We start from the raw sequence: 112,471 nt of genomic DNA on the forward strand, positions 1-112,471 counted from the left end.
TGAGGTCGGGCCTCCCGCTTGAGTTGCTGAGGGGGCCGGATTTGCTCCGCAGGCAGATACCGCGGAAAGTGCCAGCACGGCCAAGGTCGCCGCAAAAGGCTTAATTTTCATGGGGAACACACTCCATCGTGTTTTACAAGTTGGCTTCAAGTATCCGCCGGAAGAGTTAATCAGTCAAGGTGACTGGGTGACTTTCAATTCCGTTTTGCCTTGCGGAGAGTCACTGGGTGACTTGTAGGCTATTCTTGCACCATGCCTACTCAAAGAGCGGCCTCCCGACCCCCAGCCGTTAGCCTTACAGCTGCCGGCACGCTGAGAAGTACCAACACGGCCGACCGGATTGTTGAAGAACTTCGCGGTCTGGTCGCTACAGGAAAGATCAGCAAAGGAGCGCGCCTGCCGACCGAGCGGGATCTGGCCGCGACCTACGGCGTAAGTCCCTCCACGATCAGGGAGGCCATCCGAGCGCTTGCAGTAATGGGCCTCGTGGAGGTGCGGCACGGAAGCGGCACCTATGTAGTCGAAGATACGAGCGCCCTCGTGAGGTCATCGCTGGTAACCGCCATGCAAATGGAGGGTGTCCAAATCAGCGAAGTGCTTCGGCTTCTGGCGCTCATCAACGAACAGGCAGCGGTCCTGGCTGTGGAAAGGGCTACCCCCGAGAATCTAGAGGCGCTGACCGGAGCCAACAAGGCCGTGGCCCACGGTTCCACTTCCCGTGAAATCCTGGACGGCGTTGTAGCGTTCCTCACCGCACTGCTGGCATGCGCCCGGGAACCACTTCTGAGAGTTTTCGGCGGCTTCCTCGTGCAGCTTCTCGACCGGATAGAGAGCGATCTGTTCCCCGACGACGCGCAGTTCTGGCGGACGTTAACCGGAAACGCTGATGAGGACAGGAAAGCAATAATAAGCGCCATTTCACAGAAGGACGCCGAGGCCGTCGTTCAAGCTGTGCGCAAGTATCATGAGGGCGCAATCAGCTTGCTGGAAAACAGTGCCTTTGAGCCCGGACCGGGATCCAAGCTTTCAGATGAGCGCTTCGCGCCACTCATTTCGTCCCTCATCACAGCCCGATAGCGGGCATTGCGGCTCCTGAACATCGACGGCGATGCGTTGACGGGCGGGGAGCGGTGGACCGACCATTCCCCGCCCGTCTGTTCATAAGGGGCGCCTTGTAATTGGTCCTAGACGGCTGCGAACTCCACATGGTTGGTTCCATGCAGAAGGTATCGGGCGTAGGCGGGCAGTGTGAGGAAGGTGGGGAAGTCACGGCCTAGGGCGACTTCTCTGAAATTGCCGCGAGTGCCAGCCAACCCGTCTCAGCAGCAGCGCCCGCACGTCACCGCGTGAGGCGGCGGCAGCAGCGTCGTCGTACGCCTGGGTTAAATCCCGCAGCGCCTGCTCATCGAGTGAGTTCAGCTTGTGCGGGGCGTCCAGGACGACCTCGGCGATGCCGTTGCTGATGGAAAGGGAAATCATGGGGCTCCTTGGTTGGGGCGGAAAACGGATTAGACGTCGAAGTCGACCGTGACTTCCTTGCTGGTGGGGTGGCTTTGGCAGGTGAGCACGTAGCCCTTGTCCAGCTCATCCTGCTCCAGCGCGTAGTTCTCGTCCATGGTCACGCTGCCGGTGACCACCTTGGCCCGGCAGGTGCCGCACACTCCCCCGGCGCACGCGAACGGCACGTCCGGGCGCACCCGCAGCGCCGCGTTCAGGATCGACTCGCGGGCGTGCGTGGGGCTGGCCACCTCGCCCTGCAGGCCGTCCAGCTTGAACGTGATCTTGTACGTCTCCTTGGACTCGTCCACCACCACAGGGCGTCCAGCCTGCCCCTCCGGGCGATCCGGCTTGCCCGACGTGAACAGCTCGAACCGCACGTTCTCCGGCTTCACCCCGCGCTCGGCCAGGGTGTCCCGGCACAGCTGCACCAGCTCGAACGGCCCGCACAGGAACCACTCGTCCACATCGTCCGCGTGCAGGGCGGTACCCAGCAGCTGCTGCAGCTTCTCAGCATCGATCCGGCCGCTCAACAGCGGCGCGATCCGCTGCTCCCGGGAGAGCACGTGGTGGATGGCCAGCCGCTGCGGGTACTTGTCCTTCAGGTCCGCAAGCTCCTCCAGGAACATCACGTCCATGGCGGCCTTGTTGGCGTAGATCAGGTCGAACCGGGTCTCCGGGTTGGCGGCCAGCAGCGTCCGGGCGATCGCGATCACCGGGGTGATGCCGGACCCGGCGGCGATGGCCACGAAGTTCCCGGCCTCCCCCGCCAGCTCCTCCGGGTGGTTCATCGAATTCATGACGTTCTGCTCCACGGCCACCCCGTCGCGGCCGTGCTTGGACACGAAGGCGCCCATGGGGCTCATCACGTCCAGGGTGTCCCCGGCCTTCAGCTCGGCGTTGGCCCAGGTGGAGAACAGCCCGCCCAGGTCCTTCTTCACGGCCACCCGGATCTCGCTGCTGCCGTCCTCGAAGCTGCGCGGCTCGGCGCAAATGGAGTAGCTGCGGCGGATTTCCTTCGGCTCGCCGTTCTCATCCGGCAGCGTGGTGCGCAGGGCCACGTACTGGCCGGGCAGGTAGTCGAACTTGCCGGCGAGCTCCGCGGGGACGTGGAAGCTGACCTCGATGGCGTCCTCGGTGAGGCGGCGCACCTCCTGCACGGTGAGGGTGTGGAAGGACGGACGACGGCGGCCGGTCACCTCAGCCTCTTCGGCGGCGGTTTGGCGGACAACAGGCATGGGGGTTCCTTACAGGACTTTGAAGTAGTCGAACGGTTCCTTGCAGTCCTGGCACACATACAGCGCCTTGCAGGACGTGGAACCGAATCGGGTGAGTTCCTTGGTGTTCAGGCTGTTGCACTGCGGGCACTTCACGGCCATTTTTAGCCTGATTGCACCAGTGTGGCCGCCCGCCTTGCTGTTCCCGGTGGGCGGGGCGATGCCGTACTCCTGCAGCTTCTGCTTGCCGGCCTCGGTCATCCAGTCCGTGGTCCACGCCGGAGCCAGGACCAGGTCCACTTTTGTTTCCTGGTAGCCCGCTTGTTGGAAGGCGGCCTGGAGGTCATCCCGGATGGCGTCCATAGCCGGGCAGCCCGAGTACGTGGGCGTGATGGTGACCGTGACGCTTCCGTCCGTGCCGACGTCGACCTTCCGCAAAATCCCCAGGTCCGCGATGCTGAGCACCGGGATCTCCGGATCCACCACCGTGGCGGCGATGTCCCACGCCCGTTGCTGCGGGGTCCGGGTGCGGGTTTCGAAGTCCGAAATGTACATGGCTGTCACCAGCTCGCCCCGGGATGCTCGCGGGCCAGGACCTGCATCTCCGCGAGGAGGTAGCCAAGGTGCTCCGAGTGCTTTCCATACCGGCCGCCGCCCGGCGCTGCGGGCACGTCCGGGACCTCCAGCTCGGCTTCCGTGAGGACCTCGGTGGTCAGGCGGTCAAAGTCTTCCCTCAGGCTGGAAGGCGCGACGGCGGCACCCGCCTCAGCGAGCCGCTGCGTCAGGTCATCGTCCTGGAACAGTTCGTTGACGTACGGCCACATGAGCCGCAGGCCGTGGATCATGCGTGTGCGGGACTCATCGGTGCCGCCGGCCAGGCGCAGCACCCACTGGCTGCTGTGGTCCCGGTGGTAATCCACTTCCTTCACGGCCTTGGCGGCGATGGCTGCCAGGGTTTCGTCCGTGGATTCGGTGAGGCGGCGGTACAGCTCGTACTGGTAGTAGCTCACCACGAACTGGCGGGCGATAGTCGCCGCAAAATCACCGTTGGGCTGCTCGAACAGCTGGACACTCCGGAACTCGTGCTCGCGGCGAAAATAGGCCAGCTCATCCTCTGACGTGGCAGTACCGTCCTCCTTGGGCATGCCGGCACCGGCGTAGGTCAGGAAGCTCCGGGCGTGGCCCAGCTGGTCCAGGGCAATGTTGCCCAAGGCGATGTCCTCCTCAAGCTCCGGTGCACGCGAGATCCAGTGGCCCAGGCGCTGGGCGAGGATCAGGGCGTCGTCACCGAGCCGGAGGGCGTATTCGGCGATGTCCTCGGTCGGTTTGACCAGGCCGGTTTTGACCTCCAGGGCGATGTCCTCCGGGCGGAGGGCGTTGCCGGGGGTGATGCGGGTGGCACTCGCGTTGGAGTCCCCGCCTGCGACGCCGGTGGAGATGTCACCGTGGCCGGTTGTTGTTTCTGCCGTGGTTTCAGGGGTGCTGGTTTCGGGGGTGCTCACAGGTGCTTCACCCCTTCGCTCTTGGTGTGGTACGTGGCGTGCCGGTAGTCCTTGCCCTGCGGGGACTCGAAGAAGGAGCCCTTGGAATCGGGATCGCTGGCCGCGATGGCGTCCGCCGGGACCACCCAGATGGAGACGCCCTCGTTCCGGCGGGTGTAGAGGTCCCGCGCGTTGCGGAGGGCCATGGCGGCATCCGGCGCGTGCAAGGAGCCGGCGTGCACGTGGCTCAGGCCGCGGCTGGACCGGACGACGACCTCCCAGAGGCCCCAGGCCCCGCGGTCGTGGGTTTCGGCCGGGGCTGGCGAGGCTTTCGGGGCTTCGCGGTTGATTTCGGTGGCGGCGCTGGCGGGGGCGTCCGGGTTGCCGTGGGGGCTCATGCTGCGTGTTCCTTCGTCTTCATTGACTCTTTTGCCTGCTGTTTTGCTGCGTAAGCCGCCGCTGCCTCGCGGACCCAGGCGCCGTCGTCGTGCGCTGCCCTCCGGCGCTCGAGGCGCTGGGCGTTGCAGGGACCGCGGCCGGCCAGGACTTCCTGGAACTCGTGCCAGTCCAGGGGGCCGTGCTCCCACTTTTTGGTGTCCTCGTTGAAGCGGACCTGGTCATCGGGGAGGGTGAGGCCCAGGACCCGGACCTGCTCCACCATCATGCCCACGAAGCGGCTGCGGAGCTCGTCATTGCTGAAGCGCTTGATGTTCCAGGCCATGGACTGCTTGGAGTTGGGCGAATCGTCATCCGGCGGGCCGAACATCATCAGCGCCCGGGCGTACCAGCGGTTCACGGCGTCCTGGGCCATCTGCTTCTGCGCGGGCGTGCCGTTGGAGAGTTCCAGGAGGATCTCGAAGCCCTGGCGCTGGTGGAAGGACTCTTCCTTGCAGACGCGGACCATGGCGCGGCCGTAGGGGCCGTACGAGGCGCGGCACAGCGGGACCTGGTTGCAGATGGCTGCGCCGTCCACCAGCCAGCCGATGGCGCCCATGTCCGCCCAGGTCAGCGCCGGGTAGTTGAAGATGCTGGAGTAGCGGGCCTTGCCGGCGATGAGGTCGTCCATCATCTTGTCGCGGTTTTGGCCCAGCGTTTCGGCGGCTGAGTAGAGGTAGAGCCCGTGGCCGGCCTCATCCTGGACCTTGGCCATGAGGATGGCTTTGCGCTTGAGGCTGGGGGCGCGGGAGATCCAGTTGGCCTCCGGCTGCATGCCGATGATCTCGGAGTGGGCGTGCTGGGAGATCTGGCGCAGGAGGGTCTTGCGGTACGCGGCCGGCATCCAGTCACGGGGCTCGATCCGGGAGTCCTCGGCGATGATGCGGTCGAAGTGGGCCTCCCCGGCGGCGTCCGCTTCTTGGGTTAGCTCAGCCGGCACTGACTGTGGGTTTTTCTCTTCCATGATTGCTCCTAGTACGTTCAGATCTCTACTTTTCGACGAGGGTGAGGACGTCGTAGGTGGCCACGATTTCGTCGTTCTGGTTGGTCAGGACCGCGTCCCAGGCCACCTCGCCGTACTCATCCGTTTCGCGCGGGGTGATCTTCTTGGCGGTGAGGGTCACCCGGATGGAGTCACCCGCGGCCACCGGCTTCGTGAAGCGGCAGTTTTCCAGCCCATAGTTGGCGAGGACCGGTCCCGGTGCTGGCTCCACGAACAGGCCCGCGGCCCAGCTCAGCAGCAGGTAGCCGTGCGCCACGATGCCCGGGAAGATCGGATTGGCCTCCGCTGCTTCCTGGTTGGTGTGCGCGTAGAACGTGTCGCCGGTGGACTCGGCAAAGGCGCTGATGTCCGCCAGCGTGACCTGCCGCAGGTCCGAGCGGACGGCGTCGCCGATCCTGAGCGTGGAGAGTGACTTCCGGAACGGGTGCGTGCCTTCGGTGTCCACGATGAAGTTGCGGTCCGCGCCCGTGTGCCAGACGCCGGTGACAGCGGTGAGCATGTTGGGCGAGCCCTGGATGGCGGTTCGCTGCATGTGGTGCAGCACGGACCGGATGCCACCGAGTTCCTCGCCGCCGCCAGCGCGCCCGGGGCCACCGTGGACCAGGTGCGGCACGGGCGAGCCGTGGCCTGTGGACGAACGCGCGTCTTCCCGGTTGAGCATCAGGACGCGGCCGTGGTGGGCCGCAATTCCGGTGACCAGTTCCCGCGCCACGTCGGGGTCGTTGGTGCAGACCGAGGCCACCAGGGAGCCTCCGCCGCGGGCGGCGAGGCGGACGGCGTCGGCCAGGTCCCGGTAGCCGATCACGGACGATACCGGCCCGAACGCTTCGAGCGAGTGGATCGCCTCCGCCTCAGGGTTGTCCCAGTTCAGGACCACGGGGGCCATGAATGCCCCGCCCTCCACTACCCCGGTGGTTCCGTCGGCTGAGGTGACCGACGGCGAATCGAGGGTTCCGTACGCAAGCTCACCGCCGGCGTCGAGCATGGACTGCACGGCCGCACGGACGTCCTCCAACTGTTCCACCGAGGCCAGCGCACCCATGGTGACGCCCTCGCCGCGGGGGTCGCCCAGGACGATGCGCTCCGAGATGCGCTTGCCGATGGCGGCGGAGACGGCGGGAACCAGCTCCTGCGGCACGATGGCGCGGCGGATGGCGGTGCACTTTTGGCCGGCTTTGACGGTCATTTCGGTCACCACGGACTTGACGAACGCATCGAATTCCGGCGTACCCTCCACCGCGTCCGGGCCAAGGATGGCAGCGTTCAGGGAGTCCGTTTCCGAGGTGAACCGCACCCCACCCTCCACAACGTTCGGGTGCGCCTTCAGGGATTTGGCCGTAGAGGCGGAACCGGTAAAGGCCACCAGGTCGCGGTAGTCCAGGACGTCCAGCAGTCCGCGGACTGAGCCTGAAATCAGCTGCAACGACCCCGCCGGCAGGATGTTGGATTCAACGATGGCCTTGACCACGGCTGCGGCGACGTAGCCGGTGGGGGTGGCCGGCTTGACGATGGTGGGGACGCCGGCCAGGAAGGCGGGGGCGAACTTCTCCAGCATGCCCCAGACCGGGAAGTTGAAGGCGTTGATCTGCACGGCAACGCCGGGAATGCGGGTGTAGATGTGCTCACCGGCGAAGGACCCGTCCTTGGACAGCACCTCCATGGGGCCCTCAACCACTACCTGGGAGTTGGGCAGTTCGCGCCGGCCCTTGGATCCGAAGGTGAACAGGACGCCGATGCCGCCGTCGATGTCCACCATGGAGTCGATCCTGGTGGCGCCGGTCTGGAACGAGAAGCCGTAGAAGTGCTCGCGGCGGGCATTCAGGTACTGGGCCAGTTCCTTGAGCTTGAGGGCGCGCTGGTGGAAGGTCAGCTTGCCGAGTTCCTCCTGGCCGGTGGTGCGGCCGTACTCGACGACGGCGGCCAGGTCCAGGCCCTCCGTGCTGACCTTGGCCAGGATCTCCCCGGTACTCGCATCACTGACGGGCACCCCGGAAGCCGACGAGCCGGCGTCGGGCGTCCACCAGGCATCCCTGACGAAGCTGGGCACTGTCTCCACGGTGTCGACCGTGGCCTGGGGAGCTGTGGCTGTGGTGGTCATCGTTGACGGGTCCTTCCAGGAAAAAGGAAAAAGGGAAAGAGAAAAGATTTACTGACCGTTCGTTCGGTAAATAAAAGGGTACATGATTGCTTCGCCCCCGTCGCGACATTTCTCGGCGTCCATAGGAAACCGCGCAGGCCTACCCAATTGATTGACCAGCGCTGAGGCTGGGTGCTACCTTAAACTTCCTGACTGAACGGTCGGTCTAAAATTCGATTCCACCGGTCACGCTTTCCCACTCGTCTCGAGCCAACTCCCTATACCTCTCGGAGGAATGTCATGGTTCCATCTGCCCCTCTCACCCGCTCCAGGTCCGTTGCGGAGTCCCAGGCTTTCCTTGTTGGCGGCGTGCGAACACCGGTTGGCAAATACGGCGGAGCACTTTCGTCCGTACGGCCCGACGACCTGGCTGCCCTGGTGCTGCGCGAGGCAGTCACCCGTGCCGGTCTTGACCCGGACGGCATCGACGAGGTCATCCTTGGCAACGCCAACGGTGCCGGCGAGGAGAACCGCAACGTTGCCCGGATGGCCACCCTTCTGGCCGGCTTGCCCCTTCAAATTCCTGGCATCACGGTCAACAGGTTGTGCGGTTCCGGCTTGAGCGCGATCATTCAGGCCAGCCACATGATCAAGGCCGGCGCCGCGGATGTCGTCATCGCGGGCGGCGTCGAGTCTATGAGCCGGGCGCCCTGGGCCCAGGAAAAACCCAGCAGCGCCTTCGCCAAACCGGGACAAATTTTCGATACTTCCCTTGGCTGGCGCTTTCCCAATCCGCTTTTCCAGCACGGATCGCTGTCCCGCGGCGGCAAGATGACCTACTCAATGCCGGAAACCGCGGAGGAGGTGGCCCGGGTGGACGGAATCACCCGCGAGCAAGCGGACGCCTTCGCCGTCCGCTCGCATGAACTGGCCCTTGCCGCCATCGAAGCTGGGCGGTTTAGGGACGAGATCGTCCCTGTGACGGTCAAGACCCGTAAGTCTGAAACAGTGGTTGATACGGACGAAGGCCCTCGAGCCGGTACAACCATGGACGTCCTCGCGAACCTGAAGCCAGTAGTTCATGGTGGCACCGTGGTCACGGCGGGTAACGCCTCGTCCTTGAACGACGGTGCATCCGCCATCATCGTGGCCTCGGAGGCGGCCATCGAGCGGCTGGGCCTGAAGCCGCGGGCGAGGATCATCGACGGCGCCTCAGCCGGGTGCGAACCTGAAATTATGGGCATCGGCCCTGTCCCTGCGACACAGAAGATCCTCAAGCGGTCGGGCCTTAGCGTGGGAGACCTATCTGCGGTGGAGCTTAATGAAGCGTACGCCACCCAGTCGCTCGCGTGCATCCGGCGCCTGGGCCTGGAGCCCGACATCGTGAACCTTGACGGCGGTGCTATCGCGCTCGGGCATCCGCTGGGTTCCAGCGGGGCACGAATTGCCATCACACTGCTCGGACGGATGGAGCGGGAGGACGCGAAAATCGGCCTCGCCACCATGTGCATAGGTGTCGGGCAGGGAACCGCCATGCTGCTGGAGAAGGTCTGATTCGCGGAGCCGGTGACAACTTGACCTGGAAGTGGATCCAATGAACGATCAACAACATTCTCCCGTCTGCCCTCGAAGGTCGGCGTCCTAGGTGTACTCAGCCAGTAGGTTGGTTGCACCTGCTGATGGGTGGCTTGCCTCCGAGGCTGCCGTGTGGCCGGCGGTTGTTGTAGAAGTTTAGCCATGGCTGCAGGGCGTCGGTTCGGGCTTGGTTGGACGTGAAGGGTTGGCGGTAGGCCCAGCCTTCTTGGAGGGTGCGGTTGAAGCGTTCTGCTTTGCCGTTCTGCCAGGGATGGCGGGGCTTGATCAGAATGTGTTTGGCCCCGAGCGCAGCGAGTGCGTCTTGGAAATCGCGTGAGAGCCGGTAGGCGAACGCGTTGTCAGTCATGACGCGCTTGACCGGTGCTCCGTTGGCCGCCATGGCCGCTGCCGCCAGGGTGAGGAACCCGGCGCAGGTGGGGCCTTTCTCGTCCGGCAGGACCTCGGCGTAGGCGAAGCGTGTGTAGTCGTCCACGGCGACGTGGACGTAGTCAAAGCCTAGGTTTCTGCCCGAGGAGCGGTGGTTGGCCGGGCTCTGGGCCGGGTCGGTCCGCCAGCCGCCTCCCTCCGGGATGCGCCCCAGTTTCTTGACATCGACGTGGATCATGCCGCCCGGGGCGTCGCGTTCGTAGCGGCGGTTCGTGGCACGGGAAGCCCGGATCCGTACCCCGGTCACCGGGTCCAGTTCCCACAGGCGCGGCATGCCTGCACGGGCCAGAATACGAGAGACCGTCCGGGCGCTGGTGCGGCAGCGCAAGGCCAGATCCATTGGGCCTTCGCGGTGCTCCACGCGCTGGGTCAGGACGTCGGCAACGACTTCCACCGGAGTCGCATGCGGGCACGACCTTGGTCTGGAGCTGCGGTCTTCAAGCCCGCCCCAGCCATGGGTGCGGTACCGGCTGATCCAGCGGTGGGCGCACGTCCGCGAGATGCCCATTTCCTTGGCTACATGAGCGATAGGACCGCCGCTCAAAACGCGTTCGACAAGGATTCGCCTACCGGTCGGGGTCAGACGGGCATTACGGTGGACCATGAAGACCTCTTAGTCGTTGGCTGTGTGTGGTAACCACCAACCTAAGAGGTCTTCACCTATTCACGATGTAACCAACGTCCTGACTCAGTACACCTGGTGGCGGCCGCATGGGTGCGGGAATCGCGCACGCCGTCCTGGTTAATGGCGCAGACGTGCTGGTGGTTGAGCGCGACGACGTGTCCGCCGAGGCCGCCCGGGAAAGGGTGGAGGCCGCGGTGCTGAAAAGCATCGAGTTGGACGTTATTGACGGCAGCTTCGAAGAGTTGATCACTCGACTGGTGTGTGCACCGACCACGATTCCTTCGCGGACCGGCAGTTGGTGGTGGAAGCCGGGCCGGAGGACTGGGACCTGAAGGTCACCGCCCTGCGCAGCATCGAGGCGCGATTGTCCTTCGATTCGTACTTGGCATCCAACACCTCTTCCCTCTCGGTAGACGGGCTGGCGAAAGAGCTGGACCGCCTGTTAACTTCTCAGGCCTGCACTTCTTCAACCCCGTTCCGGCATCCACCCTCATCGAAGTGGTGCTGGGTAAACGCACTTCCCACGCTCTTTCCGCGGCGGCCAAAGAATAGGTTGTCGCGCTGGGGAAAACGGCCGTCGTCGTCAATGATGCTCCTGGTTTCGCATCTTCCAGGCTTGGCGCCCCGGGGCGAACTGGGACGCAAAACGGGCAAGGGCTTCTTTGACTGGAGCGTTTAGGACTCATGCCCAGCCCTTGCAGAGGGTTAGCAGCCGGAGCGTTAGTTGTAATTCCCACGGAGGTTGTGAATAGCGTGGCGTGATGTAAAAAACGAGAGCCTCCGGTATCGATTTGTTCTACCACACTCATCTCGATGCCATGAGGCTCTCGTGTCCTACGTCACCCATGCCAACGCCGACCTGACACCCAAAGCCAGGGGAAAGCTTGCACGCCGGGTCGTCGAGCAGGGCTGGACTCTTCGCCGGGCCGCGGAGCGGTTCCAGTGCTCGCCGGCCACCCCGAAAAAATGGACGGACGGGCACCGGGTCCGCGGCGAGGAAGGAATGCAGGACATATCCTCGCGGCCTCGTCGGAGCCCCGGACCGCACTAACGTCCGCACCGAACGGCGGATTGTGGCACTGCGTTTCACCCACCGCTGGGGTCCACACCGGATCGCAGCCGCCCTGCATCTGGCACGCTCAACCGTCGGAAAGGTCCTCGCCAGATACCGGATGCCCCGGCTGGCCTGCCTGGACCAAGGCACCGGTCTGCCCGTCCGCAAGTCGGCACCCCAACGCTACGAACACGAGCAGCCGGGAGGCCTGATCCATGTGGATATCAAGAAGGTCGGACGCATCCCATAGGGCGCCGGGCACCGATCATTGGGACGGGACAAAGGCAGGAAGAGCCGCCAAGCCGGGGCCGGATACGCCTACGTGCACCACGCCGTGGATGACCACTCCCGCCTGGTACACACCGAAATCCTCGCGGACGAAAAGAAGGAAACCACAACAGCGTTGTGGCTCAACGCGGCAGCGTTCTTCGCCGCCCACGGCATCACTGTCAGAGTCGTGCTTACCGATAACGGAGCCTGTTACCGCTCCTGGGCCTTCACCACTGCCTTGGGCCCGAGCATCAAGCACCGCAAGACTCGCCCCTACCGACCACAGACCAATGGCAAGGTAGAACGCTTCAACCGCACTCTCACCACGGAATTGGCCTACGCTCGGCCCTACACATCAGAAGCCGAACGGGCAGCCACGTACTCCCATTGGCTACATCAGTACATCCCAGGACCCATACCGGCATCAGAGGAAAAACTCCCATCAGCCGCGTTCACAACCTCCGTACAGTTAGTGCTGGGACGCCACAGCGCTACGCTCATCTTTGCGGCTAATCGGGGCGGCGAGTTCGCCCGGCTCCCATGAGCTGCGGCTCAACCTTGTCAGTGGCGGGCTGCGCGTTCCCGGCCTCGTTCACGCGGACGGTCCCTGGCGGAGGCTCTTCCATCGGATGACCCCGCGCCTTTCGTGGTGACCGGGGTCCACCAAGTGGCACGTAGGGGCTATGGAAGGCAGCAACAGATAGGCGAACAGGGCATATCGAAGGCACGCAGGCCTCGGCGCCAGGCGCCGGATCCTGGGCGGGATGGGAATCACCGCACACCGCCGACGCCTGCTGCAGAACTACTGGCGGGCCTGGAACCCAGCGACAACCAGTCGGCGATGTTCTTGCCGGTTGCCTGGCGGTTTCCCGGCTTCGGGAAGTCGGCAATGGCGGGCGGGTTTTATTGTGCGTGCTGCTTTTCGAACCATTACGCCTGACTGACATGGTCTGCAGCAATCCGTCTCCGCTCACCGGCGTAATGTCAGTCACAAAAGACAGATGTCGCCAAGAATCGCGAGTTTCGAGGAAAAAGTCCTGAATCATCCGCGTTCGTAGATACGAAACGGGATGAATTGCATAATTGTGCAAAATAGTGATCTACCCAAGGACTGACCAATGACGCTCTCCACCGATCAAGCCCCGCCCGCGCAGCCGGTCAACAACCGGGCGGCCCAGGCTATCCAGAAGTTCGGCATTTCAGCTGAGGATTACATGCTGCCCGCGCGCCATCAGATTCAGATGGTGGATCCCGACGGCCACCTCAAAGACATCAGCGAGCAGGGCACCGAACCGGGCCACGAGTATCCCCTGCCCAGCGATGAGGAACTGCTGGCCGCGTACGAGCAGCTAGTCGTCGGTCGGCGGGTCAACGACCAGAACTCGGCACTCGTCCGGCAGGGGCGCATGGCTGTTTATCCATCCAGCCATGGCCAGGAAGCCTGCCAGGTCGCCGCGGCTCTTTGTCTGCGTGAAACGGACTGGATGTTCCCCACCTACCGCGACTCCGTAGCAGTAATGGCCCGTGGTGTTGACCCTGTTCAAACCATGACGATATTCCGCGGTGACTGGCATGGCGGATACGATCCCGCGAAATACCGGGTGGGCATCCAGTGCACTCCCCTGACGACCCAGTTGCTGCACGCGGTGGGGGTCGCTCACGCCGCGAAGCTCCGCGGAGAGGACACCGTCGCATTGGCCTTGTGTGGTGATGGGGCGACCAGTGAAGGTGACTTCCATGAGGCGTTGAATTTCGCTGCAGTCTTCCACCTCCCGGTTGTCTTCTTTGTCCAAAACAATAAGTACGCAATCTCGGTCCCCCTGACGCAGCAGTCGGTTGCACCGTCGCTCGCCCACAAGGCCGTCGGCTATGGAATGCCCGGTGAATGCGTCGACGGAAACGACCTGGTGGCGCTCCTCGCCGTTCTTTCACGTGCGGTGAAATTGGCGCGCGACGGCTCCGGCCCACTCCTGGTCGAGGCCAACACCTACCGCATACAGGCCCACACCAATGCCGACGATGCCACCCGCTACCGCCAGGACAGCGAGGTATCCGAGTGGCTTGCAAAGGACCCTGTCGCTCGAATGAAGACCTATCTCACCGATAGAGGTCTTCTTGATCAGAAGACCGAAGCCCTGCTCAGTGAGAAAGCTGAAGCCGTGGCATCGCAGCTTCGAGACGGCCTGGGCCAGGAGGTGCCCGTGGACCCGCAGGATTTGTTCCGTCATGTCTTCACGTCGCCGACACAGCAACTGAAAGAACAATCCGCCATGCTCGCCGACGAACTCGCCCGCGAAGCATCATCCCAGGAGGCCGCAAAGTGAGCCCGACTATCACCAAATCCTCCGAGGCCGACGGCAACGTCAGCGCTGCGACTGCCCGCGCCTTCGCGGCCACCGCAGGGGCCGTCGGTCCCCAACCCCTAACAATGGCCAAGGCACTGAATACCGCCCTGACTGACGCAATGAACGCTGACCCCTCGGTCCTAGTGTTCGGAGAAGACGTGGGCATGCTCGGGGGTGTCTTCCGTATCACTGATGGGCTCACTAAATTCTTCGGTGACCAGCGCTGCTTTGACACCCCGCTGGCCGAGGCCGGAATCGTAGGGATGGCTGTGGGCATGGCCATGAACGGAATGCGCCCCGTTATTGAGATGCAGTTCGACGCCTTCGCATACCCAGCCTTTGAACAGATCGTCAGCCATGTCGCGAAAATGCACAACCGTACAAGAGGCGCCATCAAACTGCCCATAGTCATCCGCGTCCCGTACGCCGGAGGCATCGGCGGAGTGGAACACCACTGCGACTCCTCCGAGTCCTATTACGCCCACACGGCCGGTCTCAAAGTGTTCACCCCTGCCACGGTGGCCGACTCCTATCGGATGCTTCGCGAGGCCATCGATTCAGACGACCCGGTGATGTTTATGGAACCGAAGAAGCTCTACTGGTCTAAAGACTCCGTCGACCTGCAGGATCTGCGCTCCCAACATTCCACAAACGCGAAGTCCGGGACGTCCTCTGAAGGTCAAGCGGCAGTCGCTCGCACCGGTACCGACGCAACCCTGATTGCGTACGGTCCATCGGTGCCGACGGCACTTGCCGCGGCGGCAGCAGCAGCCGAGGAAGGCCGGTCTCTGGAGGTCATCGACGTCCGAACCGTCGTGCCGTTCGACGACGAAACAGTGGCCGCGTCCGTTCGGAAAACGGGACGGGCTATCGTTGTCGCGGAAGCGCACGGGTTCGCATCAGTCTCATCCGAAATTGTCGCGCGGGTTCAGGAGCGCTGTTTTCATCACTTGGCAGCACCCATCCGCCGCGTGGCCGGATTCGACGTCCCCTATCCGGCACCCAAACTCGAGCACTACTACCTGCCCGGCGTGGACCGCATTCTCGACGCCGTTGACGACCTCCAGTGGGAAGCCTAGAAATGAGCGAAAACAAAGTATTCCTTCTTCCTGATCTCGGCGAAGGTCTCACCGAAGCAGAACTTGTCAACTGGCTCGTAAGAGTCGGTGACGAAATTCGGGTCGATCAACCCATTGCCGAGGTTGAAACAGCGAAGTCGATGGTCGAAGTCCCTTCGCCTTTTGCTGGCAAGGTCGCGGTGCTTCACGGAGAACCGGGAGAGACACTCGATGTCGGCAAGCCTCTGATTTCCGTTACGGCTCCGGGGGCCGCTGCTCCCAGCGTGCAGGATCCTGCACCGGCAGCCGAGACTGCCGCAACCGCCTACCGCGAGGAAGAAAAGGCCGGATCGGGAAATGTTCTTATCGGCTACGGCACCCCAGGGGGTTACGGCCAAAACAAGCGAACACGCCGGCGTAAGTCCTCGTCGAACAGTAAAGCCAGGCCAGCACCTTCGACACCGTTTCCGGCAAAGACCGTAAGCGTCATGTCACCACTCGTGCGCAGGCTCGCCAAGAACAACGGGATCGACATCAGCGCCCTGCACGGATCGGGAGCTGATGGGCTGATCACCCGTCGGGACGTTGATGCTGCCATCAGTGCAAGGGCATCCAAACCAGCTACCGCTGACATCCCCCAAGCCGCCGGTGGCATTACCCGCTCGAGTGATGGGTGGGAGAAGCTAGATGCCCGTACAGGGCTGCCCGTTTTGTCACGAACCCCAGTGAAGGGCGTTCGAAAGGCTGTCGCTGCAAACATGACCCGCAGCCGGACTGAAATCCCCGAGGCCACTGTTTGGGTTGACGCCGATGCCACCGAGCTGGTGGAATTGCGCGCCCGCCTGAAACAACGCAATCCCGAAAACACTCCCGGTCTACTGGCATTTATCGCACGGTTTGTCATTGCCGGGCTCAAGAAGTACCCCGAACTGAGCACCCGCTACCAAGATGCCGACGACCTTGGCGAGTTGAAGGAAATTCTTGCCTATGACGGCGTCAACCTGGGTTTCGCAGCCCAGACAGATCGCGGGCTGGTTGTTCCTGTCGTTCGCGACGCCGATGAAAAGAGCGCGCGAGAGCTCGACGCGGAAATTCGCCGGCTGAGCACCATTGCGCGTGCCGGCAAAGCATCGCCGACCGAGCTCAGCGGCGGTACCTTCACCCTGAATAACTACGGCGTCTTTGGCGTTGACGGCTCGTCAGCCATCATCAATTACCCGGAATCAGCCATACTCGGCGTTGGACGCATCATCGACAGGGCGTGGGTCGTGGACGGTGCTCTGACCGTCCGCAAGGTCGTCGAGCTGACACTTGTCTTTGACCATCGTGTCTGCGACGGCGGCACTGCCGGTGGGTTCCTCCGTCATGTCGCCGACTCGATCGAAAACCCGGCTTCGGTCTTGGCCGATTTGTAGAACAAGACATTCGTGCGGTTGCCGTTCGCAACCTCATGGAGGACGACGCCGCCGAGATCTCACGGTCCCAGCCCAAGCAATGCATTTTCACTCGAGCCATGACTGACCCGCGGCGAAGTCATAACACATGGCCGTGGCCCAGGCCCGGGACTATCCCTCTCGCACCGGCGACAATTTTGCGGATCCGCGCCAGTACCGACAACGAACTGGTACGGGTTCCAACCTAGATAGCAGCCCCACTGCACCGAAGCAGGAGGAGGTACGCATGCCCACCAAGGAGATCAATGATGACTGCAGCATTTGAGCCCACCCAGCACACACCCGAAGAGCACGCCGCGGCACTGGAGCTCGAGTGGGCCGCCAACCCCCGCTGGGAGGGTGTGACCCGGGACTACTCAGCTTCCGACGTCGTCCGTCTCCGGGGCCGTGTCTCCGAAGAGCACGCCCTTGCCCGCCGCGGTTCCGAGAAGCTGTGGAAGCAGCTCACCGAGGAGCACAAGGAAGGCAAGTACACCAATGCCTTGGGTGCCCTCACCGGCAACCAGGCCGTGCAGCAGGTCAAGGCCGGCCTCCGCGCCATCTACCTCTCCGGCTGGCAGGTGGCTGCGGACGCCAACAACTCCGGCCACACCTACCCGGACCAGTCCCTCTACCCGGCCAACTCGGTCCCCACCGTGGTCCGCCGCATCAACAACGCCCTGCTCCGCGCCGACCAGATTGAATTCTCCGAAGGCATCCAGACCGTCGAGGACTGGATGGTCCCGATCATTGCCGACGCGGAAGCCGGCTTCGGCGGCCCCCTCAACGCCTACGAACTCATGAAATCCATGATCCAGGCCGGCGCCTCCGGTGTTCACTGGGAAGACCAGCTCGCCTCGGAGAAGAAATGCGGCCACCTCGGCGGCAAGGTCCTGATCCCCACCCAGCAGCACGTCCGCACCCTGAACGCCGCCCGCCTGGCAGCCGACGTCGCCGGTACCCCCACCGTCGTCATTGCCCGCACCGACGCCGAGGCAGCCACCCTGATCACCTCGGACGTGGACGAACGGGACCAGGAATTCATCACCGGTGAACGCACCGCCGAGGGCTTCTACAAGGTCCGCAACGGCATCGAACCCTGCATCGCCCGCGCCAAGGCCTACGCCCCGTACTCCGACCTCATCTGGATGGAAACCGGCACCCCGGACCTCGAACTCGCCAAGAAGTTCGCCGAAGCCGTCAAGGCCGAGTTCCCGGACCAGATGCTCTCCTACAACTGCTCGCCCTCGTTCAACTGGCGCAAGCACCTGGACGACGACACCATCGCCAAGTTCCAACGTGAACTCGGCGCCATGGGCTTCACGTTCCAGTTCATCACCCTGGCCGGCTTCCACGCCCTGAACTACTCGATGTTCGACCTCGCCCACGGCTACGCCCGTGAAGGCATGAGCGCCTACGTCGAGCTCCAGGAAAAGGAATTCGCCTCCGAATCCCGCGGCTACACCGCCACCAAGCACCAGCGCGAAGTCGGCACCGGCTACTTCGACACCATCTCCACGGCGCTCAACCCCAACGCATCAACCCTCGCCCTGGTCGGATCGACCGAAGAGGGCCAATTCCACTAAAACCCTCGACGGCGAGGGACATCTGTCGGTCGTAGCCCCTGACCCCGCCTGCCTGCTATCCCAAGTCCGGCCCCGGCTCAACAACGATGCCGAGGCCGGACCCGCGGGTTACCTGTGCAGCAGGGTGAGGCCATGCCGACGGTCTAATACGCCCCCGAATGCCGTCAAGTATCTTCTTGCTTTTAAGGAGCAATACCAATGAACAGCTTCACTGACAGCCCAACAACCAGCGGGATTACGTTCACCGCTCCACCTGTAGCTCGCCAAGACGAGGTCCTCACACCGGAAGCGGTGGAATTCATCGCAACGCTTCACTGGGCAACGGAGGGTCGGCGTAAAGAGCTGCTCAAGTTCAGGCAGGACCGCCGAACTGAGATCCGGAAGGGCCAGGACCCGCGATTTCTTCGGGAGACTGCGCACATCCGCAATGATCCGTTCTGGCGGGTCGCTCCCCCGGCCCCGGGCCTAGAGGATCGCCGAGTGGAAATCACCGGCCCGGTGGACAAGAAGATGACCATCAACGCCCTGAACTCCGGGGCCAAGGTGTGGCTCGCGGACATGGAAGACTCCTCCACCCCCACCTGGCGCAACGTCATCAAGGGCCAGCTGAACCTCACCGATGCCCTGGAACGCCGGATCGATTTCACCACCGAAGAAGGCAAGGAATACAAGCTCCGTCCGGCCGGTGACCTGCCCACCATCGTGGTCCGGCCCCGCGGCTGGCACCTGCCCGAGAAGCACATGCTCATCGACGGCACCCCCATCGCCGGCGGCATCGTGGACTTCGGGCTGTTCTTCTTCCACAACGCCCGGCGTCTCCTGGCCCAGGGCAAAGGCCCGTACTTCTACCTGCCCAAGATCGAGAACCACCTCGAAGCCCGGCTGTGGAACGACATCTTCGTCCTGGCCCAGGACCTGTTGGGCATCCCGCAGGGCACCATCCGCGTCACCGTGCTGATCGAGACCATCACGGCCGCTTTCGAAATGGAGGAGATCCTCTACGAACTGCGCGACCACGCCTCCGGCCTGAACGCCGGTCGCTGGGACTACATCTTCTCCCTGATCAAGAACTTCCGCACCCGCGGACCCCGTTTCGTCCTCCCCGACCGGGCCCAGGTCACCATGACCGCCCCGTTCATGCGCGCCTACACCGAACAACTGGTCCGCGCCTGCCACAAACGCGGCGCCATGGCCATCGGAGGCATGGCCGCAGCAATCCCCAACCGCAAGGACCCGGAAGCCAACGCCAACGCCTTCAAGAAGGTCCGCGCCGACAAAACCCGCGAGGCCAACGACGGCTTCGACGGCTCCTGGGTGGCCCACCCCGACCTGGTACCCGTCTGCCGGGAAGTGTTCGACTCCGTCCTCGGCGAAAAGCCCAACCAGCTGGACCGCACCCGCGAGGACGTCACCCCGGATGACCGCGCGCTGATCAACATCGCTTCACTGCACGGCACCATCACCGAACAGGGCATCCGGAACAACATCGAGGTTGGCATCCGCTACATCGAATCCTGGCTCCGCGGCAACGGCGCGGTGGCCATCCACAACCTCATGGAAGACGCCGCCACCGCCGAGATCTCCCGCTCCCAGCTGTGGCAATGGATCTACGCCCGGGCCATCACGGACCAGGGTGAAATCATCAGCCACGAATGGGTGGAGGAACTCCTGGACGAGGAATTCGCCCGGCTGGAACGCTTCGACGGCGACCGGTTCGACGACGCCCGCGACATTTTCAGAGAAGTCGCCTTAGGCCGTGACTTCCCCACCTTCCTCACACTGCCCGCCTACGCCCGCTACCTGGCGAAGCACGATGAGGAGACGGTAAAGGAGGAGCTGGCAACCGCCTGAGTGTCTCTCAATCCATAGACCCCGTCGCCGGGCTGCCGCCACTCTCCGCGACAAGTACCCCGAAACCTGGGGGAGGCAGCCTGGCGACAGCCCATCATCATCCAGTGGTGTATTTGAGCGGCCTAGGATTCGACAGGCGCTGCCCCTGTTCAAGGGGTAGCTCTGCTTCTCGGGTTCGATTTGGGCGCCCGGGCGCACCACCAGCGTAACTATCAGCCAGACGAGCAAGTTTGGAGTTGCCGCCTTAAATGGATAAGTATGTTGCAGATTGGACCTCTCTGACGTGGCGCATACCCAGGCGCCCAGGCGTCTTCTTGCGCAAACAGAGCCGCCAAGCTCCAGCGCGCTACGCGGCCGCCCGCTCCGAAACCACCGACAGGTCGTCGAGGGCATCGCTTACCGGTACCGGTGCGGAATTGCATGGCGGGACCTGCCGGAGCGGTTCGGTGCATGGCAGACGGTGTGGAAACGCTACCGCCGTTTCGCGGTGGACGGGATTTGGGACCGGATCCACGCCGTCCTGCTATCCGAGGCTGACTCCGCCGGGGAGATCGACTGGACTGTGTCGGTGGACTCGACAATCAACCGCGCCCACCAGCACGGGACGAACCTTCCCCGGAACACAGGGGGACGTCCGCGAATTACAAGAAACTCTGGGCGGAGCCTGAGGACCAGGCCGTCGGACGGTCCCGGGGCGGACTGGGCACCAAGATCCACCACGCGTGCGACGGGAAAGGCCGGCCGCTGGCGTTCATCATTGGACCGGGCCAGGGCTCGGACTCGCGGATGTTCCTGCACGTCATGGCGCCATCAGCGTCCCGCGCCCTGGTAAGGGGCGGGCAAGGACCCGCCCCGACCCCGTGATGGGCGATAAGGCGTACTCCTCCAGGGCCAACCGCGCGCTCCTGAGGGCCCGGAAAATCAAGGCGGTCATTCCCGAGCCCCGGGATCAGATCGCCAACCGCAAACGTAAAGGTACCCGCGGTGGCAGACCGGTGGACTTCGACAGCGAGGCCTACAAGGGCAGATCCGTCGTTGAGCAGGCCTTCAACATCTTCAAGCAATGGCGCAGCATTGCTACCCGATACGACAAGCTCGCCATCACCTACCGCTCCGGGGTCGCCCTTTATTCCGTTCTTATTTGGCTACGCCAATAAGGAGACACGCCCTAGGAAACTGCTGAAATATCCGTTGGTTTAGGCGCGTCGGCCGGACTGGTGAGGCTGGTGATTAGGACTGGTCTTATGCAGGGACGCGAGGACGCGCAACGCGGGTATTTGGATGTGGAGGCATTGGCCGGGGAGTTGTTGGCTCCGGGCAGTGTCTTCGCTTTTCTGGCCACACATCGGGGGCGTCTGTTTCCGGATTCGATGATGGAGGACCTCTTCCCATCGCGGCGGGGCCGGCCTTCAGTTTCCGGCGCCGGTCATCGGCTCGGTGCTGGTGTTGCAGGCATTGTAGGGCCTCTCGGACCGGGAAACCGCCGAGGCGTTGACCTTTGACCTGCGCTGGAAAGCCGCGTGCGGATACGGGCTGACCGACACGGCGTTCCACCCGAACACGCTGACGTACTGGCGGAGGCGTCTGGCCGGATCGGGAAACCCGCACCGAATCATGGAGGCCATCGCCGAAGTCGCCGCGGAGACGGGGTCCTGAAGGGCAAGCGCCGCAGGGCGGTGGATTCAACGGTCCTGGACGACGCGGTCGCGAGGCAGGACACCATCACGCAACTGATCGTCGGGATCCGCCGCTTCGGCCGTGACGTCCCTGACGGCCAGGAACTGCTGAGCACCCACGCGGTCGGGTATGACTACACCCGCACCGGCAAACCGGACATCGCCTGGGACGACCAGGACGCCAAGGACGGGCTGATCTCGGCGCTGGTCACCGACGCGCTGGCGCTGCTGGCCGCGGTCGATCCCGAGACGTTGGACGGCAGGGCGGCCGATTCGTACGCGCTGCTTGCACTCGTCGCGGGGCAGGACGTGGAACCGGCCGAGGACTCGGACGGGACCGACGGGCGGTGGCGTATCGCCCGCAAAGTCGCCCCGGACCGGATGATCTCCACCGTGGATCCGGACGCCCGGCACGCGCACAAGACCCAGTCCCGGCAACAGGACGGATTCAAGGCCCACATTGTCATCGAACCCGACACCGGGCTGATCACCGCCGCGGAACTGACCAAGGCCTCCGGACCGGAGAACAGTGACGGAGCCGTCGGCGCCCGGCTGATCGGCCTGGATCCCACGATCGCCGGCACCAGCGTGGACGTTCTGGCCGACTCGGCCTATGGTTCCGGGGAAATGCTCGCCGCTCTCGCCGGCACCGGCCATACCCCGGTGATCAAACCATGGCCGCTGCGCCCAGCCGTCGAGGGCGGGTTCACCCTCGATGACTTCACCGTCGATGAAGCAGCCGGCACCGCGATCTGCCCGAACGGCATCACCAGGAACATCACCGCCAAACGGCGGTTACGTTCGGCGCGGTATGCGCGGGCTGTACTTTCAGGGACCGGTGCACCGCCTCACCGCGGGGGCGCAAGCTTGTTCTCTACGAACACGACGCGTTACAGCGCCAACACCGGCAACGCGCCACGGAACCGGCCTTCAGGGATACTTACCGCACGCACCGGCCGATGGTCGAGCGGCCCAGCGCCTGGCTCACCCGCGGCAACCGCCGCGTTCCCCACCGCGGCATCAGCCGAAACAACGCCTGGCTGCAACTGAGGATCGCGGGACTAAACCTGCGACGCCTGCTCAACCTCGGACTGACCAGGAACGCGGGATCCTGGGCGCTGGGATAAACCCCCGCAAGAACCCGGCCCATCGATAAAACCACTGGATGACGCCTCAGATCTGAGGCAAAATGAAGGCACGCGGGCGGAATGACCCCGTTGTCGCACCCTAGAGTGCTGACCTGAACACGCCGTTTGACGGCCATTGGTGGCGTTCCGCCCGCCCGAATACCCCTTTTTCAGCAGCCTCCTAGAGCGTCGCTGCGGTCACGCGGTCACGCGTGACGCTACGCACTGTTGGCGCACCGATCAGACCCATGATGCTGGTCAGTTCCGACCGAAGGACATTGACGAGTGCGCGAAGTCCGTCGGATCCCCCTGAAGCGATGCCCCAGGTGACCGGCCGACCAATCAGTACGGCGCGGGCACCTAACGCAAGCGCGACAACGACATCGTGGCCTCTGCGGATACCGCCGTCCACGTAGACTTCGATCTGCCCATCGACCGCTTCGACCACTTCGGGGAGCGCATCCAACGTTCCCCGCGAGGTATCAATGGCCCGTCCGCCGTGGTTGGAGACTATCACCGCGTTTACACCGTGCTGCACTGCGTGGGCGGCGTCCTCCCGAGTCATGATTCCCTTGAGCACGATGGGCAGCATCGTCTGCTTGCGAAACCATTCAAGATCGGCCCAAGTCAGCCGGGCGTCATGATCCCAAGCGCCGTCGTTCAAATGCTGCTTGCGCGGCGTGACATACATCGGGGCGAGATGGCCGATGGCAGCAACCCCGGCGCGCATTTCCGCGCCCATTATCGGACGAACCGGAAGATCGACCGTGATCACCAGGGCGGTACATCCCTGCGCCTCGGCCATGCGTATTAGCTCTACAGTTTGGCCGCGATCACTGCCCCAGTACATCTGGAACCAAGTGGTACCGGCTCCGGCTGCCTGCCGCACTTCCGCCATGGGCTTTGTGGTAGCCGCGCTGAGTATCATCACCGTGTCCTCCGCCGCCGCTGCTACGGCTGTCACCAATTCCGCATCAGGGTGGGACATGCTGTGCATCCCGGAGGGTGCGAACAAAATTGGTAACGATATCTCTGAACCAAGCACTGAGGTCGTTGTGTCGATCCGGCTCACATCAGTGAGAATTCGTGGACGAAGGGCCCAACGTTCGAATGCTTCACGGTTGGCTCGTACTGCACGGTTCGCGCCCGCTCCCTCCTGTATCATCGCTCGGGCGCCGGAAGACCAGACCTCGAGGGCAACTTGCTCAAAATCCTCCAGTGTCAGGCAGTCCTGAAGGCGCTTCGCCTCACTCATAATTGCACCTTCCCAGAAAGGCCAGTGTCAACGATGTTGATCAGCCGCTCGCCGGTACACCACCGGCGAAGTTGCGCTTCCACCAGAGCCACCGCCCTGGGCCGGAAAGCGTTGGAGTTCCCGCCGATATGCGGAGTTATGAGTGCTCCGCTCGCCCATAGAGGGTGCTCAGGTGGAAGCGGTTCGGGATCGACGACATCAAGCGCCGCTCTCAGCCGCCCGTTCGCGACCTCTTGCGCGAGTGCTTCCGCATCTACCACCGATCCGCACCCGACGTTTACGATGAGCGCACCGTCGGGGAGGATGGCGGGGGCTTTCCCGTCGATGATACTGATCGTCGATTCGTCAGCCGGAGCACACGCAACAAGCACCTCCGTACGGGGAAGGATTTCAGCCAAATCGGTGAAACCCGCCACGCCTGGTCGTGCCGTGCGGCCGACCAGAGTCAAGCTGCACTCGAACGGAGTGAGTCGTGCAGCTATCGCATAACCGATGCCTCCCGGACCGAGAATCGTCACCGTGCGATACGCCAACCCTGGAACGGAACGCCTCTCCCAGCGGCGATCCAGTCCGTCGATGACGAATCCAGGCAGGCCCCGCAGTGCCACCAGTACCGGGGCGACTGCGTGTTCGGCAACCGCGTTATTGTGGATCCCGCGTTCTGAGCACAGCATGACGCCGGCGGGCAGTACTTGCAGGTAGTGCTCGAAGCCGGCTGTGAGCGCCTGCACCACGGCCAGCGCGGGAAACTTCGCCATAAGTGCGATGGGTTCAGATGTCATGCTGAACTCCGGAACGTAAAATTCCGCCGACTCTTGATCGGAAGTGGTCATGTGGTCGGGTCTCACAATGCGTAACCCGCGTTCTGTCCCCAAGGGAGCGAAGTAGTGATCCCAAGGAAGTATGACAGTCCTCATCAACATTCTCCTTTGAAGGTAGGTGGCGCTATTCGAGTTGCCGGCTCTTCGATATCGATAAAGGTCAGGGCCAGCCAGCGGCACACCCTCAAGGAATATCGTGGAAGGCCCAGTACCAGTAGTATGTCAACAAGAGACTTAAGCAGTGCGGGACGCTAGCCAGGCAGTCTCTCGAACGTATGGAGGAAATGATGAGCAAACGGGAAAATAGTTTTCCCATGCCCCCCACCACTGTTGGCAATGCTCAGTCGCGCCCACGTGCCGCTGATCAGATCGTCGACGAACTGCAGCGCCTGGTTGCGAACGGTGACCTCAAGCGGGGTGGGCGACTGCCCAACGAGCGGGACCTCGCTGCCCACTTTAACGTCAGCTCCCCGACCGTGCGCGAGGCCGTCCGAGTACTGACCTCGATGGGGCTCCTCGAGGTCAGACACGGCAGTGGAACTTACGTTGCCGAATCATCTCGCGGCATTCTCGACAATTCCCTTGCTGTACTGGTGCAGTGGGAGAAAGTTGGTGCGCGCGAGCTGCTTGATCTGCTTGGCGTACTCCACCTCCACGCGGGCGATTTGGCGTGCACTGCGGCGACAGATGAAGAGCTTTCGCGGCTGATCACAGTGGCCAGGGGAACCGCCTCCCACGCTAGCACCACAAAGATTTCAGACAGTTTTTACGATTTCCTCGACAGCTTTGTCGCGGCTGCACATCAGCCGCTGCTCGACGCGCTGTGCAGCTTCCTGACCCGGGTGCTAGTCGATTTGGAGAATAGCTTTCATCCCGATCAGTCGAGCACTTACTGGCATGCGTGGGCCGCCGACAGCTTGCCGCTTCGCCTTGAAGTCGCGGAGGCGCTCTCTTCGCGCGATCAAAGCCGCATTGCAAGGGCTGTGAAGCTCTTCCACGAGGGAATTCGGGCTCGACTGATGGGGCTGCCTGGCTTGGACGACGCGCGCGTAGTTCCAAACTAGCGACCCACCGCGTGCCCAGCCAACGTGCTGAGATCGCCCCACCACGCCCAGCGCTTAGGGGCCCCACAGCCTTCCGCGGTGGCTGCAGGGCCCCCCTTGCTGCCCTTCTTGCTTACTCAAGCTCCAACGCACTCGCGTGGAGCTGCAAGGCGAGAAAACGAGAGTAGAACCTGCCCAGGTACAGTGGCCCGCCCATGAACCAGAGGCCTGGATGGCCACTCGGACGCCAGATTCCACTGATCTCGCCGTTCTCGTCCAGACCCCAGACTTTCTTACAGCGGTCTGCGGCCTCGTTGCCCAGTACCTTTCGCGCCGTGTCGAGCATGGTCGTATATCCAGTCGCCAGCACCACGAGATCAAAACTGCCAGACTTTCCGTCTTCGAACACGACGCCCTCGGAGGTGAAGCGGCCCACCCCGGAATGCGTCATGGCGATCTTGCCATCGGCGATCAGCTCGGCACAACCTACATCAATGTAATATCCGCCCGGCCCATTAAGAATTTTCGAAATGGCGCCGGCACCGTCGACTCCTAGGTCATATCGATAGCCTGCATGCGTGAGACCGTCGAGCATCTCCCGATCCATCTCCGCCGCTTTTGCTGTCTGCGCGACTGCACGCTGCAGCGAGAGGTGGAACGGAATAGAGGAGCCCAGCAGGTCGGCATCCTCCGTTCGCATTCCACCCTCGTGGTAGAGCCTTCCGATCGTCAATTCAAAGTTAGTCTTCTGCGAAATTACGTAGGTCGACGATCGCTGGATCATCGTCACCTCGAAGCCACGTTTGTGCAGATCTTGGGCGACGTCATGGGCGCTGTTTCCCGCACCGACTACCAGGGCGCGCGTGCCGGCCGGAGCTTCCTCTCCTGTATACGCGCTTGAGTGAACGATCGTTCCGCGATACTCATTCATTCCGGGAATATTCGGCGTTTTCGGAGTTCCATGCACTCCGGTGGCAAACACGACGTGGCGGGGCGAAATAATGCGCTCGGAACCATCAGCCCGCCGCACCCGCACCCGCCAGCTGCCGGTTTCGTCGTCATACTCCGAATCCAGTAATTCGGTTCCGCTCCAGACATTCAGCTCCATCGCTGATGCGTAAAATTCCAGCCAATCGCCGAGCTTGTCCTTGGGCAAGTACACCGGCCAAGAATCAGGAAAATCCAGACCGGGCAGGTGATCTGCCCAGATCGCATCGTGAAGAACCAGCGAACGGTAGCGGCTACGCCAATTATCTCCAACCTTTGCATTCCGATCGATTACGAGAGTTCCGACTCCCCAGAAGCCAAGATGGGCAGCTGTCATGAGACCACCCTGGCCCGCGCCGATGATTAGTACCTCTGGTTCGGTGTCCGAGAAATTGAATTGTCGCTGGCGCAGGTCATGCCAGTTTTCTCGTGAGCCAGAGGAATTCAGTGGTGAGCGAAGTGGCCTTCTCTCTCCGCGCGCCTGCTCATGCCCCGTGATGTCTTGAAGAGTGGTGAAGAGTATCCAGGCCTTCCAACGCCCGTCGGTGTCTTGCCTTAGTCGCAGCACGCCGCGTCCGGTTCCTACCGTGGTTCTTAACAAAACGAAGGCGAGGATGCACTCGCCTTCGGGATCCGTGGTTTCGCGGGAAGGCGCCGCCGCATCGGGATCGATCCCGATGCTGAGGTACGCAGTGCGCCCGACGTCGGAGATGAGTCCAGCGATCTCTGAGGTACCATGCACCGTACCAAAGTCCCACGTCAGGGTGAGCAGGTCACGCCACCAAGCATCTGTGAGAAAGAGTTCCTCCACCCCTCCTGCGTCGCGAGTGATCATGCTTTTGCTGAAGGCCCCAAGCCAGGACTCCACCACGTCCGCTGTCTCGGCGCGGTCCCCAATTTGATCATCCAAAGCTGTAATTGTCATCATGTCTCCTTGTTACTTAGTGTCTTTTTTGGTCGTGAGTTTCCCCAGCCGTCACTGCACGGACGGAGATCCTCGGCTAGGCGGGAGGCGTAGGCAAGCTCAGTATGTTCAGCTAATGGCCACGGATTGGCCGGCTATGCGGCCTGAATACAGACTCGGACCGAACATGGTGCCTTCAAGTCCGGCGTTGCCGTTTATAGCGCCACCTGCCATTCCGGCGACCTCGCCCGCAGCGTACAGCCCCGGGATCACCCTGCCCTCCGGGGTGAGCACTCGGCATTCGAGATCGGTACGGACGCCGCCGAAATTCTTTTGCGCCATAGGCCACATTCGAATCGCAGCGAACCCGTTCCGCCCAACTTCCCCCAGGCCGTGCAGCGCACGACCGGTCAAAGTGTCAGAGGCTCGCCCGGCGCGCACATCAGAATTGAATGATTCGAGGTCTTCCCGCAGACTCCTCTCCGGTAGACCGGTCAGCTCAGCCAGCTCCTCGACGGTCCCAGCTAGAACCGCATACGGTGATTCGGCCCAGAACTCCTCCATCGGGCCAGGGAGTGGGCCCGCAGGCGAGGCATAATACTCGTTGTCAATTAGCAGCACCGTGCTCGCCTCTGATCTATCGAACACTGCCCAGCAGCTCTGCTCGGGCTGCTCCAGCAGGGCGTCGGTGCCCGACTTTCCACCTCTAAGCGACTCATCGTGGAAGCGCCTGCCTTCCAGGTTGAACCACAATTCCGTGGCAATGTTGCGCACCCCGATTCCCCGCTCCCCAGCCGCGTCCTGTGGATCTGGTGTACCGACTGGATACACCCAGACATGGTCAAGATTGGTCATCCCTGCACCGACCCGCTCAAGCATCTCGTGCCCTGACCCGCGTGCGGTATGGGACCCGCCCAGCAGCAGACCTGGCATGGCTCTGAGCCGTTCGCTCACCCGCATCAGCATCGCGCGATTGTTCACGAAGCCCCCGCTCGCGATGACCGTAGCACCCGCTCGGATTTTCATGCGTCCTTGATTACTCTCAGCCACAATGCCTGATACAGCGCCAGATTCGAACAGCAGCTCAGTCGCGGACGATCCCGTCAGTATTCGACCGCCGGATGCTCGAAGCTCCTCCGCAACTGACTCGACGATGCCCACGCCGTACTGGTCGGGGGCGTGCCAACGCGCGACCGAGTTGCCCTCTTGCCGAGTTGGGGGCCCCCAAGTGATGCCCAGACGCACGCACCAGTCATACACGTCGACCCTGCTGTGCTCTAGGTAGTCACGCGCCCACGTAAGATCAGCTGTCGGGCCGCCGAAGGTTTCCCAATCACGCAATGCGATCGCGACTGAGTCCTCGATATGGGCGGCCGCTTGCTCCGGTGTGCCCACGATGCAGCAGCCTGCCCCGCTCATCGCCGAGGCACCGCCGATTTTTTCTTCGCCCTCGAGCACGATGACGTTGGCACCCCTTTCGGCGGCCTCGAGACCAGCGGCGAGACCGGCCACTCCCGAGCCCACCACTACAACGTCACATTGATATACCACCATGTTGCTGTCCTTCATTCTGCTCGTCTGGGCAGCCGGCGAAGTTTTCACTTAGACCGGCTGTGCGTGCTTCGCTTCCTGAATCAGCTGCATGACCTCGGCTCTCCTTTCGACGAATTCCGGTAGTGACTTCGTTGCTATTTGGTCTCGGTCACGACCCAGGCTGACTTTAATCGACCTTCGGACTCGTGCCGGTGCCCCAGACAGCACGACTACCTCGTCTCCGAGGTAGACCGCTTCGTCAATATCGTGAGTCACGAAAAGAACGGTCATGTTGAACTGTTCACGGACCTGCAGCATCAGATTTTCCAGGTCCGCACGGGTCTGGGCGTCTACTGCGGCGAACGGCTCATCCATTACGAGGGCGTCGGGCTGGTAAGCGAGGGCTCGGGCGATGGCGACACGCTGCTGCATTCCGCCGGAGAGCTGCCAGGGGAATCGAGACTCATTTCCCGCCAATCCGACTGCCGCCAGAGCGAGCTTCGCGCGCTCCAAACGCTCCGCCTTCGGCACGCCCTGAGAACGCAGCGGCAGCATGATGTTCGAGAGGACGGAAAACCAAGGCATCAGGGAGCGACTGTAGTCCTGGAACACCACGGCCAATTTAGCTGGCGGCCGGTCTACCATCTCGCCCTCGAAGTAGACAGCACCCGAAGTTGGCGCGAGAAGTCCCGAGATGCACCGCAGTAACGTCGTCTTGCCGGCACCCGAGGGGCCAACAATACACAGGAAGTCACCTGCGTAGACGTCGATGTCAACACCGCCGAGCACCTCTTTCGTTACCTCGACAGACTGGTAGGTCTTTGTTAGGCCTCGGATGGAAATAAGCGGCTCGCAGGAACCGTGCTCAGCGGCAGCAGATGGCATCGAACTCATATCACGTTCTCCTATCGATTCCTGGCACGCATGCCGCGGTGCCAGCGCAAAACTACCGATTCGAACCCCCAGAACAGGAGGTTCAGGGCAAAGCCGATCAAGCCGAGGAACACGATCCCTGCCCACATGCTCGGGATGGCGAAGCTCCGCTGGGCCTGCAGGATCTGGAACCCGATGCCGTTCGTGGATCCAATCATCTCGGCAAACACAATCACTGTGACACCGATTGCGAGTGCTGTACGCAGACCTGCGATAATTTGCGGGCTGGCAGCCGGAAGCAGGATCAAAAAGAGTTTGTCCCGGAACTTGATGCGATAGCTCGCAGAAACGTCCCGCACCGCGGGGTCGATACCCCGAACACCATCAATCGTGTTAAGGAGTATTGGCCAAACGGTGCCGTAAATGATGAGAGAGATCGGCATGGCCGGTCCGATACCGAAGAGCAGCAACGCGGCAGGGAGCAGTGCGACTCCCGGCACAGCGCGCAGGAACTCCATGACGGGTGCGACAATTTCGCTGAGCACCGGCATTAGCCCAAGGATCACGCCCAAGCTCACCCCGACGACTGTTGCAATCCCGAGTCCCGCGGCGAGCCGGAGTAGCGTAGGCAATGCGTCCGTGAGCAGGATTGGAGAGAACCACACCTGCACAAATGCATCGAGAATCCTCGATAGAGGAGGAAAATACGGCGCTTTGCTTCCTGCGCTGAGCATCCACCACCCTCCGAGGAGCAGTACGGGTACCACGGCTTCGACGAAAAAGCCTCTCGCACGTCGTCCGGCCTTGAGTTGTTGCCTGGGACGGGTCACCGATACGATGGATGCCATTTCAATGCTCTCCTTTCGATTTCGAGCAATCCCACGTTGATCAAGAACCCGAGTACACCGCAGACCGCTATGTACGCGTAGACGTTGGCTATACGGGCTCCCTGCTGGGCCATGTCGAGTTCGAGACCGATTCCAGGAGCACCACCGATGATCTGTGCGCCGATAGTGAGGAGCAGACTCATAGTTGCCGCAATTCGGAACCCAGTCGCGATGAATGGCGTTGCGCTCGGAACGATCAGGGCGGCAAAAACCCATCTGCGCTTGAGGCGGTATGACTGAACCACATCACGGCTGACCGGGTCGACCTGGTGCACGCCGTACATTGTCTGGATTAGCATCGGCCAGACCGATCCGAATACGATCAATGCGACCGCCATCTTCGGGGTCGCTCCAAAGAGAAGTAGCACAAGCGGGATCAGTGCGACCGGTGGGATCCCCCGGAGGAAATCAATCGTGTTGCGGAACATTCGATAGGCGAGGGACGAGATACCAAACGCAACCCCGAGCGGAAGAGCGATGCCAGTTGATATCCCGAGCCCCACCGCCCAGGTGCCGAGCGTTGCGACTATCGCCACCCAGAACGCCTGGGTGAAGACCAGCTCTGAGAGCGCTTTGCCAATCTCTGCAGGGGAAGCAATCGCCGTGGTTGGGATGAATCCGTTGAGACTGCCAAACTGCCACAGGACGAGCAGGCCGAAGATACAGCACAGCCGCAAGATTGTTTTCAAACCCGGCCCGTAGCTGAGCCTGTGACGCCCTAGCGGGTACTGGGCCGCGGCAACTCTTTTGTCATGGAGCACGTTCTCTCCCGTCTTGGCCGTGCGATTCGTTCCAATGGGATACGACCGTGCATCCGCAGTCGATGAGGCGGCCCGAGTGGTGAGTGTGGCCGGTGGACCAAAGCTGCTCCCCTCCTTTTGCGACTGCATCTAGTTGGGCAGGTAGACGTGGTCGGACAAATCATCAACAGGTTTCTTGATGACCGCGTACCGCACCATCATCGTTTCCAACTCGTCAACCTGGTCCATCGTTAGCGGACCGAACCCAGGCACCAACATCTGCTCGATCTCTGAAGGCTTCACCGAGGTTGAGGTCTTTGCGACTGTGCGCACGAGTCTGGGATCTGCCTGGAGTTTCCCTGCCGCCGCGTTGATCGATGAAACGAAGGCCTTCACGGTCTCTGGGTTCTTTTCAACGTATTCGGTCGAGGCGATGTACACGAGTTGTGGGAGACCACCCGCCGCGGCCGCGAATGCTCCGCCATCAACCGGGCGGACACCTGAATCCGAGGCCTTTGCCCTGGTGACAAATGGTTCGGTGGTAATTGCCGCGTCGACTGTGCCCCGGGCAACGCTGGTCTGCATCTCGGGGATGGGCAGCTCGATCCACTTGATCGAAGCTGAATCGCCCCCAGCGTGATCGACCGTTGCTTTGTAAGCCACCTGGGCGAAGGCGTTCAAGGCATTGACTGCGACGGTCTTACCGTTGAGGTCGACCGGTGAGGTGATCGCGGAATCTTTTGCGACAATCGCGCTGTTGGGATCGGCGGCGGCATCGTGCGGCACTACACTGCCGTTCGCAACGATGGTGAGGGGAGTGCCCTGGGAAATGGCCACAATTGCTGAGACCGGGTCTGATGCTGCGAACTGAAGCTGACCATTCAGGAGCAATGGCACAGCTTGAGCACCGCTCTGCAGTACTTGCGGAGTCACCTCGATACCTGCTGCCGCATAGGAACCATCGTTAATGGGCAAATAGAGGGAGGTATTACCCGCAGACGGGCTGGTGCTTACAGCGATCTGGGTGAGCCCTCCATTTGCAGAGGATTTGGTTGAGTCCCCAGCGGGTGCCGGCTCGGAGCATCCTGTCAGGGACGCGGCCAACACCATTGCGGATGCGGCGAAAATTTGGGGTTTGGTTAGGTGCATAACAATTCTCCTTTGAATAGTTACTCAAACATGGCGTGAGCATGCGCGCGCAAGAGTCGGGGCGCCACCCCGCTATCTCACCAACCCTTGACCACGGAGTTGGATAGCCTGCCGACTGTTTCCACCACCGCTTCGATGGTGTCCCCCGGTTCCATGCTCTCCTGCGGATCGCGGAAAAATCCGACGCCGCCAGGGGTGCCGGTGGTGATGATGTCACCCGGCTGCAACGTGACATACCGCGTAATCGCCTCAAGTAGCTCAGGGATGCGCACCGTCATGTTGCCTGTATTGGAGTGCTGCCGAGTCTCGCCGTTCAGAACAGTACGGATGTCGAGGTTATAGGGATCGGGCACCTCATCGACTGTCACAATCGCGGGACCCACGGGAAGGAAGGTATCGGGCGACTTGCTCAGCATGACTTGAAACATTTCGCGCTCCATCACATCGCGAGCACTCACGTCATTCACTATGGTGTAGCCAAGGACGTAACCCATGCCATCTGCCGCTGCTACGCGACGAGCGGTCTTCCCGATCACAACAGAGAACTCCACCTCGTAATCAGTGAAGGTATCGGGAGTAGGAATTTCGATCGATGCCTCAGGGCCAATCACCGCAGAAGTAAGGAACGGTATGAATACGGGTTCGCGGACCTTGAGTCTTGATGCTGCCTCGGCAGCGTGGTCGGCATAATTGCCGCCAGTTCCGATGATTCGCGTATTCTGGCCAATCGGCGCCAGGATCTTCTCCGGATTCACTAGAGGCAGTTCGTCAGTATTCACAGCTCGGAGCGTGGCGCCAACATCGCCCGATGAGTAGAGCTCGTCCAGATTGCGCCAAGGCAACACGCGAACCAAACTGCTCGACTCCAACTTGCCAATGCCTTCTTCTCCATTGCTGAAGTACCTGACAATCCGCAAGGCGAACCTCCTCGTTCATATATCGGAGCCCACATGGCCTGCCCGATCGCTTGTTGCGTTCAGCCAGTATTCCTCCACGCCAGATTCAAGTCAATAGGAGATTTGGTGACTTTATGATTTGTGTCTGAGGCATGCCGCTCGCAGCAGATAGGTTCAATTAGCTGCGCCTTGGAGAGCCCGCTTTGGTTAAGTAATCCCGCGAGACACTGCCGTGTAACCGATCAGTTGCGGCAGGCTCAAATGCTCTCCGGAGAGGGCCGCTCAGACGATTACATGATTTAGGAAGACGCCGACATGGTGGGCGGCAGGAACTCCTACTTTCGATTCCAGAGCAGAAGGCGCTGCAGAGATTGGTTTGCATCTATCTCATGAAAGAGTGCGCTTCTATGATCGGCCGGTCACCCTTCCGGGTCCAAGCAGTTCCCGCCCTTGGCGCTAGGAGGAGGCTGCACTCAGGGAGTCCTACCTTAGGAATAGATGGGGTCTATAGGGGTGAAAGGAATATCTATTGGGCCTATCGGCCTCTTCGTATATACCCTTGTGAGACGCCACACATGAAGGTAAAGCTCCTTGCCGGCACAAAGTCAACAGGGCGTCTGCTGTATCTGCAATGTTGGAGCGACCAAAGAGAAGAAGCCGCGGCGATCCCGGCGGCTGCCTAGAGCTCAACCTCATCCGGTGGCGTTACGTCTTCTTAGAAACTCGGCCAAGCCGCACGTCGCGCGATTTCCACCCCCTAACAGGAGTAACAACCGATGACCATACCCACGCTCGAAAGCACCGCAACTTTTGCCGGTCTGCCAGTCTCCCAACAGTTCATCGCCGGTGAATGGCGGGACGGTCGGTCGGAGAAGACTCTTACCGTCACGAACCCCTACGACGACTCGGTACTAACTAGGATTCGCCAGGCCAACAAACAAGACCTTGACGAGGCGTACCGCGCCGCCGAGGCGGCGCAGAAGGAATGGGCCGCACAACCGCCCTCCGCCCGCCGGCAGGTTATTCTCCGGGCTGCGCAAATCATGGAGCAGCGTCGGGATGAGATTGTCGACTGGATCGTAAAGGAATCCGGGTCCACTGTAGGGAAGGCGCAGGTAGAGGTTTCACTGGCCGCCGGCATCACGCTGGAAGCATCTTCATTTCCCACGCGCGTCCATGGCCGCATCGTCGAATCCAACAATCCTGGCAAAGAACTGCGCGTCTACCGCCGCCCGATCGGTGTTGTAGGAATCATCAGCCCTTGGAACTTCCCGCTGCACCTGTCGGAACGCTCAGCAGCCCCGGCCCTTGCCTTGGGCAATGCAGTTGTCATCAAGCCTGCCAGTGACACCCCCGTCACAGGAGCGCTTATCCTCGCCAGAATCTTCGAAGAAGCTGGCCTGCCGGCCGGAGTACTGAATGTCGTTATCGGGGCAGGATCCGAGATCGGGGAGGATTTTGTAACGCATCCTGTCCCGGGCCTTATTTCCTTTACGGGTTCCACCCCTATCGGCCAGAACGTCGGAAAACTCGCTGCAAGTGGCAAGCACCTGAAGCATGTTGCCCTAGAGTTGGGTGGAAACGCACCCTTGGTTGTTCTCGCTGATGCAGATCTCGCTGCGGCAGTGGAAGCGGCGGTTCTGGGCAAGTTCCTCCACCAAGGACAGATCTGCATGGCCGTCAACCGCATCATCGTTGAGGCGCCCCTTTACGACGAGTTCCTTGCCCGGTTCACCGCCGCCGCCTCAAGCGTTCCCACTGGTGACCCTGCCTTTACCCAGACTCTGGTGGGACCGGTAATTAATGACAGCCAGCTTGAGGGGCTGAAAGCTAAAATCGCTGGGGCAAAGGCAGAAGGTGCGCGTACCGTCCTCGAGGGTCAGATCCAGGGCAGGGTCGTGCCCCCGCACGTCTTCGCTGACGTTACCGCCGACATGGAAATCGCGCGTGAGGAGATCTTCGGACCCTTGGTGGGGGTAATTAAGGCTGACAACGAGGCACATGCCCTGGAACTGGCCAACGCCAGTGAATTCGGTCTTTCGAGCTCTGTCTTCACGCAGGACCTCGACCGAGGCGTGCAGTTCGCCCTAGGCATTAAGGCCGGGATGACTCACATCAACGAAATGCCCGTTCACGACGAATCCCACGTCCCATTTGGCGGCGAAGGCAACTCCGGTCTCGGTCGGTTCAACGGCGACTGGGCAATTGCTGAGTTCACCACAGATCACACGGTGGGCGTCAAGCGACTCTGAGACGTGTTGCACTCTCCCTGCCATGGCGCACCGCTCGTGCCATGGCAGGGCAATTCCTCCTGCCGAGGGCTGCCTGAGGGCCCCGATAGTCTCAATCGGTACGGTTTTGGCACGAATCAGTGTTCCCCGTATCACCGTTTACGGGCCATATATACGGAGAAGGTGCCTAGATGATCATTCCTGCGCGACTGCACTCGGATCTGTCCCGCCTCGGTCGGGAGACTGAGACGTTCATGGCCACCGTCGAGTCTTTGTCCGACGAAGAAATGACCGCTGCTTCCCTATGTGGGGGACGGACCCGGGCTAGCGTCATAGCCCATATCGCCTCGAACGGGCGCGCCCTGGTCAAACTCATCGATTGGGCAACCACTGGCGAGGAGCAGCAGCCTTATGTCTCGGCCGCGGCGCGCGCTCAGGAGATTTCCGAACTAGCCGCCCTGCCAAGAAAGGAACTGCTTGGTCATGTGCTTGAGTTCGCACAATACTTCGCTGAGCAGGCCCAGAGGCTGACAGGTGATCTTGTCGTCGAAGAGGTCCACTTGTACGGCAAGCAGATACCAGCGACGTCTATCGTGGCCTTGAGGATTGCCGAAATTGTCGTTCACCACCACGATCTTGATACCGCCTGGACGATAGAGGAAGCAGATCCCGATTCCGTGCTTAACGCCATCGAAGCTGTTGTGCGGGCGCTGAACGCTAAGGGAGCACCGGGCATGACCCTGGTGACAGAGGAACGCGACCAGTGGGTGGTCGGCGACGGAACCCTGCATGTTTCCTCCGACCGCACTGGGCTACTCGAATGGTTAGCCCGGGGCAATGAGGAAAAGATCGAAGCTGGAGAGCCCCTGCCTTCCCTCCCTTCCTGGTAGGATCCGGGATGGGGAAGACTTACTGGTGATGAGGCGCTCCAGATGGCAGAGCCAAGCACTGGTTAGACGTGCTCCACAGTCGACTGAACAATAAATCGACGGCTGAGTTCCGCCGCCGTCACAATGCCTCGCTTTTCGACGGTCACCGACATACTGCTGTTGGGTAGGAGCTGGCGGCTGCCTCTTACATCCACGGTGCCCCTCCCCGACCATTAGAGCCTGCGGAGATGCGGTAGAGGCAGAGGATTACAGTGTCGTGATTAGGAGGGGTTCCGCGCTGACGCCGCGGAGCACGGCAGTGGGAGACGTTGCATAGAGTTGATGGGCCCTGTTACTACCGACGGGGCTGATACGGCGCGTCCCCCGTCGTTGATAAGGTTGGTGTCGCGATCGTCCTCCTGGACTGGACATCGTCCACGAGTGTCTAACCGGACTAGATAGCCGTTGGGCGCTCATATGACCATGAAGGGACTGTTGGGAGAACGTGCCCCTGCCGAACATCGCCCACTTGCCGCATCACCCCTCCCCGGAAGACTCCTGAAGGGCGTCACGGATAATCTTGCGCAACCACTCTAGAGCGGGTATGGGACCGGGCCGACGGTAGGTATACAAGGCCACATTTCCCTTGGCAACCGAAAATGGCAACTTAAACATCTTCACCTGGCCCTCTGCGGAGAAAATCTGCGCAACTACTTCCGGGACGATGCCCAGATAGTCCGTGGTACCCAAGATGTGAGGCATAGCGGAGAAGTGGGGGAGCATGACCGCCGGAATCTGGTCGTAGTTGAGCTCCCGAAGCCGCTGCTGAATGTGCTCGTGGCCGAGCTGATCGCTGACCATCACCCGCCGTTCCGCCAGGAATTCGTCCACAGTTGGTTCAGCTCCTATACGTGGATGCGAGACCGAGCAAATGCCCCAATAGGGCTGCACCAGAAGCTGATCCCGGACCAGACCGGGTGCATCTATACGTGGCGTACAGATTGCCGCGTCAGCCCTCCCTTGAGTGAGGTCCTCCCGTACCGTCCCATATACCAAAGGGTGAACCTCGAGGGAGACAAAAGGTGCCAGGTCCTGAATCCGTGCAAGAACGGCCGGAAGCAGTGCAAGTTCTCCGATATCCGTGAGCAACAGCCTAAAGTTACGATTTGAGGTTTTCGGTTCGAACACCGTAACGCCATGCACCGCCTCGTTCATCAGCTCCAGGGAATGGCGCAACTGGGGGTAGATCGCTGTCGCCACACTTGTCGGTGCCAACCCGTCCGATCCCCTGAGGAAAAGTTCATCCCTGAAGATGCGTCGGAGCTTGCCCAAGGCGTAGCTGACAGAAGGTTGGCTGATGAACAGCTGTTCTGCCGCCCGACTGACACTTCCTGTCTCATAGATGTGCACGAATGTCCGCATGAGGTTCAGGTCATAGTTCTCGGAAGGCGTTCCTGGTTGCATAGATATAGTCTATGGCGGACCGGCAAATATCTATTGGCTAAATGGCGGTGGGATTTCTAGCCTTTAACAAAGTGGTACATATCATCTACTAAGAAATGAGTCGATCGGTGACGCGAACCATCCGAGCAGAAACGATAGAGATCCTCCGCCAGAACAACATGACCACGGTTTTCGGCAACCCCGGCTCCAATGAGCTCCCGTTCCTGCAGGACTTCCCCGACGACTTTCAGTACATTCTTGGCCTGCACGAAGGTGCAGTGATTGCCATGGCGGACGGATTTGCGCAAGCCTCAGGCAATCCTGCCTTCGTAAACCTCCACGCCGCCTCGGGCTCCGGCAATGCCATGGGTGGACTGACCAATGCAGTATATTCTCACTCCCCCTTGGTTATCACAGCAGGCCAGCAAGTCCGATCAATGGTGGGGCTGGAGGCCATGTTGGCCAACATGGCCGCGCCCTCCCTGCCACAGCCGCTTGTGAAGTGGAGCGCAGAGCCGTTGTGCGCAGAAGACGTACCCCGGACCATCAGCCAAGCGATCCATATTTCACAGCTGCCGGCAAAGGGGCCGGTGTACGTCTCCATTCCTTATGACGACTGGGACAAAACCTCGCCCACGGAAGCACGTCATCTTGCCGGACGGACCACTGTCTCGGCGCAAGCACTTAGGGCGGACCAAGCCCGAGAAATTGTCGAAGAGTTGAACTCGGCCACCAACCCTGCGATCGTCCTCGGGCCCGAAGTTGACGCAGACTATGCCAACGATTTCGCGGTTACGCTGGCCGACAAGCTCGCAGCACCGGTATGGATCGCGCCGTCGGCGTCCCGCTGCCCGTTCCCAACACGCCACCGTAGCTTCCGGGGGGTCCTTCCGGCAGCTATCAATAGTATCTCGGAAATACTGCACGACCATGACCTTGTTCTTGTCGTCGGCGCACCGGTGTTCCGGTACCACCAGTATGCCCCGGGCGCATACCTCAAGGACGGCACCCGTATCCTCCATGTGACAAGTGACGCAGAGGAGGCCGCCAGGGCACCCATGGGCAACTCGTACGTGGCATCCGTGCGGGGAACGCTGCAAACTTTGTCTGAAAGTGTCGAGCAGACCAGCAGGCAGCAGTTGCCCGAACTGTCAGACTTCGCCGCACCTACAGCAAGCACTTTCGATGCCATCCACCCAGAGGTTGTTTTCCAGGAACTGAGGATTACGGCGCCGGATGACACTGTCTACGTCAAGGAATCCACGTCAACGTCCGATGTTTTCTGGAAGCAAATGGACCTGAAGCACCAAGGCAGCTACTTCTTCCCCGCCTCCGGCGGGCTTGGCTTTGGCCTCCCTGCCACGGTAGGAGCGCAACTCGCGCATAAGGATCGGCAGGTGATTGGCATCATTGGTGATGGCTCTGCGAATTACGGCATCACGGCTCTGTGGACCGCAGCCCAGTGCAATATCCCCTGCATTTTCCTCATCATGAAAAACGGGACCTACGGCGCTCTGAGGGGCTTCTCCAAGCTGTTGGGAACGGGCGAAACCCCCGGGCTCGACGTTCCTGGCTTGGACTTCGCACAGATCGCCAGTGGTTACGGCGTGTCAGCGGAGTCCGTGTGTACCCGGGAGGCTCTCCGCGCCGCACTGCTCAAGGCCCTCGAAAGCCAGAAACCGGCCCTTATCGAAATCCACACTCAGTTCGAGTCGTAGACCCACAACGATCTACAAAGTGCAGACATGTCCACTATCAGCGTTTATGGTTCTGGCACCGCCAAGGCATCAGTCATGACTCCTCCATTTGGCAGGCAAGGATCTTTGAGGGAGCTTGTGATTTCGAAATGACCACTAATCACACCGTTCTTGAACCTGCAAACGGGGAGTCGCTGGGAACGATCGGCTGCGCTTCCGCAACCGACATCGACCAAGCCCGCAAGCGCTACGCGAAGCAGCGTAGATGGCATGGTGCTGAAGCTCCATTCGAAGAGCGGGCAGCGGTCCTGCGGCGTGAGGCGACACTCCACGAAGAGCACCAAAAATTGGCGGCTGGTTATTCAGCAGGCGTAGCGCAGTCAGAGCACACCGGAAGAACCGCCACGCCGCGCGTGTTGTTACGAGGCCTCTGCCCAGGATCAGCGGAAATTTGAAGAAGCCGAACGGAGGGCGGGGAAATCATCGAAACCTGCGCAAGGCGCCGGCCGTAACGCCCCCTAAACCAGAAAAGATGACGACGCAGGCAGCGCTCCCGGGCGAGACCCTGAAACAAGGCCCGCAACATCCAAATCTCCGCGTGGTCAAGGAGGATTCGGTTCCGATAAGTATTGCAGCTGTCTTAATCCGGCCCCATTACAGTGTTTTGATTGGAATACTTGCCGCTGAGGTCAGCCATGTGGGACAGGGGAACGGCCGAGATCATGGAAATTCGCCAGTTGAACTACTTCATCGCCGTAGCTGAAGAACGGCACTTTGGGCGTGCGGCGAAGCGGCTGCACATGGCCCAGCCACCCCTTTCCCAGCAAATCCGTCAGTTGGAGGAGCAGCTGGGTGTGCGCCTCCTGAACCGGACCACGCGCCGGGTCGAGCTCACAGCGGCAGGCCAGGAACTACTGGACAGGGGACGGCAGATCGTCAACGCGGTCGGGACCCTCCGAGCAGACGTCTACCAGGTGGGGCAAGGCGCCGCGGGGGTGCTCCGCGTCGGCTTCTCGGGCTCGGCAACGTACGGCGTCATGCCCTCCATTGTTCGAAGCGCCAAGCAGGCCCTGCCGGGGCTTTCGCTGCAAATGCACGGTGAAATGCTTACTCCGGCCATGGAGAACGGGTTGCGCGAGGGCACGTTGGATGTGGCGCTCCTGCGCCCGCCGATCGCTGCCCCTGGGATTGATTTTCGTGTTCTGTCGCGTGAGCCACTAATTGTCGCGTTGCCGGCGTTCAGTGCGTTGGCGGTCGGCAGGCCGGTGGCCATGCACGAGCTGCAGGACCAGGACTTCATTGCCTACCCGCCAGATTCGGTGTTGCACCGGACAACGGTGAGCATCTGCCGTCAGGCAGGTTTCCAACCGCGCATCACCCAGGTGCTCAGTGAGACGACCATGATGCTCTCCTACGTTGCAGCCGGTGGTGGAGTTGCCCTCATGCCGGCCAGCATCCGCGCCCTGCAGCTGGAAGGCGTCGTCTATTGCGATATCGAGAAAGCTCCCGACGTGGAGCTGGCGGTCGCATGGCGGAGCGAGGACAGGTCAGCGCTCTTCCAAAGCTTCCTCGATACCGTAGTTGCCGTCACGACGTCCCGTCCCCGGCCTCTGTCTACCGACCATGGCCAGGGCAACGGATAGCCGTTGGAATGAGGGAGAGCCCTTACCGTCGCCCTCTCACTGCGGAATGAAGCAAACTTTACGTTCAGCGGTCATTCCGGTGCCCGGAACCTTGCGGCCAGCTCACTTCTGGACCGGATTCCGAGCTTTCCGTAGATGCGGGTCAGGTGATATTGCACGGTCTTCTCAGCAATGAACAGGCTACGGGCAGCTTCCTTGTTGGTCGCTCCGGCCGCGACGAGTTCAGCCACTGCCTGCTCCTGTGCCGTGAGCTGGGTCTGCGGCCGCGCGACCGCAGCGAGGACAGCGTCAGACGGATCCGGCACATTCCCGGCGTCAAGGCCCGTTGCCTTCAGCTCGCGGTCACACCGGTCCACATACGTCACAGCACCCAATGAATCGTACAGATCCCTTGCGACACGCAGCACAGACGATGCCAAACGTCTTTTTCCGGCTCGCCGCATACTCTGCCCGTAGGCGAAGCTCACCCGTGCACGGAGGTACGGCCGGTTCAACCCACGCAGGTGCGCCAAGGCCGTCTCGAAGTGTTCCCGGGCGCTCTCAGGGTCACCCTGCGCCGCCACCAGGCGGCCCCGCGCCCAGGCCATGCGGGCCAAATCTGACGGCACCGCCCGTTCTCGCCGCACTTGCTCGAACTCAGTCAGAAATGAATCAGCCCTGTCCAACTGGTCGGTCATGACAAGGGCATTGACGTATGTGTCCTGCCACGGCCAGAAGGAGACATGGTTTTTCGTCCAGGGGTCCAGCTCCGTCAGCGGCTGCAACACCGATAGGGCGCTATCATAGTCCGCCCTTGCCTCATGGAAGCGGGCGCGTGCCAGGCTGGCCGGTACCTGCATGGCTCGGTACGTTCCCGGCTGCACCGATGCCTGGGAAGCGTAGTATCTCGCCCGGTCCCAATCGCCGCGCATTGACCATAGTTCAGCGGCAGTCCAGTACAGCAAGGGGCGGACCAAGGACATCCTCGAGGCCTCGAGGCGAACTGAACCTCGGGCCACAGTCGCGGCAGCGGCGTCCCAGTTGCCGAGTACCAAGTGGGTCCGCGCCAACCAGGCCTCCGCCCACAAGGAGATCCGCAACGAGCCGCCGCGGAATTCGGTTGGTGCAGCGGCTTCGAAATGAACCTGCGCTGTCTCAGCGTCATCCAGGCGCAGGGCAAGCCAGCCGGCCCCTATCTGCACGCGCTGCTTTTGGGCGTTTTCTGAGGCGTTCTCGAAAGCCTTTCGATAAGACTCCTCCGCCTCGGACAGCCGACCCTGGGCGTAGAGGCCCAGCCCGTAAATAGCTTCCGATTCGATATAAGCCGGGGTTCCAGGTTTCGTCAGAGACATGGCACGCTCAGCCCAGCGAGTCATAAGGGGGCCATCCCAGGAGGCCACTCCATGCACCACCAGGCGTTGCGCCACTTGCGCGGCTGCGGCCGGATCTCGTTCAAGATTGCTGGTCCGCCACGCCATCTCCAACTGGGTCTGGGCGCTGTGATTCTGCCCTGACACAGTCGAAAGATATCCAAGAACAGAGGAGCGCAACGGCGAGGGGGACATGGCGTCAACGGCAGCGGCCCACATCTGCGCCTGCGCCATGTTGCCTGCACCCACCACCGCATCCACCGCTCTGAGCAGCCGATCGTTGCCGGTACGGATGTCGTTTGAAAGCCGAGACGCGGAAAACAGCGCAGTCGAGGCATCGCGCCAAGCGCCGACCAGCGCCTGTTGGCGGGCATACTCTTCCAGCTCGGCAGCCAGATCCTCATCGGCACCCGGGCACGCAGACACCCGGTGACCCAAACGATCGCCCTCCACCCGCACGATCTCCGCAGCCCTGCGGTGAAGTTCTATTCGCCGGCTCGGCACTATGTGCTCGTAGACAGATTTCGCGGTGCCCACTTCGAAAAATGTCACCACCGAGCGCGCCTGTTCCACCGACAGGCCCAGCAGTCCGGCTCTGTGGCCGTCGTCCAGGGCATCCATTACGTCTTTGACCCCGCTGACGTGGGAGACCTCTGCAATTCCTGCGCTTCCCCTCAGCACTGATGCGGCCTCGGCGACGGCGACCAGATCAGCGGATGCACCCTTAAGAAGGCTTCGTACCTGGGCCCGGACACGGGAGCTCGGCGGCAAGGACGAAAACCACGACTGCCAGGTTTCAGGGGGCAACTCATCCAGAAGCTCAACAACAGGTTGCGGCAATCCGCCCGTATGTTGAACGATGCCGTGGGCGGCCGTCGCGCTCAAATCAATACCAAAGCGATGCCGTGCAAGGTTCTGGACCTCCTGGGGCGACAGTGGCTCCAGCCGGAGACGGGAAACCTGATGCCCTGTGAAGAACGCCAGGATGCCGGCCGGAACAAACTCGGAATGCGCGGGGTCCAGAGTGACAACAAACAGGATGCGTTTGTCGCGCAGCCGCCGCATGCTGAACACGAGGACATGCAGGCTGTCTGGGTCAAGGTTCTGGACGTCATCGATGGCGACGACCACGGTGCCGTGCGCATGTAACGCTTCGAGATGCGCCATGAAGGTTGATGCATGCTTGGCTACCCGAGCGGGGCTGGGAGTGTCCGGGCAAGCAGGCGACGGTGGGGCCGCCGCTGCCGCATTGTCGGCAGCGGTGCGCAACGGCGGGGTGGCCATCAGCTGGGAGTAGCCAGCCAACGGGAACTGCGACTCCCACTCGTCTCCGGTTGCCGATAGCACGCGTACGCCGCGGGCCGCCGAGCGGCAATACTCCAGGAAGCGGTCGAGGACAACGGTTTTCCCGGAGCCCCGCAGACCACCGAGCACGACGGTCCTCACAGCACCCTTGCGCACCGCGCGCAGTGTCTCCAACAGCTCTTGGTAGACCTCGCCCCGGCCCAGGAGTGTCAGATCCTCCTCCGCGTTGCCTTGCTGGGAGCCGGAGATCATGCTGCCAAGCTTACTTGAGGGCAGCATGATCCCTGTTAGACTTCCGGGTCACAGTCGACTCAACCGAGGTCTCCGCCGGCCACCGGGAGGATGCTTCCGGTTACATAAGAAGCCTCGTCGGATGCCATGAAGACAATCGGTGCGGCCTGTTCATCCAGCGTGCCGTACCGCTTCATGAAGGAGGATTCCACGGTCTGGTCCACGATGATCTTGTACCAGGCCTGCTCTGTAGCGGATTCGGCGTCGGGGCCCCGCTTTACCTTCCGGGGCGGAGCTTCAGTTCCTCCGGGGGCTGTGGCGATCACGCGCACGCCGCGTCCGCTGACCTCCATCGCCAGTGACTGGGTCAGAGCATTGACGCCTCCCTTCGCCGCGGCATATGGGACGCGGTGCATTCCGCGGGTAGCGACCGAGGAGACATTGACGATAGTGCCCGAGCCTTGTCCCAGCATGGACGGTAGCACCGCCCGGCAGGTCCATAGAGTGGGAAAGAGCGAGCGGCGGATCTCCTTCTCGATCTTGTCCTCGTCGTATTCCTCGTAAGGACGCGCCCAGATGGTGCCCCCCACGTTATTGACCAGCACATCGACCCTGCCGTGGGCGGCAAGCGCCGCCTCGACGGCCTGCTGAGCGCCCGCGAACGTTTCGAGGTCGGCAGTCACGGACGCGGCGGAGCCGCCGGATCCGGAAGCTTGTGCGGTACCGTCGATTTCCTGTGCCACTTTATGGACGAGCTCGGCCCTGTCCACTAGAACGACTGTGCCGCCCTCTGCTGCAATGCGTTGGGCCACCTTCTGTCCGATGCCCTGGGCTGAGCCCGTCACCACGGCAATCTTGCCGGCAAACCGGCTGGGCGTGACGAACTGGCCCGCGTACGGCAGCGCCATCAGGGGGCCACCGTCTTGGCGTCGATTGCTCGGGCCATAGATTCCTTGGCTGCCTGAGCGTGGCCCGTAACGAGTTCGCGGACCCGGGCCTTATCTTCGCGTTCGAAGGCGTCTACGATGTCAAGGTGGTCCTTCGTGACCCGCTCGAAGATCCGGGTTCCGGTTTCGAATGTCGCAGCCATCTGGGCATGGACGTCGAGCCTCCGGTAGGACTCGAGCAGTGTCGGGTTGTCACAGACCATGAAGAGGTATTCGTGGAATTCTTCGTTCGTCCGCGCAAACTCCTCCGGGTCCTGGACGGTCCCTGCGTTGACGGAGCGCGTGGTTGCCTCGGCAAGGCGCCGGAACTGGCGCAGCTGTTCCTCGCTGAGGCGGCCCAGCAGCAGTTCGCTGACGGCGAGCTCAAGGCCCATACGGGCATCGAGCTGTGCGAAGCTGTCTTCCTTGCGGAAATTCAGCCTACCAGTCTCAAGCGACGAGACCGCCTCTGACCGGGTGATGCTATCGCCTCCGGCCTCAATCTTCTCGGTGGGAGCGGGGGCGCCGGTCTCGGCGTCGCCTCCGGTGCTCTCCTTCGGAGCGAAGCGCTCGAAGTAGAAGTTGGCAGCGTGGATGTTTTCGCGGTCCAGCCACTTGGAGACCGCGTTCACCATGGGTGGCGGGCCGCAGAGATAGACATCGACGTCACCGTTGTTGAGATGTGCGGGCTGGATGATCTGGGTGACGTAGCCGGTGTGCGGGGCGGACGTGCCCGGCTCGGAGGCGATGTAGTCCCAGGTGAAGTCCGGCAGTTTGGCTTCGTAGGCGCGCAGCCAGTGGAGCCCTACGATGTCGGCTTCCCGGGAGACACCGTAGATCAGGTGGATCGGGGTGGACGGCGGGTTCTGGGAGAGCTTCTCCAGGATTGCCAGCAGCGGTGCCAGTCCGGTTCCGCCTGCAAGCAGCAGCAGGGGACGCTTGGGGTCCCGGAGGAAGAACGAGCCATAGGGGCCGGTGAACTCAATGGTGTCGCCAACGGCGGCCCGGTCACGGAGGTACTCCGACATTGCGCCTTGCGGAGTAATGCGCACCATGAAGGATGCTTTCTCAACCTCGGGTCCGTTACTGAAGGAGTACGAACGCTCGGCATCAGTGCCCGGAACCTTGATGTTGACATACTGGCCGGGCAGGAACCCCAGGGCCTCCCGGTTCTGGACATCCAGGGCAAAGGAAATCGTGGACTCCGAGTGTTTGTCGAGCTCAATGAGGGTGGATGTGAACGTGGTCGCGGAGGTCTTCGCGGACTCTGACGTTGCCGGGATTTGGAGGGTGAGGTCCGATTCCGGGACGGCCTGGCAGGTCAGCAGGTAGCCCTTTTCGAGCTCCTCTTCGGTCATTGCGTCGTCGATGTAGTCTCCGGGGTCGAAGGAGCCGGAGTCGCAGAAGGCCTTGCAGGTGCCGCAAGCACCGTCACGGCAGTCCGACGGGATGTTGATGCGCGCTTTGTACGCTGCGTCCATGACGGTCTCGTAGTCGCCGACCTTGATGACCTTGGTGACGCCGTCCTCGAAGCTGAGGGCTACCTGATGGCCCATGATTTCCTCCTGGCGGGGAATCGCGTCTTCACGACCCCTGAAAGTTAGTGCTGTTTTCTCGTATGAGGTGATGTCCGCAGGACGCTTAGACCGTGGCCTCTGGCGAGAAACCGCCGACGGCGTGGACCGTCAGATCATGTAGACATCCACCACGTGGTGGATGTAGTCGTTCTTCAGGACGACCTTCTTCTTGAGGATCACCGGCTCAGCGGCGGAAAGATCGATCGTATAGAAGCTCGTGCCGAAGTACGTATCCGTGGTGTTGTAACGGAAGTACAGGGTGAACCAGTTGAAGCGGACCTTCACCTGGTCGCCATCGTGTTCCATGATTTCGATATCGGTGATGTTGTGCCCGGTCCGCGGTTCCGGCAGCGATGTTGCCGACGAGCGGTCGGTCTTGATGCGGAAGACGCGGTCTTCAATTCCGCCACGGTTGTCGTAGTAGATGAGCGAAATTTCGTTCTGGGGATCCGCGGTGAGGCGGTCGTCGACGTCCCAGGCCGGCATCCAGAACTCGGAGTCCGGGTGGTAGCACTGCAGCCACTCATCGAACTGGCGGTCGTCCAGCAGGCGGGCCTCCTTATATAGGAAGGCACGCACGGTTTCGAGCGTGGCGATTTGCGCGGCGGTCTTGAATGAGGTCGCGCGTGTAGTCAGGCTGGTCATGGGTTTTGCAGCTCTCTCTGGTTCCGATGGTCTGATCAGGCAGTGACGGGCATGGATTCCAGCGCTGAACGCTCTTCCTCGGTCAGGGCCTTGTCCATGACTTCTTTCCAGTACCCATGCTGGATCGGGTACAGGCCTTCGTCTTCTGTCCGCAAACCTGAGGCGATGACCCGGGTCATGCCCAACGCCTGTGCCTGTTCGTCCGGGCCTTGGATCTCGTGGGTGGAGCCGCGGGTCATGTCGTTCCACGGGGCACTGGTGGCCCAGTAGGTTTTGTTGCAGGAGCGGAACTCTTCGAGGTCATCGGGAGTGGCCATGCCGGTGGCGTTAAAGAAGTCCTCGTACTGGCGGATGCGCTTGGACCGGTTCTCCTGGGACTCACCTTTAGGGGCGATGCAGTAAATGGTGACTTCGGTCTGGTCGGCGGAGATCGGACGGAAGTGCCGGATCTGCGAGGAGAATTGGTCCATGATGTAGACATTCGGGTATAGGCAAAGGTTGCGGGAGATGTTGATCATGAAGTTCGCCATTTCCTCGCCGTACTTCTCGACGAGTTCGTCGCGGCGGTCCCACAGCGGGCGGTCCTCGGGGTTGGTCCATTCCTGCCACAGCAGCAGGTGGCCGTGGTCGTAGGAATAGAACCCGCCTTTGACCTTGCCCCATTTTCCGGCGTCCATGGCTTTGGTCTTGTTGGCTGAGTCGCCGGCGCTGCGGCGTGCCGTTGTTGCTGCGTAGTTCCAGTGAACAGCGGTTACGTGGTAGCCGTCTGCCCCGTTTTCCGCCTGGACCTTCCAGTTCCCGTCGTAAGTGTAGGTCGAGGACCCGCGCAGGACCTCAAGCCCTTCGGGTGACTGGTCCACGATAGAGTCGATCACCTTGGTGGCGTCTCCCAGGTGTTCTTCAAGCGGGAGGACATCGGCATTGAGCGAGCCGAACAGGAATCCGCGGTAGGAGTCGAAGCGGGCCACCTTGGTGAGGTCGTGGGAGCCTTCCTTGTTAAAGGTCTCCGGATACCCGGCATTGCGGGAGTCCTTGACCTTCAGCAGCTCGCCTGAATTTTTGAAGGTCCAGCCATGGAATGGGCACGTGAAGGTGGTGCGGTTGTCCGTCTTGCGGCGGCACAGCATCGCGCCCCGGTGGGAGCAGGCATTGACGATGCAGTTGATCTTTTCGTCTTTGTCCCGCGTGATCACAACGGGCGTGCGTCCGATGTAGGTGGTGAAGTAGTCCCCCACGTTGGGAACCTGGGACTCGTGCGCCAGGTAAACCCAGTTGCCCTCGAAGATGTGCTTCATCTCGAGTTCGAAGATCTCCTGATCGGTGAAGATTTCGCGCTTGGCCCGGATGACGCCGTTTTCACGATCATCGATCACGGCGTCTGCAAGGACCTCCCGGACCCGGCTCAGGTTCTCGGTCATGACGTACTCCTTCTTCGGAGAGATTGGGGCTGGCGGGCGGCGTCTCGAAGACGATTGGCTCCTGCCGAAGGAAACATGTATGCGAGCCAGTCTGGCTCAGGGCGATGGCTCTCACATCAGGCAAATCCCTAGGTTCGACCAAGGGCTGGTTTAGGTAACTCTCTTGACATAATTGGACGCCAATCAATATTTGTTGCGTCCTTATGCGCCGCCTAATCTGAGGTTGGATGTCACGTGAAGCCTAGGTCCGCGCGCTCCCGTTGCCGCGGCTCTTCACGACAGATGAAAGCCCTGCCCGTCCCCCGCTACAAAGATGAGTGGAGATCACCATGACTGAAGTTCAGAACGACACCCGTACAGAACATGAGGGAACTGCTGTAGAGGCCGGTTCAAAGGCCACTGAGCGCTTCGCGGCCTCTGGCAAGGTTGCAAGCATCGGGGTGTCCAAGGAGCGCGTAAACCTGCTGGCCGGCGACCTCATCGAGGCTGCCAATCAAATCGTCAAACAACACCATGTCACGTACGAGGAATACAACGTGCTGAAGGCGTGGCTGATCAAGGTCGGAACCGACGGCGAGTGGCCACTGTTCCTCGACGTGTGGCTCGAACACACCGTTGAGGACGTCAACTCCCACGACCGGCCCGGCACCAGGGGAACCATCGAAGGCCCCTACTACGTCCCGGACTCGCCCGTGCTCGAATCCCCCGCCACCGTCGAGATGCGGGAGTATGAGGAGGGAACGCCACTGCGTTTCAGGGGCCGCTTCACCGACACCGCCGGCAACCCGATCCAGGGCGGACAGATTGAAATCTGGCACGCCGATGCGGCCGGTTTCTACTCGCAGTATGCACCGGGCCTTCCAGAGTGGCTCTTCCGCGCAACGGTGAAGGCGGATAACGAAGGCCACTTCACCATTAACACCATGCGTCCCGCTCCATACCAGATCCCTACTGACGGAGCGTGCGGACAGCTTATCAGCGCAGCGGGGTGGCACGCCTGGCGACCGGCCCATATCCACATCAAGGCTTCTGCCCCCGGATTCCAGCCGGTGACCCAGCAGCTCTACTTCCCCGGAGACCCGCACAACACCGACGACATCGCTTCCGCAGTCAAGCCCGAACTGATTCTCGACCCCAAACCGCGCATCGATGGCGTAGCTGGCGAGGAAGCTGTCTACGACTACGTTCTCGCCCGCGTCGGGGAGTCCAAGTAAGCAGCTGACGCGCCTGCCCCGGTCAAGGCCGGCGGTCCAGATGAAGCGCCCCGGACCGGAAGGCTCCGGGCACTTCTGAAGCGGCGAATTCATTCCCTACCAGCCTGCTGGCCGTGAGGCCTTCAGCGTTGTGGGTTGATAACGGAATCACGAAACTCCTTCAGCGGATTTCCATCGCTATGCCCAGCGCCTGCAGCATTGCCCCGTCTACCATGACCCTTCCCCGCAACACATGAAAGGTGCCGTGCCGTTGAAAATCGAACGGATTGAAGTGATTCCCTACTCCATTCCCTATACGCATCCTCTCAAGTTTGCCAGCGGTGAGGTCGTAAATGCTGACCACGTCCTGGTACGCCTGTACACCGACGATGGTGTTGTAGGTATTGCAGACGCACCTCCCCGCCCGTATACCTACGGCGAGACCCAAGAGTCTATCGGGGCCATCATAGGGATGACCTTCGCCCCGCAATTGATCGGTCTGGAGGTCACAGACAGGGCACAGATCCATGCGGTGCTGGGACGGACCATCCACAACCAGGTTGCGAAAGGCGCGGTGGATATTGCGGTGTGGGATGCGATCGGAAAGACACTCCGAACGCCCGTCCACAGACTCCTGGGAGGATTTACCGACAGGATGCGGGTCAGCCACATGCTAGGCTTCCGGCCCCCCCACGAACTCCTGGACGAGGCCCTGCGGTTCGGCGAGGAATACGGCATCACCACGTTCAAACTGAAAGTGGGCCGACGGCCGCTGAAACTTGATGTGGAAGCATGCAACGTACTGCGCGAGGGCCTCGGCGACGATGTGGAAATCTACCTGGACGCCAACCGGGGCTGGACCGCCAACGAGGCTCTCGAGGTACTACGCCGCACCGAGGGGCTGGGACTCACCCGGCTCGAGGAGCCATGTGATGCCAAGGAAGCAATGAGCCGCCGGCGCCTAGTCGACAAGTCACCTATCCCTGTGGTGGGGGACGAATCCGTCCCCACGGCAGGGGACGCATCTCGGGAGCTCCTTTCCGGCGGTTGTAATGCCATCTGCATCAAGACCGCGCGATCAGGTTTCACTGAGGCAAGCCAGATTCTGGGGCTCTGCACGGGACTTGGGATCGACGTAATCATGGGCAACCAGATCGATACTCAGGTTGGCTCGCTCGCGACAGTAACATTCGGTGCCGCCCACGAGGCCACAAGCCGCCAGGCCGGAGAACTGTCCAATTTCTTAGATATGTCCGATGACCTGCTCGCCGATCCACTCAGGATCAGGGGTGGCACGATTTCCGTTCGCGATCTTCCCGGAGTGGGAGCTGAGATCGACGAGGACAAGCTCGCTAAATACAGGTTGTCCTAGCCTCGACCATCAAGGAGGGAAGAAGAATGCTGTTCTTGACGCGGATGGACGTGCAGTTCCCACCGCATCTTTCAGAAGCGGACGTCGTCCGTTTGCAGGGACTGGAGAAGGAATATTCCCAGCAGCTGCAACATGAAGGCCGCCTTGCGTCAATATGGCGGGTTGTCGGCGAGTACGCCAATTACTCGGTGTTCGACGTCGCAACCAACGACGAGCTGCATGGTGTTCTCAGCAGCTTTCCGATGTTCCCCTACATGAAGATCACGGTCACCCCCTTAGCCAATCATCCCAACTCCATCCGCTACGACGCGCCCGCAACCCCTTCAGGAGCAATATGCGGAATCCCGTGAATGGCCGCTACCAACGAGGCAGACTCCGCCCGCCAAGCAGGATCCCAAACGCTTGGGGGACGAGGTGTCTGCCCGCTGCAATGCTGTTCAGCGTGACCATCACTTTGGAATGGCGTGGGGCGTTTCGGAACGAAGATATCAATCATTTGCACGCCGAAGGCTTCAACCATGCGTATTTTGACGACGATTGGACTGATCGGCTCTCGCCGCCTCTGCCTGGGATGGGTCACCGCGCGCTACCATCAGGGGCTCGTAGCCTTCGTCAACGTAATCTGGGACGGGCGGGTCAACGCCTTCATCGAAGACACTTTGGTGGCGCACCGGGCGCGCCGGAAGGGAGCTTCGCTAGCTGGGCGGGGGGTGATTCAACCGCCATTGCCGGCTGACAGGCACATTCAATGAGCCCGGAGGATCATAACGTGAATACCGCTCTCCAGTGGTCCTCGAAGTCAACATGCAGCCATTCGCAGCCTGCTTGTTTCTACCGGCGATGGATGCGGTTTCCGTCCTACCAATGCTGGACTAGTACGCCTTGCAGAACATCCAGAAAGCGGTGCTGAGTGCACCCGCCCTTCACGGCATCAAGATCGTGGGAATTGATGGGCCTTCCGGGTCCGGCAAGAGCACGTTGGCCGGGGAAGTCGCTCCCTTGCTAACGCCCCTGTCATCCCAATTGATGACTTCATTTCCTGGAACAATCTTGCTGGCTGGTGGCCCAGGTTCGAGGAACGGGTCCTGAACCCTCTACTTAGCGCGCAATCAGCCCACTATCAGCAAAGGGATTGGGGGCGCGATGAGTTCGGTGATTCCTTGGGAGCGTGGGCAACGGTGAACTGGTCTCCGGCGGTGCTCATCGAAGGAGTCACGTCCACCAGACGCGAAAGCATCAGCAAAATTGCCATCGCGATATGGGTGGAGGCTTCAAAGGATGAGCGTCTGCGACGCGGCATAGATCGAGATGGAGAAAGTCACCGGAAACTTTGGCATCGTTGGATGGCCGAGGAGGACAAATTCTTCGCCGCCGATAAGACACGTCTCCGGGCAGATCTCATAGTTCCTGGAACTGAGGGCAGGTGAATTCTGACCATTGCCAGTCTCGGGCTGCCCGCCCGCCCAAGGGCACCACTCCGCTGCCCTGTCCTTTGGAGTGCGGCATCATTGACCGGCCGTCACGTGTGGGTCCATCGCTCGGCGCCTTATTGGGCATTGAGTGGCTTCTTAAAGAAGGTCGCTGCATCCTCGTACGCGAGGGCAAGATAGAAATCACCGGCACGACGGCTTGCCAACGACACATAAGCAGCGCCCTGCGCCTTGGCCCACGACTCGGCTGCAAGCATCAAAGCCTGTCCCACACCATTGGGGCGTGCTCGCTCGGCAATCATGACGGCGGCGATGCGGTCCTCGACCTCGTCCATCGCTATGACGGCGGCCGCGAGCTGGACCCGGACCTGCCCCTCGGCACGTCGCAGCTCCGGATGAAAGGCTTTGCCCATCGCGAGCCGGTGGACGACGGCGACGCGTTGAGCTTCAGCCTCATGGTCCAGCTCGGGCACTGGTTCGGAAGTGGTGGCAGTGGACACAGTGATCCCCTCCTGTTTGATAAGTCGTTTGTTCGATGCCGGACCTGGATCAGCTGCGCTGGTTCTTTAGCCCTCGGCCAGACGGCGGGCGGCCGCCTGGAAGTCCGCGAAGGTGATCTTGCGGTGTTCTGTGGCCGTGCCATCGGCCAGGAACGCCGTGCCGCACCATCCGGTGAAGTAGCGCTGGCACAGCTCGCGATCGACCTGGCGGGCCTGCTCGTCGTAGACGGGTGCGCTGGCAACGAGAAGATCCGAGCCGAAGTCGAACGGCAGCGCGTCCTGCATGGGTGCGGCGATGGTGCTCATGGTGGTTCTCCTCGGAATCCTGTGGGGCACGGCGCTGTGCTGCAGGCCGTCCTTCGTCGATGACTCCTCCGTGACAGCTCCGCTGTCACCTCCACCGGTTGCATCTGAAAAACGAAGAAGAAGAACAACAAGAAACTTCCACAGGTCCTCGCCGGCAAAGCGCCGGCGATCCCGGATCGACACATATCCGCCCCGCACACCCTCTGGGATAGGCTTTCGCCGAAATTCAGAATTCAAAAGGGGAGGAACTCGTGGCGGGAAGCGCGGTCTATGGCAAGGGGTATCACGCAGGAAAGCAGGATGCCCGTACAGAGGACCTGATCGCGGCGGGGGTCGTGGTGGTTGCCGGTCTTGTCATCTCCGGTGGCGTCAAGGTCTACCGGAAAGCCAAGCAGGCCCACGCAACCCGGCTGGAACAGCGGATGAAGGACATCGACGACGCAGGCAACTCCGAAGATTCCGACCAGCAGTAGCCTTCGGACGCAGAAAAAAGAGACCCCACCGTCCGGAGCATGGGCTCCCGCGGTGGGGTCTTCTTCAGGCGAACGTCCTGTCTGCGGCGAAGTGCCCGTGCACGGCCTCGCGGGCGGCAGGGTACTCCTCGTACGGATCCGGGTAGGCAGCATCGAACCGGGCAGCCGTGGTGATGCCCTGGAATCGGAGCAGCTCCAGGAGATCCGGCAGGTCCTGTGCACGGCCGGAGAACTCGGCGGTGTCCGCGGCGATGATTTTGGCGCGGGTCAATGTGGGAATGCTGGCCAGCTGCAGCCTGATGCACTCGTACGCCGTGTCGTCGTCGATCCAGCGTGCCTGGTAAATCGAGGCCACGAGCTCAGCGTCGTCGCCGTCCATCACGTTGTCGTTGTTGATCCAGTCGCGCTCCAGGTTCAGTTCGTCGGCCACCTCGTGGATGGCCGCCATGACCTCTGGCGCGATATCAGCTGTGACACTGTCGATGTCGACGGTGAACGCACGGTCGGCAGCGCGGATGCCGTACTTCATGAGCGCGAAACCGCCGATCGCACGGATCTGCACCGGGGCGTTCAGCCCCAGGCGCTTCAGCTTGCCGTCGAGCACCTCGAGCGCCCGCTCCAGCTGGGCCAGGCTGCACTTGTGGTCGTCGTGGCGCATCGTCTGCTCCTTCTGGTCGGGAAGGAGCGCGTGCCGTCCTTCGAGGCCAGATCCGGATCGGCTGTGCCGATCTGACGAGCCGCGAGGAAAGAGACGAGCCCGGCACCAGGGGCTCTCCCCCGCGCCGGGCTCTGTTCAAGCTCAGTGCATGCGTTCGATGCGAGTGGATCCGGACCCGTCCTGCAGGCCGGTGGCGCAGTCGTACCAGAAGCCGTTGGGGAGGCGGACCAGCGTGTGCGCCTCACGTCCCGGCCAGTTGCCGGCAGCTGCGATCGCGGGTACCGCCCGGCGGTCCATCACGCTGCTCACCCCCAGCTCCTCCACGACCTGTGGGTCGAGGACGTACTTCGTGGTGGAGCCATTGCGGGGATCGCACGGGACCTGCTTCATCCAGGCGGGGTGGTCGAGGACCCTCTTGACGAGGACCTTGTCGCCGACCTGGAGTTCGTCCAGCTCAGAGGGTGCTGTAGGGATGGGCATGTGGTTCTCCTGGTTCGTAGTCTGTAAGTGCAGCAGCTCAGCCGCGGCCGATGGAGGAGCACTGTGAGTGCGCACCGGCGTGCAGGGCCACGGCGTTGTCAGCCGCCGTCCGGTACTCGGGGATCCGCTGGGGCTCCGGCTCGCCCTTGGGGAACCAGGGCATGGCGTAGCCGTCGGTGACCTGCTGTCCTGCGGCGTCGTTGTTGGCCGGGGTGGTGACGTAGGCCAGCGACCGGCCATAACGGTCAGTTCTGTCTGCCCCGGGGTCGAACTCGATGGTCACTGGCATGCCCTGCGGCAGGATGCCGCCGAGGTGATCAGTGGCCGCCTTCGCACCGCACTCGGTCCCGGCGTCCTTGTGGTGGTTCATCTCCGGGGCGTCGATGCCCAGGAGCCTGACTGTGTGCTCGGGGACGTCACCGCGGGTGTCAGTCACCTCGAGCACGCGGGCCACCGGCTGCACGGCGACGGTGTCGCCGTCGATGACGCGGATGACCTTGGTCTCCACGGTCGCTGGCTTGCCCGAGGACACCTGTGCCGGGTCCTGGGCTGCCGCAGTGCTGGTTGACGGTGTACCCGGGACGCCGGGGGCCATCGGCAGGTCCTCACAGCCGGTCAGCGTGACGATACAGAGCACGGCGGCGATGAGGCTGCCGAAGACAGATCCGGAGGGGGTGCGCTTCATGGTGGGATTCCTTGCTGGAGTGGTCGTCGGGCGCTCTGCCCGGGGTGGCAGGCGTGCTTCTCCACGGGCACGCCCGAGCCAGCTGCGCTGGCTGTTCCGGAAAGAGAAAGACAGGACCCCTGGCCCTGAGCGATGCGCTCGGTGCCAGGGGTCCTGTCAGAGAGATCAGTTACCTGCCGCGACGGATCCGGAGTCGATGGGTTCGACAATGAGGACGCCGTCGGGCTCGCCGGCGAGCTCAGCAGCGAGCCGGTTCAGGGACCGGGCGTGGTCGGGCCTGTTCCGGCCCAGACGCGGCGGCCTGCGTTAAACTGCTCGGCGGCCCTCTTGGTCTCGTGCTCGGCACCGAGCGAGGCGATGTGCGCAAGCGTCCTGCGCACCTCGGGGCTGAGACCGCCACTGAGTGCCTTGCGTTGCTCCGGCGTCATGTTGAGCAGCATGCCGTTGCTGATGGGTCCTTTGTGCACGGCTGTTTCCTTGCCGGGTCAGTGCTGCCGGGGATCGCGGGTGACGAGGACCAGGCGCGAGCCGCGGACGAGGTGCGCCTCCCCGCCGGCGGTCAGCACATGGACGGTGCTGTCTACCGAGGACCGCACCTGCGCGACCACGGCCGTGCCGCCGTCCAGGTCAGGGTTCAGGTCGCGCAGGGCGACCCGGTCGCCCGGGCGCAGCATGCGCGCGCTCTTGCCACCGAGGATCCGGTGGCGCTCCGAAGAGCAGCAGAGCGTGTCAGCGTCAGCCGTACCGTCGTCTTTGACGATGTCGAGGAAGGTAGGCGTGATGGTGTCAGTCATGGCAGTGCCCTCCTGGGCTGATGGGTCAAGGTGAATCAGGACAGGGTGAATCTGTGGCGCGCACGGGAATCGAACCCGTGACCTCCCGTGCGTCGCCGTGCTCGTGCCGTCCGGAGGGCGACCATCGAACGTGACCTGTTGCCTGGATCCGCCCTCCCGGGGATGCATGCGCGCGCGCCAAGAAAAGGGCGCAGGCACAGGCGCTGTGGAGTCGAACCGCGGGCAGTCAGAACGCCGGGTGCTCTCCCGCTGAGCTAGAGCGCCGAAGACGGCTTTCCCTGCCAGAACCGGATCGGCTGTGCCGATCGAAACGCCGCCCTCCATCCTCTCCGGGTAGGGGCAGCGGCGGGACCGAGCGAATAGCATTGAGTAGTTGGAGCGCCCCCGAGCCGTAAAGGATCCTTACTGTGGCCGACCAGCATCACGACGCTGAGGGCAACTCATTTGTCGAAGAGTACTCCGGGCTCATGGATGAGCTGACCCTGGACTTGGAAAAGGCAGGGCAGGGTTATGACAAAACACTGCCTTTACGGGAAGCGTTCGGTGCCCATTGGGACATGCGGATTCAAGTCGCCCACTTACCCGCACCCAGGACCAGCGTGGTTTGGGTCCACGAGTTTTTCCTCGTTGGTCTCGCTCGGGACGGCGAAGTGCACTTTGCCAAGCGGTGCGATTGGCCTTGGGAAGTCATCGAAATCTTCAACGATCTGAACTTTGGTGACTTGGGAGAAGACGTTCCGGCGGCAGATGACGCACATATGGATGTTCCCTACAGCGCAAAGAAATATCCAGTTTGGCAGTGGATGCGCGCAGAACTGCCGGTTCCCTTCCTTACCCCGCTGTACGACGAGGCCTTTGAGACGCGCTCCCAGCAGGAACGCGAGTACGAGCATCGACGAAGTCTTCGCGGCTACGGCCAGCCAGGAAGCCAGCGGTAGATTCTGCTTATGCAGAGGTCCGCCCCCGATACCGTGCACTCCGTACGGAGAACCCTCGCTCCATGACGCAGATCAAGCGTTCTGCACCGCACCCTGAGTGGTTGCTGATGTACCGGCAGGGCATCCCTGCACCCAAGATCGCAGCTGGCGCAGGAGTTGCTGAGTCAGTTGTGCGCTACCACCTGGCGATCGCAGCCAAGCAGGATCCGAACCTGCGGGCTGCCCATAAATCAGCGCTGCCTGCTCCTGCCCCAAGAGAGACAGATGTAGGCCAGCGAAACGCCCAAGACATTGTCGCCTTCTATGAGCGTGAGGGCCGGCTGCCCGTCGTTGGGCGCTCGAAACATGAATCGACGCTGGCCGGGTGGCTGGCGCGACAACGCAAGCGTGCAGCTGCCGGCAACCTCTCCCCCGTCTACGCTGCGGCCCTTGATCAGGTCCCCGGCTGGCGGGACTACCCGACGAAGCGCGAAGCCGACGCAGTTCGCTGGACGCAGCGCCTAGGCGAAGTGACAGCGTACTTGGCCGCCGGCAACGAGTGGCCCCGCCACAACAAGACCGACGACCAGGAAGAGCGCACACTGGGTGTCTGGCTGCACACCCAGCGCATCGACTACCGGGCCGGGAAGCTCACGGCTGCCAAGCAGAAACAACTCAATAAGCTCATCCCCGGCTGGCGGCAGGGCAGGAAACGCCCGGGAGGCAACGGCGAGCGGTGGAATGGATGAGGCAGCCTGCGATCTCTACAGTTTTCTGCTGAGTACAGAACCGCACACGTCAGGGCTATTCGGAAACGGCCGCAGTCAGGTCGACAACACGAGTTGTTGTAGCAGTCCTCTGAGCGCGCTCAAGCCCCTGCTCCGCTGAGGCTTTGGTCTTATAGCTCTCGGAGGTCATCACGATGTCGCCGTTGGAGGCCTTCAACCGGAACCTGAACCCGCTCGACTGGTCTGAATAAAGCTCGTACTTACCCGACATATTGCCCCCTGACCTTGATGGACCCACCAGGTGGTTGGCTGGTGAAGCATCAGACTACAGCCTGTCGTCGTTCGACTTAAGGACTGTTTGACATGGTGCGCCCGGCCACCGAGAGTATGACGGAGCCGCCAGCCGTGTCCGCAGTGTTGCTACGCCAGCGAAGGTCAGAGGGCCGAACCCCTACCGTCGGCTGCCAATTTCTTGATGCCAGTACCTGGCGTCCTGGCTTCCGACGCGGAGTATGGCATCCGGCTCCCAGTCTGCGGGCCACAGTTGTAGAAGATAGTCATCGACGGTGCCTTCAGCGAACTCCCCAGCCTGTCCTTCGTCCCGCCCCTTGGCACTTGCACGCAGCCGATAGGAACCAGGCGGAATGCCTAACGACCCGGTGCTCTCGCCCGCCCAACTACTCCACACCATCTCACGGCCTTCCGGAAGCGTGATGGATACCTCGACGACGTCCTCCCACTGTCCGTCAAGAGTTCCCGGTGCAGCGTCGAGCAGGACCACGCGAACAGATGAGCCGCCCGATCGCCTGGCGAGGTTGACGTGCACCCCGTTCGGATAGGCAGCGCCCACCAAACCGTTGACCTGTCCCCGGTACATGCGCTCAAAGTCGCCGTCAAAGAACCCGTCCTCTTCCCAGGCCAAGTCCAATTGCCCGTAGTCGGTCTGGATTACCTGGTCCAGCAGCACGCGTTCCACGGCATCAGCGTAGCTCCCTCAATCGTCGTTCAACGACATCCCACCCGCCGGCGGGCAATCTACAGCGTGACCGTGGCCCTGCTCGGGGTGGGGCAACTGTTGGGCTTGATCGGCGGATCCCATGGCACGGGATCTACGGTTGTTTCAGATATCGGGGTTTGCCCACCTTTTTCGAAGACAACGATGTGTACCTTGGTGATTCCGGGCCAGACTTGGACTTCATGATCGGTCGCGGCGTTGAACAGCTCCCCTGCGGCCCTGTCGTAGCATTCGCTCTTGCCCGGACAGTCGACCTCGAATTCGAGCCCCTCAAGGGGCTGCGGCAGGGACCGGAATTCAACCGTCAGAGTGCTCGGTACCAGCAGGGTGGCACACGAAACCTTGTAACAGGCAGTGAGTGGCGGTGCGCCCAGAAGCAGGACCACGAGCAGCACAGCATGTTCGGCTGACCGGGCCTTGGCTTTGCTTGCGCGCGCTTGCGAACTGCGATGGCCAGTGGCGCTCAATAGTCCAGGGGGCCGGGCCGGCGGTCACTGGAGGCGTGCTGCGGGCGTGCCTTGGCCAAGACCGCCGTCGTCAGGAGTGCAAAAGCACCGGCGAGGAGCAGATCGAAAAAAACGTTGTCCGCTCCGGCCCCGGTGATCACGGAAGTCAGCGCCGAAGCGACGAAATAGCCAGTCCCCATCAAGCCGACCGCGGATCCGACCCGGGCCCAGTATGGAAGCGCCGTGAGACTAACCACATTTCCCCCTAATGTCGTATCCGGAGTCTAACCGCGATATCCGTTGCAGACCACACGAGCTCCGGCAATTCCCGCGCGTACATCCGCGGGTTTACTCGGTCAGTCAAAGTGGTGGCGATTTATGAGCGGTTCAACTCATCGGGAAAATTGGTGTAGGACTTGAGAAGAGTCTTTATACGTTCAGCTCGTGAAAAAGGCACTCCAACTCGGTGGCGCTCCAACGCCTGGACGTCCCTACGTTTGCTCTTAAAAAACAAGACAGCCGTTGGTCCCGTGCGGGCCTCTGACTGCAGGTCAAGAAAACTAGCTACTCCTGAGCCTCGGATTCAGCTCCGTCGTCGAGCTCGCCGGCGGCGATGCGCTCCGCCGTGCGGCGGTAGGCCTGAGCGATGTAGTCTTCAACGTCCTGGCGGCCAATGCGCCACATGCCCCTGCCACCGACCTGAAAAGCACGCAAATCCCCCGTCCTGATGAGACCTTGAACGAGGCTTTGCTTTACGTTCAACTCGTCGGCGACCTGGGCCAAGGTCAGAAAACGGGGCTGGTTTGCTTCGTTGGACACCGGGCCATCATATATGTCGCCTCGCTGCGGGCATTCCCAGCCATAGGGAGATGGAAAAGGATATGGCTGAGGATGCCATACGCTAACTGTCTGCATCAGAAAATAGTGTCTGACGCGTCTCTTAGTATTTGACCATGACTTTCACCTACACCTCGGCCGAATTGACCGCTGTTGCCGCCAGTATTCCAACCCAGGCCGACGAGGCAGGTCTGTTGTTTCTTCCTGGGGCGAAGTTTGAAGGTGAAAATTACGTCGCGCTGGACGGAAAACAACTTTCTGCCAGCGAAGTGGTGTCTGTCGCTGCCCGGGTAGGATCGTCATTTGTCAGTGTCAGTGCAGTGCCTTTTGATCTGAATGGGCTTGTGGCCGAGCTGGTCGGTGATGACGAGGACCTGCCTGACGCAGCGAAGCGGGTTGTTGGCCGCGCCCAACCGCACGATGGTTCCACGGAGGGTGTCTCGATAACATGGGTCGCCCAGGGCCTTGCCTATGTCTGGCACGCACAAACGGAATGGACTGACTCTTTCCTGAGCGAGTTGTATGCGGCGCAGTCGGAGTCCGAGGCCGGTGAAGACGCCGAGCAACAGGAAAGCCTGGAGAGGGAACGCCGGTATATAGCCGACGCGGCAGCAGCCCTGGTTGATTCTCCGGAGTACCGTGCCGAGTCCCGAAACAAGCGTGGCGTTCTCGCTCCGCGCATTCTCGCCGATGCAAGCCTCGGCGAAGCACATCCCGCCCTTTTGAGCGCATATGTTTTTCCCCTGGCAAACCGAAGGATCGCAGAAAAAGTGTATGAGTACGAACAAGACTTTGGCGGCCGGAAGAAGGAACTGGCGCTTGAACTGATCTCATACCCCGAATGGTTGAAGGAGACCACGAAGGTCAGACGCAAGACTGCTGCGATCAAATTCCTGACTCGTAAAGCCGATGGTTACCGTCTAAGCACTGACTTGGCGGAGGAGATCAGTGATATTGCCGCCTTGATTCCACCCAGTATGGTGCGGCTGTAGAGCTGAACTGCTGTAATTCGGCATCAGCAACGAATGCCCGGGCCTCGTAAAGGCAAGTGCCCCGTGATTGCAGGACCATTCTTGGGCCGGAGGCTTCCGCTTCTGGAGCACCCCGAGAGATAAGGCATTCACTCGCTCGATAAACTGATAGCCTTAATTCATGGCCCAGAAAACAGTAGTAATTCTTTCCGATGACCTTGACGGCACGGAAGCCAATGAAACCATCACCTTCGGCCTTGACGGGTCGGAATACGAAATTGACCTGAATGAGGCTCACGCCAGCGAGCTGCGTTCAGCCTTGGAACGCTTCGCCAATGCCGGCCGCAGGATATCCGGCGGCCGTGGACGTCCGGCGGGACGCAAAGTCGGCGGTTCCGGGGTGGATACCAAAGCAGTTCGGATGTGGGCTTTGGATAACGGCCTCAAGGTAAACACCCGCGGTCGTATCCAGCAGGAGATTCTCGAAAAGTATAAGGCAGCGCACTAAGCGGCCAAGCAGTCAGCACCAGCCGAATATGGGGGGCCAGCGGCTGGTGCTGATAAGTCCCACCCTAAGCTGCAGAGTCAGAGCGTGCCAATAAAGGAAATCAGGGCAGGAACTATATGTGTTCCTGCCCTGATTTCTCGTGTTCAGCACGACGGGCAACCATACGGGAAGTGTCGGTAAACCGGTCAGCGGCGCTTCTCGACCGGCCGGTACTGATCGACGAAGGCACTCAGTGTGTTTTGGAGCAGGGGCATGTTGTCGAGCATGTCGACTGGTCGGCTGCTGGCCGGCGGGGGCACCGGGCTGACCATCCAGGCCGCGAACACATTGTGCGGGATCTTCAACTCAAGGGCCTGCTTGAACAGCCGCAGCACCGACTCGTTGAACACTCCGTCGCGGAGTTGGAAGCCCGGGCAGAACGTCCCTTCCCCGATGAACACCCGCACTGCACACTGCATGGCATCGGGCTGGTTGAGCTCCTGGAAATGGACCTCAAGGTCTGCCGCCGTGGGCAGCATGAATTCCTCACGGATGCTGTCCCAGATGTGGTCCGGGACAGCTGGCCAAAACTTCTCAGCCCTCACATTCGATGCAGTAGGCATGGCCGTCCTTCTCACGGGCCTTCTGCGAACGGTGCCGGACCAGGAAGCAGGAGTAACACGTGAACTCGTCGTCTGCCTGCGGAATCACCTGCACAACGAGCTCTTCGGCAATGAACTCACCACCAGGAGTCAGGCCGTCGAAGGCATCAGCCTCGTCCAGCTCCTGCACCACGGACTTGGCGTCGGGCGCGTTGGCTGTTTTGAGGGCCTCCAAGGAGTCCTCCCGGGACTCCTTGACGTCGGTGCGCAGTTCGTCGTAATCGGTTGCCACGAAGGTGCATCTCTTCTCTGTTGATGGTCGGCGACTGCAACGTACCGGAGCCAGCAGGAATTCCCTAACTGGCACCGACCGGGCAGGGCGGTCCTCTGGATACCGTGACATCATGTTTTGATGCCCTCCGGACGAAGTCAGCACCGCAACCAGCACACGGTTCAGCGGTCCTACTTGAAGCGTTTTGCTAACAGTCAAGGGAAGCTCTGGCAGTACGACAAGCAGACCAGGTTGATTACTGACGTGGCTGCTTCGCGGGCGACAGCTCAATCTGACTTTTATACGTTGCGGCTGCAAAACGAAGAGGAGTCTCTGTTTTGGGAAACAGAACTTCTTGGAAGGAATGTTGAAACGCCGGCCGCACGAAGCATTGAAAAGATCCTGAACTCGCCTGACGATCCGATAACAGAGCAGGACCGCGAGTACGTGGCCCTGTGGATTGCAATGTCCGCGCTGAGAACCACGCAAATTAGGGACGTGATAGCGAGTGGAGTTTCACAGCTGCTTGAGCATCGTTTCAGAGACCCGGCCGCCCCTGCCGCTCTCCGGGGACACTCAGCAGAAATCCTGTCGCGGAACCCCCACATCATCAAGAACTTTCACATCCGAACGATGCACAGCATGTTCGAAGGTATGACGCGCGACATCTATCGTCGCGGTTGGGGTACCGTGCGCTTCGAGGACCGCCAGCTCTTGACCAGCGACAACCCGGTCGCCAACTACCACGAGGTATTCACGGGACAGCCGCGGGGCGATGATGAACCCCTATTCGTCGTGCCGCTAAGTCCTCAGGTCGGTTTACTGATCTCCGGCAGACACTTTGAGGACTATACGATTCCGGCAAGCAAAGACACGGCGAACTGGTTCAACAACAAGGTCATCAATAGTTCGCACAGGTATGTCTACTACAACGCAGACGATGACAGGCAGCGCTATTTTGCCGAGTTAACGCCCGCGGAGCGTAGGGCCCGCTTTCAGGAATAGGTCTCATCCAGGGAAGAAAACCGCGTCGGCAGTAGGATTCGGGTGGCCGATTAATGTTCATGTGATCCAGAACCGATTCTCTTGCCACCAATCCCGCTTTCTCCCGATAGGAGCACCAACGTGGCCGGAATCCACGAACCGAACGTGATCGACCTCGTTACACACGACCCCTCAAGTGACGAGTACAAGCTCATTATGATCGAAGAGCGTGCATGGTCGGACGCCCCCGAACACCTCGGACAACTGAGCGAGAAAATCAACAACTACGCGATGTTCGTCCTCGATGAGGGCCTGCTGCGCGCGTACCCCGAGACCGCCGGGCATTCTGTGTGCATTCAGCTGGATTGCGCGACAACACCAACTGCGCAGGCCCAGGAACTCATCGATCTGGCCTCGGAGCGTCTCCTCGACTATGGCATCCGGTTCACTGTCAATCTGCTGGATTGAGCGCCGATACAGGGAATCAGCCAGCCGTCTTACGGGGTTTTGAGTATCGGCCTGCCCTTGTCATCCACCGGAAAGCTTTCAATGACCTTTCCTGTCGCGGTATCAATGATGACCACTGATTTTGCCGGCCAGCTCGGATCAGGCACGACGTCGAAGTGGACATCCGAGACCGAGGTGGGCTGGTGAGCATCGTTCTTTGCCCTGTTGAAGGCGTCCACGATCTGTCCGGTGGTGGTGTTCACAGCCACGGTTTCCTTGGGCAGATCTTTCCCGCTGCCGTCTGCCGGTGTTGAATTCCACCAGCCTTCGTACCCCATGACCACCGTCCTGGATTCCGCCACAGCCGCGTAGTCAGTCTTTGGCTGTGCCGCGTTGATGCCGAGGACGGTCCCTCCGACAGCGACCACGCCTAGGCCGAGCAAGCCCATTGCAATCTTCATGTTTTTCCCCCTTGTCAGATGCGACAGCAGGACGCTGCCGCGGTGCATTGATTCGTGAAACCTGGCAATGCTGGAGGAGCAAAGCGCCCCGACCAAAAGTGAGAACTCCGAGATGCCCAGGTCCGGGCCGTCCCGCAGGTCAGCCCTCCATTGTTCTTCGCGCAACGGCCGGAGACGCTCCGGAGTCAACGCCACGCATACAGCCAGGACCAACTCGGTGGACCTCATGCTCCGCACCACATGCCCTCGTTCATGGCAGGCGACGGCCGCGACGGCGACGATGGAGCCTTTGCGTTTTGGGTGTTCACGTAGTCCTGGGCCAGTGGCCGGGCATCGGAGACCAGGCGGTAATACCTCCGGCGCGGCCCTTTGCGATCCTCGGTGGTGTCCCACTCCCCCACAATCCAGCCCGCCGATTCAAGACGGTCCAGGATCGGGTAAACAGTGCCGGGCTTCTTTCCGACGTCTTTCACGATCTGCAAACCCCACACACTCTCTGCCGAGAGCAGCACTTCAAGGACCAACGCTGTAGCGGGAGTGATGCGTCCCAAGTTCTCCATGGCATAAATCTAGCTATATAGATTTAGAAGTCAAGCAGGCATGTATTCTGGGGACTTCGCGGCCACAGCTGCCGCACGTTCACTGAAGATTGGGGACTTCACAATGGCATACCGTGTCGACGACAGGGAGACAGGCAATGCGCCTCAGGTCCTTCGCGCATCATCGTACTTCTGGCTGGCCAGTGCCCTCGTGTCCGGTGTCGTTCCGGCCATCGTGATGTTCCTTCGGCCGCAGGCCTCATCCTCGTTCGCGGTCAGCATGGGAATGCTTCTCCTGTTCACGGCACTGCAATGCTGGGCTGCGTTCAGCCTGCTGCGGGGCAGACGCTGGGCCAGGAATGTGCTGACCGCCGTGGCTGTCCTGTCCATTACCGGTGCCATTGGTGCCCTGAACGATGTCCTGGTCGTTGCGGGTCTGATTCTCAGTCTTGCCGGGGCAGTACTGATGTGGCTGCCGGCATCCAGTGCATACATCCGGCACAGCCGCTCCCCCGTCGGCTGAGCCCGATCCCGGGCATCCGTCCTTATACTCTGGGCGCAGCGTACCGGCACTTGAAAGCGATCCCGGAAGTCCTGGTTGGGCCGAGTCACGGCTCGCGCGCGACCGTTAGCAGCTCACCGACCTGGCAATCGAGCACTTCGCAGATGGCGGTGAGGGTCGAGAACCGGATGGCCTTCGCGCGGTCGTTCTTGAGCACCGACAGGTTTACCAGGCTGACTCCGACGCGCTTGCTCAGCTCTGTCAGCGTCATGTGGCGGTCCGCCAGCAGGTCATCCAGGCGGCAGTGAATGTTCGACGGCTCCTCAGACGGCATCAGACAAGGCCCTCGGTATCTTTCTGGAGCCGCCGGCCGCACTCGAAGACTCCCGCGATCAGAAGGAGGGCGATACCTACGATGAATGGGGTGAGGTTGATTTCAGCCGAAAAGATCTGGGACTCCCCCGCAGCCCTGGCGTTGGCGCTGATCATCTCGGCAAGCCGGCTTCGGCCAATGCCGTCGAGAATCTGACCGGCCATACCCGCGACGGCGAGCACAACTCCGGCTGCCCCGACGATGTGGGCAGACCGAGCGGTGAAGAGGAGCCCGCTTTGGAGCCGGTAGGCCAGCAGGAACACCAGTGCCAGGGCCGCCAGGACCCCGACCTGGTTTAGCACGCCGGCCCACGCCAGACTCTCGGCGGGCCCTGCTGGCAGAACCGGTACCATCGCTTCCACTGACTTGAAGTGTCCAGTAGCCCCCAACGACAGGCCGGCGGCTGTCTGGTGTGACGTGGCTACCGGAAGCTCCAGCGTCACCGGCCCGGTAAACAACGCGGCGGTACTGGATACGGTCAGCCATGTAGTCAGGAGGGCTGCACCCGCTGAAGCGACCATCAGGAAGATCGCATCGACCCTCGACACAACCCTCTTTTGACCGGTTTCAGATGACCCGCGCGTTTGTTTCATTGTTCCCCCGGTTATCGATAATCATTAATAATGACTATCGATAAGCTACCGAGCGCACCAGCTTCCCGTCAATGAGAGATCACCTATCAGCTGGACCGGCCTCAGCCAGACACCACCTTCTGTTGACGGCTCATCACTTTTTGATCACCTCAGCCCTCCACCCGAAGAAACCCCTTCATAAGGGGCCGACTGCTCCTGCGACGGGATCGTGACTGCAGGGCCTGGTTGGAGCGCAGCGAGAATGGGCAGGAACGGGCACGTGAGCAAAAGAAGGTCCCCGCCCGGGCAGCTCGAGACTGCTCGGCCGGGGACTGTCGGCGTGTGTAACCCGCCTCTCCGCAGCACGTCCAGCGCGTTGCGGGATCGAACCGCTCCGCACGAAAGTTTTCAGCGCCTGATCCCGACGGCGGCCTTGCACTGCTTGGTGAGGACCAGGAACTGGAAGAAGGCGACGGCAGCCGACTCACCGAGGAAGTAGTGCGCTTCTTCGATCGTCATCCCACTGGGGTCGAAGTCGACGATCTGGGGATATGCCTCGGCGAGGATCCGCGCCGCCCCGGGAAGCCCGGCAGCCGGCTGGACCTCGGCGGCGGGCTCGAGCTGCTGGACCAGGCTCATTCCGGGTCCTCCAGGTCCATCCGCCCGGTGACGGTGCGGAAGCGCTCCACGGGGCGGGTGCCGCCGTGATCGGCGACGAAGACCTGGCTGGCGTGAAGGCGCAGCTTCTGGATGACGGCAGTGACGACGTCGTCGACCATGGCCTCGACATCCGGTCCGGGGTGGTCGGTGATCACCGAGCCGACGACGGCGGTGAGCCCTGCGTGCAGGGCCTGGTCGTGATCGGTGGCCTCGACGTTCGCGTCGGCGACGATCTGCATGGCGGAACTCCTTCTCTTGGCTGATGACGTTGGGGGCAGGGCAGGGCGGCGGCCAGCCGAAAGCAGATCCCCGTCCGAGCAGCGCGAGGCTCCTCGGACGGGGACTGTCGGCGTGCGTGACCCGCCTATTCGGTTGTTATTCAGTTGTGGGTTGTGCTGGGTGCGGGCCGCGCTTCTCAGGAGAAGGGCAGCTCCTCGCTGTGGACGGCGCTGGCGACGGCCGGCTGCGATGCGGCAGCGGCTGCGACGGGAGCCGGAGCCGGCTGGGTCTGCAGGGCCTGGTTCTGCGCCTCGGCGGCAGCGACGCGCTCGTTCACGCGGGCCTGGGTCACCGAGCGGGGCTCGAGGAACGTGATGTCCTCGACGACTGCCTTGAGCTCGAAGACCTCGACGCCGTTCTTGGTGTAGCGGTCCTGGCGCAGCTTGAGGTTCACGGCCACGAGGTCACCCTTGTGGATGCTCGCGAACGGGCCGATGCCGTTGGTGGTCGCGCGCACGAAAGCCTCGACCGGCACAGCGTCAGCGCCGCGGTTGCCCTGGCTGTCGGTGTAGTTGTGGTCGGCCATCAGGGTGAACGCGACCTTCTTGGAGCCGTCCTGGTTGTTGAAGACGACCGGGTCCTTGGTCAGGCGGCCGATGACGGTGGCGGAGTTGCGGGGGTTCGACATGAGTGTTTCTCCTCGTTGTGCACGAAACGCGCGGGCAGTGTCCCTGCTCCGCGCGCGATGGTGAGTTGAAGTGTTCGGTTGTCTCTCAGACCCCCATCCGGATCAGCTGTGCTGATCAGACGATGATCTTTCGAATGAAGACTCGGATCAGCTGTGCTGATCGAGCGCTCCTCAGTGCTCCTTCCGGATCAACTGCGTTGATCCCAGATGCCCTTGCATCACGGGTCCGCATCAGCTGCGCTGATCGAACCCGGTACGCCCGGCCCCAGGCCAGCCCGGTGCTGCCCCCAGATCCCAGAGTTCAGCCTCGATCTGATCGGCCGCGGCCACGTCTCCGCTCTCGCAGGCCCGCCGGTAGTCCTCCTCCAGGTACGCGATCTGCCCGTCCCGGTTCGGGAACCGTCGCCGGAACAGCAACCAGCCCAGCCACGCGAGGCAGATCATGAAGGCAAGAGTGGCGATGAGGACTCCGGCGCTATCGATGATGTTGTCCATGGCGTTTCTCCTGTCTGCTTCAGATTCGCAACCGCCGGCGGACCAGGTCCACGAGCGTCGGGTCGGGTGTATGCCCCTGGGCCTGCTGCAGCTGCAGCCAGGCGAGGATGTTCTACGTGTCCTGGGCCTCGAGCTGGCGGCGCGCGACCTCCAGCTGTTCCTCGCCGAGGGCGAGCATCCGTCCCTGGAGCTGTTCGATCTTCTCGAGGTGGCCGGTGCTCAGCTTCAGGATGCTCAGCGCATGGGTGTCCGCGGCCATCAGAGCGTCACCTCGACTTCGTGGGCGGTGGAGGCGAACGGGCCGACGGTCACGGAGCGCATGATGCGCACGAGCCCCGCCTCCTGCAGGCGCTCGGCCAGGCCAGCGTGTTCCGACCAGTCCTTGATGAACACTCGCCCCTGGCCGGCTACGAGGCCATATGCCTCGAGGTTCACCGAGATGCGCTCGGGGGCCTCCTCAGTCAGGAGTACGAGGCTGCGCTGGGCGTCGGCGTGCTGAAGGGTGCCCGTGAGCTCGATGACGCCGAAGTCGACGGCGACGCTGTGCTTGATGAGGGGCGGTGCGATGGTCTGGTCCATTGTCCTTCTCGCTTTCGATGCCTGCACGGGCAGGTGAATGGTTGTTGACCCCGGGCCGCCGTGGCTTCGTTGCCGGGCTGCGGCAGGAACGGCGTGTCCGGCGCTTCTCGCGACGGCCCGGGGCTGTTCGTGGTGCGGCGGTGGGCCGCATGAAGTCTTGACCCAGCCCCGCAGGAGGCCAGGGGCCGGAAGGGGTCTCTTTAGATTCCCCGGCGGGCCCAGTCGTAGACCTCGGCGGGACCGCGACGGGACCTCGCGGAGGCCTGGCCCTGCCCCTGGATGAGACGAAGGGTCGGGCGGGCAGTGGGTACAGGAACAGAAACGAGTGAGCTGCCTGCCTCCTCGGCCTGCGGCTGCTGTGCCGCCGCCTTGTCTGTATGTCTGCGCCGGAGCGCAGCCTCGGCCTCGGCGTAGAGCCAGATAAGCCCGAGCACAAAGACGGCGAGGAGCACAATGAGGGCCCAGCTCTGCAGTGGTGTCAGGGGCATGAGCGGGACGCTCCTTCACTGGTCGATGGTTCAGTCGATGAGTCCCCCGGCGCAGCTGCGCTGCGTCGCTGCATCCCTGCCCCGGGTCAGGAGGACCGGCGGGCAACGGTGTGCCCACAGGCGAGGTAGGCGATGTCGTAGAGCGGGGCCGGGCCCCAGGCGGGCTCCCAGTCTGCGGGCAGCGGCAGCGGCTCCGTCGCGCGCAGGATGACGTCCTGCGGCATGCCCGGAATGCTGTCCCTGAGGTCGGGAACCGGGTCGTCATCGGGAGTGCAGCCGGTGCACCATTCCTGCTCCGGCAGGAGGGCTGCCAGGTTCCGGTGGTCCGATTCGGAAACGGATGCTTCCGCTTCGCTGTCAATGACTCTGTCAGCCTGGATGGGTAAGCCGGTAATGGTCACCGGGTCGTCATCGGGAGTGCAGCCGGTGCACCATTCCTGCTCCGGCAGGAGGGCTGCCAGGTTCCGGTGGTCCGATTCGGAAACGGGTGCTTCCGCTTCGCTGTCAATGACTCTGTCAGCCTGGATGGGTAAGCCGGTAATGGTCATGAGAAGTCCTCGAATCGGTAGGAATGGTGGCGGAGTGATCACGACGGATCAGCTGTCCTGCGGCAAAAGTAGTTGTTGTTCCTGGAATGCCGGGACTGTAAATTGCCTCGGGATACTGAATGCGTGAATTTCCTGGAAGACTCACGCTCGGCTGGTACCGTGGCCTTTGTCCCGCTGGCATTCATCAGCGGGATATGTCTTTTACTGGGGGTGCAGAAGTGCGATTACGGGATGTCTTTGGCCGACGCCGGACACAAACGGCACCAGAACCGTCTCGCCTTGTGGTGGAGACGCCCACGGAACGGGAGCCCCTGACAGCTGCACAACTGTCTGATCTGGAAGAGGCGTGGACGGAGCTCAACAAGGCTGCCGGCGACGCCGGGGTTCGAACCATCAGCGCCTGCACGCGTGACGGGAGTTCCTGGAAGGACGACCCCGAGGTTGTACGCGCAATGACGGCAGCGATCAGGAATTCTTCGGGCGCAGCTGACTCAACGGACGCGAATCCGGGTCGCTGAATCCCGCAGGACCCGCAGTTTTACGTGGGGCCCTGGATGGTGTCCAGGCCGGGCGTGCTCCAGGGCAGCCTTCCAGGAGCCGAACCGGCGCTCCAGCAGCGGCGCGGACGGCTCATCGTCGTGCCTGTGGTGGATGTAGTCGTTGCGAGGGAGGCTGTCCTGGGCACCAGCGCAGCGTAGGAGCGCATCGAGCATCTGCCGGTCCGTGTAGACCAAGGGTCCGCGTCGTCCGGGTCCGGCAGGCCACCCCGGCCCGGTCCACCCAGGGACCGGTGACGTGCGCGGGACGCGTCGAGCACCCGTCCGGATCAACTCCGTTGATCCCTTTCCCAGCCAGCCGCACCTGGCAATACCGACCGCCAGTCGCGGCCCCTGCATTGCATCATTCAATAGATCATTCAATGAACCTATCCGATAAGATGTACTCGAAGACCAGTCGGATGCGAGCTGTGTGTCATCCGGCGCAGACACCGAACCAACAGGAGAGGCCATAGCGATGAAGACGCCGATGACGAGGAAAGCAGCAGCGTCCGCCGCCGCGGTGGCAGTGCTGGGCAGCCTGCTCGCCGGATGCTCCGGCGGCTCAGAGACGGCCCAGCCGTCGCCGAGCCCGAGCGCGGGCACGGCGACGGTGACCGGCGAGGACCTGGGCAAGGCGTTGGACCGGCTCGTCTTTCAGGGCACCGGGGCCAAGAGCAACGACGGCGGCGCGTGCCTGGTCCGCGCCGTGCAGGACAAGAAGCTCTCGGACGCCGGGCAGGCCTACATCGCGGGCAAGGGTAGCGACGACATCGCCGCAGTCGCCGATGGCCTCCGCGAGGTCAGTGCGATGGACGCGGCAATCCTGCTCTCCCCCGAGCTCCGCGACAAGTTCGACGCTTGCGTCCACGCGGTGATCCCACCGACCCCCGCCCCGGGTGCCACGACCAGCAAGGACAGCAAGGATCAGGTCTACGCACCGCCGAAGCAGGGACAGGAGCTCCCCCAGGCCCGGCAGCCGGATCTCACGCCGAAGTTTCCGGTGCTGCAGGGCACGAGCATCAACTCCTCCTCGCAGCTGACCGCGGGGCTCGTTTCGACGTTCTCCTCCTATGCGCTGAACGAGGATCAGAAGAAGACCTACGCAGCCTCGGGCGCTTGCCTGGCGGGCGTTGTGTTCCAGGCGGGGTTCTCACAGGAGACGCTGCGCTTCCTGGCCGGCGGTGCGCCGATCGGGACTGGCTCGATCGCAGACTTCCTGCCCAAGGACGAGGACAGGACGATCTGGAAGTCGAAGGACTTCACTGCGGCTCTCGTGGACTGCACCGCCAGCGCCACGCCGAAGGACAAGAAGGCCTGACGGGTATCAAAGCCTGAGCCGAGGCGGCGGAAGACAATGCACCCCGGGCAGCAACAGCTTCCCGTGGTGCATCTCTTTTCATGGGGCCGGCCGGATCAGCGCCGCGCCGGGAACTGCCCGCTTGCTGCGGTCTTGAGCGCATGGGCAAAACGAACGTTGACCGGGTCGGCGGCGTCGAACCAGCTCACAGCCTCGAGCGCTTGGCCTCCCTCCACGAAGTACGACTGCCAGTTGGTTCCCGGCGAATCGGCGTTCACCGGAATCGCGTGGCTTATGGCGTAGCCCTTGATAGGAACCGGTTCACTGCCCAAGAAGTCCAGTGTCGACCAGAGACGATGGCGGCCGTCGGTAAGGGATGCAGACCAAGGATCCATACACACGGATTGGCACGCACCGAACCACTCTTCCATGATGTTCTTCTCGCTGTCAGTCAGTTCTTCGACGTCAATCCCGACCAGGCCATAATTGTCCCGGTCGGACAGCTCCCATTCCCCGGCGGCCAGAGCCCGCGATACCTGGGTGACCGCCTGGGCAACCAGGTTCCAGCGTTGCTCGTCGCGGTCACCCCAGCGCTGGAGGCCCTCGTCGACGTCAGGGTCGACGGGCACGAACTTCCGGACCTGTTTGGCGTCGGCGCGCCACCAGAAGTTGGGTTCGTAAATGTAGATGTCAGTCATGGTCCCCCTCATGCTGTGTTGTTCCCGAAGGCCTGTGCTGCCGGTCGTCTTTAGCTTTGCACGCACCTAAGACACTGCAAATTTGCGCCACGGTCATCGGCGCGCGATGACGGGCTGGCCAGACTTCCCGGTCGGACACGCGAAGCCAGGGTGTCCCGGTTTACGGAGACACACAGCTGACTTCTCATTGAAGTCATTACCCGGTAGTGTCCAGCCCGGCATATCCCCAGCAAATGGATTATGGCCTGCGCTTTCAAAAGGAGACAAGTTGCACCAGGACGAATACAAGAGCCTCGTTACCCCGCTTGCGGAGCGCAACAAATGGCGGGCAGCGTACTACAGCGCCTGCCTGCAGACCGACGGCGACGATGATGAGGATCAGACCAACAGGAAGGCCGGGGCCTACTACCGGCTCCAGACCGCAGAGCAGGAAATTCAGTACCAGGCGGCGAGGATTCTGGACGAGGACCAGAGAAGCAACCTGGACAGGCTGCTGGGTTATGACTTCGAGCAGACCACTCCATGGAATGTGGACGAATGGGGAGCCGGGGGCAACCCCGAGGAGGGCGGCCGCGTTCCGGTGCTCCCGTATCTGCTCGCCGGCGACTTCGTGAAGGCATGCGGAACCACAGTCGTGCGCTCGATCAGCGGGTTCCGTTCCGGAGATGTGCTGATGCGCAGCGGCTTCCACCCACAGGCCTTCAGGTACCGCCATCCGGACAAGTACCTTGTGCCGCACATGCTCTGGCAGCTTGGCACCGATGAGTGGATCGGCATCGACGGTGTGAATTTGGGTTATAGCGGCAACGGTCCCGACTATGCGAAAAAAGCACTCCGTAGCGCCGGCGTCTCCGAGACTGTCGCCGCCCACATCGTTGGCTTCCGCTTCTGCGATGTGAGTGCCCTGGACACAGCCAATCCTGAATGGGATACCAGTGTCCGCTGGCCCGTGGAGCCCCGGCAAATGCCGGAGCTCCGGGAGGACGGCGCTCTCATCGTTCATACCGGCAACCGCTTTGCCGGCCTGTCAAAAACCGATGGACTTCGGCTGAACAATGAGGGCCCCGACCCGGACGAAAGCGGCTTCTACCCGTCGACGCACGCGGTGGACAGCGTGACCGCCTGGTTCAACTTCCTGGATCAGCCCCAGGATGCGTTGCCGTCGTGGGCGCGGGGTGACCGGGTCATCACTTTCTTCCTCGACGACCATTCGGCCGGGCAGCACGGTTACGTGAAGGACGCGAGCGGGTACGGCGCAGGATTCCAGTCTTTCCCCTCCGTCGTGGTGGTGCAGGGAGCCGTGCAGGTGTGGGGACATTACTATCACCGGGACGAGCTGCGGCCCTTGGATCTGCAGGTCCGTAAACTCGCCGCGGTGGCCGGATTCACCGGAGAGGTCCCCCTTGTCGAAGGTGATCCGTACACCTTCCTGGAAAAGGCCGGAAGGTTCTTCAATCCCGAACGGAAGTACACCGGTGTCCGGACGGCACTGGTCAAGGAAGCTGGGTGAACGGCCTCTTGACTGCCTGGCATCGAAGAACCCCACCCGGCTGCAGCCGGGTGGGGTTCTTTTTCGCCGTAATGCCGCTACGCTTCCGACCTTTCGGTGCGGATGACGATTGGCCGGGATCCTTCCGGTACCTTCGCTTTCGCTTCAGCCAGGGCAGTGTCATAGTCGGAACCCGTGGCACTGACGTAGGTCAGTGCACCCTCCGCATCTTCAACGGTCAGCGTAATTTTCACAGCTTCGAGCATAGTGCCGGTGCGGTTTTCGTCCCGGCCAGAGACAAATGCCCATAGGAAAGGACCCCAGCGCGCAGGCAGCGTACCGGGGTCCTTTCCTCTCGCCGGAGGCGGGATCGAACCATGTACAGGGCGCCCCCGGCATCGGGGCCGAGGTCCCGGGGCCGCCCTTTGGGGGACACGCGATCAGGCGCTGACCGGGTGACGCAGACGACTCTACCCGTCCGCCTGACCATTCAGCAAAGATCTCTCGCATGTTCATTGAGCAACCATTCGTGACACCGAGTCGAATAACGATAGAATGGACTCGTACATCAGTCGAATATGACAGGAGAGGCGAGACATGACCGTTGTCGATGAGCCGAAGGCCGCGCCTCCCTCTGCGCGGGCTGTGACAGGGTCCAGCGGACCGGGCCCCGACCAGAACGGCAGCGACCGCAGGGAGCGGATCTTCACCCGACTGTCCTCGGACGAGAAGCAGCGCGCGGAGTACTGGGCGCAGCGGCGCGGGTACCCCTCCGTAAATGAGTACTATGCCGAGGCCATCGCCGAGAAGGTCCGGCGCGAGAACCTCGACTTCGACATCCCCGAGTTGCTCACCGCGCGCATCAACCAGGTAGTCGACGAGCTCAAGGCACTTTCGACGAACAACGCCAATCTCGAGCGGGTCGTGACCATGGGCTTCGACAGCTTGCTCGGGTTGACCAGGGGCGACAACTATCTGCTGGACGAGGAGAACGGGGAACTGACGTGAGCCAGGGGCTGAACGAGATCATGCCCTCCACCGACGACTTGCTGGACGTCGACACGTCCTTCCTCGACGCGTACCGGACCGGTGGGAACGAGGGTCTGAAGCGGGCACAGGAACGGGCACAGCAGCCTGAGCCGGAGCAGGACACACCAGAGAAAGCTGAAGCCCCGCAGCAGAGCGCCGAGAACCTTGACCGGGACACCGGTGCCGGCCAGCGGGGAGGCTCGGGAGCAGGCAGCGCCACTCCCCCGGCCCAGAGCGACGCCGTCGCCGTGGACACAGCAGCGAGGCCGCAGGTGCACGACGACGCGGACGCCGAAGCGCACCCCGCGGCCCTCCCGGTGACCCCGCCGGAAGATGCCAACCTCCTCCCGCCCGTCCCGCTCCAGCACACCGACCATCAGGAGGCCGTGCAGTCTGCGGCGGCCAGGGGCGGCTCCGGCGGAGTGGACGAGGGCAACGAGTCGTTGCCGCAGACCGGCTTCCGACTCGACGGTGTGAAGAGCCAGCCTGCCGTCCGGGCCCTGCCCGAGGCCATCGTCGGCGCGCTGCGCGAGCAGCTGCGCTCAGCAGCCGTCCGTGAGCTCGGTGTCGGCGACACGGCAGCCCGCGAGTTCGCCGAGCGGTTGAGCCAGGCAAGCCTGGTCACGGCCTTCCTGCTTGCCCAGCTCGACCTCGGACTGGCGACCGATGCCGCCACCCGGCGCGCGGCGCAACTGTTCCGCTCCCGCGATCCGCTGCTGGGCAGCATCGCGGCGCGCATGGAAGCCCTGGAGCGGAGGGGCCGTGAGCAGTCCCAGGGCCTGGCCGTGCTGCATGGGCAGCTGGGTGAGGTAAAGGAGACCAGCGCGGCGATCGAGCAGGCCCTCGCGTACTCGATCGCGGACCGCACGAGTAACTTCCTGCGCGGCTCGCACAATGTCCACGAGGCTCCGATCACGCACAAGGACGCGGTCTTCGTCCGGGACCGGGTGCGGGAGGCGACGAAGAAGCAGGCGAAGCTCGAGTGCGAGCGGGAAGGGCGGCCGATCCGGTGAGCACCGCCACGCACAGGAGTACAGCGACCGACGCCGAGCGGTTCTGGGAGAAGGTCGATAAGGAGGCTGGGCTGGCCCGACAGCACAGGCTGCTGGGTCTGGACCGCCTCGGGCCGCTTCGGCCTGTCGAACGGCCTGTCCTCGGTCACGCCGCGCCGATACGCCTGGGAGGCCCTGCAGCAGGAGCTCGGGCTCGGGTCCCTGACGCAGGACGAGATCCTGCGGATGACGTGTGGTTGCAGTGCCTGCGTCAACCCCGGGCACATGCAGAAGTGGGCCAAGCCGCTGCGCCGGCCGGGCAGCCGTACCTGTGCCCCCGAGCACACGATGGACGCCGACAACGGCTACTGGGCTAAGGACGGCACCTGGGTGTGCCGTCTACCACAGTGGCATCACTAATTGTCAGATAGATACTGCTGATAGAATCCGTCAGACTTACCTGAACCGACTATATTCAAATCCATGAATGCCACCCGGTATTCTTTCAGAACAGGGAGGCTTTCGAATATGCTCCTGATCCGAGCGACGGCTATGCTTGATAGCTGACCCTGAGTCGCTACTGTGATGACACTTGATCCCGGTGAATAATTGACCTGAGGATTGTTCGCAGAGATGTCAGCTCCAACAATCTCGTGGACCATTCCGTCCAACGCCCGCAGCGTAGTCGAATCCAGTTTGGTTGGCCCAACAAGTGTGGTTACGAGAGCAGAGTTGTAGCTCGCGGTCCGCGCCATTCCGCGAACGGTTTCTAAAACCTCTTCCATGATTGCTTCTGGAGGTCTGCGAGGAACAGCCTCCTCTACAGGCTGGTTTGTAACCTGGGTCAAGATTTCTTCTAGGTCGGGCCACCACTTGTCGAACGCTGTCTTGAGGGAGGCTTCAGAGCGGCCTCCCTCATCAAGTGCGGCGTTCATCGTCATCAGGATGTTCCACAAATCATCCTTGGACGTCATATGAGCTTGGAAGTGCCCCAAGGGAGGTTCAAGTTCTTCCATCCTGTCAAACCCGATTAGCAGCGGGATCGCGTGCCCCACAACACCCTCAGTGGCTTTCGACAAAGCCCCGGCCTCAAATTGCAACCAAGGCTTGTGCTGATTCTCAGGGGTAACACAGATGATCCCAAACCTGGTGACACCCAGCGCTTCGGTGATCTGTGGAATTGAAAGTTTGCCAGCCTCAATGCTCTTTGCACTCATCCACGGCTCGACGGCGTTAATCACCTGAGGAAGCCAGCCGTCGAGAGCCTTGGCAACTTGAAGGCTTCTCTTACCGGACCAACTAATAAAGACCTTCATGGCTCACCTCATGTTCGCTCAGACACTCCGGTAAGAGTATCAACGACATCATGCGCTATCAGCCGCTGAGACCCTAGGCGCGGGAGGCGATTGGTTCGAGTCGTCGGCCTCCGCTTCCCTCTGCATCTCTTCGAACCACGCTTGTTTCTCACGATCTCTCTTCTCGCCACTTCTGACGACGACGCTCATGCCGTCGTTGATACCTTCAGTCCAGTTCTTTACATGGTCACGCATCTCACTAACCGCCAGGGCGAGATCGTTGATCCCGTGGACTTTCACCCATGTCTTGTCTTTGTAAGCTCCCCAGTCCAGGACGCAGGGTGATTCGCGCTTGTCGCCGTCAAGGCCTTCGTAATAAGCGGTTCCGTCATAGCGCAAGGGGAACGCCTTGTTGGCCACCCGCTGACGACCGAAATCAAAAAGGGTGCGCCACTCTTGCCCGGGGGCAAGGAACGGTATGTCTGGAATGAATACATCCCCCTCCTTGTAGGCCCGCGTTAGCTTCGGCTCGAACTCCAGGCGAACGTTCGAAGCGGCTGTCTGTCCGTAGTTGCGTACTACTAGATCGAGAGCTTCCGGACCGATACCTGATTCCGACATGAAGGCGACGACATATGGTTGAGCTTTTTCGCGCTCCAGATCACGCGTCTGAACCCTCGACTGTTTGGCCTCACCGAGCTGATAAAGCGCTACCCACGCCGCACCGCCAGCAAACAAGAGGGTGATCGCTGACAGCCAGAAGGCACCTTGCTCAGCCCAGTTTGGCGAATCAACGGCCTTGATAAGTTCTTTGGCGAGTGCAGCCCAGTCGTCAGGAGTCATAGGTTCAATTCTCTCAGTTGACTGACGGGCCACACACGCCTCAACGACGCCTTAGCGGCTGCTCCATAGCTAGTTCATGCAGCCAGGTTCGGAATTTCACTTCCTGTCCGCGGAACACCTCCCGCCCAAAGACATGACGCCAGACCACATGGTCAAGCCGCCGCGCCTGGGTCGGGTACAGCTCCCGTGCTCGACCAACTGACCAGCTCGAATCCGGTGGACGGCGGAGATCACTCTGGCTTCAAGATCGATGGCGCGCATGGGTCCAACGCTATCTAATGGCAGTGACAACCTCTCTCAAGCCTTGACCGACACCGTGGTATGTCCTAAATTTGACGCTTCGTCCAGGAAGAGCACGCCACGGTGCGCGCTGGATGCGGCACCCGGCCGCGGAAGCCCTGAACCACCCCAAATAATGGCCGCCGCGGTGGCCGAGTGGTGCGGGTTTTCGAACGGTGGCCGCCGCAAAAGCTGCACCGCGGACGACGTCAGACCGCACAGCGAGTGGATGGCCGTGACCTCCATGGACCCCTGGCCGTGATCGCATACCTGCGCGCGCCATCGACCCGGACACCGGTTGGTCCGGTCGGCTGGCGGCTTTGCTTCGCCAATTCCCGGTCTCACACGCCCTGACCATTGAGTCGATGGGCGCGCCTGTGGGCTGGGAGTCGCTCGAGCTCTGGCGCGGCTGAGGCGGAGCTAGGACCGGACGGTGAGCCGGCCTTCCTTCATGTCATCGCGCAGCTGCGACAGCATGTACCAGTGCGCGCCCTTGGGCTTGAGTGAGATGTAATGCTCGTGCTGCTTGCCGTCCTGCTCCCAATCCAGGACCATCTCCGGACGGCGCAGCAGCCCCTGGTATTCGTCGACGTCGGCACGGATCTCCACGCGCACGCGTTCGTCCGCCGACGGTACCAGCAGCACCGCGACATCGCCCTCGTAGCTCAGTGAGACCTCCTTAGCGAAGAGCCGCCGTACGTCAGCCGTGCAGATCTCTCCGCGGGCGACGTCGAAGACGTTCTTGCCGTGCGTGGCGCTTTCCCAGGCGTCGATGCACTCGATCAGCATTGAGCACCCCTGGGCGATGCGGATGACGTCCGCCTCGTCCGGCGGCCAGCTGCCCTCCTGCATCTCGATGAGCATGCTGCTGAAGTCCTGTGGTGTGCGCAGGAAAGCGTGGTCGATGGCCATGGGATTCGTGCTCCTGGGTCGGGCGTGAGCGGGTGGCGATTCTATAGACGTTACCTCGATTCGGGGTTGCCGTGAATGATCCAGGTCCTCTCTGACCGTCGTGCCGGCGCGGGTCCCACCGCTCCCATTCGACTCATTCCGTGACTCGCGCATACTCGCCATTCGACTCACTCTATCGATAGACTTGTAACTGATTTATGAGTCGACTGGTTTATGAGTCACCGACGAAAGGGAGTCATGATGGTTGTCGGGATCCTCACCGAGAAGCCGAGCGCGGCGCGGCACTTCGCCGCAGCCCTCGGCGGCATGAACGGCACGTACAACGGGGAGCAGTTCGTTATCGCCCATGCCCGGGGGCACCTGTACGAGTTCGTCGATCCGCACCGGATGGTCGCGAAGCCGGACGTGGCCGGGAAGTACCGGACCTGGGACCTGGGGAACCTGCCCTGGGACCCCCGCCAACTTGACTGGAAGCTCGAGGTGATCAAGGACGCAGGGCAGGTCGCGCAGGACGTCAAGCGCACGCTGGCCAAATGCGACGAGATCGTCATTGCCACCGACGTCGACCCCACGGGCGAGGGCGGCATGATTGCGGTCAATGCCTTCCTCGAGCTGGGGCTGAAGCCGGGCAAGTGGTCGCGCATGTACTTCACCGACGAGGCTCCGGCTTCGCTGCAGAAGGCCTTCGGCGCACGCAAGGTCATTCCGTCGCTCCTGGACTTCGACGAGTACCGCAAGGCGCGCTACCGCTCGCAGTTCGATCTGCTCTCGATGCAGTTCACCCGCATCGCCACGAACATGGCGCGCCAGTCCGGGCAGGACACGGTGCTGCGCCAGGGCCGGCTGAAGTCGGCGATGGTCAAGCTCGTCGGCGACCAGCTGAAGGAGTACAACGACTACGTCAAGAAGCCGTTCTTCCAGAACCGGTTCCGCGACGAGAACGACGTGATGTACACGAACCCGGAGGAGCCTCGGTTCGACCGGAAGGACCAGGTGCCGGACCAGTACGGCCCCTCCCCCGTGGTGCTCGACGGCAAGGCCACGAAGCAGACCGCTCCGCCGAAGCTGCTGGACCTGGCCGCGCTGTCCTCGCTTCTGGTCGGCAAGGGCATCAAGGCCCAGCTGGTGCTCTCGACGTATCAAAAGATGTATGAGGACACGAAGCCGTTCAGTGGTTCGGGCACGCCGTCCGGCGGCGTCGTCTCCTACCCCAGGACCGAGGACAAGACGATCACGCCCGAACAGTTCAAGGAACTGCTTCCCCACATCGATCAGATCGCCAAGGTTGTCGGGGTGGACGTCAGGCACCTCACGCACCGGACCGAGCGGAAGACCCATGTGAAGCCGACAGGTGCCCACGGTGCCAACCGTCCGGGCCCGAACGTCCCTCCGTCCCTTGACGCCGTCGAACAGCGCTTCGGCAAGGCCGGCCGCCTGATCTACGAGACGCTGGGCAAGAACTACCTGGCGATGATCGCCGAGGACTACGTCTACGAGCAGCAGAAGGGCCACGTCAAGGACTACCCGGACTTCGAGGGCATCGCCAACGTCCCGCTGTCCGCGGGCTGGAAGGCGGTGTTCGATCCGGACGCCGGCGACGACACCGCCGAGGGCGACGAGAACGAGTCGGCCAAGGGCCTGGGTACGAACGCTGAGCCCTTCGTCTTCGAGGGTGCGAACAAGCGCCCCGAGCACCCGAGCATGAAGTGGCTGATGAAGCAGCTGGAGAAGCGCGACGTGGGCACCGGTGCCACCCGGACCTCGACGTACTCCGAGGTGACCTCGACGAAGACGAAGTACCCGCTGCTGCTGGAGAACGGCCGCAAGCTCACCCTCGCCGGGGCCGGGGACATGAGCTGGCGGCTGCTGCCGGGCACCCGCATCGGCGATCTGGCGCTGACCGAGAAGGTCTATGCCGACATGAACGAGCTTGCCGCGGGTACCGGCCCGAGCGCAGAGGAGCGCCTCGCGGTCGTGGCCGACTGGGTGCGCGAGGACATCGCGACCATGCAGAAGAACGCCGCGGCGATGCGCTCCGCCCTGGGGCTCAAGGAGGAGGCCGTCACCCGGAAGGAGCGGGCGCAGGGCACCTGGGCCAGGACGGGCCAGGATACGGTGTTCGCGCGTGAGTGGGGCGGCCACCGCTTCACCGACGACGAGGTCGCCCGGCTGCTGGCCGGGGAGACGATCGAGTTTTCGGCGAAGAGCACCACGGGCAAGGACTACGAGGTCTTCGGCGAGCTTGGCGAGGGCACCTTCAAGGGCCGGGAGTTCGTCGGGTTCCAGAAGCTCGGCTTCGGCCGGCGCGACGCCAGCGGCAACGCGCTGCCGCCGGCGTCATGGTGCCACTACACCTTTACGCCCGAGGAGATCGACCGCCTCATGGCCGGCGAGGGCGTCGAGTCCAGTGACTTCGTCTCAAAGAAGGGCAACCGCTTCCAGTGCAAGGTCTTCTTCCGCGAGGAGAAGAAGGGTGAGGGTAAGAAGATCGTGCCTGACTTCGAGGCCTCCCTGGACTCCCCGCCGAAGAGCTGGTGCGGGGTTGCCTTCACCGACGACCAGCTCGCGGCACTGGCCGCGGGCAAGACGATCAAGGGTACCGGCTTCACCTCGAGCAAGGGAAAGAAGTTCGACGCCGAGCTTCAGTGGAGGAACGAGGGCGGCAAGAAGAAGCTCGTCCCCTCCTTCGGCTGAGGTTGCGCGGACTCATTCCTGAATGATTATTCAGGGGCCAGTCCGATAGACTGCTTGTCCCCGTAAATCAGCACGCCACGGTACCGCCCGACGGCATCGGATCGCACGTCCGAGTCGTCACGCGGGTGCCATTCTTGCGTCAGCCGCACTCAATTCGATAGGTCTATCTAAGGTAGACTGGTCATGTATCCCTCATCTATGAGGGCATTCGGACAGAGACTTGGAAGGGGAAGGTGATCAAACATGGAGAACGCTCGTGAACTGAATGTTGCATCTTCTCTGCTCGTCGATCGACGCCCCGATCTGGCTGCTGAATGGTCGGAGACCAACACTCTGGAGCTCGGGGAAGTCACTTGGCAGTCGAATCGGAAGGTCGACTGGGTGTGCGCTGACGGGCATCGTTGGACCCAGTCGGTCCAGAGTCGCATCAACCGCTCCGACGGCTCTGCTCGCCCTTGCCCGACGTGCCGCGTCGAGCGTCGCTGCTTAGCTAAGGTATTTCCGGAGGTGGCAACTCAGTGGCACGCGGACAACGGTCGGTCGGCGGACGAGGTCAGCTGTTCGAGCAGATACGAGGCGCTGTGGGTCTGCGAGCAGGGACACCAGTGGACCGCCACTGTCAACACGAGGACGAGCATGCGGACAGGTTGTCCGTATTGCGCGGACAATGGCCGAGCTCTCGCAGGGCTCAACGACCTGGCCTCTCGTTTCCCTCTCATCGCTCAGGAATGGGACCCGGAGAAGAACGAGTTCGCGCCGGCTGCTGTTCGAGCTGGTTCTGACAAGCCTGCGTGGTGGATCTGCGCCGTTGGTCATTCGTACGAAATGCCTGTCGGTCTGCGAACACGTCGTGGCCAAGCTTGCCCTTACTGCGCAGGTCGTCGTGTGCTGGTCGGATTCAACGATCTGGCCACACTTCGGCCTGGGCTGGCGGACGAATGGTCGGATCGTAATGACTTCGCCCCGACCGATGTCACGCTGTTCAGCTGCCGGTCGGTCGAGTGGCTGTGCGTGAAAGGACATCGCTGGACGTGCACCGTCGCCAGTCGTACGTCTCGTCAGCCCGCGACGCAGTGTCCGCAATGTTGGCACGGACGTTGCTCAGTCGTCGAGACCATGTTCTGGGACGCGCTGCGCGACGATTACGGCTTCGCTCACCTGCTGACCGGTGAGCGCACGCCTGTGCAATGGGGCCGTGCGCGCTTCTCCGAGGTCGACGCAATGCTTCGGGATCAGCGGGTTGTCATCGAGTACGACGGCTGGTATTGGCACAAGGACCTGCGGAAGTTCGAGCTGGATCTGAAGAAGACCCATGCCTTGCTGGCCGCCGAGTGGTCGGTGATTCGGATCCGTGAGCACCCTTTAGCTCCGTTGGATCTCCAGCACGACAGGTATTCCGAGATCTCTTTCATCAGCACAAATTATCAGCAGACCGATGTCAACGTCGCTGTCGCTGAACTCGCCTCGCTACTGAACCGATTGGATGGATGATCCATGGCGAAGATGTCCTACAAGGTCCCCACGTCTCTGAACCGAAGCTTCCTCGACCATGAGATCACGCTCAGCAAGGGCGGCTGGGCGGCCAAGCCCTCCCCCATCAAGCAGCTGTTCTTCTTCGGCGGGGGCGCGCTGGCGCTGCTGTGGGCTGTGACGCAGACCTTCGTGGCGAGCTCGGGTCCGGTGTTCATCACGCTCTTCGTCATCTGGGGCCTGGCACTGATCGTCTACTTCGGCGGCATGACCAAGACCAAAGAGCTGCGGGCGATGAACGTGCCCGCCCTGCTGGCATACGCCCCGTCCCGGGCACGCAACGTCTTCACCCGCCGCAGCTCGGACCCGAGCGACTTCTACTCGATCGTCGGCATCGACGGCATCGAGGAGGACGGCCGGATCCACTTCTCCGACGGCGGTGAGGGGCAGGTCTACCTGGTCGTCGGCTCAGCGTCCTACCTGCTCTTCGACGAGGACCGCATCGGCATCCTGGACCGGGTCGACGCCTTCTGGCGCAAGATCGATACGAACTGCGAGTGGGCCTTCGTCACCACGAAGGAGCCGCAGCGGATCTACCACCAGGTGGCCTCGCTCGAGCACCGCAACCACGCCCTCGAGGTCCGCGATCCTGACCTGATCGAGCTGCAGAACGAGCAGTATGACATCCTCACGCAGCACGTCGGTGGCAAGTTCACGTCGATCCACCAGTACCTGCTGCTCAAGGGCAAGAGCGCTGACGCTCTGCGCCGGGCGCACATGGTGCTGCAGTCCGAGGTCGAGGGGTCCGCGCTGATGATCAAGGAGGCTACGGTCCTCGACCGCGAGGAGACCGAGCCCATGCTGCGGGTCTTCTACCAGGGCATCGAGGATGACCTGCACTCTCTCAAGGCCTCACTGAACTGACCGGGCCGAGCTGGACGAACAAAGGAAGGACGAAGGGTGACATGGCGCTGATGACGAAGGCCCGCGCGCAGCTGGGCATTCCGGGGAAGAAGCCCCGGGGTGGGGACGCGACGGCCGTGCCGGGCGTGGATGAACTGGAGGCCGCTCTCGACGCCGATCCCTCCACGGGCGGGACGGCGGAGCCGTCTGAGGTGACCGCGCCGGCGGTCGCCGCTGAGCCGGCCGAGGTGGCCGAGCCGAAGAAGAACTGGTGGCAGCGCCGCCAGGAGATGAAGAAGCTGGAGGGCCGGTTCGACTCGTATCCGCACCTGCTGGCGCTCAAGCCTCGGGAGAAGTACGTCTTCCGCTCCGACTACTTCGAGGTCGACGGTTCCGTGGCGTGCGTGCTCGCGTTCTTTCACGACGACGCCGCGCACGATAACTTTGCCGCGTTCTGGGGCATCGACCGGATCCCGGACGGGCTCGACGAGCGCGTCACCGCGGTCGTCCTGGAGCAGGTGCGCCGAATGGACGAGAAGTGGGTGGATTCGTTCACCAAGCAGTCCGAGAAGCTCGACCGCCTTGACGCGAACGAGCAGGAGGAGACCGGCACGACCTCCTCCAAGCGCAAGGCCGCCAAGATCTCCTCCGACCTGGAGGTCACCATCGGCGAGATCCAGGACGGCGCGAGCTACCTGTCGGTGCACAACCGCCTGTTCCTCAAGGCTCCGGACCTGGAGACGCTGGACGACTCGGTCGACCGCGTCACGCGCCTGTACATCGACCGCTTCGGCACCCTGAAGGCTGCCGCATACGCCGGCGAGCAGCGCCAGGAACTCTCGGGCCTGTTCAAGAACAATGAGAAGAAGCGCGGCAAGGGCTTCCACTTCACCTCGACCGAGCTCGCGGGTTCGTACTCGCTGGTGACTAACGGCCTGAACGACCGGGGCGGCGAGTACGTCGGCTACATGGTCGGCGACGTCAACAACTCGGCCGTACTCATGGACGTGAACCGGTACGAGCACCACGTTGTCGTGGCAGACGCGACCCTGAGCGAGTACCTGGACCGCCAGCGTGTGTCGAACATGTGGTGCTCGAAGATCTCGCAGGCCTGCATGCTCGGCAACGGCTCGGTGGTCCACCTCGTGCTGGACGGGGCGGACCTGGACAAGCTGGGCCCGAACTTCGAGCGGCTGACCTCGCGCGTGGACCTGAACCGCGGTGACGTCAATCCCTTCGAGCTGTTCGGCGACGAGGACGACGAACTGACGGTCTTCGCCGCGCAGATGGAGAAGCTCAAGCTGATGTTTGAGCAGCTCTACGAGACCACGGACGGGGCAATCGGCTCGATCATCCGCTCTGCGCTGGAGGACACGGCGACCGACTTCTACGTCGAGCAGGGCATGTGGCGGCACAATGCCAAGGACCAGCGGCACCGCCTGCGCGTGGTCAACATCCCGCACCAGCAGGTGCCGCGGCTGCAGATGTTCGTCTCGTACCTCGCCACCGCGCACAAGGCCCTGCTGAACTCGAGCAAGACCGACCCCGACCAGCTGCGCGCGTACAACGTACTGCGCGGCATTGCGAACACGATGCTCAGCACGAACGGGGACCTGTTCAACAACCACACGGCCTCGGCGGTGGACGGGGTCCGGGATGCCCGGCGCGTGGTCTACGACTTCTCGCGGCTGATGCGCCGCGGCAAGGGCGTGGCCATGGCCCAGCTGGTCAACATCGTTGGCTTCGCGGTCGGCAAGCTCGGGCTCGGGGACACCGTGGTGATCCACGGCACCGAGCAGATTGACGACCGCGTCAAGAAGTACCTGCGCGACCAGTTCGACCACATGCACGAGCGCGGCGGCCGCGTGGTCTACAGCTACAACGACGTCGACAAGATGCTCGCGGACTCGGACTTCAACAAGTTCGACGCCGCGGACTACACGCTCTTCGGGCCGATGCGCGACCGCACGGTGGCGGAGTACCAGAAGCAGCTGCACCAGCAGATCCCGCCGGACCTCGCCCAGCTGATCACGACCAAGGGCGAGAACCTTACCTACCTGCGCCGGGACGTGTCGAACGTGGTCTTCCACCTCGACCTCGCGCTGGGGATCAACCCCTTCCGCGAGGCCCAGCGCAGGCAGGTTCGCCTGGAGGCCGCCAAGGCCGACGAGGCGGCCCGGATGGACCAGCTGATGAAGGACAAGCCGGCACCCGGCGCGAAGCTCACCAGCGCCCGCCAGAGCGTCGAGTCCGAGGAGGACCGCTCTGAGGACCAGGTGGGGCGGGCCGACCGCAGGAAGGCCATGAAGAAGGCCGGGACCGCCCCGCGGAAGCTGGGCAAGTCATGACGGCCATCACGGACACGACAGACAGGAAGGGAAAGATGAACGGGACCATCACGCTCGCGGCGCGGGCCCGGGCCGCGGCGACTGCCCGGGGCGGGCTGGTGCGCGTCCTGGCTCTGTCGCTGCTCGTGGCACTGGTTGTGCCGCTGCTGATGACGGTGTTCGCGCCATCGGCGCACGCTGCCGACGACGAGGACCGCGACAATTACTCGCTGTACCAGCTGGCGTCGAATGCCTCGACGTACTTCAGTCAGGAGAACTCCCCCGAAGGCAAGGACAAGCCCGAGGATCGGATGAACGAGGACTGGCGGGCGATCACCGCCGACCCGGCGACGGGCGGCGACATGCTCGGCTACGCCGACTCCGAATTCAGCCTCTTCAACGTAGTCGGCTGGCTCTTCGCCGAGGCGACGGGCTCCACGCAGACCATCGGGTACGACACGCTGATTGCGACAGCCAGCGGCAGCGGCAAGAACGTCTACTCCGGCATGGTGGACTACGCCCACTTCGGCGCGGCCAACGCCGACCTCGGCCTGGACACGATGTCCTCGGGCATCGGTGGACAGATCCTGTCGCTCATCGGCGGCGGCGCGATCTGGCTGTTCTACGCGATGGCGCTGGCCGTGGGCACGCTGTTCTATCTCATCATCCAGCTGTTGAAGGTGCTGAACCCGTTCATGTGGTTCTACCAGGCGGTCGCCGGCGTCGCGGACTCCGGCGGCAATACGAACAGCGCGCACCAGCAGGACCTCGCCGACGGGATGACCGGTGGCCAGGCCGGCGGCGGTGCCCTGGCGGGCCTGCAGCACTGGATCGCAAGCTGGTACGGCCTGCTGCAGTCCATCGCCTGGGAGGCGCTGGTCCCGCTCTTCATCGGGTTCCTGATTATTGGCTTGGTACTGTTCAAGAAGATGGACCGGGGCTCGGCGATCAAGAAGCTCGTCGTGCGCGTCGTCTTCATTGGCGTGGGCCTTCCGCTGATGGGTTCGATGTACACCGGCGTCCTGGACAAGTTCGATGACTCGCTGCTGGGCCAGCACGCCGGCCCGACCCGCGTGGTGCTCTCCACGTACGTGGACTTCGAGGCCTGGATGATGAACGACCGCCTCGGCGTTCCCGATGAGGCCGTTATCGCCTGGGACAACGGCCAGGCCAGCAACAACGCGATGATGTCGGTGCGCACGACGGCACTGGCGATCAACAAGCAGGCGCACGGTTCGACCTTCCGCGACATCAGCGTGGGCCCCGGTGCGACCAATGCCGAGACGGCCTGGAAGAACAGCCTGGTCGGCATGGAGGGCAGCCCGGCGGGTGACTTCAACGCCGTGGGCGAGACCTTCGGCATGCTCAACAGCTACATCTCGGGCCAGATTACATCGGCGTCGGACTTCGAGTCGGGCATCAAGAGCGCGATCACCAACCTGCCGGTCAACAGCGACGTGAAGAAGGAGTGGTTCATCGACAAGAAGTCCTACGGTGACAGCGACAACTTCGGCGGGCACGGCGAGTCGGACTACATCCCGACCAACCACCCGGTGCTGGCGGCCGGCGGCAAGGGCCTGACCTCCTCGAACCCGGGCGGGAACACGACGAGCTTCTCGACCCAGGGCACCAAGCACGGCTGTGGGTTCTCGGTCTGGGCGGACAACGCCCCGGTCTCCTGCAACATGTCGGCGCTGTCGGCGTACAACTACCTGAACACCGGCTTCGGCCCCGACTCGATGACGATGTACAGCTCGAACAACGTCACCAGCGGCCTGACCCGCGAGGACCACATGGCGGTCAGCCAGGTCGGAACGGGCCCGGCGAAGTTCATGTACTGGCAGAACGCCGGCGTCGTCCTGGGCAGCATGGTCCTGCTCGGCTTCTGGTACGCCATCGGCATGCTGGTGGGCGCGGTCAAGCGCACCTTCAGCCTCGTGGCCGCGGTGCCGTTCGCCACGCTGGGCGCGATCGCCGCGATCAGCAAGGTGATCGTCTACTCGGTCGCGTTGATCCTCGAGGTGCTGGTGACGCTGTTCATCTACCAGTTCGTCTCGGAGCTGCTGATCTCCATCCCGGACATCATCTCCGGGCCGGTGTCGGCCTGGATGTCCCAGGACGGCCTGTGGGGCTCAGGCATGCTCGGCGGGATCATCGTGGTCATCCTGACCCTGATCTCCTCGCTGCTGATCATCGGCATCACCTTGGCGCTCCTGCGGGTGCGCAAGGTCGTGCTGCAGGCGATGGACGAGGTGTTCACCAAGTTGGTGGACAAGTTCCTCGAGACCAACACCGCACCGAAGCCGGACAAGAGCAGCATGCTCCCCGCGCTGGCTGCGGGAGCCGGGGCCGGAGCGGGCATGGCCATGGGTAACAAGCTCGCCTCCGGCGTCGGCGGCAAGCTCGGCGGCAGTGGGGCCACGAAGCCCGGCGGCACCCCCGGTGGCGGCAAGGGCTCGTCGACCAACGCCGGCGGCCTGAACGGCGAGCAGAAGTCGCTTGCTGCCGGGAAGGGCGCACTGGCCCTGGCCGCCGGTCCGAACGACGGTCCGGAAGCCGGCCCCGACGGCGGCAGCCCCGCCGGTCCCGGTCCGGTTCCCGGCGGTGGTGGTGACAGCGGCGGCCGCGGCCCGTCCGCTGGTGGTCCCGAGGGTCCCGGCGACAAGGGTGGTCCTCTGCAGCTCACGGGCGGCAAGGCGGGGAGCTCCCGCTCCGACAAGGAGACTGCTCAGACCCTGAGCGGCAAGGGCGGCCTGTCGAACCTCGGCTACAGCACCGGCCAGGGTCCCTCCTCGCGGGGCGGCCAGGCCACCGGCGGCCAGACGAGCTTCGGGCTTGGCGGCGCGCAGGGTGCTCCTGGTACCGGGCAGCCGGGCCCTGGCCAGGGTCAGGGCCAGAAGCGGGACGGGTTCACGGGCGGCACCGATAGCGGTTCGCACACCAGCGGTGGCCGCAAGGCGCACGCCGGCCAGTCGGCACCGACGCAGTTCGGCACCGGACAGCAGGCGGCTCCGGCCTCCCCGGGCCAGGGCCCGCGTTTCACCGCTGGTACCGGCGGGCCCGCGCAGGTGAACCCCGTCGTCGCAGCGGTCCCGGGGATTCCGGGCACCCGGGCGACGCGGGCCGCCGAAGGCCAGCAGCCGCAGGCCAACGCGGGTTCCGGTTCCCGTGCTGTGCAGGCGGGGCCGGGTATCCCGCAGGCCAGCGGCAGCCAGCGCCGCAGCCCGCAGGCTCCGGTCCAGGCTCCGACCGGCCAGGGCAGTGTCCACCGGGCTCCGATCCAGCCCCGCACCGGCGCTCCGGCGCAGGCGCAGGGCCAGTCCGGTCAGCGTCCGCAGGCCCCGGCTCCTGCTCCTACCCAGCACCGTGTCGGTGGCCGGGTTACCGGAGGCGCTCAGGGCAGCCAGAGTGTCCAGCCGATTCCACGCAGCGGACGTCGATCGGCACCGGCGGCTCAGGCTCCGAAGGCCTCGGCTCCCACCCCGGCTCCGAAGGCCCCGGTCCAGAAGCCGTCGCAGCAGGCTCCGGTCCAGCCGCGGCGGACGGCGGATCCGGCTCCAAAGCGCACGGATGGTCCCGTGTCGCGGAGGAAGCCGGCTGAGGACCCGAAGAACTGATCGTTGGTGCTGAGGGCGGCGCACTCCGAGAAGGGGTGCGCCGCCCTTTGCCTGCCACGGGGGAAAGGATGGAACGGATGAATCTGCGAGGCAAGGTGCGCGACGAGTTTCCGCTGGGCTGGTGGCACTCGGGGCGCTGGTGGCTCGAGGGAGCGCGCGAGCTGGCCGTGAACTGCCTGGCCGCGTTGGCTGCTGTGTTCTTCCTGCGCGAGGCGCTGCGGCTGGTCCGCGATCGCGACAGCCCCGCTGATCTGGCGCGCCGGCGGGTGCCGACGGAGGGTTGGGTGGCCGGGCTCCTGCTCGGGTGCATGGCTTTGGGTAGTTCAACGGCCCTGGCGGCCGTGGCAGCACAGACGGGCTCCTCTGACCGGGGACTGGTCCAGGCGGCGGTCCTCATCGCCATCTTATGGTGGCTGGCCAACGTGGTCGTTTCAGTAACCGCGCTTGCGGTGCTGGCCAGGTCGCGGGTCCGGTACCGGGGCACCTGGGCCGAGATCGATTTCGTCGAGACACATGCGCCAAAGTACGGACGGCCGCCGGAGACGATCGAGGAGTACCGGGCGCTGCGCCTGAAGGGCGGACGGCTGTAGGGCTCCGACGGGACTGCCAGCCAGTCAGACACAAGAGGACCCCGTGGACGCGATGTCCACGGGGTCCTCTCTTCCCGTCAGGCGGCAACCGCACTGCAACAGCTGCCTCAGTTCCTCCGGGAGCCCTTGTCGAAGATCCGCGAGATGCGGTCGATTCCCTCGGCACTGAAGATGTCCGAGACGGCACCGGAGGTCCTGCTGCGCGGCAGCTCCGAACGCAGGGTGAGCTTGACGTACCCCCTGGTCGGCCGGGACTCGATGACGTAGACGATCTCGTGTGAGACGAAGGCTGAGGTGTCCGAGTCCGGCTTCTTCCGGTGGGTGAGCACCCGGAAGCCGGGACGGTCTCCGATGTAGTCGAAGAATCTGCCGAGCTTCTCCTCTTCGAGCTGCCGCCGCTCCCCCGCGTTGCGGCCGGAGACTTCGATCAGCTGGATGTGCGTGCAGTCGACATCGTCCGTCGGCCGGCGGATGTCGTCGAAGTCCAAGGTGGCCCGGGCTGCGCGCAGCTGCTCGTCGCTGGGGTATGCCACCCGGCCCTGGTAGTACCTGATCGGTCCGATGAGCGTCATGCCCGACCTCCTGGATCCTGTCCGGCGCATGCTTGCGTCCCGGGAGAGAAAAGGCAGAGCCCCGCGGACGCGTGGTCCACGGGGCTCCGGCGCTGCAGGCGGATGGTGGCAGTCAAGGGGTCAGCCTTCTCAGCCGCAGTACTTGGTCTTGACGGCCTTGCCCTGCTCGCTGTCGACGGGCACGAGCACGACGTCGTTGACGCCGTTGGAGAAAACGAACTCCATGGTCGACTTGTCCTTGCCGAAGCTGATCGAGCCGGTCTCGGTGGTGCTGCGCCCAGCCTCGGTCCAGTCCACGGAGGACTTGGACTCGTTGATCTTGCCGGTGCCGCGGACGGTGTAGGCGTCCTTGAGCTCGCCCTTCGCCGCGGCTGCCTTCGGGTCGTCGAGGACGGAGTCGATGGAGTGGCAGGCGAGGTCCTGGCGGCTGGCGGTGTCGAAGTAGGTGATCTGGTCACCGTCCACGACGACGATGTCGCCGTTCTGTCCTTCCGAGGTGGCGAAATACCGCCCGTCCCCGCCGGAGCTGCTGCAGCCGCTGAGCACGAGCGCGGCGCATGCCAGGGCCGCAGCGGTCGCGGCCAGCTTCGTCCGCGTCACGTGTGCGGTCCTGGTGATGTCCATGGTCTTCTCGTCCTTCTGGTCGGTCCTGTCGTCCTGGCTCTGTGTCCAGGCAGTGAGTGTTCGGAAGGTCCAGCGTCTCGGCTCCACAGTTCAGAACTGTTTCCCCGAGCCCCCGTTCCCAGGCACGCCCGGGAGCCGAAGCTGGACTATCCACGCCCGCCTGGACGCACGATCTGCTCAGCCGGGGCTGAGCAGGATTTCCACTCATATACCTGTTTTCTCTACCAGCATGGCAGACCACGTACCACCTGTACCACCTTGCACATGTCAGTCAGGAGATGACAGGGACAACTCCAGACACAGGGAGCAGCAGGCGTGGCTCTCGGCTGCGAAGGTCAGGAGGACGTCGGCGCTGTGCCCGGTGTGCCATTCCGGGCCGTCTGGACCGGGGACGGCACCGCAGACGGGCAACAGGTCGTCGGGACGGGCGTAGAAGTGGTGGACAGTGGTCTGGGCGGCGGATGCAGTAGGCATGAGCCCATTGTCCATTAGCACTGGTCGACCTAGTCAGGAGCTTTCGTCTGAACGCAGGCCAAGACCGAGGTTAGGCCTGAAGAGGTTCGTCGCAGGCTTTACAGGCTTCCGGCCGCCAACGCCTGATTCCTGGATAACCAGCAACCTTTTGGGGTTGTCGTCCCAGACGTTGCCCACTGAGTTGCACCAAGCAGGGTGGAAGACCTTTCCCGAGCTCACCACGTAAACCTGGCCTGGACCTATTTTGGGTGAGCCATCGCTGCGGCGTGATGCTGGTTCAACGGGGTGTAGCTGTCCTAGTTCTTTGGACTCCTGCTTGGCTTTTGCTGCGGCCTGCCAAGCGCGGCGCGGACGAGGTGTCATTGATCCATCAGTTTCTGTTGAGGCCGAAGTCTTGTCATCAGTGCGTCATTGTAGTGGGACTCGGCCGAATCCACTTCGCAGATGGCGTGCCGGCTCCGAGAACGCGAAGAAGGCTGAAGACAACGTTGGCCCATAAAGAGGTGGTCGCTGTTCGGATGTCCCGCGGTCGGAACGGGCCCTCAACCCCTTCTGTCAGTCAGTCATCCTCGTAGTCGCCTTCAGCTAGTTCCTCATCCAGGTCAGAAAGCTGAGGGGCTGTGGGAGCTCCGATTGGTTCCGGGCCGCTGATCTTGAACATCATCCAGATACGAGCCGTGAGATTCGCGCGCCGTTGATCGAAGAACGCGGTGAACTCGTCAACGGAGTGCGGTAGCGGCGACGGCAGGGCATGTCGTTCGAGGAATGCGCTTCGATTATCCGGGGATGGATACTCCGCAGCAAGCCAGTCGTCCGGCGCTTTGTCAGACTTGCCGATGTTTTCGAGCCCTGGGAGCAGCTGCAGGTTCGGCAGGCGATCCCGTTTTGAGACAAACTCCTCGATGGACTCCGGGGTGAACAGCGGCGTGCCGTCGGGGTTCTTCAGACGCGCCAGTACTTTCTTGTTGAACCGCGCGGCCGGGAATACATGGTCGACGTGGAACAGGTTGCGCGTGTCAACATGCGGGAACAGGGCTGCAAGCACTGCAAAGGTCCGGGATTTCCCGTACTCCAGGGTCAAGATGTCGTCGACCAGGGCATCTGTGACCGCGAGCGACTTGCCGCGAAGTGCCATCGTCTGTTCGATTGCTGCGACCGGGAACCCCGAGGCACCCTGCGCCTTGATGACCTCGCGCAGGTCACGAAGCAAGGTGTCCAGGCCAGAGCCCCAGACACCGCGGACGATGAGGGACCGCAGAACCCATGACCGAAGAGCTTCACGATCTTGGCGGGACGCAGGTGACTCACGGTATGCATGTCCGAGCTTCCTGCGATGCACGTAATACGCAACCGGGATGAGGACGCTGTCCGCGGTGAGTGCACCGCCGGACAGTCCGAAATCGCTAAGAAGTCCGACCGCAACGTGGAGGGATGTACTCATGACATCCCAGCCGGCCTCGAGCTTGGCCATGTTGGGCGTGCTGAAGTTTTTGACCTTGAACCCGATGTCACCGATGTCCGCAAGCACCAGTCCCGATTTTAGGATCGTGTCCCGGGAGAAGTTGAACCCGTTTCCCGTCTGGTTTAGGGAGTCCACCAGGCCATGGACAGCGGCACGGGCGTCACCCTCCCATTGCGCTGTCGCGATGGACAGGAGCAGGTCACTGTAGGAGAGGACGGTGCCGCCGGAGTTGACTCGCACGAAGATGTCGAGGACACGTTCAATGTCCTGCACGTCTTCTTCATAGAAATGGAGGCTTGCGCTGTGGTGGATCGCCTCCCAGAGCTTAGAGGCGAGCTCCATTGCTTTCAGGTTGTTCCCGACGCCGTACTTCGCCGGAATCATCATCATTGCTGAAGGTTCGGCTGCGTCGAAGATCTCGGACACCGGGAGCCACGACTTGCTCTCGTCGGCTGCCGCTGCGTCGATGTCGGTTTTGGTCAGGAATTGGAAGTGGTACTTGAGGCCGAGCTCATTCTCGGGGGCTTCATCCAGAAGGTTCAGGTAGAGACGACGCTCCGGGTAGGACCATGGCTTGTTCGCCCAGCCACCATGGACCTTATAGGCGTAGGTACCTCGAAGTCCGATATTGAGTGACGTCAGTCTCTGCTGACCGTCAAGGACCGCGATGACTTCACGGTCGGTGGGTATGTCGACTACTGGGTTGTGGCGGTTGTTGAAAGCGCTGTAGTCCTTCATGAATCCGTAGAACTTGAACTCGCTGACTGTCGCCGGCAGCACCTTCCACGAGAGGAAGCTCCCGACCGGGTAACCGCGCATGATGGAGTCGAACACCCGGATGATCTGGGTAGGTTTCCAGACGTACTCTCGCTGGATTGCCGGAAGTATGAGCTTGTGCTCCTGGATCTGTCGCAGCGCCTTTGCGATCGACATCGGCTCTTTGTGTCCCATGGGCCAAACTCTACGCGGCACCCCAAGATCGGAGTTGAGACACACAAGGTTGTCATTATCCATTTTCGCAATGCTGACTTGAGGGCTGCCTTCTTTTGCCAGGTGCTCGGCCTGAACTATCTAGGGGATGAGCCGCTGATTCGCCGTGCAATCGGTCAGCGCCGGCGGAAGAATCGGTGCCAGTAAGCGGCTTCCGCACTCGTCAGCATCTCGTAGATCCGCTCGACCACGAACTTCCCTAAATAGGGGCGTTCGTCGGCGGCCAACGGCCCGAGCGAAACGACTGCGGCAGCCAACAGCGCGTCGTCCTGAATCGAAGGCTCAACCCATTCCTTTACGCCATCGGCGGCAAGGTCCTCCCATACATGAGGCGAGGTTGCTATGGCTTCCCTAACCGCTTCGAGGCGCACCCTGACGTCTCCGTTGCGGGACCGCCAGTAGAGCCGGACCTGATATTCGTCCGAGGCCGGAGCCGAAAAGGGTGGTGCCCCACCGGCGGGCGGATGATGTGCAGGAATGACCTGGTAGCGTGCCCGGACGGGGTGCCGGTCATGGAGGGTCTGCCGGATTTCCCTGATGCGGTGTCCGGGGCGCAACGTCGCAATTCCAGGGGTGTGGTCATCCTGCTCATTCTCGATATGTGATGCCATGGCGTGTCCCGACAATCGGCCGACGGAGCTCCCCTCCTCCATGGTAGGGCTGGCTCGGATGGAGGTTGAAGGGTGATGGAACACGGCGGTCGCAGTCATGGCGTGTGTCCGTCGAGCCGGCGACATACCGACCGTTTCCGTGGCAGCGGCTGCGGCGTGCGAACATCCTTGATATGGCGAAGTCACCGAAGAGGCCAGGCCCTGAGCTGTGGTCCGAGGGATTGATGTGGGTCGAGGCAGCCGAGATGCAATGCGCGCGGTTCGAGCGTCTGGTGCGGGAGAACGAACAGGCGCGTGAGGACGCACACCGCCGCCGAGACTGCGCGGAGCGCCCGTGGATACGGGGCTTGGGCGATCCTCCTATCCTCGTACCGACCGTGGCCTTGGAATGGCAACAACAGGCCGAGCTCTCCTTCCTGCTTGTGGCGACCCAGCACGTGCAAACTGCCGAGGCCAGCCTCCCAAAGGAGCACCGACCGAAGACCGTGCTCGACGAGGATCGGATTCTGTACCTGCTGCGGGACTTGAGTGAGCATCGCGAGGATGCCGGGGGACGGGCGCGGCGGGAGCTGCTGGAATCAGAACACGCTGCGATGCTTCAGAAGATCCACGAGATGCTCGCGATGAGGCGGGGCGGAGAGCGCGAGCTGGAAGCGCTCCGGGTGAAATTGGAGGCCTACCCGCCAACGTTGTTTGAGCTACCCATGCCAGACGACGAGGAGGTCTGGCTGGCGGGTATCCCTCTCACGCGGATCAGGGTGTGGCTCATCGACGCGCGCTGGTGCTTCCTTCGGGCGTTGGCGGAACTGGGGGTGGTGGCACCGGAGCCGCTTGCTTCCACGGTCACAGACGACGACACCTATGACTGTCCGAGTCTGCGGCTCAGGTATCGGGCATGGGAACTTGAGTGGCAGGGCGAGGAGAAACTGTCGGAGGATGAGAAACGGGCGCAGGAAACAATGGACGAGATGGACCCCGTCGTGAATGATCTGCTCGCTGAGTACTTTAATGAACAGGAGGCCAAGCGCGACGACGAACGGGAGCCAGGTCAATGATTCGTGGATTTCCACACGTCGTGCTGCTGCTCAGAATGAGCACCGCCCCTGCCCACGCGCGATGGAGGTTACGAACCGCTCCCCCGGTCCAGCCAAAACTGAGGCACCTGCTCCATCGGGTTTTCCACATACGCCAAGACACCTCTGGAGACAGCCTGCTGCTGATGCTGGACTGGGTTCATGCTCAGTTACGAAGACATCATTTTGCTTGGTGAGGAACGGGTGCTGGTCATCCAGGAGCACAGGGAAGGCAGCTGCTCGTGTGGCCAGACCTGGGATTGATCTGCGTCGGCAGAGGCCTCAACCCGTCGCGCTCACCTTTCCGGCCAGATGACCTTTTCGCCCATCAGCTTGAGGAACACAGCATATTCCTCCACGGTCAGCTCGCCGCGGGCGGCAGCGCCAGCGACCGCGTCTCTCCTGGACCAAAGGTACGGCGGACGCTCCTCCCGCGGGACCGCATAGATTGTCATATCGAGGCCCGCGAGCGTTTCTACCAGGTTCGGATTCTGGCTGGTTCTTGCTTGCGAAATCGCAAGACTGACTTTGTCCCACTCGAGGTCGTAATCCTCCGGGGATAGCGGAACCGCAGCGAGCCCATGAGACCGGTTGCGCGGTAAGTGGCTTCCAAGCATCACAGTAAGTGGCGGTTCGCCACCGGCCATGCGGTTCAAGCAGTATCGCTGGTCTGCGGCCTTCTCAGTTCGTTCTTCGAGGGCAAAGGGGTTAGTGCTGCGGGCAGCGAAGATCCTGGTTGTATCGAGAGCCCTAAGCTCGTCTACCGGGAAGATCGAGTCATATCTGGTTCCAAAGAGCACACGGTCAAACGGTTTTCGATGGGTCCAGTGCTTCTTGATCCGCGATCGGATGTCGTTGGACTGTCCTATGTAGAACTGACGGTACTCATCGAAGACCATGATGTATGCGCCCGCGACGCCGTCCCAAGGCTTCAGCGACTGCACTGGCTTGAAGGTGCGGCCTTTGGTCAGGACATGGTCCAAGGCACCCTCAAAGTCGTCCTGGTCCAGGGATGAGAAGTACTTCATGGACAAGTCGAAGTTGGTCAGCGCCGCGTCCCGATACGCCAGGAGGAACACATCCGAATGCTCGGTGTGCTCCTCATCGCGGTACATCCAGGCACTGTCGTTCCAGACCTCTTCGGGCCAGTCCTCGCGACTGGGCCTCTCCTTCGGTTTCCGGTTCGGATACGCGTAAAGTTCCCTGGTCATCTTGTGACCAAAGCGGCTTGCACGCAGCTGCTCTCCGAAGTGTTCGATACCTGGATGGAGCACAAGCTTGGGTTCCCTCATGGGATAGAACTTATCCGGAAGAGGTTTTTTCTCTCGTATTGGCGGCTGCCGGTGCGGCGAGATCCAGCAACCCCGAGGCGGCCGCGCGTCATCCTCGCTCACAAACACACGCCGACCCCCGCCCACTGGGCGGGGGTCGCTTGTTGCTCCGAAGTCAGGCCGGCGGTCCTGCTTTAGGCTTCAGCTGGTCGAATTTGATCGGGACGTCCGGGGTTACACCTTCGGCACTGGAATGATCAGCAGTCTCCGGTCTTTTTCGTTGACAGGGGTTCCCTGGCTCAGGTTGTGAAGCGGCGTGGTTGTGCGGTTTCCGTACTGAATTTTGTGGAGGATCACGGTCAGTTCCTCGATGCTTTTGCGGAGCAGATTCAGTACACGCCATGCTTCCAGTGGACTCAGTATTAGTGACGGTCCGAAAGTGAGCTCCCGCCCATACTCGTGGTGGGGCAAGTCCAGGTCGTCTTCGTCTTCCGTCGGGTCGCCACTGATGTCGAGGGTCTTAATCTTTGCCTCAAATTCAGCTTTGCCTTCTTCTGTGCGCAGCGAATCGCGAAGATGGGACATCTTGTTGCGGATCCACTGAATATCCTCGATCTCCCCTTGTTTGATGGGGAAACCCAGGTAGCGAACATAAAAGTCGTCGCACTGGTCCAACAGCCACGTCTTCTCAGTCGAAAGGTTGACCAGCCCGGAGCCGTGCCTGCGCAGCAAGTCATGGGCTGACTCTTCCAAGAAGACCTCGTACAGGGTAAAAGCATCCTTGATGACAGCCGCCGCAAGTTGATACCAGTACTGCTCCCAGAAGATCCCCACACGGTCCATGAATAGGCTGTAGCCTTCGTCCCCGTAGGCGTCTTCCGGGTTTACCATGCGATTGGCTTCGTCTTCTGAAGCTTCCTCCTCAGCTTTGAACCAGGCTTTCATACCCTTGGTCGTGCCAAGTAGAAAGCTCCTCAGTTCCAGCTCATCTGTATGCCATGTGGCATACCGCGGAGTCGTCTGGCTGTGGTCAAGTCCTGGGATTCGGTTCTGGATGTTCATGACCGGAGACTACATTGTGCCGCTGCCAGTCCGCCCATTACTTCGGCGAGTCCGGCATACACGTCCAGCGACGATCCCACGCCAGCAGGACGCTTGGTTCGTAACCGGTGTGGCTAGTACGAACTCAGCCTCGTGGTGATCTTGTTCTAGGCTTCGGCTGACACTTGGGGCAGCGATAAGACGAACGGTTCATGAACGGCTCGCGAACGATGAGGGCACCACAGCGCTCACAGGGTTGGCCGCCCCTTCCGTATGAATGCAAAAAACGGTCGAAGTAGCCGGAATCCCCGTTGACGTTGACGTAGAGCGAATCGAAGCTCGTCCCGCCAGCCGCCAGGGCATCTCTCATGACTTCCCTCGCAGCATCCACAATCCGCACGGCGTCGGCCCGCCGAAGGGTGTCCGTCGGCTTGGCATAGTGGAGTTTGGCGCGCCAGAGGGCTTCGTCGGCATAGATGTTGCCTATCCCGGAAATGACGCCCTGATCCAAAAGCGCACGTTTGAGCCCGGTTTTGCGGGCTTTGACCTTGCGGTAGAAGTCATCAAAGGAGAAATGCGGATCCAGCGGATCGCGGGCAATGTGTGAAGCCTCTTCGGCAATTTCCGGAAGGGGCGTTTCGCCCTGGCCGCCGGGACCGCCGTCGGGCGTTGGTACAAGGGAGGTGACAAACAGTCCGCCAAAGATCCGCTGGTCCACGAACCGCAATTGCTCGGGCATGGCGTCGGACTTGCTCAGGCTAATGCGGACTTTGAGGTGCTTCTCGTCCGGAACGTCGGGATCCTGCATGAGCAACTGGCCGCTCATCCCGAGGTGCGCCATCAGCGCAACGCCGGGCGCGGCGTCGCCGGTGCCGCCCGCGCTGTGGGTTTCGTCGGCTCGCAGCGGCATCCAAAGGAACTTGCCCCGGCGGACGACGTCCATAACGGTGGCGTGTTCCAGGTTGCCGATGAAGTCTTCCGTGCCCAAGGCGTGGCGGCGTATGGAGCGCGGGTCCAAGACGTCCACGGCCGTGATGGTCCGGCCCCGTACCCAACGTGCCAAACCGCGGCGGACCACTTCGACTTCGGGGAGTTCCGGCATGGGACTCAGGCGCCGTGCGCGGAGTCAGCCGGGGTTTCGGCGCTGCCGTTCGTGTCGCCCCTACCGCTCAGGTTCGCCCTGCTGTTCAAGGCGCGCCACGCATCTGCGGCGGCCTCCTGCTCAGCTTCCTTCTTGGAATGGCCCGAGCCCTTGCCGTAGGCGGTGCCGCCGATCTGCAGCTCTGCCGAAAAAGTGCGCGCGTGATCCGGGCCGGAGCCCTCCACGGCATAGTAGATGGATCCAAGCTGGCGGCTGGCGGCGAGCTCCTGCATGCTGGTCTTCCAGTCGGTACCGGCCCCGAGGGCCGCGGCATCCTTCAGCAACGGGCCAACGAGCCGCATGACCAGCCGGCGGGCGGTCTCGATGTCATTGGACAGATAGGTCGCGCCAATCAGGGCTTCCATGGTGTCGGCCAGAATCGAGGACTTGTTCTTACCGTCGGTGAGTCTTTCGCCCTGCCCGAGGTAGATGAATTCTCCGATGCCGAGATCCCGGCCGATTCCTGCCAGAGCGCGGGTGCTGACGACGGCGGAGCGTCGCTTAGCGAGTTCGCCCTCCGGCAGTGCCGGGTTGTCCCTGTACAGGGAATCGGTCACGGAAAAGCCCAGAATGGAGTCGCCAAGGAATTCGAGGCGCTCGTTGGTGGGAATCCCGCCGTTTTCATACGCGTATGAACGATGTGTGAGAGCAAGACGAAGCGTCTCGGCGTCAATAGAGACACCGAGACGCTTCAGAAGCTCTTCAGTTGAAGACATCCTTTGTCAGCCTATGTGGCGGATTTAGGCGTCTGCGACCTTGCGGCCCTTGTATTCAAGGAACAGCGCAGTGCCGGCAGAGTCGGTAACGACCTTTGCCTGGTGCGGCAGGCTGTAAACAACCTGGCCGTTTTCGATGGTCTTGACCAGGTTGGGGGCAGTTGCCTTCCACTGGGCACGGCGGGCGCGTGTATTTGCGCGAGACATTTTCCGCTTGGGAACAGCCACGGCTATCTCATTTCTCTCTTAGTCAACACTTACTAATCAGTTTGCCGGTCAGACTTAGCCAGTTCAGCTAGGGCAGCCCAGCGAGGATCCAGGACCTCGTGGTGGTGCCCCGGCTCGTCTTCCAGACGCACTCCGCATTCGGAGCAGAGGCCCTGGCAGTCTTCCCGGCACACCGGCTGGAACGGCAGCATAGTTACAACTGCGTCCCGCAACACCGGCTCAAGATCGATTAGATCGTGCTCGACTCGACGTTGCTCTTCATCGTCTTCTTCGTCCGAAAGCTCGACGCCTTCATAGAAGAAAAGTTCTTGCACATTGACCTCAAGGTCATACGCAAGGGGATCCAGGCATCGTCCGCATTCGCCCTTGACTTCAGCGAATACGGTTCCAGATACCAGAATTCCTTCGTGTACGGCCTCAAGCCTCAGATCCAGCTCGATATCCGAGCCTTCCTGAACGCCAATGAGTGCCACACCAAGGTCACTTGGCGCGGGTACATGTTCAGTGAGCGTCCGCATGCTTCCTGGACTACGTCCGAGGTCCTTGACGTCCAGCGTCAAAGGCGAACTTACATCTCGCTTAATGAGAACTCCTGTAGAACATATGACCGACGTACCATCTTAGCCTGAACGCATGAACGGACTCAAACCGGGCCAATTGCAGCGCGTTCCACCCCGAGGTACCGATCCAGCTTACCCGCTGCGGGGCTACTCTGCCGCCGACTCGCCAGCCAGGAGCCTCTTGAGCACGGACTTGGGCACGAAATCGGAGACATCGCCGCCCAGGACGGCTATCTCTTTGATCAGCGTGGAGGACAAATGCAGGTAGTGGGCCTCCGCCGGAAGGAAAACAGTCTCGACGCCGGATAGCTGGCGGTTCATGGTGGCCATAGGGAGTTCGTAGTCAAAGTCCGAGGACGAGCGCAAGCCCTTCACGATGGCCGAAATCCCCCGATGCCTGCAGTATTCGGCCAGTAGTCCCTCCCCCATGGGCTCCACGATGATGCCCCGTAGGGATGCCAAGGTCTGCCGGGCCATCTCCATGCGTTCTTCGAGGCTGAAGCGGTACTTCTTCGCGTAGTTGGTGGACACTGCCACCACCACTTCATCGAACAAGCCCGCGGCCCTTGCGATGACTTCCAGGTGTCCGTTGTGGATAGGGTCAAAGGAGCCAGGGCACACTGCGCGTCTCATGGTTCGAACCTACCGTATCCGGGGCCGTCGGCACTATGGCGATAGCATGGCTGACAAGCTGGCCCGGACGAGCCGGAAGCCACCATCCAGGAAGGCAACGTACAGTGACGAGCCAGGTCCCCCTCAGCGTGAACACCTCCGGCGCCCCGTGGCAGCCTGCCGCCGGCGCTGCCCCATGGCAACGGGCCGCAAGCGGGGCCAATCTGCTTTCCGCTGACGGTAGCCTCGGCATGACCATCTTCGAAGAGATGACAACATTGGCAATATCCACCGGGGCCATCAATCTGGGCCAAGGTTTCCCGGACGAGGATGGGCCGGCGGAAATCAAGGCAGCGGCACAGGCGGCCATCTCGGCCGGGGCCAACCAGTACGCGCCGGGCAAGGGCATCCTTGAACTTCGTGAGGCCATCGCCGCACACCAGGCGCGCTTCTACGGACTGACTCCGGACCCCCAGACAGAGGTCATCGTGACCACGGGGGCCACCGAGGCCATCGCCGCGTCATTGCTCGCGTTCATCGAGCCCGGCGACGAGGTCCTGACCTTCGAGCCGTTCTATGACTCCTACGGTGCCATTATCGGCCTCGCCGGCGCCAAGCATGTGACCGCTCCCCTGCTCGCGCCGGATTTCCTTCCGGACGTGGATGCCATGGAATCGGCATTCAGTGAGCACACCAAGGTTGTGCTCCTCAACAACCCGCACAATCCCACCGGAGCGGTGTTCCCGCGCAATGTACTGGAACGCGTCGTCGAACTCGCCCGGAAGTATGACGCTGTGATCCTCAGCGACGAAGTCTACGAGCACCTGACCTTCGGCGTGCAGCACCTTCCGGTTGCAAGCATCCCCGGGGCCGCCGAACGAAGCGTCACGATTTCCTCGGCCGGCAAGACGTTTTCCTTCACTGGCTGGAAGGTTGGCTGGCTCAGCGGACCTGAACATCTTGTGGCGGCGATCCGCACAGTCAAACAATTCCTCAGCTACAGTTCGGGCACCCCGTTCCAAAGTGCCATCGCCGTAGGCCTGGCCTTGCCGGACGAGTTCTACTCCGGCATCGCTTCCACTCTCCAGCACAAGCGGGACATCCTGGCCGAGGGACTGCGGGCCGCTGGCTTCGGCGTCTACACCCCCCAGGGAACATACTTCATCAACGTGGACACTGCGCCGCTGGGCATCGGCGACTCCGTGGACCTGGCACGGCGGCTGCCAGAGCTCGTAGGAGTGGCCGCCATCCCCGTCCCGGTGTTCTGCCACCCCGAAGGCGCGGAACGGACGCGCAGCCTTCTGCGGTTCGCCTTCTGCAAGAAAACCTCTGTGCTGGAAGAAGCAGCCGCCAGGCTGGCCACCCTACGGGACAAGCTCTGACTGTGTCGGTCCGCGAAAGCCATGAGGGACGCCGATTCCTGCGGACCACCGGGCAGCACGCGGCGATCGAAGCCGACGCGCTGATCGACGGCGCCTACATCTTGCGGATCGGCGGCGCCGAGCAATCCCATGTCAATCTCGCGGAGCCCGCAGAGATCTTCTATGAGTACTTGCGCAGGATCGGCCATGTGGTGGATCTTGCCGCGCCCAGCGGGCAGCCAATCACGGCCCTTCACCTCGGTGCCGGGGCACTGACCCTGGCCCGCTACATCGAGGCGACGAGGCCCGGTTCGGAACAGCACGCCGTCGAACTCGAACGCGAATTGCTCGACTTCGTGATGCAGAAGCTGCCCCTTCCGGACGGTACCCGCTTGGAAACGCATATCGGCGACGCACGCGAAACCCTCGCCGAGCTGCCCCCGGAGCTCATGTTCGACGTCGTGATCCTGGACATCTTCTCCGGACCTGAGGCTCCGGCCCATATTGCCCGCACCGAGTTCTACGAGGAAGCCGCCGCCCGGCTCCGGCCGGACGGCGTGCTCATTGTCAATGTCGGCGATGAAGCAGCCTTGACCCTAGTGCGGAGCCAGGTCGCTGCGATGCGTGAGGCGATGCCCGACGTTGCGGCTTTCGCCGAGAGTGGCATGTTCGCCGGGCGATATCCGGGCAACATCATCCTGGCGGGGACGCGCAGGCCATGGCCGGCCGCATGGACAGCGGAACTCCTGGCCCGGGGGCCGCACCCCGCGGCTGTGTTGAGCGGAGTGGAACTGGACCGCCTATCGGGCTAGCGCCGCCTATCGGGCTAGCGCCGCCTATCGGGCTAGCGCCGCCTATCGGGCTAGCGCCGCCTATCGGGCTAGCCCCGCATCTCCGGCCAGGGACACGCTAGACGGGTTCGGCGAACCAGAGCTTCGTTTCGCCGTATTTCTTATCGGCAAACCGTTCGAGGGTGTCCGGCCAGTCCGGTTCCGGGGAGCGTGAGGAACGTTCGACGACGACGACGGCGCCCTCGTCCAGGTGGAAGGCAAGCTTGGCGAGGACGGCCTTGAGGGAAGGCTCGTCCAAAGGGTACGGCGGATCCAGGAAGACCAAGTCCCAGAGGGCGTCGTCGGCAGCCCGTTCCAGGAATGACTCCACCTTGGAACGGTGGACGGAGACCGTCCTGCGCCCCAGCGCCTGGTTGGCCATGTCCGCATTCCGCTGGCAGACCTCGGAAGCGCGGGCATCGAACTCGACGAGTTCGGCCGTGCGGGCACCTCGGCTGGCGCTTTCGATCCCGAGCGAACCCGAGCCGGCATAGAGGTCAAGGACGCGGGCATCGTCGATGGCGTCGAGTGCCTCAAGGCGTGAAAACAAGGCCTCCTTGACGCGGTCCGTCGTGGGCCTGGTGGCGTTTCCCGGGACGCTGACCAAGGGGTTTCCGCCCGCCACGCCGGCAATGATCCGGCTCACGGTCGTCCTTCTGAGTCATGGCGCGCAGGGGTAGTGCCCGGCATGGATTCCTTAGCCGCGTTCAAGGAACGCCTCCTTTTCGGGGTTGAGGTACTCGTCAATTGCCGCGGCGAGGGCTTGTTGGCCTTGCAACCCTGGATCGTCGGCCACGAGCCCCTGGGCATCGGCGCGGGCACGGGCGATCACATCCTCATGCTCCAGGACCCGCAGCAGTTTGAGGGTGGAACGCCCGCCGGATTGCGAGGCACCCAGGATGTCACCTTCGCGACGCAGCTTGAGGTCTTCCTGGGAAAGCTCGAAACCGTCGGTAGTGGAAGCAACGGCGTCAAGGCGCCTACGGCTCGGATGGCCGGGCTCGAGCGTGGTGACCAGCAGGCACGTTCCGGGTAGACCGCCTCGGCCCACCCGCCCGCGCAACTGGTGGAGTTGCGATATGCCGAAGCGGTCAGCATCAAGGATCACCATGAGGGTGGCGTTATGGACGTCCACGCCAACCTCGATGACCGTGGTGGACACCAGCAACTGGGTCTGGTTGGCGGTGAACGAGGCCATGGTCTCGGACTTGAGCGCGGGATCCTGCCGCCCGTGAAGAGGCTCGACGCGGACTCCGCGCAAGGCGGGCTCCTGGCTGAGTGTTTCGACGACTGCGGTCACTGAGGCGAGCTCGCGCGCGGGGCCTTCGTCCGAAAGTTCGGCGTCGCTCGGTTCCGCTTCGCCGGGACTGAAGTCGCCGTCGTCGTCGTCTCCGATCTTGGGACACACGACGTACACCTGGTGGCCGGCGTCGATCTCTTCCCGCGAGCGTTTCCAGATCCTGGCTGCCCAACCCGGGTTTTCCGCGAGCCCTACGACGTGGGTGGAGATGGGCGCCCGGCCTGCGGGGAGTTCGTCGAGCACGGACGTTTCGAGGTCGCCGAAGACGGTCATGGCCACGGTGCGCGGAATCGGAGTGGCGGTCATCACCAGGAGGTGGGGCGGCCGGTTTGCCTTGGCACGCAGGGCGTCCCGCTGCTCCACTCCGAATCGGTGCTGCTCATCCACGACGATCAGCCCCAGGTCCTGGAAGGAGGTCTTGTCACCGAGCAATGCGTGGGTACCGATCACAATGCCGGCATTGCCCGAAGCGGCGTCCAGCATGGCTTGCTTGCGGGCGGCCGTCGGCATGGAACCCGTCAGCAACGTGACCTGGACCGATCCCGGGCCACTCCCAGGGCCGCTGTCCAACAATCCGGCCCCGCCCAGCATTCCGGCACCACCGAACAGACCGTCGCGGGCCAGCGGACCCAGGGTCCTCCGGATGGAATCGAAGTGCTGCGCCGCGAGGACCTCCGTGGGGGCGAGCAGTGCCGCCTGTCCGCCGGCATCCACCACTTGCAGCATGGCCCGCAAAGCCACGATCGTCTTTCCGGAACCAACTTCGCCCTGGAGCAAGCGGTTCATCGGTGAGTCCTGTGCCAGCTCGCGGGAGAGGGTCTTTCCGACGGCGGCCTGGCCGGCAGTCAGCGTGAACGGCAGCTGCTGGTCGAAGGAGGCAAGGAGGCCATCGGGGAGGGGCCGTCGCGCGGTCGCCTCTTCGGCTGCCAGCTGGGCCCGCCGCCGTGCCAACGCGGTTTGCAGCACCAAAGCTTCCTGGTAACGGAACCGATCCCGTGCACGTTGCCAGTCCGTTGCCGTTTCCGGAGAATGGATCAGCCGATACGCCTGTCCTACCTCCAGGAAGTTTTCCCGGGACGCGATGTCGGAAGGCAGCGGATCTTCGATGCTGTCCACATCGATGGTGTCCAGAAGCGTGGTGATGACCTTGTGGATGGACCAGCTGGTGAGCTTCGCCGTGGCGGGGTAGACAGGGATGGGCATGGCCGCGAGCTTCTCTGGATCGACCGAACCGGCCAACTCGGGGTCTTCGTCCAACAACATGAAGTCCGGATTGGTCATGCCCAGGGATCCGCCGTAGCGGCTGACCCTTCCAGAGAACATCACGCGGCGCCCCGGCTGGAGTTCGCTGCGGGCCCGGAAGCCGTTGAAAAAACTGATCTTCAGGGTTCCGGGAACCTGCTCGCCGCTGGCCTCGTCAGTGACCACCACGTCGGTCAATGATCCACGCCTTGCCCTCATCTGCCGAGTGGAGTTGGACAACACCCTGGCAATAAGGGTGGCCTCTTCATCCAGCGGCAGTTTACTGATGGGCGTCAGCTCCCCACGGCTCAGGTAGCGGCGGGGAAAGTAGTTCAGCAGCTCACCGACTGTGTCCAGGCCGAGGTGCTTCTCGATGACGGAGGCGGAACGTTTGCCGATCCTTCGTTCGAGCGGAATCCGGAGCTCAGGATTCATGCCCGTGCTGGCCTACCGGGAGGCCAGGGTCGCGCGGCATCGACAACTGGCTGACGGAGATGTCGGTGGGGTCGCCGAGCGAGCGGATGAGGGCCACGGCCGGTTCCGCATCCGGAACGTGGACATGCACGCGCCAGCGGTAGCTGGTTTCTACTGCGTCATCGTCATCATCATCGTCGTCGCTATCACCGGAGCCTTCCGTTCCCGCAGGGCCGCCGGGACGGCCCGCGCTGCCCACCTGGCTGGAGCTGCCCTCATGGCTGGCGCTGCCCACCTGGCTGGCGCTGCCCACCTGACTCATGATGACGGAGTCGCCGAGCTCGTCCAATCGCTGGCGCAGCGTGGCGGCCGCCAGCGGTGAAAGGCTGATGGTACACATGACTTCGACGCCGTCGTCATCGGGCATTCCAGCGTGGATGTGCGGATCCTGCAGGTCATAGCCGTGGAGGCCGTCCAAGAGCTCATCCTGGAGTTCTTCGCCGAGGACGGCCGAACGCAGGCAATCGAGGATCAGCAACATACCCACACCGCCCGCGTCCACGACGTGGGCAGCGTGCAGCGGGGCTAGCTGATCCTCGGTGCGCACCACCGCGTCCAGCGCGGCATGGACGGCGGCATCGAGGGCCAGGCCCAGCGCCTGGTTGCTGTCATCGCCATTGTGTGCCGTATCGCATTCACCTGCGGCCTTTGCAGCGGCCTCGAGAACGGAGAGCATGGTACCCGGCACAGGCTCGCTCAAGGCCGACCACGCCCGGATCTGGGCACGGTTCAGGGCTGTGGCAAGCAGCGGCGCGCTGAGTCGGGTGTGGCCGACAAGCGGTTCAGCCGCTGCGCACAGAAAGACGGCAAAGAGCGTTCCGGAGTTCCCGCGCGCCTGCTCCATGGCTGCCCGGCCTGCACTGGCCAGAACGGCACCGACGTCGTTCGTTGGTTCGTCACGGCCGGAACCATCAACAAATGCCGCGGCAGCGGCGCGGACAGTGAGGTACAGATTGGTGCCGGTATCACCATCTGCCACCGGAAAAATATTGATCGCGTTGAGGCGGTCGCTGTGGTTCCCTAGCGTAGTCTCCGCCTTGCCCAGCCACCGCTTCATGGCGTGCGCATTGGCGGCAATCTTAGTCTGCAAAGTGATCCCATCCCACGGTGTCAGCGGGCATTCCCGCTATCCGGACGCCGCTGCGCTGCCCTTCGGCAACGGCCTGGATCGAGCCTATCGCAGTGAAGCCGGAAGGTAGCTGAACATTTGCCGGAAAAGTCGCCAGCAGGCCATGGTCCTCTCCACCGCCGAGAATCCAGTCCATGGGATCGCGGCCAAGGAGAGCTGAGGCAGCTTCCAAGGGAGCGGCGAGGGCCTTGAGCGCTATGGGGTCGAGATCGAGTGCGACACCGCTCGCTTCGGCGAGGCGGGCGCCGTCGCGCAACAACCCGTCGGAGACATCCATCATGGCGGTTGCTCCGGCCTTGGCACCCAATGGACCTGCCGCGAGTGGCGGCTGCGGCCGGCACTGGCTGTCCATGAGTGCCTGCTGGGCAGGGTTCAGGTTTCCGACGGGAATAGTGCTTTCCAGAAGAGCCAAACCGGCGGCAGCGCGCCCAACGGTTCCTGCAAGGGCCAGGACATCGCCGGGTCGGGCTCCGGAGCGCAGCACAGCGGGAAGGCCGTGCATTGTCCCGATGACAGCGACGGTCACGGCGATTTCGCTGCCACGGCCCAGGTCTCCTCCCGCAACCGAACAGTCGGCAGCCCCCAGACCGACGATGCCGGCCGTCAAGCCATCCGCGAAGTCCTCAACCCACTCCACCGGAGTGCCGGGCGGCATGGTCAGGCTCACGACGAGGGACACGGCGGTGCCACCCATCGCGTTGATGTCGCTGAGATTTTGTGCCGCCGATTTCCAACCGACGTCGTACCCTGTGGTGCGGTATCCGTTGTTCCATTGCAGGCGGAAGTCCTGGTCCTGGGTCTGGGTGTCAATGGAAATGAGGGTCCGGCCATCCGGAGCGGCGACGACGGCGGCGTCGTCCCCCGGTCCGAGCAACACACTGCTGCTGTGGTGCAGGCGCGGGAAAATCCGCGCGAGGAGCTCCCCTTCGGAGAGCTCAGCGACAGTCTGTTGTTCTATGGACACAGCTCTACGCTATCGCGAACCGCTGACAACGACGGGCTGATCCGTGGCGGCCGGGCTTTGACTGGCCAGCGTTGGCTGAGTGTGGCATCCTCCCCTGCTCCCGGGATCTGCTTCCGCCCGCGAGCTGCTGCTTCCCCGATCCTCGGCTTGCCGCCGCCGCGATAGGCTTGATCAATGCAACAAACGAAAGCCGCTGTGTACGTCCGTGCCCTTTGCTCCCTGACGGCCGCGGCGGTTTCGGTTCTTGCCCTGACAGCCTGCTCCCCCGTCGTCGACGTCAAGCCAGCCGCTGACGCCGCAAACGCGGCTTGCGCACCCATGATGGTGGCACTTCCGGACACAATCGGCGAGGCCGCCTTGCGGAAGACCAACAGCCAAGCGACCGCCGCATGGGGCGACCCTTCCGTCCTGATACTGCGTTGCGGCGTCAACGTGCCCGGCCCCACTACGGACCGCTGCGTCACGGTGAACGATGTCGACTGGGTCATCAAGGAAGGCGACCCGGTGTGGACACTGACCACCTACGGGCGCGAGCCTGCCACGGAAATCCTCATGGACCCGAACAAAATCAGCTCTGCCACGGTCCTCGCGGATCTGGCACCTGCCGCGGCGAAAATCAAGGCCGTACGCAAATGCGTTGGCCAGCCTGAGTTGCTGCAAAACCTGCCGACAAGCACACCCGGCAAATAGCAGGCCTAGCGCCGGCGCTTGTCAGCTCAGGCCGGTTTTCAGCGCAGGCCGGTTTTCCGATTGAGTGCCAGGTAGATGAGTTCGTCGATCAACTCGGCGTAGCTCAGACCGGAAGCCGCCCACATCTGCGGATACATGCTCTTGGGCGTGAACCCGGGCATCGTGTTGATCTCGTTAATGATCAGTTCGCCGTCCGGAGTGTAGAAAAAGTCCACGCGGCTGAGGCCTTCAGCACCGACAGCATCGAACGCTGCGGCAGCAAGCTCACGGACCCGGGCGATGGCCTCGTCCGGAATATCAGCCGGGCAGCTCAAGGCAGCGGCGCCGTCTTCAACATACTTGGCGTTAAAGTCATAAAACTCGTGTTCGCCCGGAGCGACGGCGATTTCGCCCGGCATGGAAGTGCGCGGCGCCGAGGTGCCGCGTCCTTCAAGGACGGCGCACTCGATTTCCCGGCCAACAATGCCGGCCTCGATCACCAGTTTGAGGTCGTGCCGACGTGCCTCTTCAATGGCGGCATCCAGCCCGTCCATGGAATCGACTTTGGAAATCCCCATCGAGGAACCGGCGCGAGCGGGCTTCACGAAGACCGGGAAGCCAAGGCGGTCCACCCGCTTGCGGACGGCTTCGGCGTCGTTGATCCATTCACGGTCCGTGACGGCGACATACGGCCCCACGGTAAGGCCCGCGGCCTCGAAAACGACCTTCATGAAGTGTTTGTCCATACCTACCGCGGAAGCCAGAACTCCAGCGCCCACATACCGGGTGTCCGAAAGCTCCAAGAGCCCCTGGATGGTCCCGTCTTCGCCCCAAGGACCGTGCAGCAGTGGGAAAACGACGTCCACGGAGCCTAGTTCCTCGGGCACCGCATTCGGGGCAGTGACGATCAGCTGGTGGGCTCCGCCCACCTCGGCAAGCGTGACGGTCTTCCCGGACGGTGCCACCTCAGGCAACGCCGAGGCACTCAGGGACCATTTGCTGATATCAGCTGAAGGGAGCACCCATTGGCCGGACTTGGCGATCCCGATGGGAATGACGTCGTACTTGCTCTTGTCGATAGCGCCCATGACCCCGGCGGCCGTCACGCAGCTGACCGCGTGCTCGCTCGAGCGGCCGCCAAAGAGTACTGCGACGCGCGGCCGACGGCGTTCGGAGGGTTTTGCGTAAGCAGCAGTTCCAGAGGGCTCAGCAGCTCCGGCAGACAAGGATTCTTCGGTCACAGTCAGTAATCGC

112 protein-coding genes and 6 pseudogenes (2 of these 118 only partly in view) are annotated in these 112,471 nt (G+C 62.4%); 43 read left to right on the plus strand and 75 right to left on the minus strand.

Translation table 11 applies throughout. The features are described 5' to 3' along the window. A protein-coding gene (locus AC1DLO_RS00800) for an ABC transporter substrate-binding protein (RefSeq protein WP_476888756.1) crosses the window boundary here: on the minus strand, positions 1-111 show its beginning. It extends 858 nt beyond the left edge of the window; the window shows 111 of its 969 coding nt (coding positions 1-111); the start codon lies at positions 109-111; its stop codon lies off the left edge, out of view. Positions 112-252: 141 nt separating this feature from the next. Between AC1DLO_RS00800 and AC1DLO_RS00805 the strand changes: the two genes are divergently transcribed. Then, entirely contained in the window at positions 253-1,077 is an 825-nt protein-coding gene (locus tag AC1DLO_RS00805; RefSeq protein WP_476888439.1) for a FadR/GntR family transcriptional regulator, read from the plus strand. A gap of 231 nt (positions 1,078-1,308) precedes the next feature. On the opposite strand, the pseudogene AC1DLO_RS00810 reads toward AC1DLO_RS00805, so the two are convergent. The 7 genes and pseudogenes from AC1DLO_RS00810 to paaZ form a co-directional block, all read right to left on the minus strand. Then, positions 1,309-1,479 (minus strand): annotated as a pseudogene (locus AC1DLO_RS00810) (enoyl-CoA hydratase/isomerase family protein); the annotation flags it as partial. A gap of 29 nt (positions 1,480-1,508) precedes the next feature. Continuing rightward, positions 1,509-2,735, minus strand: a complete 1,227-nt coding sequence (paaE, locus tag AC1DLO_RS00815; protein ID WP_308930044.1) for a 1,2-phenylacetyl-CoA epoxidase subunit PaaE — start codon at positions 2,733-2,735, stop codon at positions 1,509-1,511. 9 nt (positions 2,736-2,744) lie between these two features. Continuing rightward, positions 2,745-3,269: a 1,2-phenylacetyl-CoA epoxidase subunit PaaD gene (gene paaD / locus AC1DLO_RS00820; RefSeq protein ID WP_476888757.1), complete on the minus strand. Its 525-nt coding sequence runs from the start codon at positions 3,267-3,269 to the stop codon at positions 2,745-2,747. Between the two features lie 5 nt (positions 3,270-3,274). Then, positions 3,275-4,216, minus strand: a complete 942-nt coding sequence (gene paaC / locus AC1DLO_RS00825; protein WP_476888440.1) for a 1,2-phenylacetyl-CoA epoxidase subunit PaaC — start codon at positions 4,214-4,216, stop codon at positions 3,275-3,277. Next, positions 4,213-4,593 (minus strand): 1,2-phenylacetyl-CoA epoxidase subunit PaaB, encoded by a 381-nt coding sequence (gene paaB / locus AC1DLO_RS00830; RefSeq protein WP_476888441.1) that lies wholly within the window; start codon positions 4,591-4,593, stop codon positions 4,213-4,215. Before paaB ends, paaC begins: the two co-directional genes overlap by 4 nt. Beyond that, a complete protein-coding gene (paaA, locus tag AC1DLO_RS00835; RefSeq protein WP_476888442.1) occupies positions 4,590-5,594 on the minus strand; it encodes a 1,2-phenylacetyl-CoA epoxidase subunit PaaA in 1,005 nt (334 codons plus the stop codon). Before paaA ends, paaB begins: the two co-directional genes overlap by 4 nt. A 25-nt stretch (positions 5,595-5,619) precedes the next feature. Next, entirely contained in the window at positions 5,620-7,731 is a 2,112-nt protein-coding gene (gene paaZ, locus AC1DLO_RS00840) for a phenylacetic acid degradation bifunctional protein PaaZ (protein WP_476888443.1), read from the minus strand. Positions 7,732-8,010: 279 nt separating this feature from the next. On the opposite strand from paaZ, the gene AC1DLO_RS00845 reads away from it, so the two are divergent. Next, positions 8,011-9,264 (plus strand): thiolase family protein, encoded by a 1,254-nt coding sequence (locus AC1DLO_RS00845; protein ID WP_476888444.1) that lies wholly within the window; start codon positions 8,011-8,013, stop codon positions 9,262-9,264. A 97-nt stretch (positions 9,265-9,361) separates the two neighbouring features. Here AC1DLO_RS00845 and AC1DLO_RS00850 read toward each other — a convergent pair whose 3' ends face one another. Continuing rightward, the gene (locus AC1DLO_RS00850) at positions 9,362-10,336 is read right to left on the minus strand and encodes an IS481 family transposase (RefSeq protein WP_476888445.1); all 975 of its coding nucleotides are present in this window, start codon (positions 10,334-10,336) and stop codon (positions 9,362-9,364) included. A 107-nt stretch (positions 10,337-10,443) separates the two neighbouring features. Here AC1DLO_RS00850 and AC1DLO_RS00855 point away from each other — a divergent pair. The 11 genes and pseudogenes from AC1DLO_RS00855 to AC1DLO_RS00905 form a co-directional block, all read left to right on the plus strand. Further along, a pseudogene (locus AC1DLO_RS00855) lies at positions 10,444-10,978 on the plus strand (3-hydroxyacyl-CoA dehydrogenase family protein); the annotation flags it as partial. A 208-nt stretch (positions 10,979-11,186) separates the two neighbouring features. Next, positions 11,187-12,194, plus strand: a pseudogene (locus AC1DLO_RS00860) (IS481 family transposase). A 605-nt stretch (positions 12,195-12,799) separates the two neighbouring features. Then, positions 12,800-14,005 (plus strand): pyruvate dehydrogenase (acetyl-transferring) E1 component subunit alpha, encoded by a 1,206-nt coding sequence (pdhA, locus tag AC1DLO_RS00865; protein WP_476888446.1) that lies wholly within the window; start codon positions 12,800-12,802, stop codon positions 14,003-14,005. Further along, entirely contained in the window at positions 14,002-15,105 is a 1,104-nt protein-coding gene (locus tag AC1DLO_RS00870) for an alpha-ketoacid dehydrogenase subunit beta (RefSeq protein WP_476888447.1), read from the plus strand. Before pdhA ends, AC1DLO_RS00870 begins: the two co-directional genes overlap by 4 nt. A gap of 2 nt (positions 15,106-15,107) precedes the next feature. After that, the gene (locus tag AC1DLO_RS00875; protein WP_476888448.1) at positions 15,108-16,499 is read left to right on the plus strand and encodes a dihydrolipoamide acetyltransferase family protein; all 1,392 of its coding nucleotides are present in this window, start codon (positions 15,108-15,110) and stop codon (positions 16,497-16,499) included. 287 nt (positions 16,500-16,786) lie between these two features. Next, a complete protein-coding gene (gene aceA, locus AC1DLO_RS00880) occupies positions 16,787-18,103 on the plus strand; it encodes an isocitrate lyase (RefSeq protein WP_476888449.1) in 1,317 nt (438 codons plus the stop codon). Positions 18,104-18,301: 198 nt separating this feature from the next. After that, entirely contained in the window at positions 18,302-19,954 is a 1,653-nt protein-coding gene (gene aceB, locus AC1DLO_RS00885) for a malate synthase A (protein ID WP_476888450.1), read from the plus strand. A gap of 283 nt (positions 19,955-20,237) precedes the next feature. Beyond that, positions 20,238-21,111 (plus strand): annotated as a pseudogene (locus AC1DLO_RS00890) (IS5 family transposase). 334 nt (positions 21,112-21,445) lie between these two features. After that, positions 21,446-21,610: a hypothetical protein gene (locus AC1DLO_RS00895; RefSeq protein ID WP_476888451.1), complete on the plus strand. Its 165-nt coding sequence runs from the start codon at positions 21,446-21,448 to the stop codon at positions 21,608-21,610. Between the two features lie 401 nt (positions 21,611-22,011). Continuing rightward, positions 22,012-22,467: pseudogene (locus AC1DLO_RS00900) on the plus strand (transposase); the annotation flags it as partial. Then, positions 22,383-22,757 carry a transposase gene (locus AC1DLO_RS00905; RefSeq protein WP_476888758.1) on the plus strand — a complete coding sequence of 125 codons (375 nt, stop codon included), beginning with the start codon at positions 22,383-22,385 and terminating at the stop codon, positions 22,755-22,757. The pseudogene AC1DLO_RS00900 and the gene AC1DLO_RS00905, both read left to right, overlap by 85 nt. Before the next feature lie 181 nt (positions 22,758-22,938). On the opposite strand, the gene AC1DLO_RS00910 is transcribed toward AC1DLO_RS00905, so the two are convergent. After that, on the minus strand, positions 22,939-24,012 hold the full coding sequence (locus AC1DLO_RS00910) for an alpha-hydroxy acid oxidase (RefSeq protein WP_476888452.1): 1,074 nt from the start codon (positions 24,010-24,012) through the stop codon (positions 22,939-22,941). Beyond that, positions 24,009-24,794, minus strand: coding sequence for an NAD(P)-dependent oxidoreductase (locus tag AC1DLO_RS00915; RefSeq protein ID WP_476888453.1), 786 nt, complete (start codon positions 24,792-24,794; stop codon positions 24,009-24,011). Before AC1DLO_RS00915 ends, AC1DLO_RS00910 begins: the two co-directional genes overlap by 4 nt. Before the next feature lie 353 nt (positions 24,795-25,147). On the opposite strand from AC1DLO_RS00915, the gene AC1DLO_RS00920 reads away from it, so the two are divergent. After that, complete coding sequence (locus AC1DLO_RS00920) at positions 25,148-25,897, plus strand: FadR/GntR family transcriptional regulator (RefSeq protein WP_476888454.1); 750 nt, start codon at positions 25,148-25,150, stop codon at positions 25,895-25,897. 112 nt (positions 25,898-26,009) lie between these two features. Here AC1DLO_RS00920 and AC1DLO_RS00925 read toward each other — a convergent pair whose 3' ends face one another. From AC1DLO_RS00925 to AC1DLO_RS00955, 7 genes are all read right to left on the minus strand, one after another. Continuing rightward, positions 26,010-27,791, minus strand: a complete 1,782-nt coding sequence (locus AC1DLO_RS00925; RefSeq protein WP_476914379.1) for a flavin-containing monooxygenase — start codon at positions 27,789-27,791, stop codon at positions 26,010-26,012. A 105-nt stretch (positions 27,792-27,896) separates the two neighbouring features. Then, the gene (locus AC1DLO_RS00930) at positions 27,897-29,336 is read right to left on the minus strand and encodes an FAD-dependent oxidoreductase (protein WP_476888456.1); all 1,440 of its coding nucleotides are present in this window, start codon (positions 29,334-29,336) and stop codon (positions 27,897-27,899) included. A 33-nt stretch (positions 29,337-29,369) separates the two neighbouring features. Further along, positions 29,370-30,194: an ABC transporter ATP-binding protein gene (locus AC1DLO_RS00935; RefSeq protein WP_476900704.1), complete on the minus strand. Its 825-nt coding sequence runs from the start codon at positions 30,192-30,194 to the stop codon at positions 29,370-29,372. 11 nt (positions 30,195-30,205) lie between these two features. Beyond that, positions 30,206-31,021 carry an ABC transporter permease gene (locus AC1DLO_RS00940; RefSeq protein WP_476888458.1) on the minus strand — a complete coding sequence of 272 codons (816 nt, stop codon included), beginning with the start codon at positions 31,019-31,021 and terminating at the stop codon, positions 30,206-30,208. Continuing rightward, positions 31,000-31,749 carry an ABC transporter permease gene (locus tag AC1DLO_RS00945; protein ID WP_476888459.1) on the minus strand — a complete coding sequence of 250 codons (750 nt, stop codon included), beginning with the start codon at positions 31,747-31,749 and terminating at the stop codon, positions 31,000-31,002. Before AC1DLO_RS00945 ends, AC1DLO_RS00940 begins: the two co-directional genes overlap by 22 nt. 201 nt (positions 31,750-31,950) lie before the next feature. Beyond that, the gene (locus tag AC1DLO_RS00950) at positions 31,951-32,949 is read right to left on the minus strand and encodes an ABC transporter substrate-binding protein (protein WP_476914380.1); all 999 of its coding nucleotides are present in this window, start codon (positions 32,947-32,949) and stop codon (positions 31,951-31,953) included. Positions 32,950-33,026: 77 nt separating this feature from the next. Further along, positions 33,027-33,866 carry a fumarylacetoacetate hydrolase family protein gene (locus AC1DLO_RS00955; RefSeq protein WP_476888461.1) on the minus strand — a complete coding sequence of 280 codons (840 nt, stop codon included), beginning with the start codon at positions 33,864-33,866 and terminating at the stop codon, positions 33,027-33,029. Between the two features lie 755 nt (positions 33,867-34,621). On the opposite strand from AC1DLO_RS00955, the gene AC1DLO_RS00960 reads away from it, so the two are divergent. Both AC1DLO_RS00960 and AC1DLO_RS00965 read left to right on the plus strand, forming a co-directional pair. Continuing rightward, positions 34,622-36,097, plus strand: coding sequence for an aldehyde dehydrogenase family protein (locus AC1DLO_RS00960; protein ID WP_476888462.1), 1,476 nt, complete (start codon positions 34,622-34,624; stop codon positions 36,095-36,097). Between the two features lie 170 nt (positions 36,098-36,267). Continuing rightward, positions 36,268-36,966 (plus strand): maleylpyruvate isomerase family mycothiol-dependent enzyme, encoded by a 699-nt coding sequence (locus AC1DLO_RS00965; protein ID WP_476888463.1) that lies wholly within the window; start codon positions 36,268-36,270, stop codon positions 36,964-36,966. A gap of 516 nt (positions 36,967-37,482) precedes the next feature. On the opposite strand, the gene AC1DLO_RS00970 is transcribed toward AC1DLO_RS00965, so the two are convergent. After that, positions 37,483-38,409 (minus strand): LysR family transcriptional regulator, encoded by a 927-nt coding sequence (locus AC1DLO_RS00970; protein ID WP_476888464.1) that lies wholly within the window; start codon positions 38,407-38,409, stop codon positions 37,483-37,485. A gap of 107 nt (positions 38,410-38,516) precedes the next feature. Between AC1DLO_RS00970 and mdlC the strand changes: the two genes are divergently transcribed. Both mdlC and AC1DLO_RS00980 read left to right on the plus strand, forming a co-directional pair. Then, positions 38,517-40,106 (plus strand): benzoylformate decarboxylase, encoded by a 1,590-nt coding sequence (mdlC, locus tag AC1DLO_RS00975; RefSeq protein ID WP_476888465.1) that lies wholly within the window; start codon positions 38,517-38,519, stop codon positions 40,104-40,106. 701 nt (positions 40,107-40,807) lie between these two features. Then, the gene (locus AC1DLO_RS00980; RefSeq protein WP_476888759.1) at positions 40,808-41,728 is read left to right on the plus strand and encodes a LysR substrate-binding domain-containing protein; all 921 of its coding nucleotides are present in this window, start codon (positions 40,808-40,810) and stop codon (positions 41,726-41,728) included. Positions 41,729-41,799: 71 nt separating this feature from the next. Here the strand turns inward: AC1DLO_RS00980 and AC1DLO_RS00985 are convergent, their stop codons facing one another. The 5 genes from AC1DLO_RS00985 to benA form a co-directional block, all read right to left on the minus strand. Further along, positions 41,800-44,661, minus strand: coding sequence for an AAA family ATPase (locus AC1DLO_RS00985; protein WP_476914381.1), 2,862 nt, complete (start codon positions 44,659-44,661; stop codon positions 41,800-41,802). 32 nt (positions 44,662-44,693) lie between these two features. After that, entirely contained in the window at positions 44,694-45,521 is an 828-nt protein-coding gene (locus tag AC1DLO_RS00990) for a 1,6-dihydroxycyclohexa-2,4-diene-1-carboxylate dehydrogenase (protein WP_476888467.1), read from the minus strand. Continuing rightward, entirely contained in the window at positions 45,521-47,095 is a 1,575-nt protein-coding gene (gene benC, locus AC1DLO_RS00995; protein ID WP_476888468.1) for a benzoate 1,2-dioxygenase electron transfer component BenC, read from the minus strand. The genes AC1DLO_RS00990 and benC overlap by 1 nt, the downstream gene beginning before the upstream one ends. 129 nt (positions 47,096-47,224) lie before the next feature. Then, positions 47,225-47,761 (minus strand): benzoate 1,2-dioxygenase small subunit, encoded by a 537-nt coding sequence (gene benB / locus AC1DLO_RS01000; RefSeq protein ID WP_476888469.1) that lies wholly within the window; start codon positions 47,759-47,761, stop codon positions 47,225-47,227. A gap of 35 nt (positions 47,762-47,796) precedes the next feature. Beyond that, on the minus strand, positions 47,797-49,179 hold the full coding sequence (gene benA, locus AC1DLO_RS01005; protein ID WP_476888470.1) for a benzoate 1,2-dioxygenase large subunit: 1,383 nt from the start codon (positions 49,177-49,179) through the stop codon (positions 47,797-47,799). Between the two features lie 329 nt (positions 49,180-49,508). On the opposite strand from benA, the gene catA reads away from it, so the two are divergent. The 3 genes from catA (at position 49,509) to AC1DLO_RS01020 (ending at position 52,094) form a co-directional block, all read left to right on the plus strand. Beyond that, complete coding sequence (catA, locus tag AC1DLO_RS01010) at positions 49,509-50,393, plus strand: catechol 1,2-dioxygenase (RefSeq protein WP_476888471.1); 885 nt, start codon at positions 49,509-49,511, stop codon at positions 50,391-50,393. 250 nt (positions 50,394-50,643) lie between these two features. After that, positions 50,644-51,744 (plus strand): enolase C-terminal domain-like protein, encoded by a 1,101-nt coding sequence (locus tag AC1DLO_RS01015; RefSeq protein ID WP_476888760.1) that lies wholly within the window; start codon positions 50,644-50,646, stop codon positions 51,742-51,744. A gap of 26 nt (positions 51,745-51,770) precedes the next feature. Further along, positions 51,771-52,094, plus strand: a complete 324-nt coding sequence (locus AC1DLO_RS01020; protein WP_476888472.1) for a muconolactone Delta-isomerase family protein — start codon at positions 51,771-51,773, stop codon at positions 52,092-52,094. Positions 52,095-53,290: 1,196 nt separating this feature from the next. Here the strand turns inward: AC1DLO_RS01020 and AC1DLO_RS01025 are convergent. Both AC1DLO_RS01025 and AC1DLO_RS01030 read right to left on the minus strand, forming a co-directional pair. Next, positions 53,291-53,674, minus strand: coding sequence for a GNAT family N-acetyltransferase (locus AC1DLO_RS01025; protein WP_476888473.1), 384 nt, complete (start codon positions 53,672-53,674; stop codon positions 53,291-53,293). A 66-nt stretch (positions 53,675-53,740) separates the two neighbouring features. Then, positions 53,741-53,980, minus strand: coding sequence for a hypothetical protein (locus AC1DLO_RS01030; protein WP_476888474.1), 240 nt, complete (start codon positions 53,978-53,980; stop codon positions 53,741-53,743). Positions 53,981-54,231: 251 nt separating this feature from the next. Between AC1DLO_RS01030 and AC1DLO_RS01035 the strand changes: the two genes are divergently transcribed. Further along, the gene (locus tag AC1DLO_RS01035; RefSeq protein WP_476888475.1) at positions 54,232-54,453 is read left to right on the plus strand and encodes a hypothetical protein; all 222 of its coding nucleotides are present in this window, start codon (positions 54,232-54,234) and stop codon (positions 54,451-54,453) included. A 64-nt stretch (positions 54,454-54,517) separates the two neighbouring features. Here the strand turns inward: AC1DLO_RS01035 and AC1DLO_RS01040 are convergent, their stop codons facing one another. The 5 genes from AC1DLO_RS01040 to AC1DLO_RS01060 form a co-directional block, all read right to left on the minus strand. Then, positions 54,518-55,111, minus strand: coding sequence for a hypothetical protein (locus AC1DLO_RS01040; RefSeq protein ID WP_476888476.1), 594 nt, complete (start codon positions 55,109-55,111; stop codon positions 54,518-54,520). Between the two features lie 141 nt (positions 55,112-55,252). Continuing rightward, positions 55,253-55,591, minus strand: a complete 339-nt coding sequence (locus AC1DLO_RS01045) for a hypothetical protein (RefSeq protein ID WP_476888477.1) — start codon at positions 55,589-55,591, stop codon at positions 55,253-55,255. A gap of 37 nt (positions 55,592-55,628) precedes the next feature. Continuing rightward, a complete protein-coding gene (locus AC1DLO_RS01050; protein WP_476888478.1) occupies positions 55,629-56,276 on the minus strand; it encodes a thermonuclease family protein in 648 nt (215 codons plus the stop codon). 254 nt (positions 56,277-56,530) lie between these two features. After that, positions 56,531-56,743 carry a hypothetical protein gene (locus AC1DLO_RS01055; protein ID WP_476888479.1) on the minus strand — a complete coding sequence of 71 codons (213 nt, stop codon included), beginning with the start codon at positions 56,741-56,743 and terminating at the stop codon, positions 56,531-56,533. A gap of 18 nt (positions 56,744-56,761) precedes the next feature. Continuing rightward, positions 56,762-57,070 (minus strand): hypothetical protein, encoded by a 309-nt coding sequence (locus AC1DLO_RS01060; protein ID WP_476888480.1) that lies wholly within the window; start codon positions 57,068-57,070, stop codon positions 56,762-56,764. Between the two features lie 407 nt (positions 57,071-57,477). On the opposite strand from AC1DLO_RS01060, the gene AC1DLO_RS01065 reads away from it, so the two are divergent. Next, positions 57,478-58,008, plus strand: a complete 531-nt coding sequence (locus tag AC1DLO_RS01065; protein ID WP_476888481.1) for a hypothetical protein — start codon at positions 57,478-57,480, stop codon at positions 58,006-58,008. Between the two features lie 62 nt (positions 58,009-58,070). Beyond that, positions 58,071-58,736 carry a helicase associated domain-containing protein gene (locus tag AC1DLO_RS01070; RefSeq protein ID WP_476888482.1) on the plus strand — a complete coding sequence of 222 codons (666 nt, stop codon included), beginning with the start codon at positions 58,071-58,073 and terminating at the stop codon, positions 58,734-58,736. A gap of 55 nt (positions 58,737-58,791) precedes the next feature. Here AC1DLO_RS01070 and AC1DLO_RS01075 read toward each other — a convergent pair whose 3' ends face one another. From AC1DLO_RS01075 to AC1DLO_RS01095, 5 genes are all read right to left on the minus strand, one after another. Then, positions 58,792-58,986: a YegP family protein gene (locus AC1DLO_RS01075; protein WP_387448326.1), complete on the minus strand. Its 195-nt coding sequence runs from the start codon at positions 58,984-58,986 to the stop codon at positions 58,792-58,794. A 180-nt stretch (positions 58,987-59,166) separates the two neighbouring features. Beyond that, a complete protein-coding gene (locus AC1DLO_RS01080; protein WP_476888483.1) occupies positions 59,167-59,691 on the minus strand; it encodes a hypothetical protein in 525 nt (174 codons plus the stop codon). A 59-nt stretch (positions 59,692-59,750) separates the two neighbouring features. Beyond that, a complete protein-coding gene (locus AC1DLO_RS01085) occupies positions 59,751-60,197 on the minus strand; it encodes a hypothetical protein (protein ID WP_476888484.1) in 447 nt (148 codons plus the stop codon). Then, positions 60,194-60,433, minus strand: coding sequence for a hypothetical protein (locus AC1DLO_RS01090; RefSeq protein ID WP_476888485.1), 240 nt, complete (start codon positions 60,431-60,433; stop codon positions 60,194-60,196). Before AC1DLO_RS01090 ends, AC1DLO_RS01085 begins: the two co-directional genes overlap by 4 nt. Before the next feature lie 307 nt (positions 60,434-60,740). Next, the gene (locus AC1DLO_RS01095; RefSeq protein WP_476888486.1) at positions 60,741-60,995 is read right to left on the minus strand and encodes a helix-turn-helix domain-containing protein; all 255 of its coding nucleotides are present in this window, start codon (positions 60,993-60,995) and stop codon (positions 60,741-60,743) included. Between the two features lie 134 nt (positions 60,996-61,129). Here AC1DLO_RS01095 and AC1DLO_RS01100 point away from each other — a divergent pair, with 134 nt between their 5' ends. After that, positions 61,130-62,005 carry a hypothetical protein gene (locus tag AC1DLO_RS01100; protein WP_476888487.1) on the plus strand — a complete coding sequence of 292 codons (876 nt, stop codon included), beginning with the start codon at positions 61,130-61,132 and terminating at the stop codon, positions 62,003-62,005. A 160-nt stretch (positions 62,006-62,165) separates the two neighbouring features. Next, positions 62,166-62,492 (plus strand): histone-like nucleoid-structuring protein Lsr2, encoded by a 327-nt coding sequence (locus AC1DLO_RS01105; protein ID WP_476888488.1) that lies wholly within the window; start codon positions 62,166-62,168, stop codon positions 62,490-62,492. Positions 62,493-62,677: 185 nt separating this feature from the next. Here the strand turns inward: AC1DLO_RS01105 and AC1DLO_RS01110 are convergent, their stop codons facing one another. Both AC1DLO_RS01110 and AC1DLO_RS01115 read right to left on the minus strand, forming a co-directional pair. Continuing rightward, positions 62,678-63,094: a hypothetical protein gene (locus AC1DLO_RS01110; protein WP_476888489.1), complete on the minus strand. Its 417-nt coding sequence runs from the start codon at positions 63,092-63,094 to the stop codon at positions 62,678-62,680. Beyond that, a complete protein-coding gene (locus AC1DLO_RS01115; protein WP_476888490.1) occupies positions 63,066-63,365 on the minus strand; it encodes a DUF4193 domain-containing protein in 300 nt (99 codons plus the stop codon). Before AC1DLO_RS01115 ends, AC1DLO_RS01110 begins: the two co-directional genes overlap by 29 nt. A 120-nt stretch (positions 63,366-63,485) precedes the next feature. On the opposite strand from AC1DLO_RS01115, the gene AC1DLO_RS01120 reads away from it, so the two are divergent. Both AC1DLO_RS01120 and AC1DLO_RS01125 read left to right on the plus strand, forming a co-directional pair. Continuing rightward, positions 63,486-64,349, plus strand: coding sequence for a DUF4238 domain-containing protein (locus AC1DLO_RS01120; RefSeq protein WP_476888491.1), 864 nt, complete (start codon positions 63,486-63,488; stop codon positions 64,347-64,349). Positions 64,350-64,469: 120 nt separating this feature from the next. After that, complete coding sequence (locus tag AC1DLO_RS01125) at positions 64,470-64,796, plus strand: DUF6572 domain-containing protein (protein ID WP_476888492.1); 327 nt, start codon at positions 64,470-64,472, stop codon at positions 64,794-64,796. Between the two features lie 29 nt (positions 64,797-64,825). Here the strand turns inward: AC1DLO_RS01125 and AC1DLO_RS01130 are convergent, their stop codons facing one another. Both AC1DLO_RS01130 and AC1DLO_RS01135 read right to left on the minus strand, forming a co-directional pair. After that, positions 64,826-65,236 (minus strand): hypothetical protein, encoded by a 411-nt coding sequence (locus AC1DLO_RS01130; protein WP_476888493.1) that lies wholly within the window; start codon positions 65,234-65,236, stop codon positions 64,826-64,828. A 224-nt stretch (positions 65,237-65,460) separates the two neighbouring features. Beyond that, a complete protein-coding gene (locus tag AC1DLO_RS01135; protein ID WP_476888494.1) occupies positions 65,461-65,796 on the minus strand; it encodes a PadR family transcriptional regulator in 336 nt (111 codons plus the stop codon). A gap of 103 nt (positions 65,797-65,899) precedes the next feature. On the opposite strand from AC1DLO_RS01135, the gene AC1DLO_RS01140 reads away from it, so the two are divergent. Then, positions 65,900-66,298, plus strand: a complete 399-nt coding sequence (locus tag AC1DLO_RS01140) for a hypothetical protein (RefSeq protein ID WP_476888495.1) — start codon at positions 65,900-65,902, stop codon at positions 66,296-66,298. A gap of 85 nt (positions 66,299-66,383) precedes the next feature. Here the strand turns inward: AC1DLO_RS01140 and AC1DLO_RS01145 are convergent, their stop codons facing one another. The 11 genes from AC1DLO_RS01145 to AC1DLO_RS01195 form a co-directional block, all read right to left on the minus strand. After that, positions 66,384-66,611 carry a helix-turn-helix domain-containing protein gene (locus AC1DLO_RS01145; protein ID WP_476888496.1) on the minus strand — a complete coding sequence of 76 codons (228 nt, stop codon included), beginning with the start codon at positions 66,609-66,611 and terminating at the stop codon, positions 66,384-66,386. Continuing rightward, positions 66,611-67,198 (minus strand): hypothetical protein, encoded by a 588-nt coding sequence (locus tag AC1DLO_RS01150; RefSeq protein WP_476888497.1) that lies wholly within the window; start codon positions 67,196-67,198, stop codon positions 66,611-66,613. The genes AC1DLO_RS01145 and AC1DLO_RS01150 overlap by 1 nt, the downstream gene beginning before the upstream one ends. 432 nt (positions 67,199-67,630) lie before the next feature. Then, positions 67,631-67,861 (minus strand): hypothetical protein, encoded by a 231-nt coding sequence (locus AC1DLO_RS01155; RefSeq protein ID WP_476888498.1) that lies wholly within the window; start codon positions 67,859-67,861, stop codon positions 67,631-67,633. Then, a complete protein-coding gene (locus tag AC1DLO_RS01160) occupies positions 67,858-68,121 on the minus strand; it encodes a hypothetical protein (protein WP_277798856.1) in 264 nt (87 codons plus the stop codon). Before AC1DLO_RS01160 ends, AC1DLO_RS01155 begins: the two co-directional genes overlap by 4 nt. Before the next feature lie 176 nt (positions 68,122-68,297). Continuing rightward, positions 68,298-68,789 carry a single-stranded DNA-binding protein gene (locus tag AC1DLO_RS01165; protein WP_476888499.1) on the minus strand — a complete coding sequence of 164 codons (492 nt, stop codon included), beginning with the start codon at positions 68,787-68,789 and terminating at the stop codon, positions 68,298-68,300. Positions 68,790-69,020: 231 nt separating this feature from the next. Next, positions 69,021-69,284 carry a hypothetical protein gene (locus AC1DLO_RS01170; RefSeq protein WP_476888500.1) on the minus strand — a complete coding sequence of 88 codons (264 nt, stop codon included), beginning with the start codon at positions 69,282-69,284 and terminating at the stop codon, positions 69,021-69,023. Between the two features lie 112 nt (positions 69,285-69,396). Next, positions 69,397-69,543, minus strand: coding sequence for a hypothetical protein (locus AC1DLO_RS01175; RefSeq protein WP_476888501.1), 147 nt, complete (start codon positions 69,541-69,543; stop codon positions 69,397-69,399). Continuing rightward, positions 69,543-69,863 carry a hypothetical protein gene (locus AC1DLO_RS01180; RefSeq protein ID WP_330194416.1) on the minus strand — a complete coding sequence of 107 codons (321 nt, stop codon included), beginning with the start codon at positions 69,861-69,863 and terminating at the stop codon, positions 69,543-69,545. The genes AC1DLO_RS01175 and AC1DLO_RS01180 overlap by 1 nt, the downstream gene beginning before the upstream one ends. Before the next feature lie 200 nt (positions 69,864-70,063). Continuing rightward, complete coding sequence (locus tag AC1DLO_RS01185) at positions 70,064-70,351, minus strand: hypothetical protein (RefSeq protein ID WP_476888502.1); 288 nt, start codon at positions 70,349-70,351, stop codon at positions 70,064-70,066. 86 nt (positions 70,352-70,437) lie between these two features. Next, the gene (locus AC1DLO_RS01190) at positions 70,438-70,899 is read right to left on the minus strand and encodes a hypothetical protein (protein WP_476914382.1); all 462 of its coding nucleotides are present in this window, start codon (positions 70,897-70,899) and stop codon (positions 70,438-70,440) included. A gap of 491 nt (positions 70,900-71,390) precedes the next feature. Beyond that, on the minus strand, positions 71,391-71,909 hold the full coding sequence (locus AC1DLO_RS01195) for a homing endonuclease associated repeat-containing protein (protein WP_476888504.1): 519 nt from the start codon (positions 71,907-71,909) through the stop codon (positions 71,391-71,393). A gap of 16 nt (positions 71,910-71,925) precedes the next feature. Here AC1DLO_RS01195 and AC1DLO_RS01200 point away from each other — a divergent pair, with 16 nt between their 5' ends. Continuing rightward, a complete protein-coding gene (locus AC1DLO_RS01200; protein ID WP_476888505.1) occupies positions 71,926-72,756 on the plus strand; it encodes a hypothetical protein in 831 nt (276 codons plus the stop codon). Positions 72,757-72,851: 95 nt separating this feature from the next. On the opposite strand, the gene AC1DLO_RS01205 is transcribed toward AC1DLO_RS01200, so the two are convergent. After that, the gene (locus AC1DLO_RS01205; protein ID WP_476888506.1) at positions 72,852-73,433 is read right to left on the minus strand and encodes a hypothetical protein; all 582 of its coding nucleotides are present in this window, start codon (positions 73,431-73,433) and stop codon (positions 72,852-72,854) included. A 268-nt stretch (positions 73,434-73,701) separates the two neighbouring features. Between AC1DLO_RS01205 and AC1DLO_RS01210 the strand changes: the two genes are divergently transcribed. Further along, entirely contained in the window at positions 73,702-74,943 is a 1,242-nt protein-coding gene (locus tag AC1DLO_RS01210) for a hypothetical protein (RefSeq protein ID WP_476888507.1), read from the plus strand. A gap of 77 nt (positions 74,944-75,020) precedes the next feature. Here AC1DLO_RS01210 and AC1DLO_RS01215 read toward each other — a convergent pair whose 3' ends face one another. Continuing rightward, positions 75,021-75,176, minus strand: a complete 156-nt coding sequence (locus AC1DLO_RS01215) for a hypothetical protein (protein WP_476888508.1) — start codon at positions 75,174-75,176, stop codon at positions 75,021-75,023. Positions 75,177-75,519: 343 nt separating this feature from the next. Here AC1DLO_RS01215 and AC1DLO_RS01220 point away from each other — a divergent pair, with 343 nt between their 5' ends. Beyond that, a complete protein-coding gene (locus tag AC1DLO_RS01220; RefSeq protein WP_476888509.1) occupies positions 75,520-75,930 on the plus strand; it encodes a hypothetical protein in 411 nt (136 codons plus the stop codon). Further along, complete coding sequence (locus AC1DLO_RS01225; protein ID WP_476888510.1) at positions 75,927-76,964, plus strand: hypothetical protein; 1,038 nt, start codon at positions 75,927-75,929, stop codon at positions 76,962-76,964. The genes AC1DLO_RS01220 and AC1DLO_RS01225 overlap by 4 nt, the downstream gene beginning before the upstream one ends. A gap of 395 nt (positions 76,965-77,359) precedes the next feature. Here AC1DLO_RS01225 and AC1DLO_RS01230 read toward each other — a convergent pair whose 3' ends face one another. The 4 genes and pseudogenes from AC1DLO_RS01230 to AC1DLO_RS01245 form a co-directional block, all read right to left on the minus strand. After that, entirely contained in the window at positions 77,360-78,259 is a 900-nt protein-coding gene (locus tag AC1DLO_RS01230) for a hypothetical protein (RefSeq protein WP_476888511.1), read from the minus strand. Positions 78,260-78,307: 48 nt separating this feature from the next. Beyond that, positions 78,308-79,081 (minus strand): hypothetical protein, encoded by a 774-nt coding sequence (locus tag AC1DLO_RS01235; protein WP_476914383.1) that lies wholly within the window; start codon positions 79,079-79,081, stop codon positions 78,308-78,310. A gap of 324 nt (positions 79,082-79,405) precedes the next feature. After that, positions 79,406-79,609 (minus strand): annotated as a pseudogene (locus AC1DLO_RS01240) (ATP-binding protein); the annotation flags it as partial. A gap of 171 nt (positions 79,610-79,780) precedes the next feature. Next, on the minus strand, positions 79,781-80,272 hold the full coding sequence (locus AC1DLO_RS01245) for a hypothetical protein (RefSeq protein ID WP_476888513.1): 492 nt from the start codon (positions 80,270-80,272) through the stop codon (positions 79,781-79,783). A 213-nt stretch (positions 80,273-80,485) separates the two neighbouring features. Between AC1DLO_RS01245 and AC1DLO_RS01250 the strand changes: the two genes are divergently transcribed. The 6 genes from AC1DLO_RS01250 to AC1DLO_RS01275 all read left to right on the plus strand — a co-directional run bounded on the left by AC1DLO_RS01250 (position 80,486) and on the right by AC1DLO_RS01275 (position 91,873). Continuing rightward, complete coding sequence (locus tag AC1DLO_RS01250; RefSeq protein WP_476914384.1) at positions 80,486-82,966, plus strand: DNA topoisomerase; 2,481 nt, start codon at positions 80,486-80,488, stop codon at positions 82,964-82,966. Positions 82,967-83,209: 243 nt separating this feature from the next. Further along, positions 83,210-84,457, plus strand: coding sequence for a zinc-ribbon domain-containing protein (locus AC1DLO_RS01255; protein ID WP_476888515.1), 1,248 nt, complete (start codon positions 83,210-83,212; stop codon positions 84,455-84,457). A gap of 3 nt (positions 84,458-84,460) precedes the next feature. Next, entirely contained in the window at positions 84,461-85,360 is a 900-nt protein-coding gene (locus AC1DLO_RS01260) for a hypothetical protein (RefSeq protein ID WP_166183071.1), read from the plus strand. A 41-nt stretch (positions 85,361-85,401) separates the two neighbouring features. Continuing rightward, complete coding sequence (locus AC1DLO_RS01265; protein WP_476888516.1) at positions 85,402-87,687, plus strand: hypothetical protein; 2,286 nt, start codon at positions 85,402-85,404, stop codon at positions 87,685-87,687. Beyond that, entirely contained in the window at positions 87,684-91,283 is a 3,600-nt protein-coding gene (locus AC1DLO_RS01270) for a hypothetical protein (RefSeq protein WP_476888517.1), read from the plus strand. The genes AC1DLO_RS01265 and AC1DLO_RS01270 overlap by 4 nt, the downstream gene beginning before the upstream one ends. 77 nt (positions 91,284-91,360) lie before the next feature. Then, a complete protein-coding gene (locus AC1DLO_RS01275; RefSeq protein ID WP_476888518.1) occupies positions 91,361-91,873 on the plus strand; it encodes a hypothetical protein in 513 nt (170 codons plus the stop codon). Between the two features lie 107 nt (positions 91,874-91,980). Here AC1DLO_RS01275 and AC1DLO_RS01280 read toward each other — a convergent pair whose 3' ends face one another. The 5 genes from AC1DLO_RS01280 to AC1DLO_RS01300 form a co-directional block, all read right to left on the minus strand. Further along, entirely contained in the window at positions 91,981-92,445 is a 465-nt protein-coding gene (locus AC1DLO_RS01280) for a hypothetical protein (protein WP_476888519.1), read from the minus strand. A 129-nt stretch (positions 92,446-92,574) separates the two neighbouring features. Further along, positions 92,575-93,069, minus strand: coding sequence for a hypothetical protein (locus AC1DLO_RS01285; protein WP_476888520.1), 495 nt, complete (start codon positions 93,067-93,069; stop codon positions 92,575-92,577). A 267-nt stretch (positions 93,070-93,336) separates the two neighbouring features. Continuing rightward, a complete protein-coding gene (locus tag AC1DLO_RS01290) occupies positions 93,337-93,543 on the minus strand; it encodes a hypothetical protein (protein ID WP_476888521.1) in 207 nt (68 codons plus the stop codon). A gap of 559 nt (positions 93,544-94,102) precedes the next feature. Beyond that, the gene (locus AC1DLO_RS01295) at positions 94,103-95,956 is read right to left on the minus strand and encodes a DUF262 domain-containing protein (RefSeq protein ID WP_476888522.1); all 1,854 of its coding nucleotides are present in this window, start codon (positions 95,954-95,956) and stop codon (positions 94,103-94,105) included. A gap of 155 nt (positions 95,957-96,111) precedes the next feature. Then, positions 96,112-96,606: a hypothetical protein gene (locus tag AC1DLO_RS01300; protein ID WP_476888523.1), complete on the minus strand. Its 495-nt coding sequence runs from the start codon at positions 96,604-96,606 to the stop codon at positions 96,112-96,114. Positions 96,607-96,779: 173 nt separating this feature from the next. On the opposite strand from AC1DLO_RS01300, the gene AC1DLO_RS01305 reads away from it, so the two are divergent. Further along, a complete protein-coding gene (locus tag AC1DLO_RS01305; protein ID WP_476888524.1) occupies positions 96,780-97,661 on the plus strand; it encodes a hypothetical protein in 882 nt (293 codons plus the stop codon). Between the two features lie 314 nt (positions 97,662-97,975). Here AC1DLO_RS01305 and AC1DLO_RS01310 read toward each other — a convergent pair whose 3' ends face one another. The 7 genes from AC1DLO_RS01310 to coaD all read right to left on the minus strand — a co-directional run bounded on the left by AC1DLO_RS01310 (position 97,976) and on the right by coaD (position 103,269). Beyond that, positions 97,976-98,971 (minus strand): GIY-YIG nuclease family protein, encoded by a 996-nt coding sequence (locus tag AC1DLO_RS01310; protein ID WP_476888525.1) that lies wholly within the window; start codon positions 98,969-98,971, stop codon positions 97,976-97,978. Between the two features lie 213 nt (positions 98,972-99,184). Beyond that, the gene (locus AC1DLO_RS01315; protein WP_183664051.1) at positions 99,185-100,012 is read right to left on the minus strand and encodes a hypothetical protein; all 828 of its coding nucleotides are present in this window, start codon (positions 100,010-100,012) and stop codon (positions 99,185-99,187) included. Positions 100,013-100,136: 124 nt separating this feature from the next. Continuing rightward, the gene (mutM, locus tag AC1DLO_RS01320) at positions 100,137-101,093 is read right to left on the minus strand and encodes a bifunctional DNA-formamidopyrimidine glycosylase/DNA-(apurinic or apyrimidinic site) lyase (RefSeq protein ID WP_476888526.1); all 957 of its coding nucleotides are present in this window, start codon (positions 101,091-101,093) and stop codon (positions 100,137-100,139) included. Positions 101,094-101,098: 5 nt separating this feature from the next. Continuing rightward, on the minus strand, positions 101,099-101,848 hold the full coding sequence (rnc, locus tag AC1DLO_RS01325) for a ribonuclease III (protein WP_476914385.1): 750 nt from the start codon (positions 101,846-101,848) through the stop codon (positions 101,099-101,101). Between the two features lie 24 nt (positions 101,849-101,872). After that, a complete protein-coding gene (gene rpmF, locus AC1DLO_RS01330) occupies positions 101,873-102,076 on the minus strand; it encodes a 50S ribosomal protein L32 (RefSeq protein ID WP_090818901.1) in 204 nt (67 codons plus the stop codon). A gap of 32 nt (positions 102,077-102,108) precedes the next feature. Next, positions 102,109-102,636, minus strand: a complete 528-nt coding sequence (locus AC1DLO_RS01335; protein ID WP_184737335.1) for a YceD family protein — start codon at positions 102,634-102,636, stop codon at positions 102,109-102,111. A gap of 147 nt (positions 102,637-102,783) precedes the next feature. Then, a complete protein-coding gene (gene coaD, locus AC1DLO_RS01340) occupies positions 102,784-103,269 on the minus strand; it encodes a pantetheine-phosphate adenylyltransferase (protein WP_184737334.1) in 486 nt (161 codons plus the stop codon). A 230-nt stretch (positions 103,270-103,499) separates the two neighbouring features. On the opposite strand from coaD, the gene AC1DLO_RS01345 reads away from it, so the two are divergent. Then, positions 103,500-104,630 carry an aminotransferase class I/II-fold pyridoxal phosphate-dependent enzyme gene (locus AC1DLO_RS01345; RefSeq protein ID WP_476888762.1) on the plus strand — a complete coding sequence of 377 codons (1,131 nt, stop codon included), beginning with the start codon at positions 103,500-103,502 and terminating at the stop codon, positions 104,628-104,630. Between the two features lie 2 nt (positions 104,631-104,632). After that, on the plus strand, positions 104,633-105,421 hold the full coding sequence (locus tag AC1DLO_RS01350) for a spermidine synthase (RefSeq protein ID WP_476888527.1): 789 nt from the start codon (positions 104,633-104,635) through the stop codon (positions 105,419-105,421). 97 nt (positions 105,422-105,518) lie between these two features. Here AC1DLO_RS01350 and rsmD read toward each other — a convergent pair whose 3' ends face one another. From rsmD to thiL, 4 genes are read right to left on the minus strand one after another with little or no spacing between them, the layout of a single operon-like run. Further along, on the minus strand, positions 105,519-106,085 hold the full coding sequence (gene rsmD, locus AC1DLO_RS01355) for a 16S rRNA (guanine(966)-N(2))-methyltransferase RsmD (protein WP_476888528.1): 567 nt from the start codon (positions 106,083-106,085) through the stop codon (positions 105,519-105,521). 51 nt (positions 106,086-106,136) lie between these two features. After that, positions 106,137-108,416: an ATP-dependent DNA helicase RecG gene (locus AC1DLO_RS01360; RefSeq protein WP_476888529.1), complete on the minus strand. Its 2,280-nt coding sequence runs from the start codon at positions 108,414-108,416 to the stop codon at positions 106,137-106,139. After that, positions 108,406-109,512 (minus strand): DAK2 domain-containing protein, encoded by a 1,107-nt coding sequence (locus AC1DLO_RS01365; RefSeq protein ID WP_476888763.1) that lies wholly within the window; start codon positions 109,510-109,512, stop codon positions 108,406-108,408. Before AC1DLO_RS01365 ends, AC1DLO_RS01360 begins: the two co-directional genes overlap by 11 nt. Before the next feature lie 22 nt (positions 109,513-109,534). Beyond that, positions 109,535-110,548, minus strand: coding sequence for a thiamine-phosphate kinase (gene thiL, locus AC1DLO_RS01370; protein WP_476888530.1), 1,014 nt, complete (start codon positions 110,546-110,548; stop codon positions 109,535-109,537). 174 nt (positions 110,549-110,722) lie between these two features. Here thiL and AC1DLO_RS01375 point away from each other — a divergent pair, with 174 nt between their 5' ends. Further along, complete coding sequence (locus AC1DLO_RS01375; RefSeq protein ID WP_476888531.1) at positions 110,723-111,238, plus strand: DUF3515 family protein; 516 nt, start codon at positions 110,723-110,725, stop codon at positions 111,236-111,238. 38 nt (positions 111,239-111,276) lie between these two features. On the opposite strand, the gene AC1DLO_RS01380 is transcribed toward AC1DLO_RS01375, so the two are convergent. Further along, on the minus strand, positions 111,277-112,443 hold the full coding sequence (locus AC1DLO_RS01380; protein WP_260404829.1) for a D-alanine--D-alanine ligase family protein: 1,167 nt from the start codon (positions 112,441-112,443) through the stop codon (positions 111,277-111,279). 17 nt (positions 112,444-112,460) lie between these two features. After that, a protein-coding gene (locus AC1DLO_RS01385) for an NAD(P)H-dependent glycerol-3-phosphate dehydrogenase (protein ID WP_476888764.1) crosses the window boundary here: on the minus strand, positions 112,461-112,471 show its final stretch. 1,021 nt of this gene lie beyond the right edge of the window; 11 of the gene's 1,032 nt are visible here — the last part of the coding sequence; its start codon lies beyond the right edge, outside the window; it ends in the stop codon at positions 112,461-112,463.

The organism is Arthrobacter sp. 01T419, assembly GCF_056398865.1.

Bases quoted from the DNA above. Each gene is read 5' to 3' on its own strand.
- AC1DLO_RS00805 (WP_476888439.1), top strand. From the start codon at position 253: ATGCCTACTCAAAGAGCGGCCTCCCGACCCCCAGCCGTTAGCCTTACA.
- paaE (WP_308930044.1), bottom strand. From the start codon at position 2,735: ATGCCTGTTGTCCGCCAAACCGCCGCCGAAGAGGCTGAGGTGACCGGC.
- paaD (WP_476888757.1), bottom strand. From the start codon at position 3,269: ATGTACATTTCGGACTTCGAAACCCGCACCCGGACCCCGCAGCAACGG.
- paaB (WP_476888441.1), bottom strand. From the start codon at position 4,593: ATGAGCCCCCACGGCAACCCGGACGCCCCCGCCAGCGCCGCCACCGAA.
- paaA (WP_476888442.1), bottom strand. From the start codon at position 5,594: ATGGAAGAGAAAAACCCACAGTCAGTGCCGGCTGAGCTAACCCAAGAA.
- paaZ (WP_476888443.1), bottom strand. From the start codon at position 7,731: ATGACCACCACAGCCACAGCTCCCCAGGCCACGGTCGACACCGTGGAG.
- AC1DLO_RS00845 (WP_476888444.1), top strand. From the start codon at position 8,011: ATGGTTCCATCTGCCCCTCTCACCCGCTCCAGGTCCGTTGCGGAGTCC.
- AC1DLO_RS00850 (WP_476888445.1), bottom strand. From the start codon at position 10,336: ATGGTCCACCGTAATGCCCGTCTGACCCCGACCGGTAGGCGAATCCTT.
- pdhA (WP_476888446.1), top strand. From the start codon at position 12,800: ATGACGCTCTCCACCGATCAAGCCCCGCCCGCGCAGCCGGTCAACAAC.
- AC1DLO_RS00875 (WP_476888448.1), top strand. From the start codon at position 15,108: ATGAGCGAAAACAAAGTATTCCTTCTTCCTGATCTCGGCGAAGGTCTC.
- aceA (WP_476888449.1), top strand. From the start codon at position 16,787: ATGACTGCAGCATTTGAGCCCACCCAGCACACACCCGAAGAGCACGCC.
- aceB (WP_476888450.1), top strand. From the start codon at position 18,302: ATGAACAGCTTCACTGACAGCCCAACAACCAGCGGGATTACGTTCACC.
- AC1DLO_RS00910 (WP_476888452.1), bottom strand. From the start codon at position 24,012: ATGAGTGAGGCGAAGCGCCTTCAGGACTGCCTGACACTGGAGGATTTT.
- AC1DLO_RS00915 (WP_476888453.1), bottom strand. From the start codon at position 24,794: ATGACATCTGAACCCATCGCACTTATGGCGAAGTTTCCCGCGCTGGCC.
- AC1DLO_RS00920 (WP_476888454.1), top strand. From the start codon at position 25,148: ATGCCCCCCACCACTGTTGGCAATGCTCAGTCGCGCCCACGTGCCGCT.
- AC1DLO_RS00925 (WP_476914379.1), bottom strand. From the start codon at position 27,791: ATGATGACAATTACAGCTTTGGATGATCAAATTGGGGACCGCGCCGAG.
- AC1DLO_RS00930 (WP_476888456.1), bottom strand. From the start codon at position 29,336: ATGAAGGACAGCAACATGGTGGTATATCAATGTGACGTTGTAGTGGTG.
- AC1DLO_RS00935 (WP_476900704.1), bottom strand. From the start codon at position 30,194: ATGAGTTCGATGCCATCTGCTGCCGCTGAGCACGGTTCCTGCGAGCCG.
- AC1DLO_RS00940 (WP_476888458.1), bottom strand. From the start codon at position 31,021: ATGGCATCCATCGTATCGGTGACCCGTCCCAGGCAACAACTCAAGGCC.
- AC1DLO_RS00950 (WP_476914380.1), bottom strand. From the start codon at position 32,949: ATGCACCTAACCAAACCCCAAATTTTCGCCGCATCCGCAATGGTGTTG.
- AC1DLO_RS00960 (WP_476888462.1), top strand. From the start codon at position 34,622: ATGACCATACCCACGCTCGAAAGCACCGCAACTTTTGCCGGTCTGCCA.
- AC1DLO_RS00965 (WP_476888463.1), top strand. From the start codon at position 36,268: ATGATCATTCCTGCGCGACTGCACTCGGATCTGTCCCGCCTCGGTCGG.
- AC1DLO_RS00970 (WP_476888464.1), bottom strand. From the start codon at position 38,409: ATGCAACCAGGAACGCCTTCCGAGAACTATGACCTGAACCTCATGCGG.
- AC1DLO_RS00980 (WP_476888759.1), top strand. From the start codon at position 40,808: ATGGAAATTCGCCAGTTGAACTACTTCATCGCCGTAGCTGAAGAACGG.
- AC1DLO_RS00985 (WP_476914381.1), bottom strand. From the start codon at position 44,661: ATGCTGCCCTCAAGTAAGCTTGGCAGCATGATCTCCGGCTCCCAGCAA.
- AC1DLO_RS00990 (WP_476888467.1), bottom strand. From the start codon at position 45,521: ATGGCGCTGCCGTACGCGGGCCAGTTCGTCACGCCCAGCCGGTTTGCC.
- benC (WP_476888468.1), bottom strand. From the start codon at position 47,095: ATGGGCCATCAGGTAGCCCTCAGCTTCGAGGACGGCGTCACCAAGGTC.
- benB (WP_476888469.1), bottom strand. From the start codon at position 47,761: ATGACCAGCCTGACTACACGCGCGACCTCATTCAAGACCGCCGCGCAA.
- benA (WP_476888470.1), bottom strand. From the start codon at position 49,179: ATGACCGAGAACCTGAGCCGGGTCCGGGAGGTCCTTGCAGACGCCGTG.
- catA (WP_476888471.1), top strand. From the start codon at position 49,509: ATGACTGAAGTTCAGAACGACACCCGTACAGAACATGAGGGAACTGCT.
- AC1DLO_RS01020 (WP_476888472.1), top strand. From the start codon at position 51,771: ATGCTGTTCTTGACGCGGATGGACGTGCAGTTCCCACCGCATCTTTCA.
- AC1DLO_RS01030 (WP_476888474.1), bottom strand. From the start codon at position 53,980: ATGAGCACCATCGCCGCACCCATGCAGGACGCGCTGCCGTTCGACTTC.
- AC1DLO_RS01040 (WP_476888476.1), bottom strand. From the start codon at position 55,111: ATGCGCCACGACGACCACAAGTGCAGCCTGGCCCAGCTGGAGCGGGCG.
- AC1DLO_RS01045 (WP_476888477.1), bottom strand. From the start codon at position 55,591: ATGCCCATCCCTACAGCACCCTCTGAGCTGGACGAACTCCAGGTCGGC.
- AC1DLO_RS01050 (WP_476888478.1), bottom strand. From the start codon at position 56,276: ATGAAGCGCACCCCCTCCGGATCTGTCTTCGGCAGCCTCATCGCCGCC.
- AC1DLO_RS01060 (WP_476888480.1), bottom strand. From the start codon at position 57,070: ATGACTGACACCATCACGCCTACCTTCCTCGACATCGTCAAAGACGAC.
- AC1DLO_RS01070 (WP_476888482.1), top strand. From the start codon at position 58,071: ATGACGCAGATCAAGCGTTCTGCACCGCACCCTGAGTGGTTGCTGATG.
- AC1DLO_RS01075 (WP_387448326.1), bottom strand. From the start codon at position 58,986: ATGTCGGGTAAGTACGAGCTTTATTCAGACCAGTCGAGCGGGTTCAGG.
- AC1DLO_RS01100 (WP_476888487.1), top strand. From the start codon at position 61,130: ATGACTTTCACCTACACCTCGGCCGAATTGACCGCTGTTGCCGCCAGT.
- AC1DLO_RS01105 (WP_476888488.1), top strand. From the start codon at position 62,166: ATGGCCCAGAAAACAGTAGTAATTCTTTCCGATGACCTTGACGGCACG.
- AC1DLO_RS01110 (WP_476888489.1), bottom strand. From the start codon at position 63,094: ATGCCTACTGCATCGAATGTGAGGGCTGAGAAGTTTTGGCCAGCTGTC.
- AC1DLO_RS01120 (WP_476888491.1), top strand. From the start codon at position 63,486: ATGCCCTCCGGACGAAGTCAGCACCGCAACCAGCACACGGTTCAGCGG.
- AC1DLO_RS01130 (WP_476888493.1), bottom strand. From the start codon at position 65,236: ATGAAGATTGCAATGGGCTTGCTCGGCCTAGGCGTGGTCGCTGTCGGA.
- AC1DLO_RS01135 (WP_476888494.1), bottom strand. From the start codon at position 65,796: ATGGAGAACTTGGGACGCATCACTCCCGCTACAGCGTTGGTCCTTGAA.
- AC1DLO_RS01140 (WP_476888495.1), top strand. From the start codon at position 65,900: ATGGCATACCGTGTCGACGACAGGGAGACAGGCAATGCGCCTCAGGTC.
- AC1DLO_RS01145 (WP_476888496.1), bottom strand. From the start codon at position 66,611: ATGCCGTCTGAGGAGCCGTCGAACATTCACTGCCGCCTGGATGACCTG.
- AC1DLO_RS01155 (WP_476888498.1), bottom strand. From the start codon at position 67,861: ATGAGCCTGGTCCAGCAGCTCGAGCCCGCCGCCGAGGTCCAGCCGGCT.
- AC1DLO_RS01160 (WP_277798856.1), bottom strand. From the start codon at position 68,121: ATGCAGATCGTCGCCGACGCGAACGTCGAGGCCACCGATCACGACCAG.
- AC1DLO_RS01165 (WP_476888499.1), bottom strand. From the start codon at position 68,789: ATGTCGAACCCCCGCAACTCCGCCACCGTCATCGGCCGCCTGACCAAG.
- AC1DLO_RS01170 (WP_476888500.1), bottom strand. From the start codon at position 69,284: ATGGACAACATCATCGATAGCGCCGGAGTCCTCATCGCCACTCTTGCC.
- AC1DLO_RS01175 (WP_476888501.1), bottom strand. From the start codon at position 69,543: ATGGCCGCGGACACCCATGCGCTGAGCATCCTGAAGCTGAGCACCGGC.
- AC1DLO_RS01180 (WP_330194416.1), bottom strand. From the start codon at position 69,863: ATGGACCAGACCATCGCACCGCCCCTCATCAAGCACAGCGTCGCCGTC.
- AC1DLO_RS01185 (WP_476888502.1), bottom strand. From the start codon at position 70,351: ATGCCCCTGACACCACTGCAGAGCTGGGCCCTCATTGTGCTCCTCGCC.
- AC1DLO_RS01190 (WP_476914382.1), bottom strand. From the start codon at position 70,899: ATGACCATTACCGGCTTACCCATCCAGGCTGACAGAGTCATTGACAGC.
- AC1DLO_RS01195 (WP_476888504.1), bottom strand. From the start codon at position 71,909: ATGGCCTCTCCTGTTGGTTCGGTGTCTGCGCCGGATGACACACAGCTC.
- AC1DLO_RS01200 (WP_476888505.1), top strand. From the start codon at position 71,926: ATGACGAGGAAAGCAGCAGCGTCCGCCGCCGCGGTGGCAGTGCTGGGC.
- AC1DLO_RS01205 (WP_476888506.1), bottom strand. From the start codon at position 73,433: ATGACTGACATCTACATTTACGAACCCAACTTCTGGTGGCGCGCCGAC.
- AC1DLO_RS01220 (WP_476888509.1), top strand. From the start codon at position 75,520: ATGACCGTTGTCGATGAGCCGAAGGCCGCGCCTCCCTCTGCGCGGGCT.
- AC1DLO_RS01230 (WP_476888511.1), bottom strand. From the start codon at position 78,259: ATGAAGGTCTTTATTAGTTGGTCCGGTAAGAGAAGCCTTCAAGTTGCC.
- AC1DLO_RS01235 (WP_476914383.1), bottom strand. From the start codon at position 79,081: ATGACTCCTGACGACTGGGCTGCACTCGCCAAAGAACTTATCAAGGCC.
- AC1DLO_RS01245 (WP_476888513.1), bottom strand. From the start codon at position 80,272: ATGGCCATCGACCACGCTTTCCTGCGCACACCACAGGACTTCAGCAGC.
- AC1DLO_RS01250 (WP_476914384.1), top strand. From the start codon at position 80,486: ATGAGTCACCGACGAAAGGGAGTCATGATGGTTGTCGGGATCCTCACC.
- AC1DLO_RS01255 (WP_476888515.1), top strand. From the start codon at position 83,210: ATGGAGAACGCTCGTGAACTGAATGTTGCATCTTCTCTGCTCGTCGAT.
- AC1DLO_RS01260 (WP_166183071.1), top strand. From the start codon at position 84,461: ATGGCGAAGATGTCCTACAAGGTCCCCACGTCTCTGAACCGAAGCTTC.
- AC1DLO_RS01265 (WP_476888516.1), top strand. From the start codon at position 85,402: ATGGCGCTGATGACGAAGGCCCGCGCGCAGCTGGGCATTCCGGGGAAG.
- AC1DLO_RS01270 (WP_476888517.1), top strand. From the start codon at position 87,684: ATGACGGCCATCACGGACACGACAGACAGGAAGGGAAAGATGAACGGG.
- AC1DLO_RS01275 (WP_476888518.1), top strand. From the start codon at position 91,361: ATGAATCTGCGAGGCAAGGTGCGCGACGAGTTTCCGCTGGGCTGGTGG.
- AC1DLO_RS01280 (WP_476888519.1), bottom strand. From the start codon at position 92,445: ATGACGCTCATCGGACCGATCAGGTACTACCAGGGCCGGGTGGCATAC.
- AC1DLO_RS01285 (WP_476888520.1), bottom strand. From the start codon at position 93,069: ATGGACATCACCAGGACCGCACACGTGACGCGGACGAAGCTGGCCGCG.
- AC1DLO_RS01290 (WP_476888521.1), bottom strand. From the start codon at position 93,543: ATGCCTACTGCATCCGCCGCCCAGACCACTGTCCACCACTTCTACGCC.
- AC1DLO_RS01295 (WP_476888522.1), bottom strand. From the start codon at position 95,956: ATGGGACACAAAGAGCCGATGTCGATCGCAAAGGCGCTGCGACAGATC.
- AC1DLO_RS01300 (WP_476888523.1), bottom strand. From the start codon at position 96,606: ATGGCATCACATATCGAGAATGAGCAGGATGACCACACCCCTGGAATT.
- AC1DLO_RS01305 (WP_476888524.1), top strand. From the start codon at position 96,780: ATGGCGAAGTCACCGAAGAGGCCAGGCCCTGAGCTGTGGTCCGAGGGA.
- AC1DLO_RS01310 (WP_476888525.1), bottom strand. From the start codon at position 98,971: ATGAGGGAACCCAAGCTTGTGCTCCATCCAGGTATCGAACACTTCGGA.
- AC1DLO_RS01315 (WP_183664051.1), bottom strand. From the start codon at position 100,012: ATGAACATCCAGAACCGAATCCCAGGACTTGACCACAGCCAGACGACT.
- mutM (WP_476888526.1), bottom strand. From the start codon at position 101,093: ATGCCGGAACTCCCCGAAGTCGAAGTGGTCCGCCGCGGTTTGGCACGT.
- rnc (WP_476914385.1), bottom strand. From the start codon at position 101,848: ATGTCTTCAACTGAAGAGCTTCTGAAGCGTCTCGGTGTCTCTATTGAC.
- coaD (WP_184737334.1), bottom strand. From the start codon at position 103,269: ATGAGACGCGCAGTGTGCCCTGGCTCCTTTGACCCTATCCACAACGGA.
- AC1DLO_RS01345 (WP_476888762.1), top strand. From the start codon at position 103,500: ATGACCATCTTCGAAGAGATGACAACATTGGCAATATCCACCGGGGCC.
- AC1DLO_RS01360 (WP_476888529.1), bottom strand. From the start codon at position 108,416: ATGAATCCTGAGCTCCGGATTCCGCTCGAACGAAGGATCGGCAAACGT.
- AC1DLO_RS01365 (WP_476888763.1), bottom strand. From the start codon at position 109,512: ATGAAGCGGTGGCTGGGCAAGGCGGAGACTACGCTAGGGAACCACAGC.
- AC1DLO_RS01375 (WP_476888531.1), top strand. From the start codon at position 110,723: ATGCAACAAACGAAAGCCGCTGTGTACGTCCGTGCCCTTTGCTCCCTG.